This is a genomic window from Enterobacter sp. JBIWA005, from assembly GCF_019968805.1.
Classification (GTDB): domain Bacteria; phylum Pseudomonadota; class Gammaproteobacteria; order Enterobacterales; family Enterobacteriaceae; genus Enterobacter; species Enterobacter vonholyi.
Genome location: NZ_CP074159.1, coordinates 3,108,044 through 3,223,386, shown reverse-complemented (window position 1 = coordinate 3,223,386; position 115,343 = coordinate 3,108,044). Strand labels below are relative to the sequence as shown.

At 55.2% G+C, this 115,343-nt stretch carries 104 protein-coding genes and 4 pseudogenes (2 of these 108 running past the window's edge); 61 read left to right on the top strand and 47 right to left on the bottom strand.

Annotated elements, in window-relative coordinates:
- Window positions 1–558 carry the start of an LPS biosynthesis-modulating metalloenzyme YejM gene (gene yejM, locus KGP22_RS15275; RefSeq protein ID WP_223579999.1) on the bottom strand. 1,203 nt of this gene lie to the left of the window's left edge, so 558 of the gene's 1,761 nt are visible here — the first part of the coding sequence; it begins with the start codon at window positions 556–558; its stop codon lies off the left edge, out of view.
- Between the two features lie 19 nt (window positions 559–577).
- The gene (locus tag KGP22_RS15270) at window positions 578–805 is read right to left on the bottom strand and encodes a YejL family protein (RefSeq protein WP_008500958.1); all 228 of its coding nucleotides are present in this window, start codon (window positions 803–805) and stop codon (window positions 578–580) included.
- A 134-nt stretch (window positions 806–939) separates the two neighbouring features.
- Between KGP22_RS15270 and yejK the strand changes: the two genes are divergently transcribed.
- Window positions 940–1,947: a nucleoid-associated protein YejK gene (gene yejK, locus KGP22_RS15265; RefSeq protein WP_109845346.1), complete on the top strand. Its 1,008-nt coding sequence runs from the start codon at window positions 940–942 to the stop codon at window positions 1,945–1,947.
- 50 nt (window positions 1,948–1,997) lie between these two features.
- Here yejK and rplY read toward each other — a convergent pair whose 3' ends face one another.
- Complete coding sequence (rplY, locus tag KGP22_RS15260; protein WP_008500956.1) at window positions 1,998–2,282, bottom strand: 50S ribosomal protein L25; 285 nt, start codon at window positions 2,280–2,282, stop codon at window positions 1,998–2,000.
- A 125-nt stretch (window positions 2,283–2,407) separates the two neighbouring features.
- Window positions 2,408–4,168 (bottom strand): DEAD/DEAH box helicase, encoded by a 1,761-nt coding sequence (locus KGP22_RS15255; RefSeq protein ID WP_223579996.1) that lies wholly within the window; start codon window positions 4,166–4,168, stop codon window positions 2,408–2,410.
- A 152-nt stretch (window positions 4,169–4,320) separates the two neighbouring features.
- Here KGP22_RS15255 and rsuA point away from each other — a divergent pair, with 152 nt between their 5' ends.
- The 3 genes from rsuA (at window position 4,321) to KGP22_RS15240 (ending at window position 6,864) form a co-directional block, all read left to right on the top strand.
- Window positions 4,321–5,028 (top strand): 16S rRNA pseudouridine(516) synthase RsuA, encoded by a 708-nt coding sequence (rsuA, locus tag KGP22_RS15250; protein ID WP_021241522.1) that lies wholly within the window; start codon window positions 4,321–4,323, stop codon window positions 5,026–5,028.
- Between the two features lie 15 nt (window positions 5,029–5,043).
- Window positions 5,044–6,240 (top strand): Bcr/CflA family multidrug efflux MFS transporter, encoded by a 1,197-nt coding sequence (locus KGP22_RS15245; protein WP_008500953.1) that lies wholly within the window; start codon window positions 5,044–5,046, stop codon window positions 6,238–6,240.
- A 279-nt stretch (window positions 6,241–6,519) separates the two neighbouring features.
- Window positions 6,520–6,864, top strand: coding sequence for a YejG family protein (locus tag KGP22_RS15240; RefSeq protein WP_008500952.1), 345 nt, complete (start codon window positions 6,520–6,522; stop codon window positions 6,862–6,864).
- A gap of 3 nt (window positions 6,865–6,867) precedes the next feature.
- On the opposite strand, the gene yejF is transcribed toward KGP22_RS15240, so the two are convergent.
- The 9 genes from yejF to KGP22_RS15195 form a co-directional block, all read right to left on the bottom strand.
- Window positions 6,868–8,457: a microcin C ABC transporter ATP-binding protein YejF gene (yejF, locus tag KGP22_RS15235; protein ID WP_223579994.1), complete on the bottom strand. Its 1,590-nt coding sequence runs from the start codon at window positions 8,455–8,457 to the stop codon at window positions 6,868–6,870.
- Window position 8,458: 1 nt separating this feature from the next.
- Window positions 8,459–9,484, bottom strand: a complete 1,026-nt coding sequence (locus KGP22_RS15230) for an ABC transporter permease (RefSeq protein ID WP_223579992.1) — start codon at window positions 9,482–9,484, stop codon at window positions 8,459–8,461.
- Window positions 9,484–10,578: a microcin C ABC transporter permease YejB gene (locus KGP22_RS15225; RefSeq protein WP_029740961.1), complete on the bottom strand. Its 1,095-nt coding sequence runs from the start codon at window positions 10,576–10,578 to the stop codon at window positions 9,484–9,486. Before KGP22_RS15225 ends, KGP22_RS15230 begins: the two co-directional genes overlap by 1 nt.
- A 9-nt stretch (window positions 10,579–10,587) precedes the next feature.
- Window positions 10,588–12,393 carry an extracellular solute-binding protein gene (locus KGP22_RS15220; RefSeq protein WP_223579990.1) on the bottom strand — a complete coding sequence of 602 codons (1,806 nt, stop codon included), beginning with the start codon at window positions 12,391–12,393 and terminating at the stop codon, window positions 10,588–10,590.
- Window positions 12,394–12,466: 73 nt separating this feature from the next.
- On the bottom strand, window positions 12,467–14,023 hold the full coding sequence (locus tag KGP22_RS15215) for a cyclic di-GMP phosphodiesterase (RefSeq protein WP_223579988.1): 1,557 nt from the start codon (window positions 14,021–14,023) through the stop codon (window positions 12,467–12,469).
- A gap of 127 nt (window positions 14,024–14,150) precedes the next feature.
- Complete coding sequence (gene mepS / locus KGP22_RS15210; RefSeq protein ID WP_008500946.1) at window positions 14,151–14,720, bottom strand: bifunctional murein DD-endopeptidase/murein LD-carboxypeptidase; 570 nt, start codon at window positions 14,718–14,720, stop codon at window positions 14,151–14,153.
- A gap of 415 nt (window positions 14,721–15,135) precedes the next feature.
- The gene (locus tag KGP22_RS15205; RefSeq protein WP_029740964.1) at window positions 15,136–15,849 is read right to left on the bottom strand and encodes a phosphatase PAP2 family protein; all 714 of its coding nucleotides are present in this window, start codon (window positions 15,847–15,849) and stop codon (window positions 15,136–15,138) included.
- A 33-nt stretch (window positions 15,850–15,882) separates the two neighbouring features.
- Window positions 15,883–16,869 (bottom strand): GTP-binding protein, encoded by a 987-nt coding sequence (locus tag KGP22_RS15200; RefSeq protein ID WP_223579987.1) that lies wholly within the window; start codon window positions 16,867–16,869, stop codon window positions 15,883–15,885.
- Window positions 16,870–16,993: 124 nt separating this feature from the next.
- The gene (locus KGP22_RS15195) at window positions 16,994–18,460 is read right to left on the bottom strand and encodes a fructuronate reductase (protein WP_223579986.1); all 1,467 of its coding nucleotides are present in this window, start codon (window positions 18,458–18,460) and stop codon (window positions 16,994–16,996) included.
- A 205-nt stretch (window positions 18,461–18,665) separates the two neighbouring features.
- On the opposite strand from KGP22_RS15195, the gene uxuA reads away from it, so the two are divergent.
- Window positions 18,666–19,856 carry a mannonate dehydratase gene (uxuA, locus tag KGP22_RS15190; RefSeq protein ID WP_149366469.1) on the top strand — a complete coding sequence of 397 codons (1,191 nt, stop codon included), beginning with the start codon at window positions 18,666–18,668 and terminating at the stop codon, window positions 19,854–19,856.
- A gap of 117 nt (window positions 19,857–19,973) precedes the next feature.
- Here uxuA and yeiP read toward each other — a convergent pair whose 3' ends face one another.
- The gene (gene yeiP / locus KGP22_RS15185) at window positions 19,974–20,546 is read right to left on the bottom strand and encodes an elongation factor P-like protein YeiP (RefSeq protein ID WP_008500940.1); all 573 of its coding nucleotides are present in this window, start codon (window positions 20,544–20,546) and stop codon (window positions 19,974–19,976) included.
- Window positions 20,547–20,709: 163 nt separating this feature from the next.
- Here yeiP and KGP22_RS15180 point away from each other — a divergent pair, with 163 nt between their 5' ends.
- Window positions 20,710–20,964, top strand: a complete 255-nt coding sequence (locus KGP22_RS15180) for a YkgJ family cysteine cluster protein (RefSeq protein ID WP_223579984.1) — start codon at window positions 20,710–20,712, stop codon at window positions 20,962–20,964.
- On the opposite strand, the gene setB is transcribed toward KGP22_RS15180, so the two are convergent.
- Window positions 20,961–22,142 (bottom strand): sugar efflux transporter SetB, encoded by a 1,182-nt coding sequence (gene setB / locus KGP22_RS15175; RefSeq protein WP_223579981.1) that lies wholly within the window; start codon window positions 22,140–22,142, stop codon window positions 20,961–20,963. The two genes, KGP22_RS15180 and setB, sit on opposite strands and share 4 nt — an antisense overlap.
- A 361-nt stretch (window positions 22,143–22,503) precedes the next feature.
- On the opposite strand from setB, the gene fruB reads away from it, so the two are divergent.
- From fruB to fruA, 3 genes are read left to right on the top strand one after another with little or no spacing between them, the layout of a single operon-like run.
- The gene (fruB, locus tag KGP22_RS15170; RefSeq protein WP_223579978.1) at window positions 22,504–23,634 is read left to right on the top strand and encodes a fused PTS fructose transporter subunit IIA/HPr protein; all 1,131 of its coding nucleotides are present in this window, start codon (window positions 22,504–22,506) and stop codon (window positions 23,632–23,634) included.
- On the top strand, window positions 23,634–24,572 hold the full coding sequence (fruK, locus tag KGP22_RS15165; RefSeq protein ID WP_008500936.1) for a 1-phosphofructokinase: 939 nt from the start codon (window positions 23,634–23,636) through the stop codon (window positions 24,570–24,572). The genes fruB and fruK overlap by 1 nt, the downstream gene beginning before the upstream one ends.
- Window positions 24,573–24,588: 16 nt before the next feature.
- Complete coding sequence (gene fruA, locus KGP22_RS15160) at window positions 24,589–26,274, top strand: PTS fructose transporter subunit IIBC (protein WP_223579974.1); 1,686 nt, start codon at window positions 24,589–24,591, stop codon at window positions 26,272–26,274.
- A gap of 47 nt (window positions 26,275–26,321) precedes the next feature.
- On the opposite strand, the gene nfo is transcribed toward fruA, so the two are convergent.
- Window positions 26,322–27,179, bottom strand: coding sequence for a deoxyribonuclease IV (nfo, locus tag KGP22_RS15155; protein WP_127731690.1), 858 nt, complete (start codon window positions 27,177–27,179; stop codon window positions 26,322–26,324).
- A gap of 64 nt (window positions 27,180–27,243) precedes the next feature.
- Window positions 27,244–28,290: a YeiH family protein gene (locus KGP22_RS15150; RefSeq protein WP_143345329.1), complete on the bottom strand. Its 1,047-nt coding sequence runs from the start codon at window positions 28,288–28,290 to the stop codon at window positions 27,244–27,246.
- Between the two features lie 97 nt (window positions 28,291–28,387).
- Between KGP22_RS15150 and yieE the strand changes: the two genes are divergently transcribed.
- From yieE to cirA, 3 genes are all read left to right on the top strand, one after another.
- Window positions 28,388–29,254, top strand: a complete 867-nt coding sequence (gene yieE, locus KGP22_RS15145) for a DNA-binding transcriptional regulator YeiE (RefSeq protein ID WP_047346566.1) — start codon at window positions 28,388–28,390, stop codon at window positions 29,252–29,254.
- 169 nt (window positions 29,255–29,423) lie between these two features.
- On the top strand, window positions 29,424–30,893 hold the full coding sequence (locus KGP22_RS15140) for an amino acid permease (protein ID WP_111965314.1): 1,470 nt from the start codon (window positions 29,424–29,426) through the stop codon (window positions 30,891–30,893).
- A 224-nt stretch (window positions 30,894–31,117) separates the two neighbouring features.
- Entirely contained in the window at window positions 31,118–33,088 is a 1,971-nt protein-coding gene (gene cirA, locus KGP22_RS15135) for a catecholate siderophore receptor CirA (RefSeq protein ID WP_223579971.1), read from the top strand.
- 99 nt (window positions 33,089–33,187) lie between these two features.
- Here the strand turns inward: cirA and fghA are convergent, their stop codons facing one another.
- Window positions 33,188–34,015: an S-formylglutathione hydrolase gene (gene fghA / locus KGP22_RS15130; RefSeq protein WP_111965316.1), complete on the bottom strand. Its 828-nt coding sequence runs from the start codon at window positions 34,013–34,015 to the stop codon at window positions 33,188–33,190.
- Window positions 34,016–34,153: 138 nt separating this feature from the next.
- On the opposite strand from fghA, the pseudogene KGP22_RS15125 reads away from it, so the two are divergent.
- The 7 genes and pseudogenes from KGP22_RS15125 to mglC all read left to right on the top strand — a co-directional run bounded on the left by KGP22_RS15125 (window position 34,154) and on the right by mglC (window position 42,346).
- Window positions 34,154–35,301: pseudogene (locus KGP22_RS15125) on the top strand (YbfB/YjiJ family MFS transporter).
- A gap of 102 nt (window positions 35,302–35,403) precedes the next feature.
- On the top strand, window positions 35,404–36,072 hold the full coding sequence (gene folE, locus KGP22_RS15120) for a GTP cyclohydrolase I FolE (protein WP_023312471.1): 669 nt from the start codon (window positions 35,404–35,406) through the stop codon (window positions 36,070–36,072).
- Window positions 36,073–36,091: 19 nt separating this feature from the next.
- Entirely contained in the window at window positions 36,092–37,249 is a 1,158-nt protein-coding gene (gene yeiB, locus KGP22_RS15115) for a DUF418 domain-containing protein YeiB (RefSeq protein ID WP_223579967.1), read from the top strand.
- Between the two features lie 155 nt (window positions 37,250–37,404).
- Window positions 37,405–38,427, top strand: coding sequence for an HTH-type transcriptional regulator GalS (galS, locus tag KGP22_RS15110; protein WP_115875849.1), 1,023 nt, complete (start codon window positions 37,405–37,407; stop codon window positions 38,425–38,427).
- A gap of 294 nt (window positions 38,428–38,721) precedes the next feature.
- Window positions 38,722–39,720, top strand: a complete 999-nt coding sequence (gene mglB / locus KGP22_RS15105) for a galactose/glucose ABC transporter substrate-binding protein MglB (protein ID WP_008500923.1) — start codon at window positions 38,722–38,724, stop codon at window positions 39,718–39,720.
- A gap of 79 nt (window positions 39,721–39,799) precedes the next feature.
- Window positions 39,800–41,320 (top strand): galactose/methyl galactoside ABC transporter ATP-binding protein MglA, encoded by a 1,521-nt coding sequence (mglA, locus tag KGP22_RS15100; RefSeq protein WP_008500922.1) that lies wholly within the window; start codon window positions 39,800–39,802, stop codon window positions 41,318–41,320.
- A 15-nt stretch (window positions 41,321–41,335) separates the two neighbouring features.
- The gene (gene mglC, locus KGP22_RS15095) at window positions 41,336–42,346 is read left to right on the top strand and encodes a galactose/methyl galactoside ABC transporter permease MglC (RefSeq protein ID WP_008500921.1); all 1,011 of its coding nucleotides are present in this window, start codon (window positions 41,336–41,338) and stop codon (window positions 42,344–42,346) included.
- 50 nt (window positions 42,347–42,396) lie between these two features.
- Here mglC and KGP22_RS15090 read toward each other — a convergent pair whose 3' ends face one another.
- The 6 genes from KGP22_RS15090 to KGP22_RS15065 form a co-directional block, all read right to left on the bottom strand.
- Window positions 42,397–43,785 carry a glutamine synthetase family protein gene (locus KGP22_RS15090; RefSeq protein ID WP_223582458.1) on the bottom strand — a complete coding sequence of 463 codons (1,389 nt, stop codon included), beginning with the start codon at window positions 43,783–43,785 and terminating at the stop codon, window positions 42,397–42,399.
- 124 nt (window positions 43,786–43,909) lie between these two features.
- Window positions 43,910–44,626 carry an outer membrane permeability protein SanA gene (gene sanA / locus KGP22_RS15085; RefSeq protein WP_008500918.1) on the bottom strand — a complete coding sequence of 239 codons (717 nt, stop codon included), beginning with the start codon at window positions 44,624–44,626 and terminating at the stop codon, window positions 43,910–43,912.
- Window positions 44,627–44,752: 126 nt separating this feature from the next.
- Complete coding sequence (gene cdd, locus KGP22_RS15080) at window positions 44,753–45,637, bottom strand: cytidine deaminase (RefSeq protein ID WP_223579964.1); 885 nt, start codon at window positions 45,635–45,637, stop codon at window positions 44,753–44,755.
- A 129-nt stretch (window positions 45,638–45,766) separates the two neighbouring features.
- Window positions 45,767–46,462 (bottom strand): CidB/LrgB family autolysis modulator, encoded by a 696-nt coding sequence (locus KGP22_RS15075; protein WP_223579954.1) that lies wholly within the window; start codon window positions 46,460–46,462, stop codon window positions 45,767–45,769.
- Window positions 46,459–46,854, bottom strand: coding sequence for a CidA/LrgA family protein (locus KGP22_RS15070; protein WP_223579951.1), 396 nt, complete (start codon window positions 46,852–46,854; stop codon window positions 46,459–46,461). Before KGP22_RS15070 ends, KGP22_RS15075 begins: the two co-directional genes overlap by 4 nt.
- A gap of 190 nt (window positions 46,855–47,044) precedes the next feature.
- Window positions 47,045–47,749, bottom strand: a complete 705-nt coding sequence (locus KGP22_RS15065) for a type 1 glutamine amidotransferase (protein ID WP_223579948.1) — start codon at window positions 47,747–47,749, stop codon at window positions 47,045–47,047.
- 59 nt (window positions 47,750–47,808) lie between these two features.
- Between KGP22_RS15065 and KGP22_RS15060 the strand changes: the two genes are divergently transcribed.
- From KGP22_RS15060 to KGP22_RS15025, 8 genes and pseudogenes are all read left to right on the top strand, one after another.
- Window positions 47,809–48,606 carry a helix-turn-helix transcriptional regulator gene (locus KGP22_RS15060; RefSeq protein WP_223579945.1) on the top strand — a complete coding sequence of 266 codons (798 nt, stop codon included), beginning with the start codon at window positions 47,809–47,811 and terminating at the stop codon, window positions 48,604–48,606.
- A gap of 41 nt (window positions 48,607–48,647) precedes the next feature.
- Complete coding sequence (gene dusC / locus KGP22_RS15055; RefSeq protein WP_133294811.1) at window positions 48,648–49,580, top strand: tRNA dihydrouridine(16) synthase DusC; 933 nt, start codon at window positions 48,648–48,650, stop codon at window positions 49,578–49,580.
- Between the two features lie 301 nt (window positions 49,581–49,881).
- Complete coding sequence (locus KGP22_RS15050) at window positions 49,882–51,228, top strand: carbohydrate porin (RefSeq protein ID WP_223579942.1); 1,347 nt, start codon at window positions 49,882–49,884, stop codon at window positions 51,226–51,228.
- Window positions 51,229–51,394: 166 nt separating this feature from the next.
- Window positions 51,395–52,228, top strand: coding sequence for a transcriptional antiterminator BglG (gene bglG / locus KGP22_RS15045; RefSeq protein ID WP_223579939.1), 834 nt, complete (start codon window positions 51,395–51,397; stop codon window positions 52,226–52,228).
- A gap of 29 nt (window positions 52,229–52,257) precedes the next feature.
- Window positions 52,258–54,217 (top strand): annotated as a pseudogene (bglF, locus tag KGP22_RS15040) (PTS beta-glucoside transporter subunit IIABC); the annotation flags it as partial.
- A gap of 12 nt (window positions 54,218–54,229) precedes the next feature.
- Window positions 54,230–55,624, top strand: coding sequence for a 6-phospho-beta-glucosidase (gene ascB / locus KGP22_RS15035; protein ID WP_223579935.1), 1,395 nt, complete (start codon window positions 54,230–54,232; stop codon window positions 55,622–55,624).
- Between the two features lie 327 nt (window positions 55,625–55,951).
- Window positions 55,952–57,370, top strand: coding sequence for a multidrug resistance outer membrane protein MdtQ (gene mdtQ, locus KGP22_RS15030; protein WP_223579932.1), 1,419 nt, complete (start codon window positions 55,952–55,954; stop codon window positions 57,368–57,370).
- A 50-nt stretch (window positions 57,371–57,420) separates the two neighbouring features.
- Window positions 57,421–58,185 (top strand): SDR family oxidoreductase, encoded by a 765-nt coding sequence (locus tag KGP22_RS15025; RefSeq protein ID WP_223579929.1) that lies wholly within the window; start codon window positions 57,421–57,423, stop codon window positions 58,183–58,185.
- Between the two features lie 479 nt (window positions 58,186–58,664).
- Here the strand turns inward: KGP22_RS15025 and KGP22_RS15020 are convergent, their stop codons facing one another.
- The gene (locus KGP22_RS15020) at window positions 58,665–59,237 is read right to left on the bottom strand and encodes a DedA family protein (RefSeq protein WP_133294805.1); all 573 of its coding nucleotides are present in this window, start codon (window positions 59,235–59,237) and stop codon (window positions 58,665–58,667) included.
- A 157-nt stretch (window positions 59,238–59,394) separates the two neighbouring features.
- Here KGP22_RS15020 and KGP22_RS15015 point away from each other — a divergent pair, with 157 nt between their 5' ends.
- Window positions 59,395–59,982 carry a Yip1 family protein gene (locus KGP22_RS15015; RefSeq protein ID WP_149366485.1) on the top strand — a complete coding sequence of 196 codons (588 nt, stop codon included), beginning with the start codon at window positions 59,395–59,397 and terminating at the stop codon, window positions 59,980–59,982.
- 167 nt (window positions 59,983–60,149) lie between these two features.
- Window positions 60,150–61,073: a D-alanyl-D-alanine endopeptidase gene (gene pbpG, locus KGP22_RS15010; protein WP_111965977.1), complete on the top strand. Its 924-nt coding sequence runs from the start codon at window positions 60,150–60,152 to the stop codon at window positions 61,071–61,073.
- Between the two features lie 268 nt (window positions 61,074–61,341).
- On the opposite strand, the gene KGP22_RS15005 is transcribed toward pbpG, so the two are convergent.
- On the bottom strand, window positions 61,342–62,175 hold the full coding sequence (locus KGP22_RS15005; protein WP_223579926.1) for a DUF4942 domain-containing protein: 834 nt from the start codon (window positions 62,173–62,175) through the stop codon (window positions 61,342–61,344).
- Between the two features lie 462 nt (window positions 62,176–62,637).
- Between KGP22_RS15005 and KGP22_RS15000 the strand changes: the two genes are divergently transcribed.
- Entirely contained in the window at window positions 62,638–63,600 is a 963-nt protein-coding gene (locus KGP22_RS15000) for a glycosyltransferase (protein WP_223579923.1), read from the top strand.
- 146 nt (window positions 63,601–63,746) lie between these two features.
- Here the strand turns inward: KGP22_RS15000 and KGP22_RS14995 are convergent, their stop codons facing one another.
- From KGP22_RS14995 to istA, 18 genes and pseudogenes are all read right to left on the bottom strand, one after another.
- Window positions 63,747–63,950: a hypothetical protein gene (locus KGP22_RS14995; protein ID WP_223579920.1), complete on the bottom strand. Its 204-nt coding sequence runs from the start codon at window positions 63,948–63,950 to the stop codon at window positions 63,747–63,749.
- 23 nt (window positions 63,951–63,973) lie between these two features.
- Window positions 63,974–64,465 carry a DUF5983 family protein gene (locus KGP22_RS14990; protein WP_223579917.1) on the bottom strand — a complete coding sequence of 164 codons (492 nt, stop codon included), beginning with the start codon at window positions 64,463–64,465 and terminating at the stop codon, window positions 63,974–63,976.
- Window positions 64,462–64,839 carry a TA system toxin CbtA family protein gene (locus tag KGP22_RS14985; protein ID WP_223579914.1) on the bottom strand — a complete coding sequence of 126 codons (378 nt, stop codon included), beginning with the start codon at window positions 64,837–64,839 and terminating at the stop codon, window positions 64,462–64,464. Before KGP22_RS14985 ends, KGP22_RS14990 begins: the two co-directional genes overlap by 4 nt.
- A gap of 51 nt (window positions 64,840–64,890) precedes the next feature.
- Entirely contained in the window at window positions 64,891–65,250 is a 360-nt protein-coding gene (locus tag KGP22_RS14980; protein ID WP_282443075.1) for a type IV toxin-antitoxin system YeeU family antitoxin, read from the bottom strand.
- A gap of 23 nt (window positions 65,251–65,273) precedes the next feature.
- Entirely contained in the window at window positions 65,274–65,495 is a 222-nt protein-coding gene (locus KGP22_RS14975) for a DUF987 domain-containing protein (RefSeq protein WP_048961313.1), read from the bottom strand.
- Window positions 65,496–65,506: 11 nt separating this feature from the next.
- Complete coding sequence (radC, locus tag KGP22_RS14970; protein ID WP_223579910.1) at window positions 65,507–65,986, bottom strand: DNA repair protein RadC; 480 nt, start codon at window positions 65,984–65,986, stop codon at window positions 65,507–65,509.
- A gap of 10 nt (window positions 65,987–65,996) precedes the next feature.
- On the bottom strand, window positions 65,997–66,470 hold the full coding sequence (locus tag KGP22_RS14965) for an antirestriction protein (RefSeq protein ID WP_223579906.1): 474 nt from the start codon (window positions 66,468–66,470) through the stop codon (window positions 65,997–65,999).
- Window positions 66,471–66,486: 16 nt separating this feature from the next.
- Complete coding sequence (locus tag KGP22_RS14960; RefSeq protein WP_223579903.1) at window positions 66,487–66,741, bottom strand: hypothetical protein; 255 nt, start codon at window positions 66,739–66,741, stop codon at window positions 66,487–66,489.
- Window positions 66,741–67,559, bottom strand: coding sequence for a DUF932 domain-containing protein (locus tag KGP22_RS14955; protein WP_223579900.1), 819 nt, complete (start codon window positions 67,557–67,559; stop codon window positions 66,741–66,743). The genes KGP22_RS14960 and KGP22_RS14955 overlap by 1 nt, the downstream gene beginning before the upstream one ends.
- Window positions 67,560–67,768: 209 nt before the next feature.
- Window positions 67,769–68,080: a hypothetical protein gene (locus KGP22_RS14950; RefSeq protein ID WP_223579897.1), complete on the bottom strand. Its 312-nt coding sequence runs from the start codon at window positions 68,078–68,080 to the stop codon at window positions 67,769–67,771.
- Window positions 68,081–68,085: 5 nt separating this feature from the next.
- A complete protein-coding gene (locus KGP22_RS14945) occupies window positions 68,086–68,376 on the bottom strand; it encodes a hypothetical protein (RefSeq protein WP_223579894.1) in 291 nt (96 codons plus the stop codon).
- Between the two features lie 33 nt (window positions 68,377–68,409).
- Window positions 68,410–68,925, bottom strand: a complete 516-nt coding sequence (locus KGP22_RS14940) for a hypothetical protein (protein ID WP_223579890.1) — start codon at window positions 68,923–68,925, stop codon at window positions 68,410–68,412.
- 5 nt (window positions 68,926–68,930) lie between these two features.
- Window positions 68,931–69,482, bottom strand: coding sequence for a hypothetical protein (locus KGP22_RS14935; protein ID WP_223579887.1), 552 nt, complete (start codon window positions 69,480–69,482; stop codon window positions 68,931–68,933).
- A gap of 309 nt (window positions 69,483–69,791) precedes the next feature.
- Window positions 69,792–70,673: a GTPase gene (locus KGP22_RS14930; RefSeq protein WP_223579884.1), complete on the bottom strand. Its 882-nt coding sequence runs from the start codon at window positions 70,671–70,673 to the stop codon at window positions 69,792–69,794.
- Between the two features lie 69 nt (window positions 70,674–70,742).
- Window positions 70,743–71,573, bottom strand: coding sequence for a hypothetical protein (locus tag KGP22_RS14925; protein ID WP_223579880.1), 831 nt, complete (start codon window positions 71,571–71,573; stop codon window positions 70,743–70,745).
- A 432-nt stretch (window positions 71,574–72,005) separates the two neighbouring features.
- Window positions 72,006–72,803, bottom strand: a pseudogene (locus KGP22_RS14920) (IS256 family transposase); the annotation flags it as partial.
- Between the two features lie 76 nt (window positions 72,804–72,879).
- Complete coding sequence (istB, locus tag KGP22_RS14915) at window positions 72,880–73,671, bottom strand: IS21-like element helper ATPase IstB (RefSeq protein WP_223540741.1); 792 nt, start codon at window positions 73,669–73,671, stop codon at window positions 72,880–72,882.
- A complete protein-coding gene (gene istA, locus KGP22_RS14910; RefSeq protein ID WP_223579877.1) occupies window positions 73,668–74,696 on the bottom strand; it encodes an IS21 family transposase in 1,029 nt (342 codons plus the stop codon). The genes istB and istA overlap by 4 nt, the downstream gene beginning before the upstream one ends.
- A gap of 329 nt (window positions 74,697–75,025) precedes the next feature.
- On the opposite strand from istA, the gene KGP22_RS14905 reads away from it, so the two are divergent.
- Entirely contained in the window at window positions 75,026–75,235 is a 210-nt protein-coding gene (locus tag KGP22_RS14905; protein ID WP_050863320.1) for an AlpA family transcriptional regulator, read from the top strand.
- A 740-nt stretch (window positions 75,236–75,975) separates the two neighbouring features.
- Window positions 75,976–76,596 (top strand): inovirus Gp2 family protein, encoded by a 621-nt coding sequence (locus KGP22_RS14900; protein WP_223579874.1) that lies wholly within the window; start codon window positions 75,976–75,978, stop codon window positions 76,594–76,596.
- 182 nt (window positions 76,597–76,778) lie between these two features.
- Here the strand turns inward: KGP22_RS14900 and KGP22_RS14895 are convergent, their stop codons facing one another.
- The gene (locus KGP22_RS14895; protein ID WP_223579871.1) at window positions 76,779–78,605 is read right to left on the bottom strand and encodes an ATP-binding protein; all 1,827 of its coding nucleotides are present in this window, start codon (window positions 78,603–78,605) and stop codon (window positions 76,779–76,781) included.
- A 243-nt stretch (window positions 78,606–78,848) separates the two neighbouring features.
- Here KGP22_RS14895 and KGP22_RS14890 point away from each other — a divergent pair, with 243 nt between their 5' ends.
- From KGP22_RS14890 to KGP22_RS14865, 6 genes are all read left to right on the top strand, one after another.
- Complete coding sequence (locus KGP22_RS14890) at window positions 78,849–79,418, top strand: inovirus Gp2 family protein (protein WP_223579868.1); 570 nt, start codon at window positions 78,849–78,851, stop codon at window positions 79,416–79,418.
- 151 nt (window positions 79,419–79,569) lie between these two features.
- Entirely contained in the window at window positions 79,570–79,809 is a 240-nt protein-coding gene (locus KGP22_RS14885; protein WP_223562010.1) for an AlpA family phage regulatory protein, read from the top strand.
- Window positions 79,810–80,099: 290 nt separating this feature from the next.
- The gene (locus tag KGP22_RS14880; protein ID WP_223579865.1) at window positions 80,100–80,522 is read left to right on the top strand and encodes a zinc-ribbon domain-containing protein; all 423 of its coding nucleotides are present in this window, start codon (window positions 80,100–80,102) and stop codon (window positions 80,520–80,522) included.
- Window positions 80,510–80,926, top strand: a complete 417-nt coding sequence (locus tag KGP22_RS14875) for a zinc-ribbon domain-containing protein (protein ID WP_223579862.1) — start codon at window positions 80,510–80,512, stop codon at window positions 80,924–80,926. Before KGP22_RS14880 ends, KGP22_RS14875 begins: the two co-directional genes overlap by 13 nt.
- Before the next feature lie 77 nt (window positions 80,927–81,003).
- The gene (locus tag KGP22_RS14870) at window positions 81,004–81,537 is read left to right on the top strand and encodes an inovirus-type Gp2 protein (RefSeq protein WP_223579859.1); all 534 of its coding nucleotides are present in this window, start codon (window positions 81,004–81,006) and stop codon (window positions 81,535–81,537) included.
- 106 nt (window positions 81,538–81,643) lie between these two features.
- Window positions 81,644–82,261 (top strand): DUF2913 family protein, encoded by a 618-nt coding sequence (locus KGP22_RS14865; protein ID WP_223579856.1) that lies wholly within the window; start codon window positions 81,644–81,646, stop codon window positions 82,259–82,261.
- Here KGP22_RS14865 and KGP22_RS14860 read toward each other — a convergent pair.
- Window positions 82,230–82,862, bottom strand: a complete 633-nt coding sequence (locus KGP22_RS14860) for a hypothetical protein (protein ID WP_223539794.1) — start codon at window positions 82,860–82,862, stop codon at window positions 82,230–82,232. The two genes, KGP22_RS14865 and KGP22_RS14860, sit on opposite strands and share 32 nt — an antisense overlap.
- Before the next feature lie 264 nt (window positions 82,863–83,126).
- Between KGP22_RS14860 and tssB the strand changes: the two genes are divergently transcribed.
- The 10 genes from tssB (at window position 83,127) to KGP22_RS14810 (ending at window position 97,769) form a co-directional block, all read left to right on the top strand.
- Window positions 83,127–83,624, top strand: coding sequence for a type VI secretion system contractile sheath small subunit (gene tssB, locus KGP22_RS14855; RefSeq protein ID WP_123061176.1), 498 nt, complete (start codon window positions 83,127–83,129; stop codon window positions 83,622–83,624).
- Between the two features lie 33 nt (window positions 83,625–83,657).
- The gene (gene tssC / locus KGP22_RS14850; protein WP_123061175.1) at window positions 83,658–85,205 is read left to right on the top strand and encodes a type VI secretion system contractile sheath large subunit; all 1,548 of its coding nucleotides are present in this window, start codon (window positions 83,658–83,660) and stop codon (window positions 85,203–85,205) included.
- Between the two features lie 18 nt (window positions 85,206–85,223).
- Entirely contained in the window at window positions 85,224–86,573 is a 1,350-nt protein-coding gene (tssK, locus tag KGP22_RS14845) for a type VI secretion system baseplate subunit TssK (protein ID WP_223579853.1), read from the top strand.
- The gene (gene tssL, locus KGP22_RS14840) at window positions 86,570–87,298 is read left to right on the top strand and encodes a type VI secretion system protein TssL, short form (protein WP_223539796.1); all 729 of its coding nucleotides are present in this window, start codon (window positions 86,570–86,572) and stop codon (window positions 87,296–87,298) included. Before tssK ends, tssL begins: the two co-directional genes overlap by 4 nt.
- A complete protein-coding gene (locus KGP22_RS14835; protein ID WP_223579838.1) occupies window positions 87,298–88,980 on the top strand; it encodes an OmpA family protein in 1,683 nt (560 codons plus the stop codon). The genes tssL and KGP22_RS14835 overlap by 1 nt, the downstream gene beginning before the upstream one ends.
- A gap of 4 nt (window positions 88,981–88,984) precedes the next feature.
- Window positions 88,985–89,476 carry a type VI secretion system effector Hcp gene (gene hcp / locus KGP22_RS14830; protein WP_223579835.1) on the top strand — a complete coding sequence of 164 codons (492 nt, stop codon included), beginning with the start codon at window positions 88,985–88,987 and terminating at the stop codon, window positions 89,474–89,476.
- A 168-nt stretch (window positions 89,477–89,644) separates the two neighbouring features.
- On the top strand, window positions 89,645–92,302 hold the full coding sequence (gene tssH, locus KGP22_RS14825; protein WP_223579832.1) for a type VI secretion system ATPase TssH: 2,658 nt from the start codon (window positions 89,645–89,647) through the stop codon (window positions 92,300–92,302).
- Window positions 92,302–94,656: a type VI secretion system Vgr family protein gene (vgrG, locus tag KGP22_RS14820; RefSeq protein ID WP_223579829.1), complete on the top strand. Its 2,355-nt coding sequence runs from the start codon at window positions 92,302–92,304 to the stop codon at window positions 94,654–94,656. Before tssH ends, vgrG (KGP22_RS14820) begins: the two co-directional genes overlap by 1 nt.
- An 11-nt stretch (window positions 94,657–94,667) precedes the next feature.
- Entirely contained in the window at window positions 94,668–96,995 is a 2,328-nt protein-coding gene (locus KGP22_RS14815; protein ID WP_223579826.1) for a hypothetical protein, read from the top strand.
- Window positions 96,996–97,016: 21 nt separating this feature from the next.
- Window positions 97,017–97,769, top strand: coding sequence for a hypothetical protein (locus KGP22_RS14810; protein WP_223579823.1), 753 nt, complete (start codon window positions 97,017–97,019; stop codon window positions 97,767–97,769).
- Window positions 97,770–98,022: 253 nt separating this feature from the next.
- Here KGP22_RS14810 and KGP22_RS14805 read toward each other — a convergent pair.
- Window positions 98,023–98,719: pseudogene (locus KGP22_RS14805) on the bottom strand (IS1 family transposase).
- Window positions 98,720–98,848: 129 nt separating this feature from the next.
- Between KGP22_RS14805 and KGP22_RS14800 the strand changes: the two are divergent.
- From KGP22_RS14800 to KGP22_RS14740, 13 genes are all read left to right on the top strand, one after another.
- Window positions 98,849–99,106: a PAAR domain-containing protein gene (locus KGP22_RS14800; protein ID WP_071704081.1), complete on the top strand. Its 258-nt coding sequence runs from the start codon at window positions 98,849–98,851 to the stop codon at window positions 99,104–99,106.
- A gap of 2 nt (window positions 99,107–99,108) precedes the next feature.
- A complete protein-coding gene (locus KGP22_RS14795; RefSeq protein ID WP_223579820.1) occupies window positions 99,109–100,269 on the top strand; it encodes a hypothetical protein in 1,161 nt (386 codons plus the stop codon).
- Window positions 100,270–100,295: 26 nt separating this feature from the next.
- Complete coding sequence (locus tag KGP22_RS14790) at window positions 100,296–103,667, top strand: ImcF-related family protein (RefSeq protein ID WP_223579817.1); 3,372 nt, start codon at window positions 100,296–100,298, stop codon at window positions 103,665–103,667.
- On the top strand, window positions 103,668–105,287 hold the full coding sequence (gene tssA / locus KGP22_RS14785) for a type VI secretion system protein TssA (protein WP_223579814.1): 1,620 nt from the start codon (window positions 103,668–103,670) through the stop codon (window positions 105,285–105,287). It abuts the gene before it with no gap.
- Between the two features lie 76 nt (window positions 105,288–105,363).
- On the top strand, window positions 105,364–107,133 hold the full coding sequence (tssF, locus tag KGP22_RS14780) for a type VI secretion system baseplate subunit TssF (protein WP_223579811.1): 1,770 nt from the start codon (window positions 105,364–105,366) through the stop codon (window positions 107,131–107,133).
- The gene (tssG, locus tag KGP22_RS14775) at window positions 107,097–108,176 is read left to right on the top strand and encodes a type VI secretion system baseplate subunit TssG (protein ID WP_223579808.1); all 1,080 of its coding nucleotides are present in this window, start codon (window positions 107,097–107,099) and stop codon (window positions 108,174–108,176) included. The genes tssF and tssG overlap by 37 nt, the downstream gene beginning before the upstream one ends.
- Window positions 108,177–108,252: 76 nt before the next feature.
- The gene (gene tssJ / locus KGP22_RS14770; RefSeq protein WP_223579805.1) at window positions 108,253–108,780 is read left to right on the top strand and encodes a type VI secretion system lipoprotein TssJ; all 528 of its coding nucleotides are present in this window, start codon (window positions 108,253–108,255) and stop codon (window positions 108,778–108,780) included.
- 4 nt (window positions 108,781–108,784) lie between these two features.
- Window positions 108,785–111,298, top strand: coding sequence for a type VI secretion system Vgr family protein (vgrG, locus tag KGP22_RS14765; RefSeq protein WP_223579802.1), 2,514 nt, complete (start codon window positions 108,785–108,787; stop codon window positions 111,296–111,298).
- A 2-nt stretch (window positions 111,299–111,300) separates the two neighbouring features.
- The gene (locus KGP22_RS14760) at window positions 111,301–112,758 is read left to right on the top strand and encodes a hypothetical protein (RefSeq protein WP_223579799.1); all 1,458 of its coding nucleotides are present in this window, start codon (window positions 111,301–111,303) and stop codon (window positions 112,756–112,758) included.
- A complete protein-coding gene (locus KGP22_RS14755; RefSeq protein ID WP_223579796.1) occupies window positions 112,758–113,822 on the top strand; it encodes a type VI secretion protein ImpA in 1,065 nt (354 codons plus the stop codon). The genes KGP22_RS14760 and KGP22_RS14755 overlap by 1 nt, the downstream gene beginning before the upstream one ends.
- A 2-nt stretch (window positions 113,823–113,824) precedes the next feature.
- Window positions 113,825–114,274 carry a type VI secretion system baseplate subunit TssE gene (gene tssE, locus KGP22_RS14750; protein ID WP_223579793.1) on the top strand — a complete coding sequence of 150 codons (450 nt, stop codon included), beginning with the start codon at window positions 113,825–113,827 and terminating at the stop codon, window positions 114,272–114,274.
- A gap of 14 nt (window positions 114,275–114,288) precedes the next feature.
- Window positions 114,289–114,759: a hypothetical protein gene (locus KGP22_RS14745; protein ID WP_223579790.1), complete on the top strand. Its 471-nt coding sequence runs from the start codon at window positions 114,289–114,291 to the stop codon at window positions 114,757–114,759.
- 78 nt (window positions 114,760–114,837) lie between these two features.
- Window positions 114,838–115,343: the 5' portion of a VasL domain-containing protein gene (locus tag KGP22_RS14740; protein WP_223579787.1), read on the top strand. The gene runs 874 nt beyond the window's last position; the window shows 506 of its 1,380 coding nt (coding positions 1–506); the start codon lies at window positions 114,838–114,840; its stop codon lies beyond the right edge, outside the window.

The window sequence follows — 115,343 nt, the reverse complement described above, 5'->3', positions numbered from 1 at the left end:
GATGTGCGAACTGATAAAGGAGACGAAAAAGAGCGCGGCGACGGGCTTCGCGTAATGGCGTCGCCGGGTCAGGCTGCGGAGCTTTTGCCAGCTCCACGTCGCAAACAGCATCTCAATCAACAGGATCACCGGGACGCTGATAAACATCAGCTGCCAGTCACGTGCCGTTTCGTTCTGGTCGGGGTTAATCACCAGTTCCCAGACGATGGGGTTAAGATGCAGGTGGAAGCGGGTGAACACTTCACTGTCGATAAGCAGCAGCGTCATCCCCACCGTCGCGAGGATGGCGGATAAGAACCGCATCAGACGCTGCGACATGACGATAAACGTCAGGGGGAACAGGATCAGCAGATAGGTGGCGAAAACCAAAAAGCTAAAGTGACCGACAACGCTTATCCAGGAGTAGACACGCCCGGTTAGCGTTGTTGGCCAGTCTGCGACAAACAGATAACGACAGCCAATGACCGTCGCCAACAGAATGTTGAACAGGGCAAACCAGTGCCCCCAGCTGACCATCTGGGAGACTTTTTCACGGTAGCGCTGACGATTCGTCACCATAAACTGTTGTTCGTATCCCTTAATGGGCCGGGTCGTTGCTGACGGACGACTGTAAAGCCTGGGCGAAAGATTTTGCGATCGCCTGACGCTGAGCCGGAGCAACGCTGGTGTTAATCAGGTTGGTGACCATATTTCCCAAAACCATCAGGGAGAGATCGGTCGGCGTTTTATGTTTTTCCAGTACGTTGACCAGCTCACTGAGCAGTTGTTCAACGTGTTCATCACTGTAGCGGGAATGTTGTGGCATAAATCAAAATCAGTTTGTTGATGAAAGGGCAACATATTACCGTAGCAACAGCTTTTTTTCCCCTTTTTTATCTGTTGTTGCACACATGTCCTGGTGGTGGTTGAATACCGCCCGGTCTAAAAGGAGAGTTTATCATGAGTCTGGAAATCAACCAGATTGCCTTGCACCAGCTTATCAAGCGTGATGAGCAAACCCTTGAAGTGGTGCTGCGCGATTCGTTACTGGAACCCACGGCGACCGTGGTGGAGATGATGGCAGAGCTGCATCGCGTCTACAGCGCCAAAAATAAAGCCTATGGTCTTTTCAGCGAAGACAGTGAACTGGCCGATAGCCTGCGCCTGCAGCGCCAGGGTGAAGAGGATTTCCTGGCGTTTAGCCGTGCGGCAACCGGGCGTCTGCGCGACGAGCTGGCTAAATATCCGTTCGCCGACGGCGGGATTGTCTTGTTCTGCCACTACCGCTATCTGGCGGTCGAGTATCTGCTGGTTACCGTGCTGAATAACTTAAGCAGCATGCGCGTGAACGAGCAGTTGGATATCAGCTCGACGCATTATCTGGACATTAACCATGCGGATATCGTGGCGCGTATTGATTTGACCGAGTGGGAAACCAACCCGGAGTCGACCCGCTACCTGACTTTCCTGAAGGGACGCGTGGGCCGCAAAGTGGCGGATTTCTTTATGGACTTCCTCGGTGCCAGTGAAGGGCTTAACGCCAAAGCGCAGAACAAAGGGCTGCTCCAGGCGGTTGACGATTTCACAGCCGAAGCGCAGCTCGATAAATCTGAGCGCCAGACGGTGCGTCAGCAGGTTTACAGCTACTGCAACGAACAGCTGCAGGCAGGGGAAGAGATTGAGCTGGAGTCGCTGTCAAAAGAGCTAGCGGGCGTCAGCGAAGTCAGCTTCCAAGAGTTTACCGCAGAGAAGGGCTATGAGCTTGAAGAGAGCTTCCCGGCGGATCGAAGCACGCTGCGTCAGTTAACCAAGTTTGCCGGCAGCGGCGGTGGGTTAACCATCAACTTTGATGCGATGCTGCTGGGTGAACGTATCTTCTGGGATCCGGCCACCGATACGCTGACCATTAAGGGTACGCCGCCGAATCTGCGCGATCAGCTTCAGCGCCGCACCTCGGGCGGTAAATAGCAGGCACAAAAAACCCCGCAGAAGCGGGGTTTTTTTCGACAGGTTTGCGATTACGCGCGAACGAAGTCGATGTGAGTCAGTTTTGGCTTGAACGCGTGACGCTGAACAGCCTGAACTTTCACTTTTTCTTCTTTACCGCCAACAACGATGGTCAGAACTTCGCTGTAGAATTCAGCTTTGGTCTGCAGGTTCCACAGTTTGTCGTGATCCAGTTCGATGGCAACTGGAGCAGCTTCGCCACCGTAAACGATAGCCGGGAACTTGTTAGCGGTACGCAGGCGGCGGCTCGCACCCTTACCCTGCACGTTACGTACTTCTGCTTCGATAGTAAACATTGATTTCTCTCTGTATTTAAAACCCTACTACAGGCGACCCAGCAGCAGGTGAGTGTTCTGCCTCACGGATGTGAAGCGGGCGGCATTTTATACTCAAATGCCCCCCACATCAATGAAAAGTCCCGCTAACCGCGCAATTCGTTGGCGCGACGGAAGCGACCTTCGTAGTCAAAGAGTTTCTCGCGCACCTGCCAGAACTGGCCTTTTTTGCGGGCGACGACAAAATCCGGATGGCGCAATAGCACCTGCTGGCGCACGATATCCGCCACGGTGATCCAGCGCAGGGGCACCCCCGGGGTGCGGGTGTGCGGGCGAATAAACAGCTGTTCGAAGGCCGTTCGCTGGGCAGGCGTCTGGAGCCGGAAGCGCTCGCTGACGTCCGCCCCGTCTTCATCGTAATAGGTGATTTTCAACCATTCACCTTTTTCATCGGCGCCGGGCTGCAACGCCATGCCGGAACAGCGCAGCACCAGCGCATCTTTCAGCTTTAATGCCGCTTTCAGCATGTCGTCCGGGTCAACCAGCACCGTGTCGCATTCCCGACAGCGGCGAGCGGCAATGTCGTTTTCGGCGTTGCACTGCGGGCAGTTTTTAAAGCGGAAACGAAAATCGCACTGCTCGCGATGCCCGTCATCATCTTCAAACCAGCCCTGACAGCGGCGGCCAAAATGTTCGATCAGCGTACCGTCGGCGGTGGTTTTTCCCCAGAAGGTGTTGGCAAACCCGCAGGCAGGGCAAAAGACCTGCACGGGCACGTTGTCGCTTTTCCCTTTTGGCGCGCCGACCTCAGGCGTATAGAGATCGTGCGGGTTACCGGCATAATCCAGAATCAGGCAGTCGGTTTTCCCCGGCGCCAGACGCAGGCCGCGGCCAACAATTTGCTGATACAGACTGACCGATTCGGTCGGACGCAAAATAGCGATCAGGTCGACGTGCGGGGCGTCAAAGCCGGTGGTCAATACCGATACATTAACCAGATAGCGGAACTGCTGGGCTTTAAAGGCCTCAATCAGGCGGTCGCGCTCGGGGCCGGGCGTCTCGCCGGTGATGAGCGCCGCGTCGCCGGGGGGCAGTAACCCGGTGATTTCTCGCGCGTGCTCAACGGTGGCGGCAAAGATCATCACCCCTTTGCGCGTCGCGGCGAACTCCTCTATCTGGCTGATGATATGCGGCGTAATGCGCTTTTGCTTTTTCAGCTCCTGGTTAAGATCCGCTTCGCTGAATAACCCGTTGCTCTGCGCCTGCAGGCGGCTGAAATCGTACTGCACCACCGGCATATCCAGCCGTTCAGGCGGCGTCAGGTAGCCATGTTTAATCATGTAGCGCAGAGGAAGCTCGTAGATGCAGTCGCTAAACAGGGCCTTGTCATCGCCGCGCACCATGCCGTGATAATGGTAACGATAGATCCAGCCTTTCCCCAGGCGAAACGGGGTCGCCGTCAGGCCCAGCAGGCGCAGGTGAGGGTTCACCTCTTTCAGGTGCGACAGGATTTGCTGATACTGGCTGTCGTCGTCGTCGCTGATGCGGTGACACTCGTCGACAATCAGCAGCGAAAATTCGCTGCGAAACAGGTTCAGATTGCGCGCCACCGACTGCACGCTGCCAAACACCACTTTGCCGTGGCTCTCTTTACGCTTTAGCCCGGCGGCGAAAATATCGGCTTCCAGCCCAAGCGCACAATACTTGGCATGGTTTTGCGCGACGAGCTCTTTAACGTGCGCCAGCACCAGCACGCGGCCGCGGGCCAGACGCGCCAGTTCGGCGATGACCAGGCTTTTGCCTGCGCCGGTTGGGAGCACAATCGCCGCCGGCTCGCGATGTTTACGGAACCAGGCGAGGGTGGCGTCAACGGCTTCCTGCTGATAGGGACGAAGTGTAAAAGTCATGGGGTCTCGGTTTCGTTATTCCGCACATAGTATGCCACGAAACTTTTTCCCTTGAGTGGCGCAACCAGACCATTATACTGAACCGTTCCATACTGCTTCTTTTTTCGGACCTGTTGTCCGACTTCCTGCACCATTAAGGCTAAAAAGATTTCATGCGACTTGATAAGTTTATCGCTCAGCAACTCGGCGTAAGCCGCGCTATTGCCGGGCGCGAAATTCGCGCCAGCCGCGTTACCGTGGATGGCGACATTGTGAGAGACAGCGCGTTCAAACTGCAACCTGACCATCAGGTGGAGTATGACGGCAATCCGCTGACCCAGCAGCACGGTCCGCGCTACTTCATGCTCAATAAGCCGGAAGGCTACGTCTGCTCAACGGACGATCCGGATCACCCGACGGTGCTCTATTTCCTCGACGAGCCGGTGGCGCACAAGCTGCACGCCGCAGGTCGACTCGATATCGACACCACCGGGCTGGTGCTGATGACCGACGACGGTCAGTGGTCGCATCGCATCACCTCTCCACGCCACCACTGCGAGAAAACCTATCTCGTGACGCTGGAGTCACCGGTGTCGGATGACACGGCAGAGCACTTCGCGAAAGGCGTTCAGCTGCATAATGAAAAAGATCTGACCAAACCGGCGGTGCTCGAAGTCATCACTCCGACGGAGGTCCGCCTGACCATCAGCGAAGGGCGCTACCATCAGGTGAAACGTATGTTTGCCGCGGTGGGGAACCACGTTGTTGGCCTGCATCGCGAACGGATTGGTGCGATTGAACTCGATCCCGACCTGGCGCCTGGCGAATATCGCCCGTTAACGGAAGAAGAGATCGCCAGCGTCGGTCTGCCTTCGCACTAATTTCAGGAGAACTCTGTGACCACCAGGCCACACTCGTCGTTCAAAATCGTCTTCATTCTTGGCCTGCTGGCCATGCTGATGCCGCTGTCAATTGATATGTATCTGCCCGCGCTGCCGGTCATTTCCGCGCAGTTTGGCGTCCCGGCGGGCAGCGCGCAGATGACGCTCAGCACCTATATTCTCGGCTTTGCCCTCGGCCAGCTGTTTTATGGCCCGATGGCCGACAGCCTTGGACGCAAGCCGGTCATTCTGGGCGGGACGCTGGTGTTTGCGGCCGCAGCGGTTGCCTGCGCGCTGGCGCAGACTATCGATCATCTGATTATCATGCGTTTCTTCCACGGTCTGGCGGCGGCAGCGGCAAGCGTGGTGATTAACGCCCTGATGCGCGATATCTACCCCAAAGAAGAGTTCTCCCGCATGATGTCGTTTGTCATGCTGGTGACGACGATTGCGCCGCTGGTGGCGCCAATGGCCGGTGGTGCGGTGCTGGTGTGGTTCAGCTGGCATGTGATTTTCTGGATCCTGGCCCTGGCCGCGCTGCTGGCCTCCGCGATGATCTTCTTCTTTATTGATGAAACGCTTCCCGTCGAGCGCCGCCAGAAGTTTCACATCCGTACCACCATCGGCAACTTTGCCTCGCTGTTTCGCCACAAGCGCGTGCTCAGCTATATGCTGGCAAGCGGGTTCAGCTTCGCCGGAATGTTCTCCTTCCTGAGCGCCGGGCCGTTTGTCTATATCGAGCTGAACCACGTTTCGCCGCAGCACTTCGGCTATTACTTTGCGCTTAACATCGTCTTCCTGTTCATCATGACCATCATCAACAGCCGCTTTGTCCGGCGGGTGGGGGCGCTGAACATGTTCCGCGCCGGGCTGTGGATCCAGTTTGTGATGGCGATCTGGCTGGTGGTGAGCGCGTTTCTGGGCGTGGGCTTCTGGGCGCTGGTGGTCGGCGTGGCGGCCTTTGTTGGCTGCGTGTCGATGGTGTCGTCCAATGCGATGGCGGTGATCCTGGATGAGTTTCCGCACATGGCAGGAACCGCATCATCTCTGGCAGGGACGTTCCGCTTCGGCATCGGCGCTATCGTCGGGGCGTTGCTTTCGATGGCCACCTTTACGACGGCATGGCCCATGCTGTGGGCGATGGCTTTTTGCGCAACCAGCTCGATACTCTTCTATCTTTACGCCAGTCGACCGCGAAAAGCGGCCCACTAAAACGCAGAGAAGGCCCGGAAGGGCCTTTTTTGTTGATGCATATCAACCAAACCCCCGTTCGTTTATTCCGTGTTTGTTTATTTTATGTAAAATCTATTTGTGTAAAAAGTCACATCATTGTATTCAAAAAGGTTGAGTTAGATCGCAGAAACGGGTACATATAGCGCCGACGCGAGCCTGAATACCGATAAAAAAGTGCTGAATAGTGCAGGCTGACGATGATGTGTTACTATAAATGTAAATAAATTGTGAAGTAAATTTTGCTTCCGGGGAACGAACGTGAATACATTACAACTTTCTATTGTCCATCGCTTGCCCCAGAGCTATCGCTGGTCGGCGGGTTTTGCTGGTTCGAAAGTTGAACCGATTCCGCAAAACGTCGCGGGCTGTGAAAACTGCCTGGTGGCGCTCAAGCTGCTGAGCCCGAGCGACGAAAATGCCTGGCGGGTGATGGAGCGTCTCAGTCAGGCCCTGACGGATATCGAAGTGGACAGCTCCGTACTGGAGTGCGAAGGTGAGCCGTGCCTGTTTGTGAAAAGCCAGGACGAGTTTGCTGCCACCTGCCGTCTGAAAAATTTTGGCGTTGCTATTGCAGAGCCTTTCTCCGGCCAGTATCCATTCTGAGCGCTAGTCTGACGACAACAGCTGGCGCGTGTAGCGCTGCGTTGGCGCGCTAAATACGCGCTGGCAATCACCCTGCTCGACCACCTCTCCCTGACGCAACACAATCACCTGATGGCATAACGCCCGCACCACCTGCAAATCATGGCTGATAAAGATATAGGCCAGCCGGTGCTTTTCCTGTAACCCTTTCAGCAGCGCCAGGATCTGCGCCTGTACGGTCCTGTCCAGCGATGACGTCGGTTCATCCAGAATAATCAGCTCCGGTTTGAGGATCAGCGCGCGGGCAATGGCGATACGCTGGCGCTGCCCACCGGAAAATTCCGCAGGGTAGCGGTGGCGCGTCTCGGGATCTAAACCCACTTCAATCATTACCCGAATGACCTCCTGCTCGCGTTGCTGCGCGCTCAGGCCGGGCTGATGGACGCGCAAACCCTCTTCGATAATCTGTAACACGCTGAGCCGCGGGTTAAGCGAGGAGTTGGGATCCTGAAAAACCACCTGCATGCGGGGACGCACGGGCAGCATCTGGCGGCGGTTCCAGCGGTGCAGCGGCATATCGTCAAACAGGATTTCCCCCTGCGAGGCGATTAAGCGCAGCAGCGCCAGACCGGTGGTGCTTTTGCCCGAGCCGGATTCGCCTACCAGCCCCAGGGATTCACCCGGGCGCAGCGAGAAGCGGAGGTTTTTCAGCACCGGGTTGCGATCGACAATGCGTCGCAGAATACCTTTGCGGATCGGGAACGAGACGGACAGATCCTCAACGCGCAGCAGCGGCGTGCTGTCCGCATCGAGAGGAACCGGGTCGCCGGAGGGTTCGCTGTCGAGCAGGTGCTGCGTATAGGGGTGCTGTGGGGCACTCAGCAGCGCGGACGCCGTATTCTGTTCAACACAGCGTCCGTTTTGCATCACCGCGACGCTGTCGGCCAGCTTTCTCACAATGCTCAGGTTGTGCGTGATAAACAGCAGGCTCATGTTCAGCTCGTCACGCAGTTCCCGCAGCAGCGTCAGTATTTGCGCCTGTACCGTCACGTCCAGCGCCGTTGTGGGCTCGTCGGCAATCAGCAGTTCGGGGCGCGTCAGCAGGGCCATGGCGATCATCACGCGCTGGCGTTCGCCGCCGGAGAGCTGATGCGGAAAATCATTCAGCCGTTTGGTCGCATTGCGTATGCCCGTTCGTTCAAGACAATCCAGAATTTCTCCCCGCGCGGCCTCTTTGCGCATCCCTCGGTGCAGGGAGAGCACTTCATAAAGCTGTTTTTCGAGGCTGTGCAGAGGGTTAAGTGAAACCATCGGCTCCTGGAAGATCATCGCGATTTTGTTGCCGCGAATGCGGCGCAGGGTATGTTCGTCTGCATGCAGCAGCGAACGGCCGTGAAAAAGAATGTCCCCTTGCGGATAGCTCACCGGCGGAGAAGGCAGCAGCCGCAGGATGGAGAGCGCCGAAACGCTTTTGCCTGAACCCGATTCGCCGACCAGAGCCAGCGTTTCCCCGGGCTGGATCTGCAGCGATAAATCGTTGACCACGGTGCGCGTCTCACCCTGCTTTGAAAAAGCAATCGACAGGTTATCAATACTCAGAAGAGGTTGGGTCATCTTATACCGCCTTGTTCGGATCAAAGGCATCCCGCACGGCTTCGCCAATAAAAATCAGCAGCGACAGCAGCACGGCCACGGAAAGAAAGGCGGCGATGCCTAACCACGGCGCCTGGAGGTTGTTCTTACCCTGCAGCAGCAGTTCGCCTAGCGACGGGGAACCCAGCGGTAGCCCGAAACCGAGAAAATCCAGCGAGGTGAGGGTGGTGATGGAGCTGCACAGAATAAACGGCAGGAAGGTGAGCGTTGCCACCACGGCGTTGGGCAGCATATGGCGGAAGATGATACTCCGGTCGCTAACGCCAAGCGCCTGCGCCGCGCGGATATAGTCGAAATTGCGGGTGCGCAGAAACTCCGCCCGCACCACGCCGACCAGCGCCATCCAGCCGAACAGGACGGTGATGCCTAATAGCCACCAGAAGTTGGGCTGTACGACGCTGGAAAGCAGGATTATCAGAAACAGCGTTGGCATACCAGACCAGACTTCGATGATACGCTGGCCCCACAGGTCAATTTTCCCGCCGTAGTAACCCTGAACGGCGCCCGCCACAACGCCCATCACGCTGGAGAAGAGCGTCAGCATCAGCCCAAAGAGAAGCGATATTCGCGTGCCGTACAGGATGCGTGCCAGCACGTCGCCGCCGCTAGCATCCGTTCCCAGCCAGTTTTGCGCGGAGGGCGGGGAAGGGAAGGGGGCCGTGGTAGCGAAGTTTATACTGTTTGCGCCAAAGCGCACCGGCGCCCAGAGCGCCCAGCCGTGCTGCTCAATCTGCTGGCGAAGCCACGGATCCTGATATTCCGCCCGTGTCGCAAACGGGCCGCCAAAGTCGCTTTCGCTGTAGCTGGCGATGACCGGCACGTACCAGCGATCGTTAAAATGCACCAGCAGCGGCTTGTCGTTGGCGATCAGCTCCGAACACATGCTCAAGGCAAACAGCACGGCAAAAATCCACAGCGACCAGTAGCCGCGGCGGTTGTGGCGAAAACGGGCCCAGCGGGCCTGATTGACGGGGCTTAAACGCGGCATCAGCGGCCCTCAAAATCGATTCGGGGATCGACCAGCGTATAGCTGATATCACTGATGATATTCAGCAGCAGGCCAATCAGGGTGAAAATATAGAGTGTGCCAAACATCACCGGATAATCGCGCGATACGGTAGCCTCATAGCCCAGCAGCCCCAGACCGTTGAGCGAGAACATGACCTCTATCAGCAGCGAGCCGGTAAAAAACATGCCGATGAACGTGGCCGGAAACCCGGCGATTACCAGCAGCATGGCATTGCGGAACACGTGTTTCCACATGATCTGCTTCTCGCTCACGCCCTTGGCGCGGGCAGTAACAACGTACTGCTTACGAATTTCATCGAGAAAGGCGTTTTTGGTCAACATGGTCAGGGCCGCAAACCCGCCAATGACCGTGGCCAGAACCGGCAGTGTGATATGCCAGAGGTAGTCGGTGATTTTCTGATACCACGGCAGGGAACTGAAATCGGCGGAGACCAGCCCCCGCAGCGGGAAGAGGTCAAAATAACTTCCCCCGGCAAAAAAGACGATCAGCAGGACGGCAAACAGAAACGCCGGGATGGCATAGCCGATGATAATGAAAGTGCTGCTCCAGATATCGAAGCGGCTACCGTTATACACCGCTTTGCGGATCCCAAGCGGTATAGAGACCAGATAGATAATCAGCGTTCCCCACAGCCCCAGCGTGATCGAAACCGGCAGGCTTTGCTTGATCAGCGTTAACACTGACGCACTGCGAAACAGGCTATCGCCAAAATCAAAGCGGATGTAATCCCAGAGCATTTTGAAATAGCGCTCGTGAATCGGTTTGTCAAAGCCGTAGCGGTGGGTGATCTCGGCGATCACTTCCGGATCCAGCCCGCGTCCGCCGCGATAATGGCTTTCACTGATATTCCCTACGCCGGTTCGCGCATGGCTTGCGCCCATGCCTTCACCGCCGCCGCCGGGCATGCCGCCGCTGTTGCCAAATTCAATGGCGGCAATTGCCTGATCGACCGGGCCGCCGGGAGCAATTTGCACGATAAAAAAGTTAATCGTGATGATGGCCCACAGGGTGGGGATGACCAGCAGGAGACGACGGATAAGATAGGCACCCATGATGATTCCTTATCGCCGCTCAGCGGGAAGTCTGGCGGCTTTGTTAACGTCATACCACCAGGTATCAAAGCCCAGGGAATAGACAGGGCGCACGGCAGGCACGGAGAACTTATCCCAGCGCGCAAGGCGATCTTCGCCCATATACCACATCGGCAGCATGTAGTAGTTCCAGGTTAAGACCCTGTCGAGGGCGCGCCCGAGCGGCAGGAGCTTTTCTTTATCCCCCTGTGCCGCCACGATTTTAGCAATCAGCGCGTCAATCGCCGGGCTTTTTACCCCCGGCGCATTGTACGAGGAGTCGATGTAGCTGGAGGCCCAGGAGATTTGCAGGTCCGTGCTGGGCCACGGTTGGGCGGGCCACAGGCGCTGCATCATGTCGTAATCGCGGCTGCGCATGCGGCTGGTGATCTGCGCGTTATCAACCTGGCGAATGTTCATGGTCACGCCCAGCCGCTCAAGATTGTGCTTAAACGGCAGTACCCACTGGTCGTTGCCCCCGGACGAGAGCAGCAGCTCAAAGCTGAGCGGCTTGCCCGTATTGGCATCCACACGTTTTTGATTCTTCAGGTGCCAGCCCGCCTCATCCAGCAGCTTGCTGGCCTTCAGCAGGTTGTCACGGTCGTAGCCGTCACCGTTTGAAGCAGGCGGCTGAAACACTGTTGTAAACACCTCGGGCGGTACCTCTGCTTTAAGGGGTGCCAGCAGAATCAGCTCGTCGGCTTTCGGGTAATCGCGCGCGGCATATTCCGTGTTCTGGAAATAGCTGTTTGCGCGGCTGTAAGCCCCGTAAAACAGTGCTTTGTTCATCCACTCAAAATCGAAAGCCAGGGAGATGGCTTCCCGCACCCGGCGGTCATTAAATACCGGACGCTGAATATTAAACGCCAGCCATCGCGTGTCTTGCGCAGACTCATTTTTATGCTCGTCTTTGACGATATAGCCTTTGGCGAAATTTTTGCCGATATAGCGGGTCGCCCAGTTTTTGGCGCTGCTCTCGACCCGCAAATCGAAGGCCCCCGCTTTGAACGCTTCAAACGCCACGTTATCGTCAAGGTAGTAATCATAGCGAAGGGTGTCGAAGTTCCAGCGTCCGCGGTTTACCGGCAGATTGGCTGCCCAGTAGTCTTTGACGCGGGAATAGACGACATATTGCCCCATGCGCCAGTCGGTGATGCGGTAGGGACCGCCAGCCAGAGGAGGCGTGGAAAGCGGGTCGCTCAGCTTGTGGCTTTTCCAGAACGATTCCGGCATCACCGGCAGCGAGAACAGGCTGAGCATGTTCTCTTTATTTGGTTCGCTCAGCTCGATGCGCACGGTAAGCGGCGCAATGGCTCTGACCGACGCGCCTTTATACACGATGCGGAACTGGGGAACGCCTTGGGTCATAAATTTATGAAAGGTGAACGCAACGTCGCTGGCCTTAACCGGCGTACCGTCATGAAAACGAGCTCGAGGGTTAAGGGAGATCTCCGCCCAGGCGAAGTTATCGGCGTAACGCACGTTCTCGGCAATAAGCGGATAGTAGCTGCCGGGCTCGTCATCAGAGGTGACAAAGAGCGTATCGTAAAGCGATTCCGTCCGCGCGGCCGCCACGCCGCGCAGGGCGAAGCGGTTGAAGTTGTCGAAGGTTCCCGTGGCGGAAAGCGTGACCTTTCCGCCCTTCGGCGCGGCTGGGTTGACGTAATCGAAGTGCGTAAAATTGACCGCGTATTTCGGCTCGCCAATCACCGCGAAGGCGATATTCTCTTTGATGGTTTGCGCCTGGCTGGACAGGCTCGTGAATGCCAACATCAGCAACATAAAGCGCATAAGCATCTCGCGGCAGCTCCCTCTCTACAGACCGGCTCGGTTAAGCTGAATAATAAGTGACGTCACGGGCAATGTGAAATTAATCGCCTTCGGGCGAAATATCAGGCCGCCATTCGCGGAACTGCGCCAGCGGCATCGGGCGGCTAATCCAGTATCCCTGCAGGAAGTTAACGCCGTGTTCGCGCAGCCAGGCCGCCTGTTCCGGCGTCTCTACCCCTTCGGCGACGGTCGACATATTCAGTCGTCTTGCCAGCGTCAGAACGGCATCCAGCACCGGCGACGTCACGGTCTCGGTACCGATCGCATTAACAAAACCACGGTCGATTTTGAGGTAGTCCATGGTGAAATGCTCAAGGTAAATCAGCGCGCTGTGGCCGGTACCAAAATCATCAATGGCGATTTCAAACCCTTCGTTATGCAGCCATTCGAAAAGGGTGTTGGCTTCCCGATGGTTGAGCATATCGCGCTCGGTAATTTCCAGCACGATCTGGAAGTAATCCGGCGGCAGCAGGGCTTTGAAGGTGCGCATATCGTCCTTGAAGCTTTCCGCATGCAGATGCCCCGGTGCAATGTTAATACCCACCTTTGCGCCCGGAGGTAACAGCGTTTGTAACACGGGCGCATCGTGAATGATAAGGTCAAAGAGATGCAGCGTCAGCGGGACAATCAGCTTCTGTGCTTCGGCAAAATTGATAAACGCGTCCGGCGGAATTTCCCCCATTGTCGGGTGTTTCCAGCGCATCAGGACTTCAAGCCCGGTCATCCTGAGCGATTTGGCATCGACGACGGGCTGATAAACCACATAAAACTGACCGCGCTTTATAGCGCTTAAAATTTCTTTACCCGGGTTGAGCCGAATGCTGAGGATGTAGTAGTTAAGCGATCCGGCACAAATCCCGCACACCAGCCCGAAGAACAGCGCGTAGAGAATTTCATCGCTGGTCCATGCGTCCGCATACAGGTTGATGGTCAGGGGGAGGTCTTTCAGCGTCGCCGTGCGGACCGGGATGTCATGCAAGTCGCGGGTATGAACCAGCGTGCTGGACCGCGTCGACAAGGCGTTATCGCCGATAATGATAGCGATACCCGCGAACTCGTCCTGGCGCTCAGTATAAAGCAGGTAAGGCGTCAGATTAATATTCACAGAAGTGAACACCCCGCCGTCCTTCACTAATGGGTTGCGGTACCAGATCGCAATCGCAGGTTCATCAGGCAGCATGGGGGTACCCGGAAGCAACGCCATATCGATCTGTTTATTGATGTTCAGCTCAGGTATGAGCGTCTCCATCGGGGCATTCATCGGGCCTGTTGCCGAGGAGCAGAATGCCATCTTGTCCCGGACCAGCAGGAAGGCGCGAACGTTAATGCTGAAGGCCGCGCGTGAGGTGAGTTCCTGGTTGACGTCCTGGCACGTGTTCAGCGTGAGAGGCTGGAGGACATTGACCGCTTTTTTTAGGTCTTCGAAATAGCTCCCCATGTAGGCGCTCACATCATTCACCAGGGTGTCGAATTTGACTTCCCGCTTGTGGTAGCTCCAGAAAAATTGCAACGAACCCAGGAGCAGGGCGGCGATCAGGCCTGTGATGATGCTGAGGATCAGTATCTTGCGATTGCTGGAGAAATAGCGGGTGAACATAGACGTCGTAATTCCTGAAATGCCGCTGGATGTATTCAGTGTAACGGGCAAAAAAAAACACTGCCGAAGCAGTGCTTTTTTTCATCATATCGCCAGCCAAGGGATAACCAACGATACGATAGTCATATTAACTGCGGGTCAGTACGCGGCGTGCTTCGTTGTAGCGCTTCTTCCAGTACGGTTCATTCATGCTGGAAATGGTGACACCGCTGCTGGTGGAGGCATGTACGAACTGGTCATTACCAATGTAGATGCCAACATGTCGACCTGTAGAACCGGCACGGAACAGGACTAGATCACCGGTGCGCAGTTTGGTACGTGAAATCGACTTGCCCATCTCCTGCTGTTCATAGGTTGAACGCGGAAGATCTAACCCAAATTGCTCGCGGAATGTACGCTGTACAAAACCGGAACAATCAATACCTGTTTTTGTGCTGCCGCCAAGACGATAGCGCACGCCTTTCCAGTCAGCATACTGGTCCATAATGCGGGACTTCACGTCCAGATTACGTACCATATTTTCAAATTCATCCTGAGAGGCTTGCAGTGACGAGGAATCTTCCATTCCCACAACACGCGTCTCAGGATGCATATTCTTTGCGGTGTTCGATGTACTACATGCAGACAACAGTACCGCGACTGCTATCGCCGGGATCCCCCGTAAGATATATCTCAGAAACGGTTGAGATTTGACCATTTTGTTTATTTTCCCTTGAAGTCCTTAACGACAAATATCGTTATAAAAATGCCAAACGTGACGAGACTAATTATCTGTTCACATTGAGACAATTCTTTCTGGTCACATTTGTGGTACAGCGCACAAAATTATTCGCCAGCGAAATAATTATCTCTATGGGGCAAAACGAGTTCGAGATTAACCGATTGCCTGGGGTATTGCGAGTAAAAAAAGCCTTTTTTTTATAAGAAAATGTGATACAGAAAGTAAAAATCCGTAATTGCTTAAAATGCGGACAGATCCGAGGCTTTATCGCGCAATTGCTTCATTTTTATCATGAATGTGATGACAAGAATATGACGCTGGGAAAAGATCGTGGCGGAAAGGCTATCGGGGATCATGTCGATCCCTGATAGCTCACGTTAATTTAGGTTAGTTATTTGTTTAATTGTTGTTGCGCTCTGCCGGGAAGATAGCGATCGAACAGCGCTATTATCCTGTCGCTCAGCGGGGTCATCAAACACCACGGCAGCGCAATCAGCGCAACGGAGAGCGAACCGACGGCAATATCGGTGAACCAGTGAGCGCCAATCATTACGCGCGGGAAGGCAAAAACCACAAAAATAATCAGGGCTATGGCAAACGCTTTTCTGCCGAAATAGCGAAGCATAATTGCGGAAAAAATAAGCAGCATCATGCCGTGATCGCCAGGGAAACTGTCCTTCGACGCGTCTTTTGTTGGAATATGCAGCAGCTCACTGACGCGATAAATATCGGTGAAAAAGAGCGTTGGGCTGGAACGCTTAACCGGAATAATCGCGGTGGCCAGCTGGTTAATGACGACAGCAAACAGCAGCATCACCAGACCGATAATCAGAATACGCCGACGCCCGGCTTTGTCCTCTTTCAGCCAGAAAGAGAGCATCAGGCAGCCCATCGCCAGCAGCGAGAAGCCGTCAAAGGCGCGGTTGTTGGTAATTGCCACCAGCCACAGGAACGCGTTGCTCTTCACCAGCTCCTGATTGAAGAAGTGAAAAATGGCAGAATCCAGCGGGAACCAGAAACCATGATCTGCCGGGATATACCAGGAGAAGAAAAGCGCCAGACCGGCGACATTAAGCAGTAATATCAGGGGAAATCGAGTTGTCATAACGTTCTGCATAGAGTGAAAACTGGGGCAACGTTAGCCGCCCGAACTTAAACGAATCCTCAACAGACTGGACTGGAGGGCATTCCAGTCGGCGTTAACCGCACTAATTAACTCTATACGGCTGTCAGGCGGTGCCACGTTTTGCGTTTCAATAAAGAAATCGTCGCCCTGGCGGTTGATCCGCACCAGTCCGTCCGGGGTGCGCATGATCCCTTTCACGCGATCGACGGGCGCAAGGCGGGCCCACTCCAGGATCCCGATGGTGTCAAAAACGGTTTCAGCATCAAAAATCCATCCGCAGGCCTGATATCCCTGGCCGCTATTCAGATTACGACGCCAGGGCTGGTGTTCCGGCAGATTCAGGGCTGCCAGACCCTGCTTAACCGGATGAGTGTGCGAATGCTCAGCACTGGCAGGCAAGGCGGTGAGGTTCAGACGTGGAAGGTCAAGCAGGGTGCTATCAATATTCCCTTGGGTAGTTTCCACCCGTGTGCGATTGCCGCCAAAATGTTGCCACCACGCATCCAGCGCGGCCTGGCTTTCAGCCGTGGCGCGATCTGCTTTATTCGCAACAATAACGTCAGCGGAGGCGAGCTGATCGCGGAAGTTCTCATTTGCCACCGCCTTGTCATCCAGAAGCTGACGCGGATCGAGCAGGCACAGGGTGGCGCGCAAATCGATCCACGGCTCGTAAACCGGGGCGGTCAGTAAATCGAGGATTTGCTTAGGGTGACCCAGCCCGGTAGGTTCAATCAGCAGGCGGTCAGGTTTGCCCTGACGCAGCAGGGTATTGAGGCCGACCTGCATAGGCAGGCCATTGACGCAGCACATGCATCCGCCGGGGATCTCTTTAATCATCGCGCCGCTGGATGACAGCAACGCGCCGTCAATGCCCACCTCGCCAAATTCATTGACCAGCACGGCCCACTTCTCGGCCGGATCTTTATTCGCCAGCAGGTGGAGAATTGAGGTGGTTTTACCGCTGCCGAGAAAACCGGTGATGAGGTTGGTTTTGGTCACGTGCGCTCCAGATCAGAATTGTGATGCTATAACACTATTCTCTCTATCCTGGCGAAAAACGTGACCTGTGAGAAGGGGAAGGGCAAACGGAGGCCTCATCCGTTCGCGTTAAGAGCAATAATCGTTAAATATTTAACGTTTCGATAACAGCCTGACGTGCGCCGTTGCGGATAATGCGCTGGTATGCCTGGCGGACAGTCTCCACAAAGACGCTGTTTTGTGCGAGATCGTGACCAAAGACCTCACTCAGCCCCAGCAGCGCGTTAACGCGGTCGGCGTCGCTGCTGGCGTTGACGATGGCGCGGATTTTATCGCTGAGGGGATCGCGAACGTCAATCGCATTGCCACGGTCGTCGATACCGCTGACGTAGCGTATCCAGCCGGCCACGCCCAGAGCCAGCAGCGGCCACGGCGTATTTCGCTCAAGATGAACGCGGATCCCGTCAAGCATTCTCTGGGGCAGCTTCTGGCTACCGTCCATCGCGATTTGCCAGGTCCGATGCTGGAGGGCCGGGTTGGCAAAGCGTTCAATTAGGCTATCGGCGTAGGCGGTGAGATCGACATCCTTAATCTGTAACGTGGGGGCCTGCTCGTTCAGCATCAGCCGACGGGCGGCTTCACGGAACGCCGCGTCCTCCATGCATTCATTAATATGCGCGTAGCCGGCAAGATACCCGAGATACGCCAGGAAAGAGTGGCTGCCGTTGAGCATGCGTAATTTCATCTGCTCCCACGGCAGAACATCCTGCACCATCTGGACACCCGCCACTTCCCACTCGGGACGGCCTGCGACAAAATTATCTTCCACCACCCACTGAATAAACGGTTCGCAGCTGATGGCGCACGGATCTTCAACGCCGAGCGCGTCGGTGATTTCCGCAAGCGATGCTTCCGTCGCGGCGGGAACAATTCTGTCAACCATCGTTCCCGGGAAGCTCACGTGGCTATCAATCCATTCAGACAGCGCCGCGGAACGCTTTTGCGCCATGCCCAGCACCGCGTTTTTGACCACGTGCCCGTTATCCGGGATGTTGTCGCAGGAGAGCACGGTAAACGCAGGCAAACCGCGCTCGCGGCGGCGGTGGAGTGCTTCGACCAGGATCCCTGGGGCAGAATGTGGCTCTGAGGGGTTTTCAAGGTCGTGGACGATCCGGGGGTTATTCAGATCGAGTTTTCCGGTCGCGGGATCGATGCAATAGCCTTTTTCCGTGATGGTGAGCGATACAATCGCGACCTGAGGCTCGCAAAATTTCTCAATAATGGCGGGCAGGGAGTCCAGCTTTGCGTTCAGGCACTCATGGACGGCGCCGACGATAATCGCCTCATTTCCTTCAGCCCCTTTCTCCAGCACGGTGAACAGATGCTCCTGCGCGCGCAGCTGGCTCATCAGCACGTCGCCGCTGAACAGGCTAATCTCACAAATCCCCCAGTCGCCGCCTTTTTCATTCAGCACCCTATTTGTTAACAAAGCCTGGTGCGCACGGTGAAACGCGCCAAAGCCAAAGTGAACGATGCGGGAGCGTAATGACTGGCGATCGTAGCGAGGTTGCTGAACCCCGGCAGGAAGGACGGTAGAGGCAATTGTCTTCATGAGATACACACCTGATTAACCATTAATTAACAATCCCAGTGTAAAGTTATATGACAGCAAATAAAATTGGTGAGCCGTAAATATCCCCGTTATGTGAGTTTGATCAATCAATTTGTGGCGGCATATTGACCCTTCACGGCAAACATGTATGGTAGTCGTCATTGCGGTAACGTATATTGGTATAACAACTTAAGAGGGTGAGGCAATGGAACAAACCTGGCGTTGGTACGGGCCGAACGATCCGGTTTCTCTTGATGATGTGCGTCAGGCTGGCGCAACGGGTGTCGTCACGGCGCTGCATCATATTCCTAACGGTCAGGTCTGGCCGGTAGAGGAAATACAGACGCGTCAGGCGCTGCTGGCGGAGAAGGGATTAACCTGGTCTGTGGTGGAAAGCATTCCTGTTCATGAAGATATCAAAACCCATTCCGGGGAGTATCAGACCTGGATTGCTAACTATCAGCAGAGCATTCGTAACCTCGCGGCCTGCGGTATTGATACGGTTTGCTATAACTTTATGCCCATCCTCGACTGGACGCGAACCGACCTCGAATATCAGATGCCGGACGGTTCAAAAGCGCTGCGTTTCGATCAGATTGCCTTTGCAGCGTTCGAGCTGCACATCCTGAAACGGCCTGGCGCCGAAGCGGATTACACCGTGGAAGAGCAGCAGCAGGCACTCGAATGGTTCAATGCAGCCAGCGACGCGGACATCGAAAAGCTGACCCGTAATATTATTGCGGGCCTGCCGGGTGCCGAAGAGGGGTATACGCTGGATCAGTTCCGCGCCCGCCTGGCGGAATACGGCAATATTGATAAGCACCAGCTGCGTGAAAACATGGCGTATTTCCTGCGCGCTATCGTGCCGGTTGCGGAAGAGGTCGGGGTTCGCCTGGCCGTGCACCCGGACGATCCACCGCGTCCCATTCTTGGCCTGCCGCGCATTGTTTCCACAATTGAAGATATGCAGTGGCTGAAAGAGACGGTCGACAGCATCTATAACGGCTTCACCATGTGTACCGGCTCCTACGGCGTGCGGGCAGATAACGATCTGGTGCGGATGATTGAAACCTTCGGCGACCGCATTCATTTTACGCATCTGCGCGCGACCTGCCGTGAAGAGAACCCAAAAACCTTCCACGAGGCGGCTCACCTGGGCGGCGATGTGAATATGGTGGCGGTGGTAGACGCCATTCTGGCCGAAGAGGCGCGTCGCAAGCAGATTGGCGATGTGCGTCCTATTCCGTTCCGTCCAGACCACGGCCATCAGATGCTGGACGATCTGCGTAAGAAAACCAACCCAGGCTATTCTGCGATTGGCCGTCTTAAAGGGATGGCGGAAGTGCGCGGCGTTGAGCTGGCGCTGAAGATGACGAAGTATCCGGAATTGCTTTAAGACCCGTTGCCCGGTGGCGCTACGCTTACCGGGCCTACAAAAAAACCGGCCTGAGAGCCGGTTTTTTTGTTTTTGTTGGTCGGGTAAGGCGAAGCCGCCACCCGACAAACGCCGCAATCAGTCGGCGCGACCCATATAGCGTTTTTCTTCGATATGGATGCGGATCTTCTCGCCAGCGGAGAGGTATTCCGGCACCTGCACAACCAGGCCGGTCGTCAGGGTAGCCGGTTTGTTACGGGCACTTGCGGATGCGCCTTTGATGCCGGGTGCCGTTTCAACGATTTCCAGATCGACGGTCTGAGGCAGTTCCAGCGCCAGCAGCACGCCGTCCCAGGTCAGAACCTGCATGTCAGGCATACCGCCTTCAGGAATGAACAGCAGCTCTTCTTCAATCTGATCTTTGGTGAAGATGTACGGGGTGTAATCTTCTTTGTCCATGAACACGTATTCGTTGCCGTCGATGTAGGAGAAATCAACATAGCGACGGGTCAGGGTCACGGTATCGACGATATCGTCACCTTTAAAGCGCTCTTCCACCTTCAGGCCGGTACGCACATCGGCGAAACGCATTTTGTACAGCGTTGCTGCACCACGGGCGCTTGGTGCCTGAATGTCGATATCTTTCACAATCAGCAGTTTGCCGTTGTAATTCAGCACCATACCTTTCTTAATTTCGTTCGCTCTTGGCATTGCAGTAATCCTGTTTACGGGAGGTAAAAAATATCGCGCCAAATTACTCGCGCGCGGCCTTTCAGGCAAGAGGAATTCGTGGCTTTTGCTATCAATACGCAAAAGGTGTTACTGTGCGCGCGATGCCCGACTGCGCGGGCGATCGTCAGCGAAGAGAGCATTTATGGATTGCCGTCCCGATTGTGGCGCGTGCTGTACTGCACCGTCCATTTCAAGCCCCATTCCTGGAATGCCCGAGGGCAAGCCTGCCAATACCCGCTGCGTTCAGCTCTCTGAAAATAATCTTTGCAAGATCTTTGGCTCACCGTTGCGCCCGAAAGTTTGCTCCGGGCTTCAGCCCACGGCCGAAATGTGCGGCAGCACGCGCGAGGAGGCGATGACGTACCTTCTTGAGCTTGAGGCGCTCACCGCACCTTAAACGTCTTTAATCCTCGCCAGACAGCCAATCGTCAGCGTACACATCACCAGCGCAATCCAGAATACCGTGTGATAGTTCCAGATTTCTGCCACGACACCGGCCATTGAGCCCGCGATAATCCACCCCACGCGGGTGGTATTAGTATAAAGGGTGGTGGCAGAGCCTGCCTGGCCCGGCATCAAATCCTGGAAATAGAGCATGCCTATCCCCGCGAGAATGCCAATATAGATGGCGTTCAGCAGCTGTAAAGCCAGCAATAGCCCCGGCGTATGTACCGTCAGCATGCCGACATAGAACAGCAGACCGGCGATGGCGGCAATGCGCATTAAAAAACGCTTTCCGAAGCGCTTTGCGTAATAGCCCGCAATGAGCATCGTCGGGATCTCAAGCCCGGCCGCGGTGCCCATCATGATTCCCGCCAGCTTCTCCGACAGGTGCAGTTCATCAATAATAAACAGCGGCATATTGATGATATACAGGCTGTTGGTGCCCCACATCAGCGTGCAGACAACAAACAAGAGCAGGGCATCGCGGCGGTTGCGGCGCGGTGCTTCCAGCACGCCCGTTGTCACTTTCGGCTCTTTGCGCATGGACGGCAGGAAGAACCACACCAGCGCGCCGCATACCACAAACGCGACAGCGGCACTCAGGTACATCACCGTAAAGCCAAAACCCATCGCCAGCGCGTAGGCCAGCGGCGGGCCAATCACCCATGCCAGCGACACCTGAGCACGCAGGACAGAGCTGAACATCACCGCTTCACGTCCGGTATGGTCGGCGTGTTCGCGGGCAAGGGCGAACAGCTGGGGGTTCGCCGTTGAGCCAAAGCTGCTCAGGAATACCCCGACGAAGAGCAGAATGAAATAGTTGCGGTTCCAGGCAAACAGAACGCAGGCCATGACCCCCAGCAGGCAGCAGAAAACGATCAGGCTTTTACGATCGCCTTTTCTGTCGGAGCGTCCCGCCAGAAACTGGCTGACCAGGATGCCGATGATGGCGCTTCCGGTAAAAAAGAAGCCCACCATCGCCGGACGGACGTGAACCTCGTTTGTCAGAAATAGGCTCAATGTCGGCGTCTGTAACGCACCGGCAATGCCCGTGAAGAAGGCAACAATCAGGAACGCCGCTGAGGTCAAATCAAAGGGCTTAGGCGAGACGGCAGCAGGGGTATTATGCATGTTTTATAATTAGCGAGTAGCAGAGAGGGGCGGAGTGTACGCCTGCAGCTAAAAAATAAACAGTGGGTACGGTCAATAACGACACGAAAAATCAAAATGGCATTTCAACTTACACCTTCCCCGGCTGAACTTAGCTGAAACTGACTTGCTGAACTTCAGCAATATTCAGCTAAACGAAGAGGAAATGTGCTGTATCTCTAAATTCTGACATCAGAAAGACGAGTTTACTTGCAAGGCATTGCAGAAAGCGCAAGACTTTTTGAAACGTTTCAGCGCTATCTTGTTTAAACAAACGGAGCAGGCTAGCGCATTTTTTCTCATTAAAGCTGAAACGATTCAATTTCAGCAGGAGTGGAGAACCATGTTCCAGTTATCTGTTCAGGATATCCACCCGGGCGCTCAGGCCGGGGATAAAGAAGAGGCTATTCGCCAGGTTGCCGCTGCGCTTGTGCAGGCGGGTAACGTCGCGGACGGCTATGTCAACGGCATGCTGGCCCGCGAGCAGCAGACCTCAACCTTCCTCGGCAATGGCATTGCCATTCCGCACGGCACAACCGACACCCGCGATCAGGTGTTGAAAACCGGCGTTAAGGTTTATCAGTTCCCGCAGGGCGTGCTTTGGGGCGACGGTCAGGTGGCCTATGTGGCTATCGGCATCGCGGCTAGCAGCGATGAACACTTAGGTCTGCTGCGTCAGCTGACGCATGTACTGAGTGATGACGCGGTGGCTGAACAGCTTAAGTCCGCCACCAAAGCGGAAGAGCTGCGCGCCTTGCTGATGGGCGAAAAACAGAGCGAAGCGCTGAAACTGGATAATGAAACGCTGACGCTGGACGTGGTTGCTTCCGATCTGGTGACGCTGCAGGCGCTGAACGCCGGTCGTCTGAAAGAAGCCGGCGCGGCGGATGCCACCTTTGTGACCCGCGTGATTAACGATAAGCCGTTGAATCTGGGTCAGGGTATCTGGCTGAACGACAGTGCTGAAGGCAACCTGCGCAGCGCTATCGCCGTGAGCCGCGCGGCCAATGCATTTGACGTAGAAGGCGAACGCGCGGCCATGCTGGTGACCGTAGCGATGGCTGATGAACAGCCGGTTTCCGTGCTGAAGCGTCTGGGCGACCTGTTGCTGAACAACAAAGCTGAAAAACTGCTGAACGCTGATGCCTCCACCGTGCTGGCACTGCTGACCAGTGATGATGTGCTGACGGATGACGTGCAAACTGCGGAGTTCGTGGTGCGTAACGAACACGGCCTGCATGCCCGTCCGGGTACCATGCTGGTGAATACCATTAAACAATTCGAGAGTGAGATCACCGTGGCGAATCTTGACGGCACGGGCAAACCGGCCAACGGCCGTAGTCTGATGAAAGTTGTCGCGCTGGGCGTGAAGAAAGGTCACCGTCTGCGTTTCACCGCGCAGGGTGCTGATGCTGAACAGGCGCTGAAAGCGATTGGCGACGCCATCGCGGCGGGTCTGGGGGAGGGCGCATAATGAGCAGACGTGTTGCGACTATTACGCTGAACCCGGCTTATGACCTGGTAGGATTTTGCCCGGAAATTGAGCGCGGCGAAGTCAACCTCGTGCGTACCACTGGCCTGCATGCTGCGGGCAAAGGGATTAACGTCGCGAAAGTGCTCAAGGATCTCGGTATCGATGTCACCGTGGGTGGATTTCTCGGGAAAGATAACCAGGATGGTTTCCAGCAGCTGTTCAGCGAGCTGGGCATTGCCAACCGTTTTCAGGTTGTTCAGGGCCGTACCCGAATCAACGTTAAGCTGACGGAGAAAGACGGTGAAGTGACCGATCTGAACTTCTCTGGCTTCGAAGTGACGCCGTCAGACTGGGAGCGTTTTGTTAACGATTCTCTGACCTGGCTGGGTCAGTTTGACATGGTGTGCGTCAGCGGCAGCCTGCCGTCCGGCGTGAGCCCGGAAGCGTTTACCGACTGGATGACGCGCCTGCGCAGCCAGTGTCCGTGCATTATTTTTGACAGCAGCCGCGACGCGCTGGTCGCGGGTCTCAAAGCCTCTCCGTGGCTGGTGAAGCCGAATCGCCGCGAGCTGGAAATCTGGGCGGGCCGTAAGCTGCCAGAACTAAAAGATGTGATTGACGCTGCCCATGCGCTGCGCGAGCAAGGTATCGCTCACGTGGTTATCTCGCTTGGTGCAGAAGGCGCGTTGTGGGTTAACGCGTCTGGCGAATGGATCGCCAAACCGCCGTCAATGGAAGTTGTGAGTACCGTTGGCGCAGGGGATTCAATGGTTGGCGGCCTGATTTACGGCCTGCTGATGCGTGAATCCAGTGAACATACTTTACGTCTTGCCACTGCCGTTGCTGCCCTGGCCGTAAGCCAGAGCAATGTCGGTATTACCGATCGTACCCAGTTAGCCGCGATGATGGCGCGCGTTGACTTAAAACCTTTTAACTAACAGCAGGAGAGGAATAATGAAAACGCTGCTGATCATTGACTCCGGTCTCGGACAGGCTCGCGCCTATATGGCGAAGACCTTGCTGGGAGCGGCGGCGAACAAAGCACATCTCGAGATGACTGATAACCCGGGCGATGCCGAACTGGCCATTGTCCTGGGCGATAAAACCCCGGCTGACAGTGCGCTGAACGGCAAAAAAGTGTGGCTGGGCGATATAAATCGCGCGGTGGCTCATCCGGAACTGTTCCTGAGCGAAGCGAAAGGTCACGCGTCTGTTTACAGCGCGCCCGTCGCGACGGCACCGGCTGCGGCCACGGGCCCGAAACGCATTGTTGCGGTGACGGCCTGTCCGACGGGCGTGGCTCACACCTTTATGGCAGCTGAAGCCATTGAAACCGAAGCGAAAAAACGCGGCTGGTGGGTTAAAGTTGAAACGCGCGGCTCCGTCGGTGCCGGCAACGCTATCACCCCTGAAGAAGTGGCTGAGGCCGATCTGGTGATTGTGGCGGCGGATATCGAAGTGGACCTGGCGAAATTTGCCGGTAAGCCAATGTACCGCACGTCTACCGGCCTGGCGCTGAAAAAGACTGCGCAGGAGTTTGATAAAGCGCTGGTGGAAGCGAAGCCGTATCAGGCAACTGGCGCGCGCCAGACCGCGACGGAAGGTAAGAAAGAGTCCGCAGGCGCCTATCGTCACCTGCTGACCGGCGTGTCTTACATGCTGCCGATGGTGGTTGCGGGTGGTCTGTGTATCGCGCTCTCGTTCGCATTTGGTATTACCGCGTTTAAAGAGCAAGGCACGCTGGCCGCTGCGTTAATGCAGATTGGTGGCGGTTCCGCATTCGCACTGATGGTACCCGTCCTGGCAGGCTTTATTGCTTTCTCCATCGCCGATCGTCCTGGCCTCACGCCGGGTCTTATCGGCGGTATGCTGGCCGTAAGCACCGGTTCCGGCTTTATCGGCGGTATTATCGCGGGCTTCCTGGCCGGTTACGTCGCGAAGCTCATCAGCTCGAAGCTCAAGCTGCCGCAGAGTATGGAAGCGCTGAAGCCGATCCTGATCATTCCGCTGATTTCCAGCCTGGTGGTCGGTCTGGCGATGATTTACCTGATTGGTAAGCCGGTTGCAGGCATCCTGGCGGGTCTGACCCACTGGCTGCAAACCATGGGTACCGCGAACGCGGTTCTGCTGGGGGCAATTCTCGGCGGCATGATGTGTACCGACATGGGTGGTCCGGTAAACAAAGCGGCATACGCCTTTGGTGTTGGCCTGCTGAGTACCCAGACCTACGCGCCAATGGCAGCGATCATGGCGGCAGGTATGGTGCCACCTCTGGCGCTCGGCCTGGCGACGATTATTGCCCGTCGTAAGTTCGATAAAGCGCAGCAGGAAGGCGGTAAAGCCGCGCTGGTGCTGGGTCTGTGCTTCATCACCGAAGGCGCGATTCCGTTCGCGGCCCGTGACCCAATGCGTGTACTGCCGTGCTGTATCGCGGGGGGGGCAGTGACCGGGGCGATCTCCATGGCGATTGGCGCGAAGCTGATGGCACCACACGGCGGTCTGTTTGTTCTGCTGATCCCTGGCGCCATCACGCCGGTACTGGGCTACCTGCTGGCCATCGTCGCCGGTACGCTGGTGGCGGGTCTCTCTTACGCGGTGCTGAAACGTCCGGAAGCGGAAGTTGTGGCAAAAGCAGCGTAAGCGATAAATAATAAAAAAGCCGGGTCGCATTTCGCACCCGGCTTTTTTTATGCCGCCTGTTCAGCAGTTTGCTGAGCCTTCAGCCAGGCAATCTCTTCTGCCCAGATATCCGGATTAATGGTTTCAAGCACCATCGGAATACCGTCGAAGCGGGCGTCCTGCATGATAAAGCGAAACGCATCGTGGCCAATGTTGCCTTCGCCCAGGCTGTGGTGGCGGTCAACGCGGCTGCCAAAGGCGCTTTTCGCATCGTTTAAGTGCATTCCGCGCAGGTACTTAAAGCCAACTACGCGCTCGAACTCATCAAACGTGTTTTTCGTTGCCTCGGTGGTGCGAAGGTCATAACCGGCGGCAAACGCGTGGCAGGTATCAATGCACACGCCGACGCGGGATTTATCCTCCACGCCGTCGATAATCGCCGCCAGATGTTCGAACTTAAAGCCGAGGTTGCTGCCCTGACCGGCGGTATTCTCAATCACCGCGGTGACGCCTTTGGTCTTGTCCAGCGTGATGTTGATGGATTCGGCAATGCGCGCGAGGCAGGCATCTTCATCGATCTGCATCAGATGGCTGCCTGGATGGAAGTTCAGCAGCGTCAGCCCAAGCTGCTCACAGCGCTGAACTTCATCAAGAAACGCCTCGCGGGATTTTTCCAGCGCCTCTTCAACCGGGTGCCCGAGGTTAATAAGATAGCTGTCGTGGGGAAGGATCTGGCCTGGCCCGTAGTGGTACTTCTCACAGGCAGCTTTGAAATCGTCAATCACCTCGGCGGTGAGCGGGGCGGCGCGCCACTGGCGCTGATTTTTGGTGAACAGGGCGAAAGCGGTCGCCTCAATTTCGGCGGCACGAATGGCGGCATTCGCAAGGCCACCTGCAGCGCTGACGTGCGCTCCAACATATTTCATAAAGGGACTCCTGTTAACCCGAAATGCCTATGATAGCGGGTTAACAGGAGAAGGATGTAGTGGTTTATGCCATCAGGCTATGGACCGCGAGGTTAATCGCGCCGCCGCCGACAATCAGCCAGATGAAGAGTACCAGCGCCATCAGCAGCGGTTTCGCACCGGCTTTTTTCAGCGCGCTGACGTGTGTGGTCACCCCCAGGGCCGCCATGGCCATCGCCAGCAGTACGGTATCCAGCGTCACCAGCATATCCACTACCGATTTGGGCAGCAGGTGGAAGGAGTTAAAGATAGCGACCACGATAAACAGGATCGCAAACCATGGAATGGTGATTTTACTTTTCTGATTACTGTCCGCCGGTGCCAGCTGTTTAACCCGTGCAGCAAGGAAAATCAGGAACGGCGCCAGCATCATCACGCGCAGCATTTTGGCAATCACCGCTGCGTTTTCGGCTTCAGGGTTAATAGCATGTCCTGCCGCCACCACCTGGGCCACTTCGTGCATGGTCGAACCGATATAGATGCCGTAGGTTTCCGGGCTAAACCAGTGGGCAACCAGCGGATACATGGCCGGGTAGAGGAAAATCGCCAGCGTACCGAAGATCACCACCGTCGCTACCGCCACCGTCACCTTGCTGGCTTCGGCTTTAACGACGGGTTCCGTTGCCAGCACCGCCGCGGCCCCACAGATACTGCTCCCGGCACCGATCAGCCAGCTGGTTTGCCTGTCCAGGCCAAACACTTTCTGACCGATAAAGCAGGCCAGTAAAAAGGTGCTGGTCAGGGTCAGGACGTCTATGGCGATCCCGCTCACGCCCACATCCGCAATTTGCGAGAAGGTGAGACGGAAGCCGTAAAGAATGATCCCAAGACGCAGCAGGTGCTGTTTGGCAAAAATCACGCCGCCGTCGCAGGATTTCCAGATATGTGGATAAACGGTGTTACCCACGACCATGCCCAGCAAAATGGCCAGCGTCAGCGCGCTGAAACCTGCGCCTGCGATGGCCGGGATGCTGCCGCCCCATAGCGCGACGGCGGTCACTGCGGCGCTGAGCGCAAGACCCGGCACGAAGTGCCACACTGTACGATGATGTTGTAAGGTGATTTCTGACATAACCTTCTCCTTTGTCTGGCTAAAGGTTACGGCGCTCTGGCTTAAAAATAAAATTGATTATATACTTATAATCAATCTATATAAGTGGTAAGCAACCATGCACATTACTCTGCGTCAGCTGGAAGTGTTTGCCGAGGTGCTGAAAAGCGGCTCGACGACCCAGGCGTCACAAATGCTGGCGCTCTCGCAGTCTGCGGTCAGCGCGGCGTTAACCGATCTTGAAGGACAGCTGGGCGTTCAGCTTTTTGACAGGGTAGGGAAGCGTCTGGTGGTCAACGAGCACGGTCGTCTTCTTTATCCACGCGCGCTGGCGCTGCTGGAGCAGGCTATCGAAATCGAGCAGCTGTTCCGCGAAGACAATGGCGCGATCCGCGTCTACGCCAGCAGCACCATCGGGAACTACATCCTGCCGGAAGTGATTGCCCGCTACCGCCGGGATTTCCCGACCCTGCCGCTGGAGATGAGCGTGGGGAACAGCCAGGACGTCATCAACGCGGTGATCGACTTCCGGGTGGATATCGGCCTCATCGAAGGACCCTGCCATAACGTCGATATTATTGCCGAGCCCTGGCTGGAAGATGAGCTGGTGGTGTTTGCCTCCCCGGCCTCGTCGTTATTGCAGGGCGAGGTGACGCTGGAACGCCTGGCGCAGGCGCAGTGGATCCTGCGCGAGCAGGGCTCCGGCACGCGTGAAATTGTCGATTATCTGCTGCTTTCTCATTTGCCGCATTTCCAGTTAGGGATGGAGCTGGGGAACTCTGAGGCCATCAAGCACGCGGTGCGCCACGGGCTCGGCATCAGCTGTCTTTCCCGGCGCGTTATTGCCGAACAGCTGGAAACCGGATCGCTGGTTGAAATCCCCATCCCGCTCCCGAAACTGGTGCGCACGCTGTGGTGCATTCATCATCGTCAGAAACACCTTTCCAGCTCGCTGCAGCGTTTTCTGCGCTATTGCGAGATGTGAAATCGCCCATTACCTGGCCCTCTCCCCAAAGAGGAGAGGGAAAAATTATGCTTTACTTATAATCCTGGCCCAGTCATGAAGCTCTCTTATAACTGAGTATTTCTGCCGGAAGGAACGCGGATCGTCTGCTACAATCGCGCCTCATTTATTAAATGGACAGCATTTTCATATGGTTTCAGAAATTAAAACCACAGAAGCGCCCACGCTACGTCGTGAACTTAAGGCGCGTCACCTGACGATGATCGCCATTGGCGGCTCAATCGGTACAGGTCTTTTCGTTGCCTCTGGCGCAACGATTTCGGCAGCAGGCCCGGGTGGGGCACTTTTCTCTTATATCCTGATTGGCCTGATGGTGTACTTCCTGATGACCAGTCTTGGCGAACTGGCCGCGTACATGCCGGTATCCGGTTCGTTCTCGACCTACGGTCAAAAATACGTTGAAGAAGGCTTTGGCTTCGCGCTGGGCTGGAACTACTGGTACAACTGGGCGGTCACTATCGCCGTTGACCTCGTTGCCGCACAGCTGGTGATGAACTGGTGGTTCCCGGATACGCCGGGCTGGATCTGGAGCGCCCTGTTCCTCGCCGTTATCTTCCTGCTGAACTACATTTCCGTGCGCGGTTTCGGCGAAGCGGAATACTGGTTCTCTTTGATCAAAGTGGCAACCGTCATCATCTTTATCGTCGTCGGTGTGGCGATGATCGTTGGTATTTTCAAAGGCGCAGAACCTGCGGGCTGGAGTAACTGGACGATAGGCGATGCGCCGTTTGCCGGTGGACTGTCGGCAATGATTGGCGTGGCAATGATTGTCGGCTTCTCCTTCCAGGGGACCGAGCTGATTGGCATCGCGGCCGGTGAGTCAGAAAACCCGGAGAAGAATATTCCGCGCGCGGTTCGTCAGGTCTTCTGGCGTATCCTGCTGTTCTATGTGTTCGCGATCCTGATTATCAGCCTGATCATTCCGTACACCGATCCAAGCCTGCTGCGTAATGACGTTAAAGACATTAGCGTCAGTCCGTTCACGCTGGTCTTCCAGCACGCCGGTCTGCTTTCAGCCGCGGCAGTGATGAACGCCGTTATCCTGACCGCTGTGCTTTCAGCCGGTAACTCCGGGATGTACGCGTCCACCCGTATGCTATACACGCTGGCATGCGACGGTAAAGCACCGCGTATTTTCGCGAAGCTGTCCCGTGGCGGCGTACCGCGTAACGCGCTGTACGCCACTACGGTGATCGCCGGTCTGTGCTTCCTGACCTCTATGTTTGGCAACCAGACGGTGTACCTGTGGCTGCTTAACACCTCCGGGATGACGGGCTTTATTGCCTGGCTGGGGATTGCCATTAGCCACTATCGTTTCCGCCGTGGCTACGTCAAACAGGGTTATGACGTTAACCAGCTGCCGTATCGCTCAGGGTTCTTCCCGCTGGGTCCCATTTTCGCCTTCATTCTGTGCCTGATCATTACGCTGGGACAGAACTATGAAGCGTTCCTGGCGGACACCATTGACTGGGGCGCCGTCACGGCGACCTACATTGGTATTCCGCTGTTCCTCGTTATCTGGTTTGGCTACAAGCTGACGAAAGGAACAAAATTCGTTCGCTACAGTGAAATGGAATTCCCGGAACGATTTAAACAATAACCGCACTTCCTCTCTTTTAACCCGCTCATTCGAGCGGGTTTTTTTATTCCCGTATCCTGAAACAAAGATATATTTCTTAACAATTTAATTGATAATAATTATCGTTTGCTTTATCGTTATCAAAAATAAGCGTGTCACCGACCCACCGCAGATGTGGGCGGCAGGGAAGACGCTGTGAGCAATGATGATTTGATTTAGTTGTATTTACCTCATGGAGATATGGAATGTTTAGGTTGAATCCCTTCGTCAGGGGAGGACTTTGTGCGTCCGCAATGTCCCTGGCCCTGCCTGTTATCGCAGCGGAATCCGGCGACACAATGGTTGTCACGGCCTCCGCGACCGAGCAAAACCTGAAAGACGCACCGGCAAGCATCAGCGTGATTACCCAGGAAGATTTGCAGCGCAAACCCGTTCAGAATCTGAAAGATGTGTTACGGGAGGTGCCAGGCGTGCAGCTCACGAGCGAAGGGGACAACCGTAAAGGGGTAAGTATTCGCGGACTGGACAGCAGCTACACGCTGATCCTGATCGACGGCAAGCGCGTCAACTCGCGTAACGCGGTGTTCCGCCATAATGATTTCGACCTCAACTGGGTGCCGGTTGACGCCATCGAACGAATTGAAGTGGTGCGCGGACCGATGTCTTCTCTTTACGGCTCCGATGCGCTGGGCGGCGTGGTAAACATTATCACCAAAAAAATCGGCCAGAAATGGACGGGCACCCTGAGCGCCGATTCCACAATTCAGGAACATCGCGACCGTGGCGACACGTATAACGGTCAGTTCTATACCAGCGGTCCGCTGGTGGACGGTCTGCTGGGGCTGAAAGCCTACGGTAGCCTCGCGAAGCGTGAGAAAGACGGTCAACAGAAGTCCTCTACCACGGCGAGCGGTGAAACGCCGCGCATTGAAGGCTTTACCAGCCGCGATGCGAATGTGGAGTTCGCCTGGACGCCGTCTGAAAATCATGACTTTACGGCGGGCTACGGTTTCGATCGTCAGGATCGTGACTCGGATTCACTCGACAAAAACCGCCTTGAGCGACAGAACTACTCGCTTAGCCACAACGGCCGTTGGGGCGTCGGCAATAGCGAGCTGAAGGTTTACGGCGAAAAGGTGGATAACAAAAACCCGGGCAACAGCAATCCGATCACGTCCGAAAGCAACGCGGTGGACGGGAAATACGTGCTGCCGCTGGGCGAAATCAACCAGCTACTGACCTTCGGCGGCGAATGGCGTCACGATAAGCTGAAGGATCCGGTCAACCTGACGGGCGGTTCGAGCAGCAGTACGTCGACAAGCCAGTATGCCCTGTTCCTGGAAGATGAGTGGCGTCTCTTTGAACCTCTGGCACTGACCACCGGCATCCGTATGGACGACCATGATACCTACGGCGACCACTGGAGCCCGCGCGCCTATCTGGTCTACAACGCGACCGATACCGTAACGGTGAAAGGGGGCTGGGCTACCGCGTTTAAAGCGCCGTCTCTGCTGCAGCTGAGCCCAGACTGGGTTACCGGCTCGTGCCGCGGTGCCTGTGAGATTGTTGGTAACCCGGACCTGAAGCCGGAAACCAGCGAGAGCTTTGAATTCGGTCTGTACTACAGTGGAGAAGAGGGCTGGTTAGAGGGCGTGCAGGCCAGCGTCACCACCTTCCAGAATAATGTGGATGACCGTATCAGCATCAGCCGTACGGCCAATGCGAAACAGGCCCAGGGCTACACTAACTACGTTGGCCTGAATGCGGACGGTGAACCGATTTTCCGCTACTACAACGTTAACAAGGCGCGCATCCGCGGGGTGGAGACCGAGCTGAAACTCCCGCTGGCGGACGACTGGAAACTGACGCTGAACTACACCTATAACGACGGTCGCGATATCAGCAACGGAGGCAACAAGCCGCTGTCCGATCTGCCGTTCCACACGGCTAACGGTACCGTTGACTGGAAGGCGACGCAGGACTGGTCGTTCTATGTTCAGGGCAACTACACCGGTGAGAAACGCGCGCTAACCAGCAGCGCTCCAACGCCGGGTGGCTATGTCATCTGGAATACCGGCGCCGCGTGGCAGGCGACGAAAAGCGTGAAGCTGCGTGCGGGCGTGCAGAACCTGCTGGACAAAGATCTGAGCCGCGACGATTACAGCTACACGGAAGATGGCCGTCGCTACTTTGTCGGCGTGGATTATAAGTTCTGATGTAGCCTGGATGCCCGGTGGCGCTTCGCTTGCCGGGCCTACAAAACCCACGAATGTAGGCCGGGTAAGGCGAGGCCGCCACCCGGCAATCGGCCGCACTTAGCCGAATAAATGCTCCGCATGGAAGCGGAGATGATCCTCAATAAAGGACGCGATAAAATAATAGCTGTGGTCGTATCCCGGCTGGATGCGCAGCGTCAGCGGCCAGTCTTTCTGGCGTGCCGCTTCTGCCAGCACCGCAGGCTGCAGCTGACCGGCGAGGAACTGATCCGCATCACCCTGATCGATAAGCATCGGGATCGCATTTGCTGAGCTGCTGGCCAGCATCAGCGCACTGCTATCCCATTCCAGCCATTTCGCTTCATCTTCACCCAGATAGTTCGTGAAGGCTTTCTGCCCCCACGGCACCTGCGTTGGGTTCACAATTGGCGCAAATGCCGACGCGCTGACGTATTTTCCCGGATTTTTCAGCGCCATGATGAGCGCCCCGTGTCCGCCCATGGAGTGGCCGCTGATCGCGCAGCGCTCGCCAACCGCAAACTGCGACTGCACCAGCGCAGGAAGTTCATCGCGAATGTAATCATACATGCGGTAATGGCGCGCCCAGGGCTGCTCGGTCGCATTGACATAAAACCCGGCGCCTTTGCCCAGATCGTATCCCGCATCGTCGGCCACATCATCGCCGCGCGGGCTGGTGTCAGGCATCACCAGTGCAATACCCAGCTCGGCAGCAATACGCTGCGCCCCCGCTTTGGTGGTGAAGTTTTCGTCATTGCAGGTGAGGCCTGAAAGCCAGAACAGAACCGGCGGATTTTCCGTCGGCGGCAGGAAAATGCTGAACGTCATCGCACAGTTCAGGACGGTGGAGTCATGCCGCCAGCGCTGCTGTCGACCTTCAAAACAACGGTGCTCTTCGAGCAGTTCCATGCAGGGCTCCTTAATGAGAATGCGTATTCATAAAAACCATAATACAGCCTTTTCATTGACCTGTGAGCAACTTTCACTTTCGCCTGACGGCCAGATGCTGCATCATAAATTTACTTTTCTTTAACAATTGGAGCGGTCATGGCGCTGCGTATTGCGCTCAGTGGGTTTGTCGTTCTGGTGGTGGCGATGGGAATTGGGCGCTTTGCCTTTACGCCTCAGGTGCCGCTGATGATTGCTGCCGGGCAGCTTACGCTGACCAGCGCGGGTTTGGTCGCGGCGATGAACTATCTGGGCTATCTGGTGGGCGCATGGGATGCTATGCGTGCGCACCGCTTTGTGGAAACGCGCCTCTGGCTTGGCATCACCGGCGCGGTGGCGCTGACGCTGCTCTCCGCGGCGGCGGATAACGCCGTCGTACACGGCCTGCTGCGCTTCGTGATTGGCTGCATGAGCGGCTGGTCGATGGTACTGATTGCCGCCTGGACTAACGAACGGCTTGGGCAGTTGGGTAAACCGGGCCTGAGCGCTGCCGTATTTGCCGGACCGGGGGCGGGCATTGCCCTGAGCGGGCTGCTCGCCGTCTATATCCAGGCGAAGTCCCTGTCGGCCGGGGCGGCATGGCAAATCTACGGCGTGCTGGCGCTGGTGCTGATTGCGCTGGTGGCGCGCTACCTGCCGCGATCCGGTCAGCTCCATCGACCGGGCACAGCACCAGAGCCGCTGGTGCTGACGGCGGATTTAAAACGTCTGGTCTGGAGCTACAGTCTGGCTGGCTTTGGATATATCCTCCCCGCGACCTTCCTTTCGCAAATGGCGGCGGTGCGTTTTCCCGGCAGCTTGTTTGCGCAGTTCGTCTGGCCGATTTTTGGTATCGCCGCCGTGGTGGGGATAGCGCTCAGTATTCTTTTACGCCATACCTCAACGGCTAACCGCAGGCTGGCTATAGTCCTGTGGTTACAGGGGGCGGGCGTGCTGGCGGCCTGGCGGCTGCCGGGGATTGGCGGGTTGCTGACGGGGGGCTGCTGGTGGGCGGCGGCTTTTTGTGTGCCGTGCAGCTCTCTCTTTTATATGGTCGCGAGCTGGCACCAAACCACACGCGCTATATGGCAGGCCTGCTCACCACCGGGTATGCAATTGGTCAGTTGATTGGGCCGGTCACCTCGGCGTTATCAACCTGGCTTACCCACCGGCTGGAGCCGGCGCTGGGGCTGGCGGGCTTGGCGTTGTTCGTTGGAGGAGCCCTGGTCTGGAATCGTCACGCTGAAAGGCAACAGCAATTGCAATAATTATCGTCGTGAATACTGGATTATGTGCGTCGCCTCACGCACAATGAGCGCATACTTTTGCCACAACGAGGGCAAAAGACGCCACACCTGCAGGAGAACAAAATGTCATCACTCAGTAAAGAAGCTGCCTTGGTCCACGAAGCCCTGGTTGCGCGCGGTCTTGAAACGCCACTGCGTCCGCCCGTACAGGATTTGGACAATGAAACCCGCAAGCGTCTGATTGCCGGTCATATGACCGAAATCATGGAGCTGCTGAATCTCGATCTGAGTGACGACAGTCTGATGGAGACGCCGCACCGCATCGCGAAAATGTACGTCGACGAAATTTTCTCCGGCCTGGATTACGCCAACTTCCCGAAAATCACCGTCATTGAAAACAAGATGAAAGTGGATGAGATGGTGACGGTGCGCGATATCACGCTGACCAGCACCTGCGAACACCATTTCGTGACCATCGACGGTAAAGCGACCGTGGCGTATATCCCCAAAGATACGGTGATTGGCCTGTCGAAGATCAACCGCATCGTGCAGTTCTTTGCCCAGCGTCCGCAGGTGCAGGAGCGTCTGACGCAGCAGATCCTGACTGCGCTGCAAACGCTGCTGGGCACCAATAACGTGGCCGTCTCTATCGACGCGGTTCACTACTGCGTGAAGGCGCGCGGCGTGCGTGATGCGACCAGTGCAACGACCACCACCTCGCTGGGCGGCCTGTTTAAGTCAAGCCAGAATACCCGCCAGGAGTTCCTGCGCGCCGTACGTCACCACAATTAAGTCTTACAGGGCAGGGACCATGGAGCGAAACGTCACGCTCGATTTTGTTCGCGGCGTCGCCATTCTCGGTATCCTGCTGCTTAATATCGCCGCCTTCGGTTTGCCGAAGGCGGCTTATCTCAATCCTGCGTGGTATGGCGACATCACGCGCAGTGATGCCTGGACGTGGGCGATCCTCGATCTCTTTGCGCAGGTCAAATTCCTCACGCTCTTTGCACTGCTGTTTGGCGCAGGCCTGCAGCTTCTCCTCAAACGCGGTACGCGCTGGATCCAGTCGCGCCTGACGCTGCTGGTTATCCTCGGCTTTATCCACGGCCTGTTCTTCTGGGACGGCGATATTCTTCTCGCGTATGGGTTAGTCGGGCTCATCTGCTGGCGCCTCATACGCGATGCGCACAGCGTAAAAAGCCTGTTTAACACCGGCGTGATGCTGTATGTGATGGGGCTTGGCGTCCTGCTATTGCTGGGGATGATCTCCGGCGAGGCGACAAACCGTTCATGGATCCCGGATGCCGCTAACCTGCAGTACGAACAGTTCTGGAAGCTGAAAGGCGGTACGGAAGCGATAAGCAACCGCGCGGATATGCTGGGGGACAACCTCCTTGCGCTGGGCGCGCAATACGGCTGGCAGCTGGCGGGCATGATGCTGATGGGCGCGTCATTGATGCGCACCGGCTGGCTGAAAGGAGAATTCAGCCTGCGTCACTATCGTCGTACCGGCGCCGGTCTGGTGCTGCTCGGCGTGCTGATTAACCTCCCGGCGGTGATTGCGCAGTGGCATATCCACTGGGATTACCGCTGGTGCGCGTTCCTGCTCCAGGTGCCGCGTGAACTGAGCGCGCCGTTCCAGACCATCGGCTACGCGGCGCTGATCTATGGCTTCTGGCCAACGCTTTCCCGCCTGTGGATTGTCAGCGCTATCGCCTGCGTGGGCCGAATGGCGTTGAGCAATTACCTCCTGCAAACGCTCATATGCACCACGCTTTTCTATCGCTTTGGCCTGTTTATGAAATTCGACCGCCTTACGCTGCTGGCGTTTGTTATTCCGGTCTGGGTGGTAAACCTGGCGTTTTCTGTTCTCTGGCTACGCTTTTTCCGCCAGGGGCCGCTGGAGTGGGTGTGGCGTCAGTTAACCGCATATGCTTCAGGGGTATCATTGAAAAACACATCCAGATAACGATCTGGATCACAATCATTAACAAAACGGATGTAAGCGTTTTCATGACTGTGAGCTTCTTCACGTAGTCCCCTTTTTCTCGCTGCCAAAATAGCCACCTTGCTAAACACAGGGGGTGTCTGTGAGTTGCTGCAATTCTTTGAAGGATGGTGAATATGATCACCATTCGTGACGTCGCCCGTCAGGCGGGCGTTTCTGTGGCTACCGTCTCACGCGTGCTGAACAATAGCGCGCTGGTCAGCCCTGAAACCCGAGAAACCGTAATGAAAGCCGTGACCCAGCTCGGGTACCGGCCAAATGCCAATGCCCAGGCGCTTGCGACGCAGGTCAGCGACACCATCGGCGTGGTGGTGATGGATGTCTCGGATGCCTTTTTCGGCGCGCTGGTGAAAGCGGTCGACATGGTGGCACAGCAGCATCAGAAATATGTCCTGATCGGTAATAGCTATCATGAGGCGGAAAAAGAGCGTCATGCCATTGAAGTGCTGATCCGTCAGCGCTGTAACGCCCTGATTGTCCATTCAAAAGCCTTGAGCGATGAAGAGCTAACCGGATTGATGGAGCAGATCCCGGGCATGGTGCTGATTAACCGCATTGTCCCCGGCTATGCCCACCGCTGCGTCGGGCTGGATAACGTCAGCGGCGCCATGATGGCCACGAAAATGCTCATCAACAACGGGCATCAGCGGATCGGTTATCTGGCCTCAAGCCATCAGATTGAAGATGACGAACTGCGGCGCGAGGGGTGGCAAAATGCCCTGAAAGAGCACGGCATTACGCCATCCGAGAGCTGGGTGGGGACCGGCACGCCGGACATGCAGGGCGGTGAGGCGGCAATGGTGGAGCTGCTGGGCCGCAATCTGCAGCTGTCTGCGGTGTTTGCCTATAACGACAGCATGGCGGCTGGCGCCCTGACGGCACTGAAGGATAACGGCATTGCGGTGCCACAGCATTTATCACTCATTGGTTTTGATGATATCCCGATTGCCCGTTACACCGACCCGCAGCTGACAACGGTGCGCTACCCCATTGCCTCTATGGCGAAACTGGCGACTGAGCTGGCGTTACAGGGAGCGGCAGGGCTGCTGGATCCGGGCGCAACGCACTGTTTCATGCCGACTTTAGTACGTCGCCACTCCGTCGCGGCCCGGCAAATTGTGGTTCCGATCACTAACTGATTAGATCAGGTGATGTAACCGTTTTCAATCTGTGAGTAAATTCACAGTATCTTAACAAGGCGCTGACTATGATGTCAGCGTTTTAGGGGCTGAAACGCTATGTAACAGTGATTATTCACTTTCACTATAGCCAATGTGCCGCAAACAACGAATAAAACGCATTTCTGGAGCGTTACCGAACACGGAAGATAGAAATTTTATAAGTGAACTTCGGCTGTCAGTAACGTTTTATTAACACCTGCCCGCCGATCGTTATTCACAAGAACTACCCTGCATAAAAAAACCGGAGATACCATGAATAAGAAGGTGTTGACCCTGTCTGCTGTAATGGCAAGCATGCTTTTTGGTGCAGCAGCGCACGCTGCGGATACCCGTATTGGTGTGACCATCTATAAATACGACGACAACTTCATGTCTGTTGTGCGTAAAGCGATTGAGAAAGATGCGAAAGCAGCGCCAGACGTTCAGCTGCTGATGAACGACTCCCAGAATGACCAGTCCAAACAGAACGACCAGATCGACGTTCTGCTGGCGAAAGGCGTGAAAGCCCTGGCCATCAACCTGGTTGACCCGGCTGCAGCAGGCACGGTCATTGAAAAAGCGCGCGGTCAGAACGTGCCGATCGTCTTCTTCAACAAAGAACCTTCCCGTAAGGCGCTGGATAGCTACGACAAAGCGTATTACGTCGGTACTGACTCTAAAGAGTCCGGTATTATTCAGGGCGATTTGATCGCGAAACACTGGGCGGCGAACCCGAACTGGGACCTGAATAAAGACGGTCAGATTCAGTTCGTGCTGCTGAAAGGCGAGCCAGGCCACCCGGATGCTGAAGCGCGTACTACCTACGTTATCAAAGAGCTGAACGACAAAGGCCTGAAAACCCAGCAGCTGGCGTTAGATACCGCGATGTGGGATACCGCTCAGGCGAAAGATAAGATGGACGCGTGGCTGTCCGGCCCTAATGCCAACAAAATCGAAGTCGTTATCGCCAACAACGATGCGATGGCAATGGGTGCGGTAGAAGCGCTGAAAGCACACAACAAATCCTCAATCCCGGTATTCGGCGTGGATGCACTGCCAGAAGCGCTGGCGCTGGTTAAATCCGGTGCGATGGCCGGTACCGTGCTGAACGATGCCAACAACCAGGCGAAAGCCACCTTCGATCTGGCGAAAAACCTCGCCGATGGCAAAGGCGCGGCAGATGGCACCAACTGGAAAATTGACAACAAAATTGTTCGCGTACCTTACGTGGGCGTAGACCAGTCCAACCTGGCTGAGTTTATCGGTAAATAAGTTAGCGGTACTGTCTCCACTGGGCGCAATTCGTTGCGCCCTTTTATAACGCGATATGCGAGGCCAACAAGGTATAATTATGGTCAGCACAACAACTCAGTCATCCGGTGAATACCTGTTGGAAATGAGCGGTATCAACAAGTCATTTCCCGGCGTTAAGGCACTCGATAATGTTAATTTAAAAGTTCGTCCTCACTCTATTCATGCCTTAATGGGGGAGAACGGTGCGGGTAAATCAACATTATTAAAATGTCTTTTTGGGATCTATCAAAAAGATTCTGGCAGCATTCTTTTTCAGGGGAAAGAGATCGATTTCCATTCAGCGAAAGAAGCACTGGAAAACGGTATCTCGATGGTTCACCAGGAATTAAACCTGGTGCTGCAGCGTTCAGTTATGGATAACATGTGGTTGGGACGTTATCCAACCAAAGGTGTCTTTGTCGATCAGGACAAAATGTATCGCGACACCAAAGCAATTTTCGACGAGCTGGATATTGATATCGATCCGCGTGCCCGCGTGGGAACATTATCCGTCTCCCAGATGCAGATGATCGAAATCGCCAAAGCGTTCTCCTATGATGCGAAAATCGTCATCATGGACGAACCGACATCGTCATTAACGGAAAAAGAGGTTAACCACCTTTTTACCATTATTCGTAAGCTAAAAGATCGCGGCTGTGGCATTGTGTACATCTCCCACAAAATGGAAGAGATCTTCCAGCTGTGTGATGAGATCACCATCCTGCGCGACGGTCAGTGGATTGCCACGCAGCCGCTGGAAGGGCTGGACATGGACAAGATCATCGCCATGATGGTCGGCCGTTCCCTGAACCAGCGCTTCCCTGACAAAGAAAACAAGCCGGGTGAAGTGATTCTGGAAGTGCGCAACCTGACCTCGTTACGTCAGCCGTCTATACGCGATGTCTCCTTCGACCTGCATAAAGGTGAAATCCTGGGGATTGCCGGCCTGGTCGGGGCAAAACGTACCGATATCGTGGAAACCCTGTTCGGTATCCGTGAGAAAGCCGAAGGCACTATTACGCTGCACGGTAAGAAAATTAACAACCACAACGCCAACGAAGCTATTAATAATGGTTTCGCGCTGGTGACGGAAGAGCGTCGTTCGACCGGTATTTATGCTTATCTGGATATTAACTTTAACTCGTTAATTTCTAACATTCGCAATTACAAAAACAAAGTCGGGCTGCTGGATAACTCCCGCATGAAAAGCGATACCCAATGGGTGATTGACTCCATGCGTGTGAAAACGCCAGGCCATCGCACCCAAATTGGTTCGCTGTCAGGCGGTAACCAGCAGAAAGTGATTATCGGCCGTTGGTTATTAACCCAGCCAGAAATTCTGATGCTGGATGAACCTACCCGCGGTATTGACGTCGGCGCGAAGTTTGAAATTTATCAGCTGATTGCCGAGCTGGCGAAAAAGAATAAAGGGATCATTATTATTTCTTCCGAAATGCCGGAATTGTTAGGGATCACGGATCGTATTCTGGTTATGAGCAATGGTCTCGTCGCCGGTATTGTTGACACCAAAACGACAACGCAAAACGAAATTTTGCGTCTTGCGTCTTTGCACCTTTAAGATCAGGGGCTCCTCATGAGTGCGTTAAATAAAAAAAGTTTTCTCACTTACCTGAAAGAAGGCGGTATTTACGTTGTTCTTTTAGTACTGCTGGCTATCATTATTTTCCAGGACCCTACGTTCTTAAGCCTGCTGAACCTGAGTAACATTCTGACCCAGTCCTCCGTGCGTATTATCATTGCGCTGGGCGTGGCGGGCCTGATCGTGACCCAGGGGACGGACCTTTCTGCCGGTCGTCAGGTGGGTCTGGCGGCGGTTATCGCGGCAACCCTGCTGCAGTCGATGGAAAACGCTAACAAGGTCTTCCCGGAAATGGCCACCATGCCGATTTTCGTGGTGATCCTGATTGTCTGCGCCATCGGTGCGGTGATTGGTCTGATCAACGGAATTATCATCGCCTACCTGAACGTGACGCCGTTTATCACCACCCTGGGTACGATGATCATCGTTTACGGTATCAACTCCCTGTACTACGACTTCGTCGGCGCTTCGCCAATCTCGGGCTTTGACAGCGGCTTCTCGACCTTTACGCAAGGGTTTATTGCGCTTGGCAGCTTCCGCCTGTCGTACATCACCTTCTATGCGCTGATTGCGGTGGCCTTCGTCTGGATCCTGTGGAACAAAACGCGCTTTGGCAAAAACATCTTCGCCATCGGCGGTAACCCGGAAGCGGCGAAAGTCTCCGGTGTTAACGTAGCCCTGAACCTGCTCATCATCTATGCCCTGTCCGGCGTGTTCTACGCCTTCGGCGGGATGCTGGAAGCGGGCCGTATCGGCTCTGCTACCAACAACCTCGGCTTCATGTACGAGCTGGATGCGATCGCAGCCTGCGTGGTGGGCGGCGTCTCCTTCAGCGGCGGTGTGGGTACAGTACTGGGCGTGGTGACCGGTGTGATCATTTTCACCGTAATCAACTACGGGTTGACCTATATCGGCGTGAACCCGTACTGGCAGTACATCATCAAAGGCGCCATCATTATCTTCGCGGTTGCGCTGGATTCACTGAAGTACGCGCGTAAGAAGTAATTCCTCCTTGCGTTATCCAGCCCGCTCATCGAGCGGGCTTTTTTTATGCCCTATGCCAGATGTGACTCCTCTCGGGTCACAATGCGCTCAAACCAGTCGAGTTCAGAGAGCTTGCAGGCGACCCACTGTTCGGAAAAGGCATCGCCCAGGCTGTCGGTGAGATACTGACAGCGGGCAAAGGCCTCAATCGCCTCCTGCTGGAACAGCGGCAGTTCCGGTTGGTCGTGCTGCGGTTCAGGGAGATCCCCCTCGTCGATATGTTCCAGCCCGTACAGCATGCCTGTCAGGATAGTGGCCGCCACCAGATACGGATTCGCATCGGCCCCGGCCAGCCGGTACTCGATACGACGGTTACTCTCATCCGAGCAGGGAATACGCAGGGCGGCGGAGCGGGTGTTATAGCCCCAGGAGTTAAAGACGGGTTCCGTCAGGCTTTTACGCAGGCGACGAAACGCGTTGACGCCTGGCGCAAGAATGGCGACGGAGGCGGGCATCAGCGCCAGCTGGCCCGCGACGCACAAACGTATCATGCTGTTAAGCGCGTTCACCGGGGAAGCAAAGACGTTTTCGCCGTGACGATTGTTCAGGCTGAAATGGAAGTGCAAACCGCTGCCGGCAAGCTGGCTGAAAGGCTTAGCCATAAAGTTGGCCTGCAGACCGTGCTTTTCAGCAACGTAACGGGTCAGGCGACGAAGCGCCAGCACGTTATCGCAGACCTCAACGACGCGATGGCTGTGCTTCAGGTTTAATTCGTACTGTCCGGACTCGGCTTCCGCCACGACCCCTGACAGCGGGATGCGCTGCAGGTGGGCCAGCTGTTCCAGCTCGTCAAACAGCGCCGCATGCGCCGACGAGGTATCCATGTGAAAACAGCCCTGATTTTGCGGATCGCGTTCGCCCTGTCCCGTCAGATAGAACTCGATTTCCGGGGCAATGACCGGGAAAAGGCCGTGCTGGTGGAAGCGGGCCACGACGTTCTGCAGTATCGCGCGCGGCTCAAGCGGGCAGGGGTTACCGTCGCTGTCCTTCATCGTCAGCAGGATCTGCGCCGTGTGCTCTGGATCCTGCGGACAGGGGCGCAAAGAGCCGGCGACCGGGACGCACAGCCGGTCGGGTTCATCATAAAGCGGGGCGGCGATTTTTCCCTTCTGGTCCATTGAGTAGACGGAAAGCGGAAAATAACAGCCTTTTTCCAGATTCAGCATGCTCTCTACCGAGAGGCGCTTGCCGCGCACCGTGCCGTTGATATCGTTCAGATAAACGTCAACATGTTTCGTTTGCGGGTAACGTTCCAGATAATCGGCCACTTCCACGGCAACGTTGTGCTGCAGGGCGTCTATTTTTTCATCCAGCCAGAGACCAGAAGTAAGTGCGCCAGGGAGTGATAAACCGGGAAAGTTAAAGTACTGGCGGAGACTTTTGAGGAAAAACGCATTCATTATCGAGTTCATAGTCATTCTTCAATGAAGCCGTAGCGGCAGTGAACTCAGCTTAAAAGAGCAGACGTAAAGGGGAGATAAAAAGCGTCAGGCCGGCCGTAAAGAAAGTATAAAGGCGGTCCCGTTATTTCTCTTTTTTTTGCATATCGAGCAGCTGCTCGGGCGTGACGGCCGGATAACCCTGCGCGTCTTCCGGCACTTCGTGCATCGCCGGAATCGGCACCAGAGGGCCTAAAAAGCGCGGTTCGCGTTTGAAGATATACAGATCGGCCAGGGCACCAAAGCGGGCGCCGAACTCGCGCACGCGCACGCTCAGCATATCTTTTGGCGACGGCACCGCGTAGCACTGCGCCTGAATGCCCATATGCAGGGCGATAAACAGCGCGCGCTCGCAGTGGAAGCGCTGGGTGATGATGATGAAGTCGTTGGTGTCGAAGACTTTGCGCGTGCGCACGATGGAGTCCAGGGTGCGGAACCCGGCGTAGTCGAGCACGATATCGGCCGGATCCACGCCCGCAGCAATCAGGTCCTTACGCATCGTCACCGGTTCATTGTAGCTTTGCAGGGCGTTATCGCCGCTCAGCAGCAGGTAGTTCACCTTGCCGCTGTTGTAGGCGTTCAGCGCGCCCTGAATGCGGTAACGGTAATACTGATTGATTACGCCGGTGCGGTAATACTTGGCGGTGCCAAGCACCACGCCAACCTGACGATAGGGCAGGTCCTGCAGGTCATCAAAGATGTAGGGGGCGGTTTTCCAGCTCATCCAGCGGTCGAGACCCAGCACGATCAACAGCAGTATGCCGACCAGGACAGACAGGCTGTAAAAAACGCGCTTTAACATGCAGATGGCTCGTTCGTGGATGAAATTTAACTCAGGCTACTTTACCCGCCTGGTTAGCGCAAGAAACAGCGATTCAACTGAGGGGTTTTTCAGCAAACGGGCGGGCATTTTTGCCCGCCGGAAGGATTACGCCAGCAGTACGCGGTCGATCGTCGTGCAGCCCAGCGCTTTGAGCGTTGCGGCGGTGGCATCCCACTGGATCAGTGGCGCATCGGCAATCTCAGCCAGAATGGCGCGCTGAATGTCCGGATAATCATAGCCGTTCAGGCTCAGCAGGTTAAGCGCGCCCTGCAGCGGTGGCAGGGTTGGGTTAAACGCGGCGTTTTCCGCATAGCTGCCGGTGAAGATTCGGCCATCGCGGCACTGCAGCGCCACGCCGCTCGGGGACTTGCTGTACGGCGTGTGGCTCTTGTTGGCGGCGGTAATCGCCGCCTGGCTCAGGTCATCGCCGGACAGGGCGAAACCGTGGTCCTGATCGTCCATCAGCAGCGTTTTGATATCCAGATCTTTCGGACCAAATGCGTCAGGCAGATAATCGCCCAGCGTGTGCGGCGCGCGGCCCGGCAGATTGATGCGCAGCTGCAGCCCGCTGTTCAGCTCGTTCATAAACTGACGGCAGTGGCCGCACGGAGTGTAGTTAACGGTAATGGCGCTCAGCGCTTTTTCACCGCGCAGCCAGGCGTGGCTGATGGCGCTCTGCTCGGCGTGAACCGTTTGCTGCATGGTCGCGCCCAGGAACTCCATGTTGCCGCCGAAGTACCAGGTTCCGCTGACCCCGCGCGCAATGGCCCCGACGTTGAAGTGGGAGAGATCGGCCCGCGCGCAGGCGGCAGCCAGGGGTAGCAGTGCGAAAGCCAGCGCGTCTTCGTCCAGTCCCGTTGCCTGTTTCAGCATCGTGACCTGCTCCGCGGTCAGCAGGGCGGGGAAGTGTGCATCTGCCAGAACGGGAGCCAGGGCTGACTGCAAATTCTCTGCAAGCTGGGAGAAAGCAGCTTGAAAACGTGGGTGCATGGCGTTTGCCTCATAAAGGTTAATGGATCGGTAGTTTACGGAGCCGCCAGGGCTTTATATGTGATCCACTTCTCATTATGTATGCAACTTATGAAAGCAAAATGAAATTTGCGCGACGCATCGCAAATTTTAGCCCATCACCGCCAGAATCAGCGGGAAAATGAACGGGGCCAGCAGGGAGGTGATAATTCCGCAGATCACCAGCGCCAGCGAGCTAAACGCCCCTTCCTGATAATCCAGCTCCGCGCAGCGGGCAGTGCCCAGGGCGTGGGAAGCTGTCCCCATCGACAGACCTCGTGCCGCTTTAGTATGAATGCGCATCCCGTTCAGCAGGCTGTGGCCAAACACCGCGCCGAGAATACCGACGAAAATGACGCACATCGCGCTAATGGCCGGGATCCCGCCGAGGCTACCCCCAACCGCCATCGCGATAGGCGTGGTCACAGATTTAGGCAGAATAGAGGCGGCAATCTGCGGCGAGGCCCCCATCAACAGCGCCACCGACGTACCGGTGATCATCGCCACCAGGCTGCCGACAAAGCAGATGGTAATGATGGATTTCCAGCGGGCGCGGATCTGGTGCAGCTGCTCGTATAAAGGAAAGGCGAGCGCCACAACGGCGGGCTGCAGCAGGTCGTTTAAAATTTTGCTGCCGGCAAAGTAGCGTTCGTAAGAAATGCCGGTGAGCAGCAGGAACGGAATAATCACCACCATTGCCACCAGCAGCGGGTTCAGCAACGGCATTTTAAAACGTGCGGCAAGCTTGCGCGCGGCAAAGAACACCGCCAGGGTTAACGGCAGCGACCACCAGATATTGGCCATCATTTTTTTGTTTTCTCCCCGACCACGTTACGTTCGCCATGCACCAGATGCGAACTCCAGCTCACCACCAGGAAAACCACCAGCGTACTCACCGCGCAGGAGACAACAATCGGGCCGAACTGGGCCTTGAGCAAATCAAAATACTGCATGACCCCGACGCCGATAGGCACGAAAAGCAGCGCCATATAGCGAATGAGGACGAAGCAGCCGGGATTGACCCACTTTGCAGGCAGGATTTGCAGCGCCAGCAAAACAAAGAGGATCAGCATGCCGATAATGCTGCCGGGAATGGTGATGGGCAGCAGCGACGCGATGAAAATCCCGGCATACAGACAGGCGTAAATCAGGACGAATGCGCGCAGATATTGCCAGATAATGTTCAATGTTTTGCTCATGGTGATAGTCCTTGCTGAAACGCATTCATCATACAATTAAACTTAAAAATGTGCCACGGATCACATCATGAATTTTGAGCATACCAGACATTCCGGAATGGAACGTCCGGTATCATCTTACTGGTGCAGGCAATAGTTTAGAGGAAAGGAATTGCACTGGCGAAGTAACGCGCCAGAGAAGGCATCAGCGTCAGGCGGTCAGTTTATCGAGAAAAGAAAACAGCACCTGGTTCATTTCGCGATAATCATGCGAGCGGAGTTTTTCCGCCGTTTCGACAAAACGGAATTCACCCGCGCGGCGGAGGTCACTCTGCGAATGCTCAATCAGCAACTCTACCACCTCCGGCGTCAGCTCCATATGGCACTGGAAACCGTAAACCCGTTCGCTGTATTGCACGATCTGGCGGGGACAGCCCTCGCTGTAAGCGAGCACCTTAGCCTGTGGCGTCAACCCAGGCATATCGTTATGCCAGTGACCGACGTTCAATTCGTGGCCAAAATCCGCAAACAGCGGGTTCGCCTTGCCTGCATCGGTGAGCCTGATGGGGAATTTGCCGATCTCTTTTTCCGGGCTATGACAAAACGCAGCCCCCAGCGCTTCGCCGATAAGCTGCGAGCCAAGACAAACGCCTATCACCGTTTTACCTGCCTCTATCGCGCGGCTGATGAGTGCCTTTTCAGCCTGTGCATCGAACCAGGGGCATTCCTCAGGCGTGGTAGCGGGGGACTGCGGGCCTCCCATGATGATAAGCAGGTCCGTGCTCCCCAGCTCCTCGGGTAAAGGATCGCCCTGATAAACTCTGGTGTAGCTCAGAGTATGGCCGCGGCTTTTCCCCCAGATTTCATAGGCGCCCGGCGCTTCGAAATGTTCATGAATGATAAATTGAATGTGCATTGCGTCTCTCTTCGGTTACGTGTACAAGCAGCATCATAAGTGGAAGGGAGGAATGTGAAATGCCAACCGTTATCGATAAAACGCCAATTCATGACGATGACATCGGATGGTCCAGAGGGGCTATTAGCTATACGCGCGGCGAAGTGGATCCGCCTCACCAGCATTCACAGGGACAGCTTTTGTTTGCCATCAAAGGGGTGATGCTGGTCGAAACCGGCAATAAGCGTTGGGTCATACCGCCGCAGCGCGCGCTGTGGATCCCTCCCTTTCAGGAGCATACCTACAGCGTGTTATCCGCAACGGAGCTCCGGGCGGTCTGGTTTAGCCCTGCTCTGATATCGCAATGCGGATCTTTTAAACGGAAAGAAGAGGTTCACGTCATTATGGCAACAGCGTTGTTCAAAGAGCTGATTGCCGGGCTGTTCAGCGCGGAATACCGGCCAGCCAGTCAGCGCAGAATGGCCGTTTTGCTGCTCGACATTCTCAGTGAAGCTCAGCAAATCTCGGCCGAATTACCGATGCCCGTGGATGAGCGCTTACATCGAGTTGCCTGTGACATCATTGCCAGCAATCTCTGGGATGTTTCTATGGAAAGGCTGGCGGAACGGGCCGCTATGTCTGAACGCACATTCTCACGCGCGTTTATCAAAGATACCGGCTTTAGCTTCCGGGCCTGGCGACAGCGCGCAAGGATCTGTGCCTCGCTGGACCTGCTCGCCAACGGATACCCGGTTAAGCAGGTGGCCTGGATGCTGGGGTTTTCAGGGCAGGCGGCATTTGCGGCGGCGTTTCGCGCCGTTGTCGGGGCAACTCCGGCTGACTTTCTCCCTGAACAGAAGCGCTTCCCAGCGATATAGAGAGCGGCTACTATAGCGCGTCTTTTTTCACAGGTACTGCTATGCGTGTTTTACTGGCCCCAATGGAAGGCGTGCTCGACTCCCTCGTGCGCGAGCTTCTGACCGAGGTGAACGACTACGATCTCTGCGTGACGGAATTTCTGCGCGTGGTCGATATGCTGTTGCCGGTAAAATCCTTCTACCGTCTATGCCCCGAGCTGCACAACCAGAGCCGGACATCTTCCGGCACGCTGGTGCGTATTCAACTGCTCGGCCAGTACCCCGAATGGCTGGCGGAAAACGCCGCCCGCGCGGTTGAGCTGGGCTCTTACGGTGTGGATCTCAACTGCGGCTGCCCGTCGAAGCTGGTTAACGGCAGCGGTGGCGGAGCGACCTTGTTGAAAGATCCTGAGCTGATTTACCGCGGCGCGAAAGCCATGCGTGAGGCAGTGCCCGCGCATTTGCCGGTGACGGTTAAGGTGCGCCTGGGATGGGACAGCGACGCGCGGCAGTTTGAAATCGCCGATGCGGTGCAGCAGGCCGGAGCCACCGAGCTGGTGGTGCATGGCCGCACCAAAGAAGACGGCTACAAAGCCGAGCGCATAAACTGGCATGCGATCGGCGAGATCCGCAAACGCCTCTCTATTCCGGTGATCGCTAACGGCGAAATCTGGGACTACGAGAGCGCGCAGGCCTGTCTGCAGGCCACTGGCTGCGATGCGGTAATGATCGGTCGCGGCGCCCTGAACGTCCCTAACCTCAGCCGGGTGGTGAAATATAACGAGCCGCGAATGCCGTGGGCAGACGTCGTCACGCTGCTGCAAAAATACAGCCGTCTGGAAAAACAGGGCGATACCGGTTTGTATCACGTCGCGCGTATTAAACAGTGGCTGAGTTATTTACGCAAAGAGTACGATGAAGCGCTGGGGTTATTTCAGGAGATTCGGACATTACAGACTTCGGCTGATATTGCCCGGGTAATTCAGTCGAAATAATAAGCGTTAAATTGCTCACACTTTTTTAAATCAGAAAACAGTTCAGGTTTTCAACGTGGCGCGACGGTGTTAAGGTGCCACTGTTTTCAACGCAGGATTGTGACTGGTTAACAGGCAAAACCTAAGCGTTTCACAGCATTTTCGCTGTGGAGCGCTTAGGTTTTTTTTTGCCTGTCGTTTACGCAGGAGAGACATTTGGCTTAGCGCTTTTTACTGATTTTAAAAAATGAATTATCGACAGGAAATAGAAAAATTTCCTGCGGCCGGTTACGCACTCAATACTCAATCACAGGTTGTTATTATGGCATATAAAAATAAACTCTATGCGTTCGCCTTATTGGCGATATCCCCGCTGTCGATGGCGCAAGACTGGAACGGAACGGTATTAGGGTTTGAAGCTCCGCCGGAGCCTGTTCTGGGCGAAATGCTCGGCATACGTAAAATCCTTAACGATAACGGTTTTACCTATAACCTCGGATACCTGAATGAAATTGGCTGGAACGGCGGTGGCGGATATAACCACGACTCCCACGTGGCCTATATTGACCAGTTCGCGCTGACCTTCAACCAGGACCTGGAGCGCTGGACCGGCATCCCGGACGCGCGTATCGAGGGAAACATCGTCAACCGCAACCACAATGACGATCTCACCACCAAACGCGTGCAGGATCCTCGCGTCAACTTTAACGATTTGACCCAGGAGAGCTGGGGCGGGCAATCCATTACCCGTCTGGGCTGGCTGACGTTTGCCCGCAGCTTTGACGACCGGCGTCTGACCTGGCGCATAGGGATGATGAACAAGGTGCAGACCTTCGATCAAATTATCCCCTGTGATTTCCAGCTGCTGTCCCAGTGCGGTGGAAAGTCCGCCAACTCACTGACCTGGAACAACTGGAACGTGCACACCTGGGGCACCACGCTTGCCTATCAATTAACGCCGACGCTGACCTTAAAAGGCGGCGTGATGGAGCAGAATCCGCAGGCCGCCAGTCGCAGCCACGCCTGGAGCTGGTCGACGAAGGGCAGCAAAGGGGTACTACTGCCGGTTGAAATCGAAGCGCGTCCGCTGATTAACGGTCTGCCGGGCGCGTACAACCTGGGCGTGGTGTTTACCAACGCGCCGCAAACCGATCTCTATCGCGGCAAATCCGGTGGGCCGGGCGCGACGGATCCAAACGGATTTGATACCCACAGCCGGACCTGGTTTATGTACGCCGGTCTGAACCAGCAGCTAACGCAGCATCAGGGTGACCCAAATCGCGGGTTGAGCACCTCGTTCAGCATGAGCCTTGCGGATCAGAGCACTAACTACATGCATCAGGTTTATGCCGCCTCGCTGCGCTACCGCGGGCTGTTTGACGCCCGTCCGGAAGACTGGATTGGCTTTGGCTTAACCTGGATTGATATGAGCAGCCAGTACGCCCGCAACCAGCGTTATCTGAACAGCCTGAGCGGCGTAAGCGATTATGACAATCCGGCATATCACCCGGTGCCGGGCCATTCCCTGAACGGCGAGTTTTACTACCGTTTTCGTCCGGCGTCATGGCTCGAGCTGCAGCCGGGCATTCAGTACTGGCATCATCCCGGCGGGGTCAGCCGCACCCAGGATGCCTGGGTCACCGAGCTGAAAACGGTGGTGACCTTCTGATATCACCGTAGCAAGTTCGATCCGCGTCACGTTTCTGACGCGTGACGCATTGAGGCTACGAATGAAACTGATAGAGTGCCAGAACTGGATTGTTACTGCTTAGGCAGGCAAAACCTGATTTTCTGGCATCTGCCGGAGGTCAGGTTTTTTTGTTTCTGGGGTTCCGATGAAAATCGCCAAGATACTCAATAATAACGTGGTGGTTGTTCAGGATGAGCGCGGGCGCGAACAGGTGGTGATGGGCCGTGGGCTGGCCTTTCAGAAGCGCGTCGGTGAAGCGCTGGATACCGCGTTGGTTGAAAAGGTGTTTGCATTACAAAGCGATGAACTGGTGCGTCGGCTTGGGGAGCTGCTGAGTCAAATTCCGCTGGAGGTGATGACCACCTGCGATCGCATCATCGGGCTGGCGACGCAGCGGCTGGGCAAGCTGCAGGAGAGCTTGTATATCACCCTCACCGATCACTGCTACTTTGCTATTGAGCGGCAGAAGAACGGGCTGGCCATCAAAAACGTGCTGCTGTGGGATATTAAACGGCTGTATCCGAAGGAGTTCGAGTTAGGGCAGGAGGCGCGGTCCATTATCGCCAGACGCCTGAACGTCGAACTGGAGGAGGATGAGGCCGGTTTTATCGCGCTGCATCTGGTCACCGCGCAGCTGAACAGCGAAATGCCGGAGGTGATGCACGTGACGCGGGTGATGCAGGAGATCCTCCAGCTGGTGAAGTATCAGCCGCAGCTTGAGTATGACGAAGAGTCGCTCAGCTATCAGCGTTTTGTCACCCACCTGAAGTTTTTTGCCCAGCGGATGCTCACCCGCACCGTGGTGGAAGATGACGATGTCTCGCTGCATACGGCAGTAAAAGACAACTACGCGAAAGCGTGGAAATGCGCCGAGAAAATCGCCCAGCACCTGAACAAAAGCTATCAGCGTGAGCTGACGACCGAAGAAATTATGTTCCTCGCCATTCATATCGAGCGGGTGAGAAAAGAGGGGCGTTAAGCCTCAAACAGGATTGTTACTGCACTACGCAGGCAAAACCTGAGCGCGGCCTTCGTCAGAAGGCCGTTCTCGGGTTTTTTTATTTTTGTACTCAGTCAACAGGTGCCTGCAGGCATCGGATGTAAGGAAATCGAGATGGAATACCAGGCTTTAGCGAAGGATATTCTCGGCCACGTTGGCGGAAAAGAGAACATCGTCAGTCTCGTACACTGTGCGACCCGGCTTCGCTTCAAACTTAAAGATAATCAACGCGCCGATGCGGAAGGGCTCAAGAAAAACCCGGGCGTGATCATGGTAGTCGAAAGCGGCGGCCAGTTTCAGGTGGTGATTGGCAACCACGTTCACGACGTCTGGCAGGCGGTGCGCAATGAAGCAGGCCTTACCGACGACGCGCCCGTCGCGGAAGAGAAGGGCGAAAAGGGGAACCTGCTGGGCCGCCTGATTGACATCGTCTCCGGGATCTTCACCCCGTTTATCGGCATTCTGGCCGCGTCCGGTATTCTGAAAGGGCTGCTGGCGCTGGCCGTGGTATGCGGCTGGCTCACGACCGGGAGCGGCACGTATAAAATCTGGTTTGCCGCCAGCGACGCGCTGTTCTTCTTCTTCCCGATGGTGCTGGGCTATACCGCCGGGAAAAAATTCGGCGGCAACCCGTTTATTACCATGGTGATCGGTGGGGCGCTCACCCATCCGGTAATGATTGCGGCGTTTAACGCCAGCCAGCAGCCGGGCGCGGTGTCGGACGCCTTTTTGGGCATCCCTGTCACCTGGTTCAACTATAGCTCGTCGGTGATCCCGATTATTCTCGCCGCGTGGGTGAGCTGCTGGCTTGAAAAACAAAGCACCAGGCTGCTGCCTTCCTCGATGAAAAACTTCTTCGCGCCGCTGATCTGTCTGGGCGTGACCGTGCCGCTGACTTTCCTCGTTATCGGGCCGCTGGCGACCTGGCTGAGCCAGCTGCTGGCGAACGGCTATCAGAGTATTTACGTTCTGGCGCCGTGGCTGGCGGGCGCAGCGATGGGCGCGCTATGGCAGGTCTGCGTTATTTTTGGCCTGCACTGGGGGCTGGTGCCGCTGATGATTAACAACCTGGCGGTGCTGGGGCATGACTCCATGCTGCCGATGCTCTTGCCCGCTGTGTTTGGTCAGGTGGGGGCGGCGCTGGGTATTTTCCTGCGCACCCGCGATGCGCGTCAGAAAATGCTGGCCGGTTCATCCGTGACGGCAGGTATTTTCGGTATCACCGAACCCGCAGTGTATGGCGTAAACCTGCCGCTGCGCCGTCCGTTTATTTTCGGCTGCGTGGCGGGGGCTATCGGCGGGGCGATTGTCGGCTTCAGCGACACTCACGTGTACTCCTTCGGCTTCGCCAATATCTTTACCATCGCCCAGATGATTCCGCCTGGTGGGGTAAACGCCACGCTGTGGGGAGGCGTGATCGGCACCGCGGTGGCGCTGGTGTTGAGCTGCGGCCTGACGCTGGTCGCCGGTATGCCAGGAAACACCGCGCCAGAAGGGGTGGTCACCGCGGGCGAAAACGATGTGCTGGCACCGATGACCGGTACCGTTCTTGCGCTCGACCAGGTGCCGGATACCACCTTTGCCAGCGGCCTGCTGGGTAGCGGTGCCGCGATTATTCCCTCCGATAACAAAGTGGTTGCCCCGTTTGCCGGCGTGGTGGCCTCGCTGTTCCAGACCAAACACGCAATTGGGCTGCTTAGCAACAGCGGGATTGAAGTGTTGATCCACGTGGGTATCGACACCGTGAAGCTCGACGGCAGGCCGTTTACCGCCCATGTAAAGGTCGGTGACAAGGTGCAGCCCGGCGATCTGCTGCTGGAGTTTGACCGACAGGCGATTATCTATGCCGGATACGACCTGGCGACCCCGATTATTATCAGTAACAGCGATGAGTATCGCGACGTGGTGACCGTGGCGGCAACGTCCGTCAGTGCCGGTGCGCCGTTACTCAGCGTAAGCCATCAATAACAGGAGAACGTGATGAAAACTTTCCCGGACGATTTTTTATGGGGCGGCGCGGTTGCCGCGAATCAGGTAGAGGGCGCGTATCTGGAAGAGGGAAAAGGGCTGTCCACCTCAGACGTTCAGCCGCGCGGTGTCTTTGGCCCGGTGGTTGAGCGCGTGGCGGGTGACAGCGGCATCAAGGATGTTGCCATCGACTTCTATCATCGCTATCCGGAAGACATCAAACTGTTCGCTGAGATGGGCTTTAGCTGCCTGCGCGTCTCCATTGCCTGGACCCGCATTTTTCCGAACGGCGATGAGCAGCAGCCTAACGAGGCGGGGCTGGCGTTTTACGACCGGCTGTTTGACGAGCTTGCTGCGCACAACATTACCCCGCTGGTGACGCTGTCGCATTACGAAATGCCGTGGGGGCTGGTGAAGCAGTACGGCGGGTGGGGCAGTCGCCAGACTATCGGCTTCTTTGAACGCTATGCCCGTACCGTGTTCGTGCGCTACAAAGAGAAGGTGAAGCTTTGGCTGACCTTCAACGAGATCAATATGTCTCTCCACGCGCCGATGACCGGCGTGGGCCTGCCGGAAACCAGCAGCAAAGGTGAAGTGTATCAGGCAATCCACCACCAGCTGGTGGCCAGCGCGCTGGCGGTGAAGGCCTGCCACGAGATCGTTCCTGATGCCAGAATTGGCAACATGCTGCTGGGCGGCCTGATGTATCCGCTGACCTGCAAGCCGGAAGATGTTCTGAAGACGCTGCAGGAAAACCGCACCTGGCAGTTCTTTGGCGACGTGCAGTGCCGCGGCGCCTACCCGGGGTATATGCAGCGCTTCTTCCGCGACAGCGGTATTCAGCTTGAGGTCACGGACGCCGACCGCGAGGCGCTGAAATCGACCGTCGATTTTATCTCCTTCAGCTACTACATGACGGGCTGCGTTACCGCGGATGAAGCTCTCAACCAGCAGGCGCGCGGCAACATCCTGAGCATGGTGCCAAACCCGCATCTGGCAAGTTCCGAATGGGGCTGGCAGATTGACCCCATCGGCCTGCGTACCCTGCTAAACGTGCTCTGGGATCGCTATCAGAAGCCGTTGTTTATCGTGGAAAATGGCCTCGGGGCGAAGGATAAACCGGATGCGGACGGCGTGGTGCAGGATGACTATCGCATCAGCTACCTTAACGACCATCTGGTACAGGTGCGTGAGGCCATTGACGACGGCGTTGAGGTGATGGGATATACCAGTTGGGGGCCAATCGATCTGGTGAGCGCGTCTAAAGCTGAACTCTCTAAGCGCTACGGCTTTATTTACGTCGATCGGGATGACAGCGGAAAAGGCACGCTGGCGCGCAGCCGCAAAAAGAGTTTCTACTGGTATAAAGAGGTTATTGCTACGAAAGGGGCTTCGCTGAAAGCCTGATATCGAGGACGTTGCCCGGCGATGCGCCGGGCAAATGAATCAGAAAATCATTTTGAATACACCGGTAACCACTAAGAGACCTATCAGAAATATAATCAAAATAACCCACAGTAATATTTTCATTCCCTTCTCCCGCTCATGTATGTCCTGAATAAGTGTAGCAGTGTATTTATAGTTGGCATGAATGTATTAAATTTAATCATTATTTTTAGGAATAAATTTCCGTGTATTAAGATGTATGACAATTTGCGGATTGCCACGCGTTACTAAAAAAATGAACGACACTGAGCGTAACGTGCGCCTTTATTTTTTTGAGTTTATGGCGTCATGAAACGTTCTCTTATTTTTTCTCTGAGTGCTCCCTTCGTTTTTATTCTGGCAGCCTGTGCGCCTGAACATGCCACGGTATCCCCCATTAAAACGCAAACCGCTGCGGCGTCGGTGAATACGCAGCTCCGTCATACCGACTGGCCGAAAAATGAGTGGTGGAAAGAGTATAACAATCCCGAACTTAACGGCCTTATTGCTAAAGCATTGAGCGATGCGCCTGATATGCAGATTGCCCGTCAGCGCATTACGCTTGCCGAAGCCCAGGCCAAAGCCGTAATGGCAGCCGACGGTCCGCAGATTAATTTTTCGGCCGATGCGGAACGTCAGAAAATGTCCGCCGAAGGGCTGATGGGGCCGTTTGCTTTTACCGACCCGGCTGCAGGCACCACCGGGCCGTGGTACACCAACGGCACCTTTGGCCTGACCGCAGGCTGGGATCTCGATCTTTGGGGAAAAAATCGCGCCCGGGTCGAGTCCCGGATTGGCAAAGTGAATGCGCAAAAAGCGGAGCTGGAACAGACCCGTCAGCTGCTGGCCAGCAGCGTGGCGCGGCTCTACTGGGAGTGGCAAACGCAGGCCGCCTTGGGGGAGGTTCTCGCCCAGATCAAACATGAGCAGGACAATATTATCGGTGCCGATCGCGAGCTGTATCAACACGGCATCACCTCCTCCGTGGAGGGCGTCGAAACGGATATCAACGCCAACAAAACCGAAGCGCAGCTGGCAGAAGTAAACGGGAAGATGAAAGCCGTTGAGGCGCGCCTGGTCGCGCTGACGAACGCCTCTTCCGTGACGCTGACGCGGCACGCCTTGCCGACGGTGGAAGCCTCGTTACCGTCGACGCTCGGCTATGAACTGCTGGCACGTCGTCCGGATCTTCAGGAGGCGCACTGGTATATCGAAGCCTCTATGAGCGAAGTGGAGGCTGCCCGAGCGGCTTTCTACCCTGACGTGAACCTGATGGCATTCTTACAGCAGGATGCCCTGCACCTGAGCGATCTGTTCCGCTCTTCCGCGCAGCAGATGGGCATGACCGCCGGGCTGACGCTGCCGATTTTCGACAGCGGCAGGCTGAACGCCAGCCTGGATATCGCTCAGGCGCAGAATAATCTCTCGGTGGCGAACTACAACAAAGCGGTGGTCGAAGCCGTCAATCAGGTGGCACGCACGGCCAGTGAAGTCGAAACGCTGACGGCGAAGAACAGCCACCAGCAGCAGGTTGAAAAAGATGCGGCACGCGTTGTGGCGCTTGCCCAGGCGCGTTTCAGCGCGGGGATCGTTGCGGGCTCTCGGGTCAGTGAAGCCAGAATACCGGCCCTCAAAGAACATCTCGAAGGATTACTGTTAAAGGGGCAGTATGTCGACGCCACGCTGCAGCTGACCTCGGCGCTGGGCGGTGGCTATCATCATGGCTAAAAAAGGTCATTATCTATACTTACCTCTTTGCAGTTTTTCAGGAGGTGAGTATGACCAGAGTAGCGATTGTGACCGCATCGGATTCCGGGATCGGTAAAACCACGGCGCTGATGCTTGCAGAGCGCGGGTTTGATATTGGCGTCACCTGGCATTCGGATGAAATAGGGGCGCTGGAAACCTGCCGAGAAGTTGAAGCGCAGGGGCAGCGCGCAGAGGCTATCCATCTTGACTTAAGCACACTGCCGGAAGGCGCAGAGGCTATTGAAACGCTGATTGCGCGTTTTGGCCGGCTGGACGTGCTGGTCAATAATGCGGGTGCGATGACCAAAGCGCCATTCCTTGAAATGCCGTTTGACGACTGGCGGAATATTTTCACCGTCGACGTGGACGGCGCGTTTCTCTGTTCACAAATTGCCGCCCGGCAGATGGTGAAGCAGGGGGAAGGGGGGCGAATTGTGAACATTACCTCGGTGCATGAGCACACGCCGCTGCCGGAGGCGAGCGCCTACACGGCGGCAAAACATGCGCTCGGCGGGTTAACCAAATCCATGGCGATGGAGCTGGTTAAGCACAATATTCTGGTGAATGCCGTCGCGCCGGGTGCCATTGCCACGCCGATGAATGACATGGACGACAGCGAAGTGAAGGAAGGCTCAATGCCGGAAATACCGCTGGCAAGGCCGGGCCACACTAAAGAGATTGCCAGCCTGGTGGCGTGGCTTTGCGACAGCGACGCCAGCTATACTACAGGGCAATCGTTTATCGTCGACGGGGGCTTTATGTTGGCGAACCCGCAGTTTAAGCCGGAGGGGTAGTAACCTTTCTCCCTCTCCCACAGGGTTGAGGAATCCCCAGTAATTTTTTTACCTGAAGCGATGAACGTTGCTTCAGCAAAATTAATAGCTTACAGCGACGCCCTGGTCCGGCTGTAAATCGCCGAAGCGTTTCCGTAAGGCCGGGGCGAGGCGCAGGGATGCGCCGAGAGGGCGTGGCCTGCAGGGATGCAGGCTCATGCCCGACCCGATAGCCTGAAGGAATAAGCTGAGGGCACCGCGAAGCGGCGATTTACCGCCGGGAGCCCGGGTCGCCAGGGTGGTGGCGATTGAGCCACCCTGGCACGTTCACCGGTCATGTCGTTTCAGAGTAGCAAGGAACATAAAGTGAACGGAATGACCTCCACAGCCGTATGTTCCCCCTCACCCCAACCCTCTCCCTCAAGGGAGAGGGGGTCGTCCGTGCAGGCATTATTTTGTGGGGAACCCTCAGCCATGAGGGTGAGGGCATCAGGCCGCACTCACTCCTCATCCCGCGTCTTTTCCCGGTGCTTCAGCCACAGTCGAACCCCAATCACCGCCACAACCACAAGAATCAACCACGCCCAGTGCTTCAGGTGCTGGTCGAGATTATGCAGCCATGGCGCAATCACTTCGCCCCCTGCGTAACCGAGCGTCGTAAAGATCAGCGCCCAGGCAACCGCGCCCACAATATTGAGCGGCAGAAAAATTTTTGGCGGCAGATGACTGGCACCAATCAGTATCGGCCCGATAATGCGAAAGCCATACATAAAGCGCGTGCCAATGACGAACAGATATGGATGACGTTGAATGAGCCGCTGAGCGCGGCGGATTTTCTTTTGATGCTTTGCGAAGCGTTTAAGCAGCGTTGGCCCAAAGCGCAGCCCCAGAAAGTAGAGCAGCTGATCGCCAATCATTCCACCCAGCGCGACCGCGGCAACGACCAGCGGGAACTTCAGTAATCCCTGATGTGCGGCGACGCCCCCTAACAGCGTGATGGTTTCACCTTCTGCTACGCTGCCGATGACCAGCGCGGCATATCCATATTGTTCAATGAGTGCGTTAATATCCATTACGTAAATGTTATCTCCCTCAGCGTACCTCGTTTAATCATATACCCCATGAATCAACAGCGGGGAAATCAACGGAAATTCCCCACTGTACATAAAATAATCTAAAGCCTGCATTATACTTAAGTTATCGCTGACGGGCCGACAACAAGGGGGCGCTATGAACCATGTCTGGGGACTTTTCTCCCATCCCGATCGTGAAATGCATGTCATTAAAAGTGAGAACGAAACGGTCTCGCATCATTACACGCACCATGTGCTGCTGATGGCTGCGGTGCCGGTAATATGCACCTTTATCGGAACAACACAAATCGGCTGGAACTTCGGTGACGGCACCGTAGTTCAGCTTTCCTGGTTTACCGGGCTTTATCTGGCCATCGTTTTTTATGGCCTGATGCTGGCGGGTGTGGCGGTTATGGGGCGCGTCATACACTGGATGGCGCGTAACTATCCGCAGCGTCCATCGCTGGCGCACTGTATGGTCTTTGCCGGATATGTCGCGACCCCGCTGTTCTTAAGCGGTATTGTTGCGCTCTATCCACTGGTCTGGCTGTGCGCGCTGATCGGTACCATTGCCCTCTTTTACACCGGGTATCTGCTGTATCTGGGGGTTCCAACCTTCCTGAATATCAATAAAGAAGAAGGCCTGAGTTTTTCCAGTTCAACACTCGCCATTGGGGTGCTGGTGCTGGAGGCGCTACTGGCGCTGACGGTTATTCTTTGGGGTTACGGATACCGTCTCTTCTGAGTTCACTGCATTGCTGGCGTAAATGCCAGCAATGCAGCATCTGTTCACGATTATCCGCTGGCGACAACGCCCGGTGACCGCTATGATGCCGAAGCCAGCCTGTGTTTATCCGTTGATACAGGCGGTGTACGTCATGACGTGCGTGAATAATTATCAGAAGTCTCACCATGCAGAAATTCCGAGTCTCTTTACTTAGCCTGGCGCTGCTGCTGGGCGCGTCCGCTGCCGTGCCGGCCGTCGCCAAAACGCCCGCGGTGAGCGCCGCCGCTGCTCAACCGCAAATTGCGTCCGGCAGCGCGATGATTGTCGATCTCAACACCAATAAGGTGATCTATGCCAGCCATCCTGACCTGGTGCGCCCGATCGCCTCAATTACCAAATTAATGACCGCGATGGTGGTGCTTGATGCACATCTGCCGCTGGACGAAAAGCTGAAAGTGGATATCAGCCACACGCCGGAGATGAAGGGGATCTACTCTCGCGTGCGGCTGAACAGTGAAATCAGCCGTAAAAATATGCTGCTGCTGGCGCTAATGTCGTCTGAAAACCGCGCGGCGGCGAGCCTGGCGCACCACTATCCGGGCGGCTACGACGCCTTTATCCGCGCGATGAACGCAAAAGCCAAAGCGCTGGGGATGAACAATACGCACTACGTTGAACCGACGGGGCTGTCGATCAACAACGTCTCCACGGCGCGCGATCTGACGAAACTGCTGATTGCCAGCAAACAGTATCCGCTGATTGGTCAGCTCAGTACCACCCGTGAAGAGATGGCGACCTTTGCGAACCCGGCCTATACGCTGCCGTTCCGCAATACTAACCATCTGGTTTACCGGGATAACTGGAATATTCAGCTAACGAAAACCGGCTTTACCAACGCGGCAGGACACTGTCTGGTGATGCGCACCGTGTTTAACGGTAAGCCAGTGGCGCTGGTGGTGATGGATGCCTTCGGCAAATATACCCACTTCGCGGACGCGAGCCGCCTGCGTACCTGGATTGAAACCGGAAAAGTGCAGCCTGTACCGGCCGCGGCACTGACGTATAAAAAGCAGAAAGCCGAGCAGATGGCGACGGCGCAGAACGATTAGGTAAAAGCAAAACGGTAACGCATGTTACCGTTTTTTATGTTTTCTCCCTCTCCCTGTGGGGGAGGGGTGTTATGATTTCAATTATTTGAATTTAAATTGATTTTTACCATTCCTTTAAATTAATAGCCCCAAATAAGGCCCCCATATAGAAGTTGTTAACCATGGAGTATAGTTGACCCCGGTTGAGCTGTTACCTCTGATGGTAGAGAGACTGGAACACCCCTGCAACTCAGTTCTCACCCGGGAGATCATTGCTGAGGAGATACACTTATACGGAAGAAGGCAGTATGCCCGGATAGTGTCTGGCAATGATGTCGTTCAGCTTCTCAGTAAGATCCGCTCGTCTGAATACGATGTGCGCTGTGCCCTTCTGAAAATACGTAATCACAAACATCTCATCTTCATAGCGGTTGCTGTGCCGATTAGCATGGATATGATCGCCTAACCGACGGGTCACGTCGGCCCGGTTGTCGGGAACGGGCTTCCCATCAAGAATCATCAGCATACGCTCCAGATCTGCTAACCGATCGCGTTGCCAGCCCCAGTTGAGCCCGAATCCCCACCGGTCGTGTTTCACCAGTCCGTTCACGATGATCTTTTTCCCAAACTTACACGGGCTGTTACTCTTGTAGTCCCAGCTCAGCCCCTTAAACACATTAATCACCCCTCGCTCAAACACCTCGCCTTTGCTATGGTGCAATTGCTTAAACGTGCTCAGGATATTCTCTTCGCTGATAGCCGGAATATCATCCTTTTCCAGACTGTTGTACCACTGGTCACGCGCCTGAGCGTCCATGAGCGCCAGCATTCCCGACTTATTCATCAGGTCTTTCCAGATGCTGCGATCGATATTTCGGGTGATGGCTTTTATCGCTGTTTCTGGTTTTTCCATCAACCAGCAGTCGTAACGGTATTGCCGTACTCCCCATTCATTCGATTTACCTCCGCCGACACTACTTGTCAGGGCAGAGATATCGTCAAGTTGTTGTATCAGCGTTTCAATCTGCACCAGCGCGGTATTACGTCCGGTGACGATGCGTTCAATGCTGGTGGAGCAAATCACGTCGGTGTGGCCGGTTAATACATCGGGTTCAGTTTGCATTTTAAATCTCCATAAACAGAAAAGGCCCGCAACGAATGCGGGCCTGGGGTTGTGCGTCAGTGGGTTAGCGGGATTGCGGGTAAAACAGGGAGCGAAACCATCGATCGATGTAACCGATCGATTTTCGAAAATTGATCTGCAAAATGAATTATCCATCCGTGCAGTCCCTGTGCCAGAATCCCGAAAAAGAAATTAATTAATTGTTTATCAATGAATTTCCTGTCTTGACGAGGGGCGACCGGCTTTTGTCCTGAGAACACGGCAGTGAAATAACGTAGCGGATGATGTGATGAAAAGATGTGCACGCTGTAACCGAAAAAGGTATGTTCTGGACCAGATTTTCGGACTCGATAAAGAATTCTGCGACGAGTGCTTATTTGATACCGAGCAGGAAATCAGGGAAAAACACATTCTCCCCGTCAGGCGTCAGAAAGATGACAGCGAAGGGAAAGCGTAGCCGGTATGAAGCCTGAAATTGATGTCAGCGTCATTATCCCGGCCTTCAATGCGCAGGTCACCATCAGCCACCTGGTGCATAAGCTCCTTAGCGAGCAGACTCTCCGCATGGAGGTGATTGTGGTGGATGACGGCTCCACCGACGCAACATGGACCATACTCAGCGCCCTCACCGATGAGCGTTTGATGCTTATTCATCAGGAAAATCAGGGGGTATATGCCGCACGTAACGCCGCGCTGGCGGTTCACGGCGGTGAATGGGTGGTATTTCTGGATGCGGATGACCAGGTAACCGACGGATTTCTGCACAAACGTCTACAGGCTGCCCGTGAAGCTCGGGCTGATGTCGCCGTGTTCAATGGCTGGCGTGCCGACAGTACCGGTCTACAGCGCTCGCCCGTACACCGCAAACAGCCTTATGGTCAGTCGCTCACCGGTCAGGAGTGGATACGCCACTGCGTGAAACAGCACGAATGGCCGCATTATCTGTGGCTGCAGCTCACCCGTTCGGCGTATATCCGCGAGCATGGCCTGCGGTTCCAGGAAGGCAAAAGCCACAAAGACATTCTCTGGACCATCCACCTCGCTGCCGGAAACGGTCGGTTTTATTTTGCCGACCGCCAGGACTACACCTATATCAGCAACCCCGCGTCAATTACCCACCGTCAGGATTATTACGATATTCGTGCTGCCAGTTATATTGACGTGATTGCTGACATTCTCGCGCTCAGTGCGCAACAGCAGCACCGCGCTACCCGACGAGCCCTGGTCAGACATGCCCTGGTGGAGTGCCGCCATTTTCTCGGACTGTACCGTCGCAAAGTCAGTAACCAGCAAGCGCTGCGTGTCAGCTTTTGCACACGGATAGACTTTCGCCAGCTACTGCCCGGCGTAAGCAGCCTGAGCGATGTCGTTTTCCTACTTAAGCTGGTTCGTAAAATGTTTCCCGTGCCGAAGGCGCAGGATTAACCCGTGGAACTCGCGGAGCCTTCGCCGCAGCAGACGACACCACCCAATTGCCATACCGGGCACCAGGTGATGCTGTCACAGAGACAATGCTAAGGCCAGCCGGTGAAGGCTGGCGCTTATACGGGGTGACGAGTACGGTTCGGTGGCTAATCAATTCTGGACCGTTGCAAAAGCTGCAGATGACGGAGATCGCGAACCTCCTGAAGTGCCTTTTCAATCCACGGCAACAGCGCTGCAGAATCCGTCCTGTCTTCATCGTTGTCGAAGACAATCTCGCTGCCACAATCGATGTTGTCATGCAGCCAGCCGATCATGATCTGTAGTGCGGTTTCAGTGGTTAATTCCTGCATGAGCTTTCCTTATAGTGATTGGATTACCAGTCGAAGGTGTCAAAGCCCGGCAGCACTTCGCCAAAGGCATCGAGGTGAATGATCCCCAGCAGGTAGCGGCGCATAAGGGTGACAATCAACCGGCGACCCGCTTTCGACAGTCCGCGCCGTTTCAGTTGCAGTATCGGAAAAGTCCACGCATCCAGGCGAATGAGATAGCCCGATCCCGTGTAGCCGACCCATTCAGAGTCATCAAAGTCCAGTACCTGTCGTGATAACTGGTGCAATAGATCGTTATCCTCGCGGGTAATATGTGCGGTACTGCATCGAATGCCGTTGTAGCGGGCGCTGACGGGGAGCGGATCCTCCACTACCAGTTTTCCGGGCTCGTCAGCAACGCGAAGCGAATAACCGTTGTCACAGACCACATTGATCAGGTCGGCCAGTTCAATACCGTCAATATCCACAGCGATCCGCCCCGCATTCAGGGCCAGAACGTTAATAGTATCGGCTTCCACTTTGAGGGACAGTTTCATTGCTGCCCCCCGGAAGAGCGTCCACTGATGGCACAAGTCACCGCTTTATAACCGGTACGTTGCATCAGGCAGGTGGCTTTTCTGGCCCGGAGAATATCGATACGGGTGAGAAGCGGCGACTGAGTTTCCGCACTGAAACCACGACGATCGGTGCGCACCAGGTCGTATTTCTCCACAATAAAATTCACCGCGTCGCACAGTGAGATACCGGCGTCGATATGCTCCTGGATCACACCATCGATGCCGAATGGCGTGTCGTTGAGCGTCAGACCGTAGTGACGATCCAGCAAGTGGCTCAGAAGCCGTTGCCAGACCTCCACGGGAGACGGGTGTGTCGGTGCCTCCCACGTTGGGGATAGTAATTGGGTTTGCATAGCGGGATCTCTTTGTTGATGGCTAAAAACGAGGATAGGTAGTAAGAAGGTTTACGTGGTTGTCGCTGGGGTTGGATAAATCGCGATATAGATGTACCCGTGCGAACCGAGGGAGTCGGCGTCGCATGTCAGTCCTTTTGCGTAGAGCGTGACACAGTGCTGATTGCGGGAATTGAGTTCACCGCTGGTGAGCATCAGTTCCAGTTGCTTCAACAGCAGTGGAAATGCCTGGTCCAGATGGCGTAAGTCAGCGTCGCTGAACGTCCCGGTAATACTGGCGCGGTCTGCCAGGTAATGCAGGCGATTGCCCTCCTGCACCAGCCGTGCGCCCAGGCACGGGGTCACGCTGCGTCGCAGACCCCACCAGGGTTCGCTGATATCATGGGGTGCTGCCGGTGTTTGATTCGACAAAGTGGGTTCTCCTTAAAGTTAAGTTAATTCAGGGTAACGCTGCGCAATACGACATACGGGCCGTTGCGGTCCTGGCGGCGCTCCGCGAAGACCGCGAGCACGCCGCTGATATCCTGTACCTCCCGGCCTGCATAGTGGCAGACGCTGCCGCTCCATTTGTACTTTCCGCTACAGAAGCGAAACAATCGAGATTGCGGATGCTGACGGTATATCGCCATCGCCTGACGTTTGCTGATGATTTTCATCGCTATTCTCCTTACAGCCAGCCGCGTTCGGCAAAAGAGACAATATCCATGCCGCCGACCACCAGATGGTCTAGCAGGCGGATATCAACCAGGTCCAGCGCCTGTTTCAGGCGTTCGGTGATCCGTCTGTCTGCGTCGCTGGGTTCAGCGAGACCAGACGGGTGGCTGTGCGCCACGAGAATGGCGGCAGCGTTATGTTTCAGCGCAGCCTTCACCACTTCTCTTGGATGTACCTGCGTATGGTTGATGGTGCCGGTGAACAACGTGTCGTGCGCAATAAGCCGGTGCTGGTTATCGAGAAATAGCGCGGTAAATTCTTCGCGCTCCAGTGTGGCAAGCTGCAGGCGCAGCCAGTCACGGACGGCATGGCTGGAGGTGAATGACGCCCCGGGTTCACGTAACTGTCGCTCCAGCAGGGTCAGCGCCGTCCTGACCGTCTGCTGTTCTGTGGGGGTAAGTTCACAGGCAAACAGCGGGAGTTGTTGTTCCATAATTTTGACCTCAGTCAATGATGTGCATAATGGCGTTACACTCCGCGTGGTTCAGCGCGTAGTCCCGCAGGAGGTAGTAGTGCTCCGTCATGGCATCGCATTCGGTGCGCATGGCGTGGTGGCTGTAAGTCATCAGGCAGACGGCTATCCCGGCAGCTTCGCCGCTGAGCTCACCGCCGTTGCCGTTCAGGGGATTGAACAGCGACCAGAGTTCATCGCTCTCCGTTTCCGGGGTCATAAGCGCGCCGCCGTTGCTGAGGGTGTAAAAATTCCAGATGCCGCCGTGGTAGTCCGTGCAGAAGCGGTCCATCCATGCGAAGACAGTCGGCTCAAGCATTATCCACTGCGGTATGTTGCCAAAATGCTGCGGCCAGAAGCTGATGCGCTGCTCGTCCTGTACGCGGGTGGCGGTCAGCGCTGGCGAAGAACTGGCAGGTTGCGGTGGTAACGGGAGTGTATCGTTAAGGTTAATCGTGTTGGTCATGTTAGTTTTTCCTTGTTTATTTATCGGGTTGGGGATGTCGATTCAGCCGGAGTGACGGACAGGACTGCGCATAGCCATCCTCATCACAGCGTGATGGCCAGTGCCCCTCCGGGAGGCTTAAGCTGCACAGGCTGAGTTCACCGGGACGATAAAGAAGGTGAGAGCACCAGGCGCAGAGGTCGTCGTCAGAGATGGCGCGGCAGCCTAGCTGGTTCGCCAGAGATACCGGATATATTCCGGCCTGGCGGGCGTCCGCAGGAACATACCGCATCAGCTCAGAGCCTGCTGCATCTGTTCCGCCATCACCCAGAGTGCCCGGTTGAGCTTAACGTCGCCGTCTATGCCATTAACCGCGCGGGTGTGGCTGCGTTTGCCTTTGGCAGTACGTCCTGGCAGACCCCCTTTCAGCAGGTTCTCCTGGCAACGGTTGAAAACTGACCACAGGTCGTCCTGACGGTCTTCATGCCGGCGGGGCGTTAATATCTGGGATGCCGTCACCGGCTGGTGATCTTCACCAAAGCGGTATGTCAGTGCCGCTCTGGCAAAAGCCTGTTGTGCCGGAGGCGGGAGTAACAGCGACTGCATGGCATCGCGCTTCTCTTCCACCCGGTCAAATATCCCCAGTACTTCGTAAGCCCCTTCAATGACTTTCTCCACCACATTGCCCTTGTGCGGCACGCGCACCTCGCCAAAACTCTCACCACAAATCAGCCCGTTCTGGCAGACTGCACGAAATAGCCCCGGCAACATCTGGTATGAGCTGGAGCCGTCATGGCTGTTAAGCAGAATGATTTCCGGTACCTGTTTGCCGGTAATCTGGCCTTCGCGGCGCAGGCGCAACATGTGTTTGGTGTGCTCGCGCTTGCTCTGGTCGCGCACTCGGGTCTGGCAGGCGAAGAACGGCTGAAAACCTTCGCGCTGCAGGTTATCGAGCAGGGTGATGGTGGGGATGTAAGCATAACGGTCAGAACGTGAAGCATGCTTGTCTTCCCCGAAGATGCTGGGGACCATCTGCATTAATTCTTCACGGGTTAAGGGACGGTCACGGCGTATCTGGTTAATCCGGCCAAAGCGGCTCGCTAGTCGCATGGGAAAGCTCCTGTTGAAACGGTATAAATGAAGAAGACCACGCTCCGGGAGGCGGCGTGATCTTCAGTAATTGAAAGCGGGAAAAAATCGCCGCAGGTTTTAATGCAGCTTTTCATCTGCTCTGCGTGCGGACATAAAAGCAAAAAGGCCATCCCCGAAAGGGACAGCCTCTGCAGATATGATTGTGTAGAGTAAGTTAAGTACCGCGATTATGACAGTTGCTGTCCCACAGTCAGCAGACCCGCAAGCCAGCCGATACACTGGGGACCTGCAAGCCAGAACAGACGGGCTTTCAGCAGTCCTGTTGCACCACCGGTGGTGTAAATACGGTCAGGCATCAGCCACTGACGCAGAAAAGCGCCAATGGTCATTCCTGCTCCCGGTCCCAGGGTCATCCAGAACAGGTATCCCGCGCCCTGCCAGAAATCACGTATCGCACCGGTATTACTGAACACGTTAAACAGAACGACCACAAGCGCAATAACGAAAGCAATTACAAAATATTTAATAACGAGCGCCATAGTCTTCAGTCCTTGCTTTTGCACTGCTGAGCAGCTTTAAGAAAATTGTCCATGAAGCCGGGTGGCACATAACCGTACTGCCTGTTCATTTTCTTCAGTTCGCCATGGGTGTATTTTGTCTTCAGGTCGTCATAAATACACCCGCAGATGGCGGTGGTACCGCCACCGAATTTGCAGCCGCGAATAAACTCGCGTTCATCCTTGTCACCACAGCCACTGAGAGCAACGGCAGACAGCAGCGTACAGAGCAGTAAAAGCCCGCGTGATGCTGCGCGGGTCGTTTGTCGGTTTGTCATTACGTTATATCCTTATCTGTGAGGCCGGAGGTATCAGAGGCTGTCTGCTTCCGGAATGCCTTCATCCGCCAGCGTATGGCTGATGTTGTTCTCCACCGTGGCCGGGTCGAGCCTGATTTCTGCCAGTAGTTTCCCGGTCTCCGGAATGCCCTTGTAGACATACAGGGAAGCGAATGGCTCTCCGGAATCATCCGAACCGGCCGAGACCTGGTAACTGGTGTCCCCGTTTCTGACGGTGAAGTTCTGAATGCTGATGACCTGATTGTTCGAGTACGCATAACTGGTACTGGCAGTCGGAACAGTGATATTCATCTCTTTGTTTTTCGCACCTGTTTTCCCGAATGAATACGAGACTGACGGCGTGACAATGCAAATCTCCACCTCTTTTTTATGGTTCATGGTCTGCGCGTAAAACACCGGTTTCGCACAGCGCGGGCCATGTGCCTGACGGAGCGCGTCCGTCGTCGCGGCATGCAAAACTGATGTGGCGGTGAATAACACGACTGCACTTATCAGCAGATGCCGGGTAATGGTTTTTACGGTTTTCATTTTCTTCACTCTCCTGCTTCCGGTAACACGACATAGATCTCCCGGCCCCTGCGCTCAATGGTCACAGGCTCCTTAACACCCGTGTTCAGCAACGCCTGCGCCCGCCAGAAACGACCTTTCACTTCTTCCTGCATATCCGCCACACGAATACAGCGCTCGTCATAGCCCTCATCACGCAGGATTTTCGTCACCGTAGCGCAGGCACCCTGTGCCAGATTTTCCACTCCTGAGGCTTTCTTAAACTGATTTACCGCCACGGCTGACAGCACTGAGCACAACAGCCAGACCAGCAGAAATTTCCACGATTTGCCCTGAATCTGGTCACGCTGACGAAGGTAAACAAAATACAGGGGAAACCACAGCCAGGAAGGTGGCGTGATGCCCTGCTTCATCAGGTTTGTCCGGTCCAGCAGTACCCAGACCAGCGCGACGACAAGATAAATGAAAATGGCAATGACCAGAGGAAAGTTCAGGTACAGCACCACCCAGATTGCGGGGAGCACAACGGCCAGGCACCAGGCGCACAGGTCCTGGCGTAGAAATAGATATGATTTCATTGCTGCGTCTCCCGGTTGTTACAGATGCCGGGAAGCCCGGGGGAAAATTGATGCATAAAATATTCCTTTATAAACAGTAGATTAAAGAGAGTTAATGGCAGAGGGTATTTTCATATTCAGCGCAGATCGTACTGGCTAATCAGAGAGCGGGATAATTGTTAATTCAGATCGATATGCGTAAACTGATCGTTGATATCTATCGATTAAACCGATCGATATATTCAAATTTAATAGCCTTTAGCTATCATGCAAGTGGAATTCGATCGTCGAAACAGATCGAAACGGCGGTGAGAAAAAGACACGATAAAATCAGAACAGGAGATGCCAGACGGCGCGGGCAACAGTCAGCAACCGGTGGCGGAGCTGGTGGAGATAGCGAACCAGCATCCCGGAAGTCTTCAGAGTGTTCACCGCTTCATCAAATATCTCCCCGGTCACGCGGACAAATCCCTCACGCGCTGTCTCCCTGACCGTGTCGGTCCGAAGTTCGGGGTGAAGATGTCGGGAAACAGCGCTGCCGCTGTGTACCGGTAACGCCTGTATCAGGGCCTCCACCCAGTGATGCAGGTTGTAGTGCTCTGCAGCAGAGACGGCAACGACCGGGTGGGCGGTGGCGAAAAGGGTTTCGGCTAGTCGGGTTTTGGCCTGCAGGTGATGTTGCTGCTGCTGTGAGGGCCGGTGATTCTGCCCATCCCATTCCCGGCAGGGCTCTATTTTATCTGCCTGGCTGAGGACAAACAGAAAGCGTGCCGGTACTGCTCCGCTGCGGAGTAAGTCGCGGTAACAGCGGATATCCTCGTTCCAGGCTCGTTCATCGGCTTTGAGTACCCAGACAATCAGGTCCAGCCTGCCGGACCACGCCTGATAAAGGCGACGGTAAAGACTGTCCAGCTCCGGAGTTTCGCCAATACCCGGAAAATCTACCAGTGTCAGGTTATGTGTCCCGCGAGTGACCCGATAGCGCTGAACGGTGCGGGTACAGCCTTTGACTGCATCAACCCTGGCGGGAGGTGGACTGAACAGTGTATTGCAGAGGCTGGATTTCCCTGCGCCACTTTTTCCCATCAGTCCGATACAGGGTTCATAACTTATGATACTGCTGAGTTGACGGTGTATCTTTTTTTTCACATCAGCAGGCAGCCTGGAGAGGAGCTGGCTGAATGGCGTTTCTTTCGGAGATTCAGTGTTCATATTTCACCTGTAATAAAAAGAATCTTGTTAACTATCACAGGAGTAATGTAGGGCTGAAGTTATTTACAACTAACTGGGAAAGTTTAACATCTTCTTTGAATACCTTTGTTTTTGAGTTTCATTCATTGCTTTTAATTTTAGACGTTCTTTGTGGAAAGAAACCTCAACCCCCTTGATAAGGACGAGTCCTGGGTTGGTCTTTTCTGGAAATTTCACGGGTAACGTTGACACCGGTATAAAGAATGCACCGGTTTTATCTTTAGCGGATATCTCCGCCACCTTACAAAGCCCTCCGGGTATTCCCTTCCCCGCCTTTGCAATATCTTCATATTTTATATAGCGTATTTTTTCAAAATTGAACTTCCCGTTGTACTTATCCCATAACGCCCTGTTGACGATAATAACCCTGCATGTTGCGGTGAACATTCCTTCGTAAATACCAGATTGAGCAGAGGGGCAACTATAATAACAGGCGATATATGTCTTTAGCACAACCAGAAAGTAGCCTTCGTTTTGTTCCTCACGTTTAAAACTATCTTCTTTAATGACATCTTCATGAATTTTTAAGTCAATCGCTTCCATTAAAGATTTGTGCTTTAACCGCATCAGGGCACTTTCTTTTTCCTGTTGCTGAAATACGTGAGCAAGTCCCGAAAATGTAATGTGACCGCTGACAGTGAATTCACGTGGCGTGGTAAATTCGGGAAAAAGTTGTACTGAGGGGGGTTGACTCTTACCCTCGTTATCAGCCTGATGCTGGCCTTCTCTTTCGTTCGTTACCAGAGAGTAAAGATAATGGGATTCGCTTCTTTTCCCATTGGCCTTCACCGCCTTGCCGAGAAGAAACTCTTTCGTCTCCTCATCTGAATAGTACATCGTTGCCTTAAATTTATATGCCATAAATCCTTATCCCTCTCCTGGTTTCCCTGCGCTTATCTTCTGGTTTGCCTTCCATCTCTGCAACCTGTCCATATCTGATATCGTGTAAAAGAGTACCTTATAATAATATATATATCAAAAGTAATAAGTAACCTATTTAGTGGGTGTTTAAGGTTGCTTGTGATTTTATTTATAAATTCAAAGTGACCTACAATAGTAGGTTACTTTTTATTTTATAGATGAAATACAACAAGTTAAAAATTTTTTATGTCAATCTGCGATTCCTCCCTGTACACCTTTCTGCAAGGTACTGACTCCATTAGCAACCCCATGGATAAGATGTTTCGTTAAAAAAATACTACACCATCAATCTCCACTGCAGCGGTCCATTGTGCACTATGAACTGGGTTCTCATGGCACCAGTCCGGGTAGAAGAGGCGGCGTTTAGGGCTTCACCGACTGACTGGCCCGGTTGACGCGACCCAGCACGTTGCGCATGAAGTGGACACGGCAGCGCTGCCAGCTGGCACAGAACACCTGCTGTATTGCCGCCTTCAGGCCGCTGTGCGAGTCGGAGATAACCAGCTTCACGCCTTCGAGACCACGCTCTTTCAGGCTCAGCAGGAAGGCCAGCCAGAACGCTTTGGCTTCTGACTCGCCGATGCCCATTCCGATGATTTCCCGGCGACCGTCCGAGTTAACCGCGCAGGCGATTATCACTGCCACGCTGACCACCCGGCCGTTCTTGCGGACCTTCACATAGGTCGCGTCCAGCCACAGATAAGGCCATTCGCCCTCCAGCGGTCGTTGCATGAAGGCCTGCACGCGCTCATCGATGCCACGACAGATGGACGACACCTGACTGCGGGAGATGCCGGTCATCCCCATCGACTGGACCAGCGCGTCCACTTTGCGGGTGGATACACCGTTGATCCACGCTTCCTGGATAACCGCGTTGAGGGCCTTCTCAGAGAGCCTTCGGGCCTCGAGGAAGGGCGGGAAGTATGAGCCTTCCCGCAGCTTCGGGATACGCAGGTCCAGTGTGCCCAAACGGGTGTTATACTGACGGTCACGGTAGCCGTTGCGGTAGGTCTCACGCTCATCACTGCGCTCATGAGGCTCTGCATTGATGCGCTGGGTAACATCCGCTTCCATGATGCGGTTGAGCATAAACTCGGTGAGCTCACGCAGAAAATCCTCACCGCCAAGTTGCATCAGGGTATTGCTGAATGTCATGCTGTTGTCAGCCATCGGTTGACTCCTTGTCAATACCGATCGAATAGTGACCCACCCTGCCAAAGTAAAACAGACCCACCCCTGTTAGCGGTTAGCCAGAAATGTCGGCGGTTGCAGACTTCTTCAACTGACCACTTTTTAACTTATCCTTCAGCCTGTAACTTTGCCCGCTAATCTGAACAATGTGGGCATGATGTAGCAAACGATCCAACATCGCTGCTGTGAGCGTCTCGTCATCCCCAAAGGTTCCTGACCACTGTGTAAATGGCAGATTACTGGTCAATATCAGACTGCCTGACTCGTAGCGTCTGGCAACAACCTGGAAGAACAGGTTGGCTTCCTCCTTACCGAACGGCAGGTAGCCAATCTCGTCAATTACCAGCAGTCGTGGCTTGTGAATGATGCGGTTCAGATAGCCTTTAAGTTCACCCTGACGATGGGCGGCAACCAACTGCAACATCATGTCCGCGGCGGTGATAAACCGGGTACTCAGCCCGGCCATGGCACACCGGTACGCGAGAGCAGCGGCAAGATGGCTTTTACCTACACCAGAGGGCCCCAGGAACACGATGTTCTCCTGCCGTTCGATGAATGCCAGACTTGTCAGTTCTTGTATCTGCGCCCGGGGAGCACCGCTGGCGAACTTGAAGTCAAACTGTTCCAGCGTCTTGATCGCTGGCAAACCAGAAAGGCGTAACAGCGTCTGGCGCCGACGCTCATCACGGCTGTCCGCCTCCAGCTTCAGAAGTTGCTCAAGAAAATCCCCGAATGACGCGGTGTCATCTATCGCCTTCTGGGCCAGAGCAGGCCACTCGGATGCAATACGATCGAGGCGAAACTGCTGGCATAGCTCATCAATGCGTTGATGCTGAAGATCACTCATGAACGCTCCTCCAGTAAGGACTGATAAACCGACAGAGGGTGCTGAATACTCTCTACTGGCAGAGCCCGTCGGGGAGCATCGGCCAGTCGGGGAACGGAGAACGGCCCTGGTGCCGGCAATGGCAGCAATGCTGCGAGCTCCTTCTGTAATCGCTGGTCAGGAGGAACCCCGGTCGTACCGTGCTTCCGGGCGTTAGCCGTATGAACAAGCCATGCCCCAACACGGGCGTTGGCGGAGTCAACATCCAGGAGAAGGCCCGACTGCTTGAACGTTGTCGCCAGCGGTACGACAAAACTCTCCTTGAGATAGCGGTTAAAGCGTTCAACTTTACCCTTAGTCTTCGCGCGATAAGGCCGACAAACTCTGGGCGTAAAGCCGTACTTCTCGGCTAAAGCCAGTAGCGTAGGGTTCCAGCGATGAAGCCCCTCGCCATAGACGTCCCGCTCCAGAATAATGGCCTTAGCATTATCAAACAGCAGATGCCGTGGCGTGCCGCCGAAGAAGGCCAGTGCATGTTCAATCCCGTCGCACCATGCAGCGGTATCCTGGTTCGCGTAAAAGCGGACGTAAGTAGCCCGGCTCCAGCCCAGAGTGGCGACTATCGCCAGGAGAGGGCTCGAACCCTGACGAATGATGGTGAAGTCAACCTGCATCTGCTCGCCCGGTTCTGTCTCAAACCGAACCACCGGCTCAGCGGGTTGTTGCTTCAACGGAAATAAATAAGCGGTCAGCATGCTGTAGCCGCCGGAATAGCCTCGTGCGCGGATCTCCTGAAGCATAACGCTGGCGGGTATCCAGTGTGGTCGGGCAGCCTCGACACGTTCGTTGATATAAGCCTTGAACGGATCAAGCTTGCCCGGGCGTGGAGCTCTGGTGGAATAACGGGATGAGGACGCAGCATCTCCCATGCGGATATAACGCCGGATAGTCTGGCGGGAACACCTCAAATGACGGGCAATAGCACGGATAGACATGCCTTGCCGACGAAGAACAGCAATCTCCACTCTTAACTCCAATGTTAGCATCGGCAGCTCGCTTAAAACTGCCAGTTTTACCCATGGTGGGTCCGTTTTACATTGGCATGTGGGTCATTTTTACATCGGTACTAACAACTCCTTAATTAAGATAATGCTTTTGCAACCATTACCTTACCGGATAAGCCGATGGCTCTCACCATCCTGCCGAATTTACACCACGCCCTAAGACTCTACCCACTGACGCGCTAGCTGAAAGCAAAAACCCGTATGCCTCATTAATTTTTTACACGGTCTTCCATCCCCTGAGGAAGGCTGCAACACAACACTGAGAACCAGTCATTCCTCCTTTTCACATTCAACGTAAAGGAGATATCCACATGAATACATCACCAGCTCTGCTGAACGACCAGCTTGTCGATATGGCATTCATCACCACCTATACCGAAATGACAGATAAATGGTTCTACAAACTCATCAGTGAAGGACTCTTCCCTAAGCCAATCAAACTGGGTCGCAGCTCGCGCTGGCTAAAGAGCGAAGTGGAAGCCTGGGTGCAGCAGCGCATAGCAGACTCCCGGGGTAACTGAGCATGGCTGTAAAAGAGTGGAAGCAAGGCTTAGCTCCTGGTGGCCTGGCAGAAGCAAAAATGGATAAAACACACGTTGTCCATGAGCACTTCCGAATGTCCTGATTATCAGATTTTCATTTATGTTCTGAATTGCTAACCCTGGAGTAAATTCTGAACACCAATAATATAAAGCCCCGCATGTGAAAAGGCTTTGGTATATATCAGCTATCTTCCATCATACAGTATATATATTATATGCGAAGGAATTAACATATAAATGGATTAATATATATAAAAAGATATTTGTATATAAGTGTTTAATATATTAAATCATGGGAAAGCAAGCTAATGGCATATGCGTGTAGATATGTGGGTGGATATGAAAAGTGATTAGTGATGTATTTTGGAGAGTGTGTTTGGTTTTTGCATTAAATATGTAGCCCTGACTAATTTAGCGTAAGGCAACTGAATTTGAGTAAGGGTTTTGTTTATTTTGGTTACGTGCATTAATTCAATTTTGATATATTAAAATGCTCTCAAAAAAAACATAGTTAAATATCAAAAGAAATGACAAACATACTTCAGAAGTAGAAAACATCGCTGTTCACTATCAGTTATAACCGCCATGGGATAATAACGGAAAAATAACACCCCTACCTAAGAAAGGCATAAATATCAAAAAAACAACGTATTCATTACTGCCATTCGCTCTGGCAGAGGCTTCGCTCGCCTGAGAAAAACGCAAAAGGAGTAATACTTATGACTAACCTTAAATTTGGGGAAATCAATCCGGGCTATATGAATCGTATTACGGATATTATCAACTTCGCTACAACAGCCCATGCCAGGACATCCGTATTTACCTTCGTACTCAGACTGCCTGAACATCGTGATACAGGCGACAGTATTGCCAGTGCCCCTGATCTGAGTTCAGGATTGATGGAACGATTCACTGGGGCACTGAGAGCCCGTATCACAGCCCATCAGAAACGACGTAAGAAGGAAGAACTTCAGGTTTGCCCAACTGACCTGAGACACCTCTGGGTACGTGAGGTGGGAACCAGCGGTAAATCTCATTACCACATGGCGATATTCGTCAACAAAGATACGTTCAATGGATTAGGAAATTACTCGAAAGAAGACCATAACCTGGGGAGTTACATCTGCGAGGCATGGCTAAGTGCACTGGGGCTGCTCGAATTCCCTGAGTACAGGACGCTGGTTTCTTTCATCAACAAGCCACATTATCTGGAGCGTCTTCGTGTGGATCGCTATGGGCAACAGTTTCTGAATTTACGGAGCCACCTGGAATACTTTGCCAAAGAGCGTACCAAAGTTTACAGCAAGGAAGAACGTTCATTCGGGGGAAGTGTCAGGTGAACCAGTTCTACACTGAATGGAGACATTTAATCAAATGGGTGAAGACGTTACCAGTTAATCATTCTCCATGTTGGGAGGCACACCGTTTGTCCCGGGAAAGGATCGGGGTGGTGCAGTGTGCTATCCGGGTTATCGTTGGCAGCCAATCGTAGAACAGAAAGCGCTATCTGGATGTCTCGGCATCACTGAAGCATGTCACGTATCCTCCGCATCCAGCCGACAACTTCTCCCTCAGGATCGCGTTCGTGTATACGGGCGGCAGTCATCAAAGGAAACGCCCGTTCTGCCAGACGTGCCTTGGCAGGGTTATCTTTCATCACACCATCAAAGCCCTGAGCCAGCGAATAGGCTTCTGCAAACACTTTAGGGGTAGCTTTACCGCCGACAGGATGGTCGGTGACAGTGATCATCACCCCAAACGCTTCGTGAATGGCATCGGGATGAAGATAACTTTCGACTTCATGTTTCAGTGTCTGTGCTGCCCAGCATCCGTTGGCACGTGCATTAACGGCATTCACGGCTTCGACATAAGCAGGAACATCACGATCGTAGATATGAATTTCCCTGCGGTTCAGGGCACGTAGATAATTTTCATTGACCCAGTGCTTGAGCGTTCCGCCACCCAGTACGATAAACGCCACACGTTCATCATTCTCAAGATCGGGAAGGGTGTTGTCTTCTGCGTGCAACGCTTTACTGAGAGCCTTAAAGGCGGCGACATCGGTTGGTCCTTCGACACAGAACAGCAGTCTGACCCGGTTGTCTGGTGTGACGCCCAGCGTATCCGTGACGATACCAAAAACATCAGCGCCAGCCTGAATGGTCGGTTGCCCGGTAGCAGCATCACGGGAAACAAAGCGAATGCTGTCACCCGGTAGCTCTGCAGCAAAGCCCGGACTGTGCGTGGTAAGGATAACCTGGCAGCCGGTTTCGAGGGACAGGGATTTAAATGACTCAATCAGGATCCGCTGGTAATTAGGGTGCTGTGAGGTTTCGGGCTCTTCAATGGCGTAGATGATACTGCGACGATTACTGGATTTCAGACGTCTTTCCGCTTCAGCCTTAAAAAAGCTCACCAGCACCAGGCGACGGACACCACTGCCACGCTTATTCAGCGGGATCCCTCCGTCAGTGTTCAGACCAACAGAGAACAGCCCCTGCCATTTTGCCGGTGTGGGAGGTGTAAATTCAGGTGTAAGCTCGCGAGCAAGACCCGGCTCAATGGTCTTCAGCGCTTCATGTGTATTTCGGGCAATCTCTTCAGCTTTTTGCTGGATCTTCAACTGGATCCTGGCGATGTCGTCCTGGACTTCTGCCAGTGCAGCCGTGATGGCGGCTTTCATCGGACTTTGTACTTCATCGTCGGAATCCCGGCTACTTCTGTCGCTCTGGAAGAGTGCGAACATGGGCAACCAGCTCTCGATTTGCTCCCAGATACGCTTTGTGTCCTCTTTGGCTTTACTGACGGGAAGCTGTGTTTCCGCCAGTTGAAGATCTGCTGAGGCGGCCCAAATGGCTTTTCGCATTCCGGGATTCCCCTTAAGCGAAACATTGAGCCCCAGTTCTTTCACCCTGGCCTGAAGTTCTTTTTCCTTCAGTTCCAGAAGGTTCTCAAAACCAGCAGCCGCGGGATGGTTTGCAATGACAAAAATCTCGGCGGTCGGCTTTTTGTTACTGCAGTTAAAGATCTTACGGACTTTCAGTGAGCCGTTTCCCGTCAGCAGAAACTCTTCATGGAGGGTAGTTTCCGCGCCAGAGTCGAGTGTGAGGGAAGGGGGAAGCTCGATAAACTCACAGGTGATCTCCACATTGTCCTGTCCGCTGTGAATACAGGCATCGCCTTTTTCGATAGAGACCACACTGTTGTTAAAGAAGATCTCCAGTGCTTCAAGGATTGTCGATTTGCCAATGTCGTTGCGTCCGACAAAGGTTGTCAGGTCATCAAACTCAACGCTTACTTCTTGCGCATAACAGCGAAAATTTTTAACTGCCACACTTTTCAGTCGCATGTCTTTTCCCTTTTGATGAAACCGCTCAGTGAACTGCCCGTTATTCTATCGGGCAGGTGAACATTTTTATTGACGGCTGTTTGATTTATCTCCTGATTTAAGCGGACAGTACCGCGAAGGGTGACGATATTTTCATGTGGCACACGGCAATCTGCTTCGGCATTACGATGGCAGGCTTCCCGAAAAGTTTTTTTAACGACGCCGGTAATGGTTATGAACGACAACCCACCGGAGTCCATTTTAATGAGTTACACATACGACCCTTTCTGGCAGCAACGCATCGCCGATACCTTCAGTTGCGCACTTAACGCTTACACCCGCTTACTGGCCCTGCGTGTTGACCTCCGTCTGCCGGATACGCCAGCGGCTACTGATGCGGCCGTTATCTCCCGCTTTAGTGATGCCCTGAAAGCCCGCATTGCAGCCCTTCAGGCGCGTCAACGTCGCGAGGGCAAACGCGTCTGGCCGACCACGCTGCGTTTTGTCTGGGCGCGGGAGTTTGGCGAAATCAGAGGGAAGAAGCATTACCACGTGGTGCTGTTGCTGAACCGCGATACGTGGTGCGGCCCGGGGGATTACCAGGACCCGGATTCGCTTGCAGGAATGATTAAACAGGCGTGGTGCAGCGCCCTGAAGGTGGATGCACAGGCGCATGCCGTTCTGGCCCGCTTTCCGAAGAGCCCGGCGTCCTGGCTGACGCGCGGCAATACCACAGAGCTTCAACAGGCGCTGGCACAGGCCGCTTATCTTGCCAAACGAGAAACCAAAGTCACCGGCGACGGTGAGCGTAACTTCGGCTGCAGCCGTGGCTGAGCCAGGCATACCTCGATTCACCAGGTCAGACTGTACGGGCCTGGTAATTTTTTACAGCATCCCCCTATCCTCTGAGGCGAACCGGTAACCCCATGATTCAACCACCACCGGACGTCTCCCGACAGCCATATCCTCAGAGGGAGAAATTACCATGACCACGACGAATTCGAACATTAATGCCAGTCCTGACACACTGCTTTCAGCTCAGGACCCGCTTATCGACATGACCTTTATCACCACGTACACCGGTATGACGGACAAGTGGTTCTATAAACTGATTGGCGACGGCCTGTTTCCCAAACCCATCAAGCTGGGCCGCAGTTCCCGCTGGTTCAAAAGCGAGGTGGAATCCTGGATGCGACAGCGCATTACTGATTCCCGTGGCGTCTGAGCAGGGGAAATATCTGAATGGAAAAACAACGCCGTACTAAACCACTGAATATCCCGGAGCGCTGGAAGTGTCCCCGTTGCCAGCGACAGTATTGTGGTGCCAGACCCTGCCCCGTTTGTTTTCGCACCTCTGTAGCGCCTGCACAACCGTAACCCCGGCGGTCTGCAGGGACTGAATACCACGAATCATCTTCCGCTAACGCATAACTGCCCCGCCATCCATCACCTGCCAAGCTGCCCATACCGGGACGGCGTACACCTGCGTGCTGTCTGGCGGTAAGGAGCACCACGATGTACGCCAAATCTTTCCTGGCCCTTGATGGTAATGGTCGTCTCACCGGAGCCAGAACGGCACAACGGTATCCGTATGACCGCTACACCTGCCACCTGTGCGGCAGTGCGCTGCAGTACCACCCTGAATACGACACTGAGCGACCGTATTTTGAACACCGCTCCGGGATGCTGACAGATAACGGGCGGCAGCATTGTCCGTATGTCAGACCAGAGCCTGAGGAGGCCCGCCATACCCGACAACTTAAATGTTATGTACCCCATGCCCGCCCGCTGGTTTACCGGGATGACTGGCACTGCAGTGGCTGCGACAGCAATTACCACGGTGAACGCTACTGTCTGAGCTGCCGGACCGGTGAGTACAGCCGGGTGCTCTCTGATGCTGAAATCCGGACTGCAGAGGTAACGGCATGCGAGTACTGAAATGTTACCTGGCAAATGACCGTGAAGGTCACTTTGTAACGGCCGGTGAGGCCATGAGCGCGCCGGGGCAGATATGGAGCTGTGCTTCCTGTGGATGTCGTCTGGTGCTGCATGCCGGCACGTTCAGCGACCCGGCGTGGTTTGAACACGATACGCAGAGCGTGGCCCGGGATGTGCTGATGAACTGCGCTCATCTCGACCCGGAAGTTAAAGCCGAGGCCCGGCACAGAAAGCTGCGCAATATGCTCAGCGGACTGGGAACAACGATAATGACGCTGTCCTGGTACTGTGTATGGTGCGGCGACCATTACCAGGGTGTGAAGCACTGTTACCGATGTCAGACCGGAATCTACAGCATTGAAGAAGTGAACTGGCAGAGAAACTACTGCTGCAGTACCGGATAGTCCACCCCGTCCTTATGAACCCGATACCGCCGCACAGGCGGTATCCTCCCTGATTTAACCCAAAGAGAGTTTGCATTGTGAATCATTCTTACACACGGGCGTCTGATGCCATCAGCACGCGTACGTTTCTGCAGCAGGCTGTTGACCATTACCCGCGACTGGCGGTATTCAGCTTTACGCTGAAATTGCCGTATCGAGAAACCATAAGCGAATACCGGTCATTGATTCTGCGTTTTCATACTGAAGTCTGGCAGCGCATCGGCGAATATTCGCGTCAGCGTCAGCAGGTGCGCCAGAGTTCACCGCCAACGATCCTGCGATGGATGTGGGAGTCTGCCAGTGCACCAGAGTACAAAATAGTGCTGTTGATGAATCTTGATACGCTGGGGGCCTGGCGCGATGAGGTCGTACAGCAGGAGATGAGCGGGATACTCAGAGAGGCATGGCGCACTGTGACGGGTACTGATAGCAACGTCACCAGTATGGCGTCTTTCATTATCAGTCGCACAGAAAGATGTTCATTTTCACAGCCATTCAGTCAGCTACAGACCAGCGTGAATGAAATGGTATCTCCCGTGATGACAGCCAGAACGGGTGTGGTTTGTCCGTGAAGATAATTGTGTCTGTAAGCAAAGAAGATGGCAGTTAATTCTGGGCTGAAAATATGCACCTTATCCCGGTCTTCCCCGATCTCTGCTGCGCCGATATGATTTCTGAATGAAAAAAGCTCACGATACCTTACCCCCGGAACAAACCGTCGCGGCTCTGGCACATTTTGCATGGTGTGCGCTTGTCGCCTTACGTACCGCACAGCAGGATGGTCAGGCGCTGTCGCCACTCAGCACGCACGCATTTTTACTGCGCTGGTCAACGGTGGCGTATAAGCAAAAACGGTTTACGCGTGCAATCGCATCCGATATTGAGGCATTGCTGACGCTGGGACGCAGCAAAGGTCCTGCCGCCGGCTTACACCATCGTCTGGAATATCTGTGGGCATCCTGCACCGGGCCGGTATCAGCTCAGTCGGATTTGTACCGTCTGACGTACGCAATTGAACAGCTTAAATCGCAGGGCTGGGTTAATGTCGCGCTGAGTGACGTGGATTGGCAATGCGACAGCCTTCGCGGGGAGTATGCCGGGGAGAGGGCGCTGCTGACCCGCAAATCAGAGCTGGTGCGTCATTTTTCGGACGCCGGCAGGCTGCTGGCACCGGTCACGTTCGTGGTGACCGGTAAGCACGAACTGGTGCATGGCATCCTGTCCTCGTTCGGGCTGCAGTCTGAGACGGCAGAGCCGGACCTCATTACTCTGAAACCTTCTTCTGATGATGCCTGAGGCGCTCCCGGGCTTTTTTAACCGACATCAGTGAGCGTCCGGGAAAGAGACGGGCAAGCCTGGACTGCTCCAGATGCAGGTTTGCTTTCAGCAGGGCAAGCTCTTCCGGCTGCCACATCCGCTGTCGTCCCTGGAGACCATCCCCGCAAAAGGTCAGGCCCCGCTCGTGGGCTTTAATTTTGACCGCCTCCGGTGTGCGCCCGGGGAGTCTGCGCGAAACGGCGGTACCCTCTGTAGTATAGTAGGCTTTCAGAATACGCAATTCTTCCCGGCTCCAGCTGCGTGCGCTGGTGACCCCGAGGGCGGCCGCCATGGCGAAAATGGTACTGCGCGTGCGTCCGGGCAGAAGGGTCATCACCCGGGTGATACCTTCTCCCCGCGCGTAGTGGGTGCGGATAATATCCTTCTCTTCTTCTGTCCAGGGGGCAGAGCCTTTCCTGCTGTATCCCAGATGACCGGCTACCGTGCGGACGCTGGTCACCGGGCGGCCCAGATGCTCCGCAATCACTCTGGCCCTGACCGTCCCGTAGTGCTGCTCCACGTAACGCATCTCAGCCAGCGTCCAGCGCTGACGGCGGTTTCGTTCCTTTCCTGGGCTCATTTTTACATTCTTCCTGAAGTATGCGTGAATCAAAGGGATATATAAATAAAATAATTGATCGCGTTGTCTAAAATGCAATGGTTATTTTTATGTAAATAAATGAGCAATAAGAAGGAATATTGATTGTGGTGCCCGGGACCATGAAGGGGTATGATTTTTAACGAGTTATTGACGAATCTGATGTGACCTGTCGTTCTGTATTTTCCTCAGGCAGCCTGTGCACATTTCAGATTATTTTTTTTTGTCTGAAAGACAGGAGACCTTATGAGTAATTCCTTTCAGAGCGAAATCCCTAAAGCGCGTATTAATCTAAAATTAGATCTGCATACGGGGGGAGCGAGCAAGAAAACGGAGCTCCCCCTGAAATTACTGGTGGCGGGCGACTTCAGCAATGGTCAGGAATCTGCCCCTCTGTCTGAGCGCAAAAAAGTTGATTTGAATAAAAATAATTTCGACTCAGTGTTGTCCGAATATTCCCCAAAAGTCAGTCTGACCGTTAAAAACACGCTTGCTGATGATGGTAGCGAAGACAACATCAGCCTGACCTTCCGGAGCATGAAAGATTTTGAACCAGAACAGGTCGCACGTCAAATTCCTCAGATGAAAGCGATGCTGTCCATGCGCAATCTGCTTCGCGATTTAAAAGCGAACCTCCTGGACAATCAGGCCTTCCGCAGGGAGCTGGAAAAAATTCTCCTCGACCCGGCGTTAAGCGCAGAACTCAGAGCCGAGCTTTCAGCTCTGGCGCCTGAGCAGCCATAACGGTCACGATGATTTAACGGATTAAAAAGGAAGATGCTGATGTCTGTAAAAAATGAGAATACGACTGGTGGCGAAAGCGTGTTACTGGAACGTCCTGCTGCGGGTGGGGTTTATGCATCCCTGTTTGAAAAAATCAACCTGAACCCGGTCTCTGAGCTGAGTGCGCTGGATATCTGGCAGGACGCACAGGCGATGTCGGATGCGACTGCGGATGAACGTTTAACGGCGGGGATGCAGGTCTTTCTGGAGTGTCTGACCAAATCAGGCTCCAGAGTTGAGAAGCTGGACCGTAACCTCCTCGACCACCATATCGCTGAGCTGGACTACCAGATTAGCCGTCAGCTGGATGCGGTAATGCACAGCGAAGAATTCCAGGCGGTGGAGAGCCTGTGGCGCGGCGTGAAATCCCTGGTCGACAAAACCGATTTCCGTCAGAACGTGAAGGTTGAGCTGCTGGATATGTCAAAAGAAGACCTGCGTCAGGACTTCGAAGACAGTCCGGAAATCATCCAGAGCGGACTGTATAAACACACATATATCGATGAGTACGACACCCCGGGCGGTGAGCCGATTGCCGCGCTGATTTCTGCCTACGAGTTTGATGCGTCTGCGCAGGATGTTGCTCTGCTGCGCAACATTTCAAAAGTGTCTGCCGCAGCGCATATGCCGTTTATCGGCTCTGCCGGCCCGAAATTCTTCCTCAAGGACTCAATGGAAGAAGTGGCAGCCATCAAGGATATCGGTAATTACTTTGACCGTGCGGAGTACATCAAGTGGAAATCCTTCCGCGAGACGGACGATGCCCGCTATATCGGTCTGGTAATGCCACGCGTGCTGGGTCGCCTGCCGTATGGTCCGGACACCGTCCCGGTTCGTAGCTTCAACTACGTGGAAGAAGTGAAGGGCCCGGATCACGATAAATACCTGTGGACTAACGCCTCGTTTGCGTTCGCTTCTAACATGGTTCGCAGCTTCATCAACAACGGCTGGTGTGTACAAATTCGTGGCCCGCAGGCCGGTGGTGCCGTGCAGGACCTGCCTATCCATCTGTACGATCTGGGTACCGGCAATCAGGTGAAGATCCCGTCAGAAGTGATGATCCCGGAAACCCGTGAGTTTGAGTTTGCGAACCTGGGCTTTATTCCACTAAGTTACTATAAAAACAGAGATTACTCCTGTTTCTTCAGCGCTAACTCCACCCAGAAGCCGGCACTGTATGACACCGCGGATGCCACGGCCAACAGCCGTATCAACGCGCGTCTGCCGTATATCTTCCTGCTGTCCCGTATTGCTCACTACCTGAAGCTGATTCAGCGTGAAAACATCGGCACCACCAAGGACCGTCGTCTGCTGGAGCTTGAGCTCAACACCTGGGTGCGCAGTCTGGTGACCGAAATGACCGATCCGGGCGACGAGCTGCAGGCTTCTCACCCGCTGCGCGACGCGAAGGTGGTGGTGGAAGACATCGAAGACAATCCGGGCTTCTTCCGCGTGCAGCTCTTTGCCGTGCCGCATTTCCAGGTGGAAGGGATGGACGTCAACCTGTCGCTGGTTTCCCAGATGCCGAAAGCCAAATCCTGAGGCGAGGGGAAATCAGGGATGAAAATTCATCGTCCGTTATGGAATGAAGGGGCGCTTCTGGCCCCTCAGCAGTTCCAGCAGCAGTCTGAATGGGATGCATTTTCCCGGGCCGGTATTGCCGCCCGCGGAAATGCTTTCCCCTGGGGCGTTGGTCGGGTTGAGCTTGATGACGCGATGCTGGCCTCCGGCCGCGTGCAGGCGCAGTCACTTCGTCTCTGGTTACCGGATGACACGCTGGTTGATACCCGATTCAGTGACCTGCCTCCGGAGCCACGTGAGATCGAGGCACCGGCTTCTGCCGGCAATACCCCGGTGACAGTGTATGTGGCGTTACCGGTGATGCAGGCCGGGATCGTGAATGTGCAGACAGACACGCTACCTGCAGAGCGCCCGCTGCGCTATCGGGAAGCCTGGGAGACAATCGCCGACCGCTTCGGTCAGGAAGAAGAGTCGATGGCTGTGGCCCGGTTTAATCTGGCATTCCGTTTCGGGCATGAAGACAACGGCGCCTGGGATACCTGCGCGATTGCCCGTCTGTTGCAGGACGGGCAGGGGGGCTGGCGTCAGGATCCTGACTTTATCCCGCCGATGGCGCTGTTCTCGGCAAGTCGTAATCTGTGTGAACGTCTTGCGCTGCTGAATCGCCAGCTGCGCTCCCGCCGTCAGCGTCTGATGTCCATGCGTCGTGAAAGCAACGACAGAATGGCCGATTTTGCGGTCGCTGACGTTTCGTTGTTCTGGTTGCTTAATGCCCTGAACTCGCATGCACGGGTGCTCTCTGAGTATGAGCGATTCCCTGACAGACATCCTGAGCAGGTCTGGGCCGAGCTGGCACGTCTTGCCGGCAGTATGCTGACCTTCTCGCTTGAGCACGATCTGGATGGCATTCCGGGATATGACCACCGCGCGCCGGAAAAAACCTTCCCGCCGCTGTTTGACCTCATCAGTGAGCTGCTGGAGGCCAGCCTGCCGTCACGAGTGGTCGCGGTCAGGATGGATCGTCTGGATCCGGAAACCTGGAAAGCGGTACTACATGATATTCGTCTGCGCGATGAAGCGGATTTTTACCTTTCCGTACGAGCCAGTCAGCCAGCATGGCAGATTGCTGAACGGTTCGCAGAGATGTGTATTGCCGGTGCCCCGGCGAACGTCGGTGAAGTATCCGGCGTGGCCGTCGAGGGAATTGGCCTCATTGCCCTGAGCCGTGTCCCTGCTGCACTGCCGGTGCGTCTGGAGAACCAGTACTTTGTACTGGACATGGAGAGTGATGCGGCCCGCGAAATGCTGGATCAGGGAGTGTGCGTATTCTACGTTCCATCCCTGCTCGGCGAGCTGGAGCTTGAACTGTTTGCGGTGCTGCGCTCATGAATAACGTTATCGACATTGATGCCCTGATGGAGGAGACCTGGCTAACCGTGGCGCAATTGCGTCACGGTGGGCAGGTGACGGATGGCCCTGCGCTGTATGCGGCCTGCAAAGCGCAGGTGGAAAGCGTGCGCGAGGCGCTGGAGCGCGCCGGGCTGGGTGCTGAAAGTATTGATCACATCACTTATGCCCAGTGCGCTCTGCTGGACGAAACCGTCATGAATCGTAGACCCGTGGCTCAGCAAGTGGAAAATGCGCAAGCGGCAGTATCCGGCGACAGTGCCCCCGATGCGCTGAATATGACCCTTGATGCCGGGCAACGCGCCTGGCGTTCTGCGCCACTGCAGGCGGTTTACTTCGGCTCCCTGAGAGCGGGCGGAGCCTTGTATGATCGTATCGCGGAAGTGCTGCGTCAGCCCGCGCCGGAGCCTGCGGTGCTGACCTGCTACCAGCGGGTGCTGGCGCTGGGGTTTCAGGGGCAATACAGCCTCTCCGGGGTGGGACAGTCTCAGCGCGATGAAGTGATCGCTGCCCTGAATGAGCGAGTGCCACCGCTGGAAAGCGGGACATCACTGGTGGTTCAGAAGACCGGTCGTCGTCGTTACAACCTGCTGCGGTCCGTCTGGTTCTGGATTGTGCTGGCGGTGATCCTGACCGGTGCGGTTTGGCTGGGCGGTCATTTGTGGTTGCAGGATCTGCTGCGCCAGCAACTGCCGGAGCAGCCCTGATGCGTGGAAAAACCCTGGCCCGGGCGGCCCTGCCGGTAGTGCTCTGCCTTGCCGCCGTGCTGTGGCTGGTATGGGGATTCCTGACCTGGCCGGTTGCCGGGAAAGCCTTCCTGACTCTGGTAGCCTTGCTGGTTGCGGGCATGCTTGCCCGTCGCCGTTACCGTCAACAGCGACCGGTACAGCTGGCTGATGAGGCCGGACTTTTCCCGCCCGACAGTCATACCGGACCGGTGGTGCTGGTCTGCGGCGATGTGGACGATAGCATGTTCACAGCAGGGCAGACACGCGGCACGGCGCAGGGGTGGTACCTCCGGATAACGGAACTGACCGGACTCACGCCTTTTGCAGAGCGTCTGCTGGCCCGTACGCCGACGATGGCAGGCCAGCTCGCCGTAATGTACCGCTGTTTGCCGGACCAGCATGAAGATGAGGCGCTGTTGCGCGCCTCTTTGAAAGCATTGCGCCTGCAGATGAAGCAGTTGCGGGATCTGACCGGCTTTAGCGTGCCGGTGGTCCTGAGTGCCGAATTCAGCGGTCCGGAAACGCCCTGGATAGTGGTACGGGGAAATACGACCCTGGTATGTCCTGAAGACGAACCTGCCGTCACCCTCAGCGAATGGCAGCGGTCCCCGCAGACGGCTCTTATTCAGCCATACCTGACCCAGGCGACATCGCTGCTTCACGCCGTAATGCTGGATGAACTGAGCAAAGCAGACAGGCTGTGTCCGGCCTTACGACCATTTGCTGTCACCCTGCGTCTCGGGTCGGTATCCACCTCGACAGCCGCGCTGTGGCCACAGTTATTGTTCCGCCAGACCCGCATTGCCCCTGCCGGCCATGTCACTGCCTGTGAACCGCGCTGGCATTTTGCCGATGCGGTACTTCCTCTGCTGGCTCCTTATACCACCCCGTTGCAGGGTGGCAAAACCGCGCGTCGGGTGGTGATGATTCTGCTGTTATGCGCCCTGGGTGCCATTGCCCTGTCCGTGCGGAATAACCAGTCGCTTATCCGCACGGTCAGCGCCGACCTTCAGCGCTGGCAGGCTATCCCGATGAACCACTATTCCCCGAAAGCGCAGGCCCTGCACGCCTTGCAGCAGGATGCATTGTTGCTGGAGCGCTGGCAGCGTCAGGGAGAGCCATATCGCTACGGGCTCGGGCTGTATCCGGGCAACCGTCTGTGGCTGGCCGTGCAGCAGGCTATTGATACGTATGTGCCTCCGCCGCCACCGCCAAAACCGAAGCTAAAGCCGGTACCGAAAATTGTCCGTCTCGACAGTATGTCGCTGTTTGACTCCGGCAAAGCGGTGCTGAAAACCGGCTCGACCAGAATGCTGGTCAATTCTCTGGTCGGCGTGAAGGCCAAACCGGGCTGGCTGATTGTGGTCGCGGGTCATACAGACAATACAGGTAACGCACAGCTTAACCAGACGCTGTCACAGAAACGTGCTGAGGCGGTGCGCAACTGGATGCGTGATACCGGTGACGTGCCGGAAAGCTGTTTTGCGGTTCAGGGCTATGGCGAGAGCCGTCCGATCGCAACCAATGACACCCCGGATGGGCGCGCGCTCAACCGCCGTGTCGAAATCAGTCTGGTGCCGCAGGCGAACGCCTGCCAGGTACCGGGCAACACCCAGGCGTCATCGCAGGATGATGACGCATCACAACACAATGGAGAGTAATTCCATGGCAATTCCTGTTTATCTCTGGCTGAAAGACGACGGCGGCGCGGACATTAAAGGTTCTGTGGACGTTCAGGATCGTGACGGCAGCATCGAAGTTGTCGCTCAGGAGCATAACCTGTACATCCCGACCGACAACAACACTGGCAAGCTGACCGGTACCCGTATCCACACCCCGTTCAAGTTCACCAAGGAAATCGACTCCTCAAGCCCGTACCTGTACAAGGCGGTGACAACCGGTCAGACCCTGAAATCCGCTGAATTCAGGTGGTACAAAATCAACGATGCGGGTCAGGAAGTGGAGTACTTCAACACGAAGCTTGAGAACGTGAAGGTAGTGAAGGTGAATCCGGTGATGCACGACATCAAGGATCCGTCCTTTGAGAAGCACAACCATCTGGAGCAGATTGAGCTGCGCTACGAAAAAATCACCTGGACCTACAAAGACGGCAACATCATTCATTCCGATTCCTGGAACGAACGCGCTACCGCGTAAGTCACGCGCGGGCAGAGTTTCTCTGTCCGCTTTTTTTGCTTTTGCTGAGCGCCTGCTCCTGCGGGCGTTCAGCAAAAACATTATTTCCCGGAAACAGACCTTATGGGCCTCGGTAACGGCCAGGGGCGGTAGCGTGCCTGAATGGTCCTCAACAGTGAGCAAGCAAACATGGAAAACCCGGCAATCCTCCTTCGACGTCTCAACCCTTACTGCGCCAGCGCGATGGAAGGGGCTGCCTCCCTGTGTCAGACCCGCGCTCATGCGGAAATTTTGCCTGAGCACTGGCTGCTGAAACTGCTGGAGCAGGGGGAAGGTGACCTGACGGTGCTGGCCCGCCGCTACGAGTGGGACATGGACGCCATCTGGCAGGATTTGCTGGGCTGGCTCGATAAACAGCCGCGTTCGGTACGACACCGCCCGCAGCTGTCTGATACCATTCAGACTCTGCTGCAGGAAGCCTGGCTGATTGCTTCTCTTAACGGTGAAGAGCACATCCGCAGCCTGCACCTGTTGATGGCGCTGGTTGAGAAACAGAAACTGGTTCGCTGTGACGGGCTGTGGCCGCTGCTGACGCTCGGGATGAGCCAGCTGTCCCGCCTGCGCCCGTTACTGGATGCGCAGTCTGACGAGCGCCCGGAAGTGCAGCACGAAGAAGAGCTGGCGCTGAATCACGGTGGTGACGTGGAGTTTGTTGACCGCCCGGTCGGTGCAGAGCTGAAAGAGGGCGAACTGACCCCGGCGCTGCAGAACGCGCTGGATAAATTCACCCTCGACGTTACGGCCAAAGCGAAAGAGGGCAGGATTGACCCGGTATTCGGCCGTGATACTGAAATCCGCCAGATGGTGGACATTCTCTCGCGCCGCCGTAAAAATAACCCAATCCTTGTCGGTGAACCCGGCGTGGGTAAAACCGCGCTGGTTGAAGGCCTGGCGCTGCGTATTGCAGAGGGCAACGTGCCTGAATCGCTCAGGCCAGTCATCCTGCGTACCCTTGACCTCGGCCTGTTGCAGGCGGGCGCAGGTGTGAAAGGCGAGTTCGAACAGCGCCTGAAAAACGTCATCGACGCGGTGCAGCAGTCACCGGTACCGATTTTACTGTTTATCGACGAAGCCCACACCATTATCGGGGCTGGCAATCAGGCGGGCGGTGCGGATGCGGCCAACCTGCTGAAACCGGCGCTGGCGCGCGGCGAACTGCGCACCATTGCCGCGACGACCTGGTCTGAATACAAGCAGTATTTTGAGCGTGACGCCGCGCTGGAGCGCCGCTTCCAGATGGTGAAGGTGGACGAGCCGGACGATGAGACGGCGTGCCTGATGCTCAGAGGCCTGAAATCCCGCTACGCCGAACACCACAACGTGCATATTACTGACGATGCGGTCAAAGCCGCTGTCACCCTGTCGCGCCGCTACCTGACGGGCCGCCAGCTGCCGGACAAGGCCGTTGATTTGCTGGATACCGCCGCCGCGCGCGTGCGTATGAGCCTTGATACGGTGCCGGAACAGATTGTGCGCCTGAAAGCACAATTGACCGCGCTGGAACTGGAAGAACAGGCGCTGCTGGAAGATATCGCCGCCGGCAGCAACCGCCATGGTGACCGCCTGGGTGCCATTGAGCAACAGCGGACTGAACTGGAAGCGCGTATTGCGGAGCAGGAAGCGCGTTTCAGCAACGAAAAAGCGCTGGCGCAGCAGCTGATGGCCAGCCGCCAGGACATCAGCAATCAGGCTGAGATTTCCGGCCTGCAGCAGCAGCTCGAACAGGCACAGCAGGGAGACGTGCTGGTTCAGGTGGATGTGGACACCCGCACGGTTGCCAGCGTGATTGCCGACTGGACGGGCGTGCCGCTCTCTTCCCTGATGAAAGATGAGCAGACTGAGCTGCTGACCCTGGAAAGTGAAATCGGCCAGCGTGTCGTCGGGCAGAATGTGTCCCTTGAGGCTATCGCCCGGCGCCTGCGCGCGGCGAAGACCGGGCTGACGTCCGGGAATGGTCCGCAGGGCGTGTTCCTGCTGGTTGGCCCGAGCGGGGTGGGTAAAACCGAAACCGCGCTGGCGCTGGCGGACGTGCTGTACGGCGGTGAGAAGTCACTCATCACCATCAACCTGTCCGAATACCAGGAGCCGCACACCGTGTCGCAGCTGAAAGGCTCCCCGCCGGGTTACGTCGGCTACGGTCAGGGCGGCATTCTCACCGAAGCGGTGCGAAAACGTCCGTACAGCGTGGTGCTGCTCGATGAAGTGGAGAAAGCACACCGCGACGTGATGAACCTGTTCTACCAGGTCTTCGACCGCGGGTTTATGCGCGACGGTGAAGGGCGTGAAATCGACTTCCGCAACACCGTTATCCTGATGACCTCCAACCTCGGCAGCGACCACCTGATGCAGCTGCTCGACGAACAACCGGAGGCCAGCGAAGCCGACCTGCACGAACTGCTGCGCCCGATATTGCGCGACCACTTCCAGCCGGCGCTGCTGGCGCGTTTCCAGACCGTGATTTACCGTCCTCTGGCGGAAGCGGCTATGCGCACCATCGTGGAGATGAAACTCGCACAGGTCAGCAGGCGACTGAACCGTCACTACGGCCTGACCACGCAGATAGATGAGAGCCTGTATGACGCGCTGACCAATGCCTGCCTGCTGCCGGATACCGGTGCGCGCAACGTCGACAGCCTGCTCAGCCAGCAAATCCTGCCGGTGCTGAGCCAGCAACTGCTGACCCACATGGCCGCGAAACAGAAACCGGACTCCCTGACGCTCGGCTGGAATGACGAAGAGGGGATAGTGCTTGAATTTGATGCCACGGACACCACAGGAGAGGCTTGATGATGGAGAACCCGACCAGTCTGGCACAGAAGAAAACAGACGAAGTGCTGGGGATGTCCCGTTATCGTGTGGATATCCATGACTGTTCACACTTTCTGGACGTGCTGCGTTTTCGCGCCAGTGAAACGCTGAGCCAGCCGTGGCACTACGATGTCACCTTCACCTGTGCGGCGAGCATTGCCAGCAATGAGGTGATGCTGAAACCGGCATCCTTCACCTTTCAGACGCCATTGTTTGATGGCACGCCGGCTGCGCCGGTGCGCACGGTATACGGCGTGGTGGATACATTCCGTCGGATCTCTGGCTCAGGGGATGAAATCACCTACGCCCTGCGACTCGTGCCGCGTATTGCCCTGATGCAGCATACCGAGCGATGCGCTGTATATCTCAATCAGTCCGTACCGGAAGTGGTGGAGCAGATACTGCGCTCTCACGGACTGGAAGGAGCGGATTTTGAATTTCGTCTGTCGCAGACCTACCCGGCCCGGGAGCTCATTACCCAGTGGCGTGAAACGGATCTGGCCTTTGTTCAGCGCCTGCTGGCTGAGGTGGGTATCTTCTGGCGCTTTGAGATGGACGGCCGCATTGAACAGGATGTGGTGATTTTCCAGGACAGCCAGATGCAGTATCAGTTTGGCGTGAAGCTACCCATTATTCCACCGTCACGCACCAGTGATAACGGCGAGGAGAGCGTCTGGGATATTCGACCAACAGACCACGTGGTCACAGGTAGTGTGGCTACCCGCGACTATAACTACCGCGATGCGCTGGCCCCACAGGACAGTTCGGTAACGGTTCGCCAGGAGGACGGGGCGACCACCGGTGAGGTGTATCACTATGCCGAGCCGTTCCTGAGTGAAGGGGATACGGAAACGCCGGAGAGCGGCGCCTGGTATGCCCGCCTGCGCCATGAGCGCTACCTCAATGCTCAGCAAACAGTCACGGGGCGAGCAAGCAGGCCGGTTCTGGCTCCGGGCGAAGTGCTGGAGCCACAGGGCAGTGGGCTGCCTGACTCGCTGAAGAACGGCATCGTCATCACCGGTATTCACACCTCAGGTGCACGTGACAAAGGCTTTCAGCTGCGCTTTACGGGCATTCCTTACAGCGAAACGGTTTGTTTTCGTCCGGCTCTGTTGAACCGTCCGGTGGTGGCCGGCTCCCTGCCTGCCCGGGTGGAGAGCGATGAGAAGCATGATACCTACGCGTATCTCGACAACCTGGGGCGGTATCGCGTCCGGCTTGATTTTGACCGTAACAGCACCGAACAGGGCTATGCCTACCTCTGGCTGCGCATGGCAAAACCGTACGCCGGGGATACCTACGGCTTCCACTCCCCGCTGATTGATGGCACTGAAGTCTCGGTGATGTTCGACGGGGGGGACCCTGACCGCCCGTACATTGCCCACGCTCAGCACGATTCAGAACACCCGGACCACGTCACCCGTGATAATCACACGCGCAACATCTGGCGTACGGCCGGAGACAACAAATTCCGTCTGGAGGACAAGCGTCAGGAAGAGCATTTCAAGCTGGCGACGCCGTTTGGCAAGACGCAACTCAACGGCGGCCATGTTGTAGACAGTGAGCGTGAGCCCCGCGGAACCGGTTTTGAACTGCGCACCGATGAATACGGGGCGCTGCGTGCCGGTCGGGGGATGTTCCTGACTGCTGATGCACAACCGGCGGCACAGGGCAAAATGCTGGATATGGCGCCGGCTATTGAACGCCTGAATCAGTCAGCGGCCGAAATGAAGCGGCTCAATCTGCTTGCGCAGCAGGCTCAGGCACTCACCGGTGACCTCGAAAGCCAGAACAGACTGCTGGAAAACCGCCTGAGAGACCTTCAGTCTGCGGCACTGCTGGGCAGCGCACCGCAGGGCGTGGCGTTCACGTCGGGTGAGCATCTTCAGATGACCAGCAAGCAGAACACCATCCTGAGTGCAGGTCAGCATCTGGATATGGGCGCAATGAAGAACATCACGCTGGCTGCCAGTGAGTCTGTCGGGCTGTTTGCTCATCAGTCCGGGGCGAAGATGATTGCTAATCAGGGTGATGTAGAGATCCGCGCTGAAGCGAGTTCGATGGAAATGACATCTGAGCTGTTGTTTACCATCAGCAGTAACAAGGATGAACTGCTCATCAGTGCGCCTAAACTGCGACTTAACGGCGGCGGCTCCAGTATCACGCTGGACAACGGCGGTATTCTGGAAGAAACCCCGGGGGATTACCTGGTCAAATCCGCGCATTACCGCTCACCGATGGCGGGTGGCAGTATGGACATTACCCCGCCTAAGTTTAGCCAGACAAACGCCAGCGTGACGCCGCCCAAAACACGTAATATCCCTTCACGTTAAGGATAACCGGAATGAAAATCTGTTTTCCTGCCCGAAAAGCGAATGGTGAACAATACGCCACCCTGGATGACATGATGCAGCCGCTCTGCCAGGAGCCACACGGCTCCTGGCTGGCCGGAACGAATAACATGTGGCACGGCGGGATCCACATCACCAGTAAGAGTGCCCCGGGTTCTGTGCTGACAAACGAGACGGCAGACACGGCGGTGCCGCTTCAGTTTATGGCGGGCGGCGAAGTGGTGGCCTGGCGCATTAATCAGGACTATCTGACCGGTAAATACATCAATAACCCGTTGCAGTATTCCAGTACGTTTGTGCTGGTCAAATCTACCTGTACCCCCGATCCCGAAAAAAAGGACAACAGCCTCGATTTTTACTCGCTGTATATCGGGCTTGCTCCGCTGTCTGCCTTTCCGGAGAACAAGCTGTATCAGGTTACTGATAAGGGGGACGGGCTGAGTCAGCGTGAATATACCGGCAAAGAAAAAGACGGAGATAAGGCTCCGGTTGCGAAGAATAAGCTCAAAACGGGCGACAGCGTCATTGTGCTGCGTGAGATCACCTTCGATCTGAAGGGGCAGGCGCAGACGTTCGGGCTTGCCCGGATGCTCAACAGCAAATCCGAAATGACCGGCGGGGCGTTCTGGGTGTCGCTTGACCCGCAATATATGACACCTGCCGGTAAACAGAGGGCGCACCTGCCGGCCTGGATGCAGCAGGCTGTAGCACAGGGCACATTTAATACCGTCGTTAAACCAGCAACTAAACTGGAGGTGGCAGCAGGCGATGCGGTGGGTTACCTTGCGGAAGACATTGCCCCCTGCGACTTACACGGTGTGGAGAAAAGTGCGTTCGCACACATTGAAGTAATCAGCACCGACAGCCGGATGGTCGATTTTCTGAGCAATAAGGCACAGGTGAAGAGTGGCCCGAAATTTGTTCATATCCACCCGGAGAGTTCTGTCTATGCCCGTTCCGGGGATACCTTCACCAAAACTGAAGGTAAGGTGAAGAAAGATATTCACAAAATTATGCCGCAGGACAAATGCCCTCCGTTCACTGACAGCAGCGGCAAGCGCTGGTTTGATATCGGGGACGGGGCCTGGGTAAGCGAAAACGATGTCGATGCGGATATCGGCCAGTACGACCTGGATAAACTGGGCTTTAAAGCATTTGAAGAGCCGTCCACATCCGATATGACGAAATCCCTGCGTGAGGGGTGGATCAAGGACGGGTTCACCAGAATGGCGGAGTGGGTACGCCCTGAGCGTGGTATCCGGGAAAAACAGGTCTCTGACTACTACAAAGCCCTGCTGCGGAAAATGGACAGCGATAACAGTGGTGACCTGTCAGGCGAAGAATTGCGTCACGCGGTGAATTACGCGGAGCTGGATGTCAGGGATATTGCGGCGCGAATGGTGGTGAAGCACGACAGTGAGTGGTTTGGCGGCAGCAGCCATCACCGGTGGAGAACATTTTTAAAGCAGCTGGATCCGCTGTGTATCAGCTATGTCAGAAAGTGGTTTGACGACATGGAATGGATGAGCAAGGTGGACGAATTCAGCAGTGGTGAGCCTGTCTGGCATATGCATCCGGTGATTTTTTTGAACGCCATTGCAGATAAACGTACTATTCATATAACAGTGGATATGCTTTATAAAGTATTCAATGGCTTAAAATCACCTACGAAGTCCTCATTCCTTCAGGAAATTGCGGATGAGATTAATACTCATGCAAGTGAATATAAATTGGATACCATTTTGAGAGTTAACCACTTTTTTGCTCAGTTAAGAGAGGAGATGGGCAGTGCTGCAAGTCCTGTCGAGGGTCTTAATTACAGCGAAGAGGGATTGAAGGCTAATTTTAGTTATTTTAGAACTCATCCTGTTGAAGCAAAGGAATACTCATATACTAAAGTTAATGGAAAAATCACGAAACATGCAAATGAGATTGCTATTGCTGATAGAGTTTATGCTAACAGATTAGGGAATGGAAATGTTTCGTCAGGTGATGGAAGTACATATCGAGGTAGAGGTGGTATTCATCTAACAGGAAAAGTAAATTACCAAGGGTTTTCCGATTATTATAAAAAGAACTGGGGTACTGATGTTGATTTTATTAATAATCCATCCCTACTTGAGAAAGGGACCTATTGCGTACGCTCTGCTGTTTACTTCTGGCTTCGTGAAAAACTTTATGAACTTGCTGATCAGGGTGATACGGGATCAGTAGTAGATAAAATCACGGCAAAAGTGAATCTTCATACAACTAGCTATGAAAAACGACGTGGACATTTTGAAAAAATCAAATCAACTAATGTCTTTGCTGATGCGTTTTAATTGATTCAAAATCGAGGTGGAATGATGACTAAAATTAAAGTTGCTTTTTGTTTTTGTACACTATTCCTGAGTGCTTCAATTCAAGCTGCATACATGCCATATGTCGTAAGAAATTATGAAGGTTATATCGGGAAATATCCCGTGCATTTGTCTCTTCAGTTTTATGACTTTGGGGGAAAGGTAAATGTAGAGGGGAGTTACTATTACGATAACCACAGGTCACCCATTCCTCTATATGGCGTAAACGAATCAAGTTCAATTGTATTATGTGAGGCTGTCAGCGATGAAAGTTTCGAAAAATATATTGTTCAAGGAGAGGGGGTTGACATTTCAAAATGCCCTTTCAATCTAACACGGAACCCAACTGGTTTTCTTGGTGAGTGGCATAATGAACGGTCAGCTTTAAAAGTAGATTTAAAGGAGACGGTTCAAGTTAGTGATGGTGTTATAAATGGAAGAGCTAAGATATTGGATATTCCATTTTGGGGGCAGACTAAACAACATAGTTTCATTGGTCTTTATGAAGCGAGTGCGGATGGTATTGTAATTAACAAAGTAAATGTTATTGATAAGAAAAGTGGTAAGTTAATACAGGTCATTAACCCGCAGATGAATGGTTGTGAATTTGGTTCGTATATGACATCTATCTTTCAAAATATAGAAAGCGATGGCTCTCAAATTCGATTTAATTGTTACAGTACTGGGCCTGACGTGAGTGTTAATTATAAACTCAATACGCAGGCCTCACGTTACGATGTTGTTACTGAGCGATAAGAGTAAGTCGTCAATTTTTAATGGTAATGACAATTTTTTATAGAGGCTGTAGATGCTAAGAAAAATGGCATGTGTATTCTTTCTGTTATTCTTTTCTGGACATTCCTTTGCGAAAGGCTTTGATTGCAATTCACAAGAAGTTTTTAATGCGTTAACAAAGTTTATTAGAGAGAATGCATTGCATATTGGTAATGGTGTTAACAGAGATATCATTAAAAAATTTCGGTCATGTATTCAATGAGTTGATACTGCCTCAAACGTAATACTCGCGTTCGATGAAAGTGCCGATGATCCTGTCGTGCATTCGGATGATTTTGAATACCCCAGCGTCTTACGATTGAGGCGTTTCAGTCGGTTACGCAACGTCAGATTTTCACGCTCAATACGCTGTGTATACAGCTTGCCAACAATATGTTTTGCTTGTGGAAGTTCGTCGTTGTAAGCCCTGTAGCCATCAGTGCACCAAAAGGCTACATTAAAACCCGAGAGCAGTTTCAACGTTTTACATAGCGTTTTCTTGCTTCGAGGACCAAAAACATGAGCGATAATCCGCTTCAAACGTGGCTCCCATGCGTACCACAACCAGCGCTGTCGTTTCTTGTTGCCGATAAATGACCACATCTCATCCACCTCGCAAATCAGTTGAATTTGCAGGTTATCCAGTGGCAGCGTGGTTACATTCCGGGGCGAGAGTTTTTTAACGTGCGCACGACGGCATTGATACTGATATGTAACGCCCGCGCAGTGTCGCGAATACCGGCATTATTCATCGCCAGGTCAACGATTTGAGCTTTCATTCCAGGCTGGCAGGCGCGATAGGCATAATCGAGCTGGAAGGTGCGTTTGCAGGCCTGACAACGGTAACGCTGATGACCACTTTTGCCATAACCGTGTTTCTTCACAGGCTTTTTCTGTTCACAAAACGGACACCGTATATCAACTTTAGCCATTCTATCCCCACATCCAAAATAGGGGATTTTACACTACAATCAACACATTGAATACTTGACCTCAGATTGATGTTGGTGATCATCGTGATTGTGTTACTACTAACAGCAATTATTAACTAAAGGATGAATATGCAAGGAATAATCCGCCTCGGCGACAAAACCACACACGGTGGAGCGGTGTTGTCTTGCTCAACAACCATGTTCTTTGGCGATATCGGCGTGGCCCGTAAAGGTGATCGAGTTTCCTGCCCTGAGCATGGTGATACCACTATTGTCGAAGGTAACCCAAATTATCGCGATCGCGGAGTTCCTGTGGCATTCCATGGCCACAAGTGTGGTTGCGGCTGCACGCTTATCAGCTCACTGCCCAATGCTCTGGTGGGGTAAACGTGCCGGTTGAACTTGAGCGCATTCCCGCGCAGGAAAAACTGCCGCCCCGTCCGCGTTTTAAACGCTGGCTCCTCCTGGGCATTGTGATGTTGTTGGCAGGGGCTGCGACCACATTCCTGTTCTGGAAGGGCGAGCGCTCAGGTGCCGCTTTCTGGGGGCTGGCAACAGGATTGCCTGTCGTGTTGTGGGGCCTTTTGATTGTCGGGCGCTATTTTGGCTACGTGCTCCTTTATGCCCGTTGTGAGAGAAAAAACGCCACAACCGCCGCCCGGTACCGCTCAGACGTTGCGCGTGGTCAGCGCTTTGCCTGGCTTATCGGTGAAGTCCTGATTAACGGGCTGGGGTCTTCCAGCCCGATGACACACGAGGCCGTGTTAGCCAAAAAGCCCCTGATGATGCCCTGTGAGCCCGTTAATGGTGGCAATCCGGTTCGTCACCGGGCGCTGTCGGTCGCCGGGGAAATGGCTGACCGGGAAGCGCACTATTTTCAGGAGGTAATCGCCCACGTCCAGAATCTGGTGTCGTTGCTCCCGTCAACGCTGACCTGCTATCTGGCGGTGGATACCGGTGAACAGTTTTCGACACTGCCATCGCTCCTGCAAAAAAGCATGTCCCATCCGCTGGTACGCATTCGCGACCTGACGGGGCTGGAAATCCTGGACTACTGGCTGGACTGCCATTATGACCGTGCTGCTGCGTTACTGCTGGTCAGCGCTCAGCTTTACGAACACCCGCCAGAGGACAGTGGCGAGGCCATTTCCGTGTTACTGCTGACCAACTGCCGCCTGAAGGATATTCCGGACGTGTCGGTCAAAGTTCACCGGCCACAGATGTGCCGCGACGGCAATCTCGATCGGGCATTTGAGCGAGTCATGATGTGGTCAGGACTGGAAAAAAATGCACTGAAACAGGCATGGACCAGCGGCGGCCAGATGGCCTCCGGCGATATTTTCAGCAAGGCCCGGGAGGCTCATGCCCCGGGGCTTAAAGCCGATAAAATTACCCATATTGATACGGTTGTCGGGTTTGCGGGCGTTGCCGCTCCCTGGCAGGCGTTACAGCTGGCAGCCCGTCAGTGTTTGAGCGACAGCGAAGCCCAGCTAATTGTCACCGAACTTTCAGAAGAAAACCGACAACTCTGTATTGTCACCCCGGAATAACTCTCAAGGGATTGCTCTCCTCCGTTATGAAAATCGCATCCACTTTTCTGCTTGCGCTGCTTCTGGGCGCACTGTCTGTCTGCCTCATTGGCGGCGCACTCTTGTTATGGCCGGAGTGGGTTAAGGACACCTTCAATATAGGGCCATTCAGTACGACCGGCATAGTGATAATCAGCCTGCTGCTGATGCTGGCAGCATTGATTATCGGCTGGGTGCTTGAAACCGTATTCGCTAAGAACGGTGAGAAACAGGGAAAGCTGGATGTGGTCGCCGCCGGACAGCAGGCTGCTGCATCCCAGCCTGAAGCAAAGCATACCGATGCGGACACCTCCCGGTTTGTGGCTGAGGCGCTGGTCGATCATCTGCGCCTGCGCTACCGTCGTCGCTGGAAAGCCAAAGTTCGCCTGTTGCTGGTACAGGGTACCGACAGTGATATCGAAAAGGTGGTGCCGGGTCTTAAGGGCGATCGCTGGCAGGAAAGTGACGGTATTGTGCTTATTTACGGCGGTCTTGCAGAAAGCGTGCCGGATGATGAGTTCCTGTCCGTGCTGAAAGCAGTGCGACCACAGCGTCCACTGGATGGCGTGGTGCAGGTGATGAACGCGGCTGCACTGCCCGATACGGCGAAGCAGGACACGCTGGTGCGTGTACGTCAGAAAACCGATACTCAGTTGGGCTGGCAGCTGCCGGTCTGGCTGTGGCTTGTCCGGGAAGGCTACTGGGACCAGGACGGAGTGGGTGTACCTCCAGCCGGCGCGCTGTTTGGTCCAGGTGCGACAACGGAAGAGGTCCGTTCGACATTGACCTCACTCTCGTCGGGCCTGCAAACCCCAGGCGTGTCGGCGCTGCTGGAGAACTCTCAGCACCACTGGCTGTTGAGCCTGTCGAAAGCCCTGCGCGGCTCGTTGCGACGCTCCCTGATCCCGCTGCTGACCACGCTGATGTCAGGGCCAGCCCCATACCGCCTGCGTGGTGTGATGTTCAGTCCGGCATTGCCAGGGACCGAAACGGTGCCGCATGCGCGCCTTTCACCACCGGTCTGGCAGGCGCTCGAAAACGACAGCCTGCAGGTGCATGCCCGTAAAATCGGTTTCCACTGGCAAAAGGTGCTGCGCCTGGTGCTGCTCAGTCTGGTACTGCTCTGGGGGGCGGGTACGCTACTGTCCCTGTCCGTCAACCGCACCCAAATCTGGCTGGCCCAGGATACGGCCCGGGTTGCCGCTGACACTAAACAGCCTCTGCCGGAGCGCCTGCGTAACCAGTTAGCACTGCAGCAGACCATTGCCCGCCTGCAGAACCGCGAAGTGCACGGTGCGCCGTGGTACACCCGCTTTGGCCTGAACCAGGACAGCGACACGCTGAAGATGCTCTGGCCATTATACGCCCGTAACAACCAGCAGCTGATGCGCGATGCGCTGGCTGACGAACTTCACCGCCAGCTTAACGCTTTTGTGCAGTTGCCACCGGCAAGCACCGCACGAACGTCAGCCACCCAGAAGACCTACGGCCTGCTTAAAGGCTACCTGATGCTGGCCCGTCCAGACAAAGCGGATGCGGAGTGGCTGGCGGGAAATATGCTGAAGGCCTGGCCGCACCGCAGCGGCGTGCCGGACAGCGTGTGGCAGACCCAGGCGCCGAAGCTGCTCGGCTTCTGGGCGCAGAACCTGCCGGCACACCCGGAGTGGAAAATTACCCCTGACCGCGAACTGGTGGGTACGGTGCGCCAGATTTTGCTCAAACAAATTGGGCAGCGTAACGCCGAATCCGGTCTGTACCAGGAGATGCTCGGGCGCATTGCCCGAAACTGGCCGGATTTAACCCTGGCGGATATGACCGGCGACACGGACGCGTCAACCCTGTTTTCTTCTGAAGAAGTGGTGCCGGGGATGTTTACACGTCAGGCGTGGGAAGAGCAGGTTGAAGATGCGATTGATGAAGTGGTGAAGACCCGCCGCGATGAAATCGACTGGGTGCTGACCGACAAAACCCATCAGCCGGGCAGTGATGTGTCACCGGAAGCGCTGAAACAGCGCCTGACTGAGCGTTACTTCACTGACTTTGGCAACGCCTGGCTCAACATGGCCAACAGCATTCAGTGGCACGAAGCGTCATCGCTTTCGGAGGCCATTGCGCAGCTGAACCTGCTGGCAGATGTGCGTCAGTCGCCTCTGGTGGCACTGATGAATACGCTTGCCTGGCAGGGACAGACCGGGACAAAAGGAGAGGCTCTGGCTGACACCCTGGTGGACTCGGCGAAAAAACTGGTGGGGCGTCAGAAGAGTGCAAAACAGTTTATTGAACAGGCGCAGGGGCCGAAAGGGCCGCTGGATGGCGTCTTTGGTCCGCTCACGGGGCTGATGGCCGGCAAGGACGGTACCGGCTCAAACGGTAACCTCAGCTTCCAGTCCTGGCTTGCCCGTGTAACCCAGGTGCGTCTCAAGCTGCAGCAGGTGACCAGCGCCCCTGATCCGCAGGCGATGGCGCAGATGCTGGCTCAGACCGTCTTCCAGGGAAAAGCCATCGATCTGACTGACGCCCGTGACTACGGCTCTCTGGTAGCGGCAAGTCTCGGGCAGGAGTGGAACGGTTTCGGGCAGGCGCTGTTTGTGCAGCCGCTCGACCTGGCCTGGCGTCAGGTGCTGGCTCCGGCGGCAGGCAGCCTCAATGCCCGCTGGCAGAGCACCATTGTTTCGCAGTGGAACACCGCCTTTGCCGGACGCTATCCGTTTAAGGCCACCGGCAGCGATGCCTCACTGCCACTGCTGGCCCAGTTCCTGCGCAGTGACTCCGGGCGTATCGCCGCGTTTATCAAAACCAACCTCGGCGGCATGCTGCATCAGGAAGGCAGTCACTGGGTGGTGGATCCGGCTGCCAGTCAGGGAATGAGCATCAGCCCGGCGTTTCTTGCCGCCATCAACAAGCTTGCCGATATCTCGGATATCGTCTTTGCCCAGGGCGATGCAGGGGTTCATTTCGAACTGATGGCCCGACCGTCACGCGATGTGGCCCGCACCCAGCTGACGATCGATGGTCAGAAACTGGATTACTTCAACCAGATGGAAAGCTGGCAGAGCTTCACCTGGCCGGGCAATACGTATTATCCCGGTGCGGATCTGAGCTGGCGCTCAGTCAATACAGAAATGCGCCTGTATGCCAGTAATCAGGGAAACTGGGGCTTTATCCGTCTGCTGGATAAGGCGCTTATCACCCCGCTCGACAGCAGCCGTACCCAACTGGTGTGGATCACGCCGGACGGCAATCCGCTGAAATTCATCATGCGCAGTGAGCTTAGCAACGGGCCACTGGCGCTGCTCGAACTGCAGGGCTTCAGTCTGCCACAGACTATTTTTTCCGTGGGCGCGACTGACGGCTCACTCACCCTTGCAGGAGACGAATAAATGGCGACTGCAGAAACGCTCCTGACCCTGTGTCTTCCGGATGCGGTCCAGCGTACCGCACTGCTCGCTAAGAGCCGGGAAAGCCTCTCTCTGTGGTCGCCGTGGCTGACACCACTCCCGACGGGTAATGGAGCCGGGGATGACCCGACCTATGAGGATGATTTCCAGCTGATGCGCGAGGAGATCAACAAGCTTTCCGGTATTGATACCGATACGCTTTGCCGCCTGGCGGAAAGTATTCTGACCCACCAGGCCCGTGATATCCGTGTGGTCACCTGGTATGCCTTTGCCCGTCTGCAGCGTGATGGCGATGCCGGGCTGACGGATGGCATCCTGCTGCTGGCAGCCATGCTGGAGCAGGCGGGGCGGCACTGCCACCCACAGCGCAGCACCGCAAGACTGGCCGCACTCGACTGGCTGAACAGTGAGAAAGTGCTCGATACATTCTCGCGCTGGCCGGATGTGACGCGTGAAGAGACCGCCAGAACAGCAGCCGCGCTGTGTTTGCTGGAAACGGCCCTGAAACAGCTGCCGGAGGCGGAATGCCCTGACTTTGCCGGTTTGCTGCGCAGGCTGGAAACCCGCCTTGCCGGTAGCGGCGGGCTGGATACACCGGTGGCTTCATCAGGACCGGACGGCTCAGGTGAAAGTACCCACAGCACACCGACGTCAGGCACTGCTGTACCGGAAACCGCGGCCGTTAAATCGGAAGTGGAGCTGGTTCGCCAGTTGCGCGTATTGTCTGGTTGGGTGGTGGAACAGCCACAGGGCTGGCTGGCGGCCCACCGGATGATGAAAGCCGCCCGCTGGGACCTTGTGACGCAACTTCCGGCGCTTGATGCAGCCGGGCGGACGCGCCTGCTGCCGCCAAAGACTGACTACCGCGCCCAGCTTAAACGCCTGTACCTGCAGCAGAGCTGGACTGAACTGGTGGAGCAGGTGGACGTGATGTTCACCGAAGGCGGTAACCGCTTCTGGCTCGATTTACAGTGGTATCTGTGGCAGGGGCTGAGCCGTGCCGGAACCCCCTGGGACCAATGGGCAGACTATATTCTGAGCGACCTGAAGCTGTTGCTCAAACGCCTGCCGGGTCTGGAAACACTCGCCTGGAATGACGGTACGCCACTTGCTGATGAGGTGACGCTGAGCTGGATCGCCGAAAAGGTCAACGATGACATGTCCGGCTTCAGTGACGAGCCGGCAGTGGCCACTGCGGCACAGGCGGAAGATATTCTGGCACTGGAAACGGAGGCGATGGCGAAGGGCGACACTGAGGGCCCGGAGGCTGCGCTGAGCTGGCTGCAGAGTCGCCCGGACATGGCCTCACCCCGCAGCCGCTGGCTGCTCCGCTTGTTGATGGCAAAGGTTGCTGAGCAGTACGGGCGTAATGAACTCGCGCTCCATTTGCTGGGGGAACTTACCGACAGCGCCCCACAGCTGACACTCAGCGAGTGGGAACCAGGGCTGTTGTTTGACGTTCAGGCCCGCCGACTTCGTCTGCTGCGCATGAAAGCCGGGCGCAGCGAGAGCGACAAAACCCGTTTTGCCCCTGAAATGGACGCGCTGCTGGCCGGGCTTATTGCTCTCGACCCGGCGCGTGCGATGGTGCTGTGTGGGTAGGTTCTGCATTTACGTGACATTGTAACGATGCCGTCTCTTTTCTTTTTGTTGATTTCTACACTCAGGAAGTCCGTCCATGGATGATTTAACCCTGCGCTACTATGAAGCTGAAATGCGCTACCTGCGTGAAGCAGGTAAAGAGTTTGCCCGTGCTCATCCAGACCGCGCGGCTATGCTCAACCTGGATAAAAGTGGGGCCCGTGACCCGTATGTAGAGCGCCTGTTCGAGGGTTTCGCCTTCCTGATGGGACGCCTGCGTGAAAAGCTTGATGATGACCTGCCGGAACTGACAGAAGGGCTGGTGAGCCTGCTGTGGCCGCATTACATGCGGACTATCCCGTCACTCTCCGTGGTGGCGTTCACGCCGGACTGGCGTCAGCTGCGTAAGATGGAAGTGCTGGAAAACGGCTTCTCCGTGCTGTCGCGCCCTGTTGGACCCGATAACACAGTGTGCCAGTACCGCACCACCCGCGAAGTGCCCCTGCAGCCGTTGCATCTGAGTGAGGCCCGCCTGCAGACCGAGCCGGACGGTCGTGCCGCCATCAGGCTGCGCTTTGAGTGTCCGGATAAGGTGGACTGGTCGAAAGCCGGGATTGATAAGGTGGCCATATACCTCGATGCCGACAGCCCGGTGGCCTCGGCCCTGCATCTGGCGCTGACGCGCCGGGTTCAGGCGATGTATGTCCGCCACAGTGAGACCCGTACCGAGCGGGTGCGTTTTGACGGCTGGTGTAAACCCATGGGCTTTGATGATACCGACCGGCTGTGGCCTAAAGGGGACTCAGCGTTCAGTGGCTACCAGCTGCTGCTGGAGTATTTCAGCTTCCGCGAGAAGTTTATGTTCGTGGAGCTCAGGGGGCTGGAGCTTGCCGGGCTGAGTCAGAAAACCACCTGGTTTGAGACCGATATCGTGCTCGATGGCGGCTGGCCGTCAGACATGCCGTTTGAGACCGATAATTTCCGCCTGCACTGTGCGCCGGTCATTAACCTGTTCTCACTGGAAGCGGACCCGCTGACCCCCGACCCGCTGCAGAACGAATACCTGCTGCGGCCGATGCGCGTGCAGGACGGTCATACGGAAATCTACAGTGTGGATTCCATTCACGGTGCGGTGAAAAACGGCAAACATCCGTACGTACCGTTCACCAGTTTCCGCCACCGCGGCGGTATGATGCGCCATGACGCGCCGGAGCGTTACTTCCATACCCGCGTCAAGCGTGGACCCTCGGGACTGTATGACACCTGGCTTATCCTTGGCGGCCGCTCGTTCGAGATGGAACAACTGTCGCAGGCTCCGGAGTCGCTCTCCATCCGTATCACCGGGACCAACGGTCAGTTGCCACGTCGCTCGCTGGAAAGCACGCTGCTTGACCGGGTGGTGAAAGCGGGCAAGGTACCGGTCAGGGTCCTGAACCTGAAGGTGCCGACTTTGCCGCTTTACCCACCGGCAAATGACCGCTTCCACTGGCGGGTGATGAGCCATCTGGGTTCAAGTTTCTTAAGCATGATGGATAACCCGGAAGTGTTACGCGGCACGCTGGCGCTGTATGACTGGACCGACGATGAGATGAACCGCCGACGCCTGGAGGCGATTGTTGCCGTGAAGCACACGCTTATCCGTCGCTTTGAAAAGGGCTTTATGCTGCGCGGGGTGGACATTGAAATCACCCTTAATGCCGATAACTTTGCCGGGGAGGGCGACGTCACGCTGTTTGGCGAGATGCTGCATCGCTTCTTTGCCCTTTATGCCGATGTCCACCTTTTTAATCAGCTCACGCTGGTCCTGCAACCGACAGGGAAACGACTGCGATGGAAAGAGAATCACAGCCAGCACGTTCCGGGCTGACAGAAGCGCTTCGCGACGACATCTGGCGGGTTAATTTCTACCGCTTCTGTCAGTTGCTGGAGCAGGAGAGCCCGGACGCGCCGAAGCTGGGCAGTACCGAGAAACTGTCCGCCGACCCGGTGCGTTTTCGTCCGTGGCCGGGAATGGGCTTCCCGGTCAGTGAACTGAAGGCGGTTGAAACCGATGAGGACCACCCGGACCTGTCGCCGACGGTGCGGACCACTTTCCTCGGAATGTACGGGGTGGACTCCCCGCTACCGACGGCGTACCTCGATGATATTGCGCAGCGCCGGGAGGGGTATGAAGCCACCACAGCGTTTCTCGATATCTTCAGCCACCGTATTCACACCCAGTACTATCGTATCTGGCGCAAATACGCTTACCCGGCCACCTTCGAAGACGGCGGCGTGGATGACACATCTCAGTGCCTGCTGGGACTGGTCGGTCTTGGCATCCCGGGTACGGCGGAGCAGATTGCCACGCCGGTCTCCCGCTTCCTGGCGCTGCTTGGCACCATGCGGTTGCCAACCCGAAATGCCGAAGGCATCCGCCAGCTGGTGAGCCTGCTGGCCCCGGAGACCCGGGCCATGGTTATCAGCCCGGACCCGGTGAAAGTCCCCGTGGAGAGTCGCAGCGGTCTTGGCAAAGCCAACCGCGTGTCGTTGTCACAGCGGGCCACGCTCGGCAGGACCGGGAAAGAAGCCTGCAGCCGTATCCTCCTGATGCTGGCGACCGACAATCCGCAGGAGGCACAGGGCTGGTTGCCCGGCGGCCAGATACATACCGACCTGATGGTGCTGCTGCGGGTGTACATGGGTTATCGCTCCGATGTGCGCCTTCGCCTCACGGTACCGGTAAGCTGTCTGCCTGAACCCCGTTTAGGTAAGACAAACCGGGTACAGCTGGGGCGCACCGGTGTGCTGGGTCTGAAACGGGGCAAACCCGCGACCCGCACGCACCTTACCGTGAGCCTGGGCACCTGTGAAGGACTGACCTGCGAGACTCTGCAGCCGGCAGAGTCCGGTGGCTACCGTTTCGACTGATATTCCGGAACGCAATACCCAGGACCAGACACATTCAACACGCCCCTGTTTCTGAACGCTGAAAAGGACTCCCCGAATGACTTTCGCTTCCCTGTCGCGCAGCGCCGCACTGATGCTGCTCTGTTCCCTGTTGACCGCATGTGGCCTGACTCAGGCCGTGTCGGACGGCACCGTCAGCGCAACCAGAGCCATTTTCTACAAAAAAATAAAGGTGCTGCACCTGGACTTCGAGCCACGTGCCGCTGCCAATGCCGATGAAGGGCAGACACCACTGGCCACCATGATGCAGGTTTATCAGCTCCGGGACCGCCAGAAGGTGGATGCGGCCGACTACCAGAAACTGCTGCGCGATGCGGATAACACCCTTAAAGAGGACATTGTCGCCAGCAAGTCTCTGCTGGTGATGCCCAAAGGCAGCGTGACGCTCAATATGCCGATGAGCGAAGAGGCGAAATTTGTGGCGGTGGTGGGGCTGTTTAATCGGCCGGATATCAAAAACAACACCTGGAAGCTGGTACTGAGCCGCGACGACCTCGACCCGGACAAGCCGCGCGCTATCCAGCTCAACAGCACCGGGCTGACCCTGGTTCCGGTGAAGGAGTAAACCGATGGACACCACCCTCGATAACTGGCTGGCGCTGTTTGACGGTCAGAGCCGCTACAGTCTTGAGATTAACGACAGCCCCCTGAAGCCCGATGTGCTGAGCTTTCACGGGCGGGAGGCGCTGAATGCGCCGTTTAAATGGCGCATTGAATTCACCTCCCCACAGAAAGATATCAGCCGACAGGATGCGATGCTGAAGTATGCCACCCTCAGCATGCTCTCAGGTCGGGTGGTGCAGGGCATCATCACCGGTTTTGAGGTCCTCAAAGAGACCGTGGACCAGACGCATTTTGCCGTGACCCTTTCCTCGCGTCTGGCGCTGCTCAACCACACCCGCCGCTGTGCGGTCTGGCAGAATGTCTCCGTGCCGGAACTGGTGGAGCAGGTCCTGCGCAGCCACGGGCTGGAAGGAGCGGATTTTGAATTCCGGCTGGAACGGACTTACCCGGTCCGCGAACTGATAACCCAGTGGCGTGAGACCGACCTGCAGTTTATTCAGCGAATACTGGCCGAAGACGGCATCTGGTTCCGCACCGGGGTCAACACCACCACTGGTCTTGATACGGTGACCTTCGCCGACAGCCAGCTGCAGTATCAGTTTGATGTACGCCTGCCGTATCGTGAGCCTTCAGCGCTGCATGACGGCGCAGCCGAAGCGGTGTGGGATGCCAGAGTGTGGCACCACACGGTGACAGGCAGTGTGGCCACCCGGGACTACAACTATCGCACCGCCAGCACACCGATGGATGCGACCGCAAGCGTCAGAAATGAAGCCGCCACGACCGGCGAACACTATCGCTATGCAGCACCCTATCGGGAAGCGGGGGATGACACGAACTCTGAACCGGAAACCGAAAGCGGGGCGTTTTACGCCCGCATCCAGCATGAGTATGCGCTTAATAATGCCATTCGCCTGCATCTCTTTAGTAACGCCAGCCACCTGACGCCGGGCATGGTGCTGGAGACCGGCGACAGTGGCGTGCCGGAGCTGAAAGAAGGGATGGTGATTACGCTCACCACCTTCCGCGCCGCCCGTGACACTCGCTTGCACGTTTCGGTATGGGGCATGCCCTACAGCGAGCAGTTCTGCTTCAGACCAGAACCTGCGCCGCGCCCGCTGATCGCCGGCACGCTGACGGCCCGCGTTGAGAGCGACGAGAAGAATGCGCCGTATGCCCATCTGGACGAAACGGGACGTTACCGGGTGAAGCTGGACTTCAGTCGTGAAGACGCAGAGCCCGGTTATAACTATCTGTGGATACGCCAGGCGAAGCCGTACGCCGGGGAAACGTACGGCTGGCACACGCCGCTGATAAATGGCACTGAAGTGGGGATTGCCTTTGACGGCGGCGACCCGGACCGCCCGTACATCGCCCATGCATTCCATGACTCAGAACATCCGGACGTGGTCACCCGCGATAACCGCAGCCAGAATATCCTGCGCACCGCAGGCCAGAACGAGCTGCGGATGGAAGACCTGCGGCAGAGTGAACATATCGCACTCAGCACCCCGTTCGGAGCAACCGCCCTTAACCAGGGACATATCGTTGATGCAGAGAACGAACCACGGGGCACCGGGTTTGAGTTGCGCACCGATGAGTTCGGGGTTATTCGTGTGACAAAAGGGCTGTTTATCACCGCTGACGGCAAAGTGCATGGCGAAGGTGATGTGCTGGATATGGATGTGGCGCTTCAGGAGATTGAGGCTGTCCGCGCACAAATCGAAAGTCTCGCCATAGCGACCCGCCAGGCAAAAGCCCTGGAAGCTGACATTGCCAGTCAACAGGCGATGTTCGCCACACGCCTGAAAACTCTCAATGAGATGCTTCACTTCTCAGCCCCTGAGGGGATGGCTTTTGCCAGTGCAGAGCATCTGCAGCTGGCGGCTGCTGAAAATATTGCCCTGAATGCCGGTGGTGATATCAGTATCGGGACCCAGGGGCATATCACCGGACTGGCGGGCGACAGCGTGGGAATGTTTGCCCAAGACGGCAAGCTAAGCCTGATTTCGGCTCAGGGGCCGGTGCAGTTTCAGGCGCAGAACGGGGTGATGCACCTGAGTGCTGAGCAGAAGCTGACCCTCATCTCCGCCAGAGAGATGCTGTTGGCCGGTAAAAAACGGATCCGGTTGGTCGGTGGTGGAAGCTCCATTCTCATTGAACAAGGGCAAATCAAGTACGAGACGGCAGGTACTTATACCCGTAAAGCCAGCCGACTGGATACGGAAGGTGGGGAGTCGCAGACGGTAAAATTGCCTTATCTGCCCGGCAAGGGAGAACACGACCTCGCGCTTAACTTCTTTGACGGGCAGGATGCTATCCCGAAAGCCCCCTATACCCTTCATTTCGATGGTGGCAGCGAACTCGCTGGCGTACTGGATGAGCAGGGATATGCCCTGCACAAAAATGTGCCGTTTGAGTCAGCGACCGTGACTTACCAGCTTCCACCGCCTGAGTCGGAAAAGCCCTGGGCATCGTGGGATTTACTGCTGGAAAAAACCAGAGTCAGGGAGGGATAAAAATGATAGATCAGGAACTTCAGCACGCTCTGGCTTTCTACCAGTCCCCACCACAAAGCTGGTATGACGAACTGGCAGATAAAGCCAAAGCATCCGGAGAGTGGCTATGGGAAACGCTTCAGGGCGACTTTAACGAACAGCAGACGACCGGGCAGATCGTTACCGGAACGGTTATCTCAATGATCCCTCTGGTGGATCAGATTTGCGACGTCCGTGACCTTATCGCCAACTGCAAAAAGATAAAGGAAAATGATACTGAGGTCTGGCCGTGGGTGTGCCTTGGTCTGACGCTGGTCGGTTGCTTCCCGACGCTGGGCTCGCTGGTCAAGGGGAGTGCCAAAGTGATGTTCTTGTCCGTGCGCAAAGCCCATTTTAACGAGCTGAGCAAGGCGGGTAACTACAGTCGCCTGCTGGACGGGAGTATCGCACAGCTCAACCGTTTTCTGGATACTCCTGCGGTTCGTAATACGTTACGAACGCTTCGTATCTACAATCCCTATCATTATCTGGCAAGCAAAATTGATGAACTGAAAGGCATGCTCAGTACTTCTGCGTTGCTAGAGGTGATGGACAAACTGATGAAGGTGACGCGTAGCCTGTTCGATACAGTAACCAATTGGGGGCCATCCAGCCTGCAACGCCCGGTCGCGGCTCTGTGGGAAACGCTGATTGCGGTACGCAGTAAGGCAAACGCTATGCTGGCAAAAGCGCTGAAGCCGCTGAGTGATATTCTTGAACATCTGGCGAATCGCCTGAGAGTAGAAGGTGACAATGCGTTTCGTGCACATGTCGGGGAGAACGCTCATTTCTACGGTGCGACCCGAGCCGGTGCAGAAGTAGAGTATTTCAAGCGTGAGAAGCCAGATTGGGTGGATGTTGGGGCGAAGGAACCCAAATATGAAGCTCTATCCAAATTCAATCAGAATGCTGATATTGTCCGAGGGTGGCCGGATATAAGTGAAACAAGCAAGAATCCGGCATTAAGAGGTAAGTACGATACTTTCGACGAATCTATGCAGGCTGCTGAAATCCCCGCTGGTACAGTTCTTTATCGTGTAGTTGACCCTTCCTCTAGTGATAACAATATCTGCTGGATGCGTAAGTCTGAGTTCGACAAATTAACCAGCAAAAGTGACTGGCGGCGGCGTTTTGCTGTGTGGAAGAGTTGGAATGAAAACGGTGAATATGTGACCTATACCATACCACCAGGTCAGCCATTAAAGGTCTGGGAGGGACGTGCGGGTACGCAAATTAATCGTGAGGCTCCTGAATATTCACTGGAAGGTGGAGCCGTGCAGATTGTACTTGACCCGTCACAACTGAAAAAAGAGTACACCGGGCCACGGCAGAAAACAGGCTGGGGATATGGTGATACCACTAATGACCCTGTTTATCCGTATCTGGGGTTGCCGAAACTGGAAAATACCCATAACTGGTACGAACCAAAGGATAAAAAATAATGGCTGTATTACATCCTCAGGAATGCTATCTGCTGGAGAAATTTATTTCTCCGGAACATTACGCCGCAACTCGCGATGCAATTATTGCCTATATTGACGCTCATGAAGCAGCGTTTGCCCGCTACCTGCGGGAGATGCCGTTAAACAGCCGTAAACTCCCTCTCTGGCAACAGGCCGATATAGTGTGGGGGAATCGGGTGATGCCAAATATTCGATCCGCCAGAGAGCGGTATACAGAAGCATTTATTTTGCGTACCCATAATGATATCAGAGCATTTAACATCGGTCATACTATGAGTGATATTCGCAAAGGTATTACCGAATGCTGGGACGGTTGGATGACGGAAGAAGAGATAGCAAAAATATTTGAGATTGAAAGTCGTGCAGCAGAATTAGATAAGCGGCTATCTGTGACAATCAGAGGTTCCTGGAGTGAAGGCGACTTAACTTATGATGGTGAGGGGGTCTATACCTTTGATGATAATCCAAACTCGATTCCACGATATGAGCTTGATCAGTCAGTTCGAATCGAATTAGGTGAGATTCCAACTCAAACTGGTATCTATCTACCTGATATAGATTTCGCACCAGCAAGATTTATTCCTGCTGATTATGGGCAACCCGCATCAGCACGTCAGGGGTTAGAGAGAGGTAATTATGTCAGCAGAAGTGGAGAAAGTAAGTATAGTTGGAAAAAGTCTCAATGGGCCAAAACAGGTTGGACACTGATCCGTCGTATCGAAGGTGAATATATCGATGTGCCGCCGGGTGGTTTTTTTCCGGAGGGGAAACCGGAAGAGCTTTATAACTGGCCACAGCGTGAAAAGAAACTTTTGCAGGAAGAGAGGGAACGTATTACCTGCTGGAGCGGCGCTTTTGCACCGTTCAGTGGCCGCTGGGCAGCCATTTTTAACGGGACGACGCAGTACACCCAAACTCGTGCCGGGCAGATTATGCCGGAGTTTGAAGATAAGCATGGACAGAAGCACCGTGCCCGTTGGTCACTGCTGGAAAGGGATGATGGCGGCAGCGTGTTTGACATAGCTCCTGATGAGGGAAATTGATCATGCCGCGCAATTCGCCCTCATTATGCGAGATGCTTTATGGCAATTTTGTCGGTGATCTCGACCTTCAGCATATCAGTGAAGAAAATCAGATCATTTTGTCGGTTCTGGACAACATGCAACGGATCCTTAACTGCCGTGCAGGCACGCTAGCGCATTTGCCGGACTATGGCCTACCCGATATGACCACCATTCTACAGGGGCTTCCCGGCACCGTACATAAGCTGATGTCGACGCTGTCTGCGGTCTTGCTGAAATATGAGCCGCGCCTGAAGTCTATTGAGGTGCTACTGCTTGATCAGGAAATTCCTGGTGAGCTCCGCTACGCCATTGATGCAGAACTTAGCGGTATTGGTCTGGTGCGCTATGGCACTGAGTTTATGCCGGAGGGGCGGGTAATGTTACGCCATCTTAGGCAACAGCAGTATATCGATACTGTAACCCGTCTGTAAGGCCAGTTAACATCATGTCAGTAAAATCACAGTTTCTCGATAAATTGCAGACCAGACAGTCTGCTCCGGCTTCATCTGTCAGTAAGAGTCAGGCCGATATAGCTGAGTTTCATCTGAAAATGACGCTGCTTCAGGAGCAGATGGATGCGTGGCTCGACGGTACCGGGCTTAATGTGGAGCGGTTCAGCGTCTCCGTCAGGGACCTGCTGGCGGAGGTCGGAGCATTTGATATCGACGGCATCGTTCTGCGCGTCGACGACCGGGCGGTAAAGTTTACGCCGGTATTTTTGTACGGCCAGAGTGTGACCGGGTGTGTGGACGTGACCCTTCACGCAGAAGGGGGGAGCACTTCACTGGGGCGTTTATTCATGCGGGCAGGGCAGTTTAACGACTGGAGACTGACTTACCCGGGGGCATCGACCCTGCCCGGAGTGCATTTTGACGAAGGCGCGTTTTTTGGCCTGATTTTATCGCTGCTGCCATAGCGGGCCTGCAGAACCGCAAACCAGCGCGAAACAGCTTAACCAGAAAAAGACCCGTAATCCTGATATGGATATTCAGTCATGAATGACATTAACCCACGGAAAATCAAAACCGGTGGTGACCCGCGCACGCTGGCGGATTATGCCGCCCTGCGTGATGAGCTGAGTAAGCTGACACATCCGGCTCGCCCCGATGTGAACTGGCGTTATGCCGAAAAACTCTGCCTCACACTCTTTGAGCAGAACGGTGTCGAGCTACAGACGGCAGCCTGGTATACACTCTCCCGTACGCAACTTGCCGGGCTGTTCGGGCTCAATGAAGGGCTGGCGATACTGGAGGCCCTGATAAGCCATCAGTGGGGGGCGCTGTGGCCGCAGCCGGTCCATGCACGCATGGAAATCCTCAGCAGTCTGAGTCAGCGTCTGCAGCAACGGATGCGCTCGCTGCCGCTGAATTACAGCGACCTCAGCCAGCTGTACCGGGCGGAGCAACTGCTTACAGGTCTGGGAGACGTACTGCAGCGCCTGGAGCTTAAGCATCTGAGCCAGCTCGATACGTTACGCACGCTGATGCACAACAGCGCTGT

Bases quoted from the DNA above. Each gene is read 5' to 3' on its own strand.
- KGP22_RS15270 (WP_008500958.1), bottom strand. From the start codon at position 805: ATGCCACAACATTCCCGCTACAGTGATGAACACGTTGAACAACTGCTC.
- yejK (WP_109845346.1), top strand. From the start codon at position 940: ATGAGTCTGGAAATCAACCAGATTGCCTTGCACCAGCTTATCAAGCGT.
- rplY (WP_008500956.1), bottom strand. From the start codon at position 2,282: ATGTTTACTATCGAAGCAGAAGTACGTAACGTGCAGGGTAAGGGTGCG.
- KGP22_RS15255 (WP_223579996.1), bottom strand. From the start codon at position 4,168: ATGACTTTTACACTTCGTCCCTATCAGCAGGAAGCCGTTGACGCCACC.
- rsuA (WP_021241522.1), top strand. From the start codon at position 4,321: ATGCGACTTGATAAGTTTATCGCTCAGCAACTCGGCGTAAGCCGCGCT.
- yejF (WP_223579994.1), bottom strand. From the start codon at position 8,457: ATGACCCAACCTCTTCTGAGTATTGATAACCTGTCGATTGCTTTTTCA.
- KGP22_RS15230 (WP_223579992.1), bottom strand. From the start codon at position 9,484: ATGCCGCGTTTAAGCCCCGTCAATCAGGCCCGCTGGGCCCGTTTTCGC.
- KGP22_RS15225 (WP_029740961.1), bottom strand. From the start codon at position 10,578: ATGGGTGCCTATCTTATCCGTCGTCTCCTGCTGGTCATCCCCACCCTG.
- KGP22_RS15220 (WP_223579990.1), bottom strand. From the start codon at position 12,393: ATGCTTATGCGCTTTATGTTGCTGATGTTGGCATTCACGAGCCTGTCC.
- KGP22_RS15215 (WP_223579988.1), bottom strand. From the start codon at position 14,023: ATGTTCACCCGCTATTTCTCCAGCAATCGCAAGATACTGATCCTCAGC.
- mepS (WP_008500946.1), bottom strand. From the start codon at position 14,720: ATGGTCAAATCTCAACCGTTTCTGAGATATATCTTACGGGGGATCCCG.
- KGP22_RS15205 (WP_029740964.1), bottom strand. From the start codon at position 15,849: ATGACAACTCGATTTCCCCTGATATTACTGCTTAATGTCGCCGGTCTG.
- KGP22_RS15195 (WP_223579986.1), bottom strand. From the start codon at position 18,460: ATGAAGACAATTGCCTCTACCGTCCTTCCTGCCGGGGTTCAGCAACCT.
- uxuA (WP_149366469.1), top strand. From the start codon at position 18,666: ATGGAACAAACCTGGCGTTGGTACGGGCCGAACGATCCGGTTTCTCTT.
- yeiP (WP_008500940.1), bottom strand. From the start codon at position 20,546: ATGCCAAGAGCGAACGAAATTAAGAAAGGTATGGTGCTGAATTACAAC.
- KGP22_RS15180 (WP_223579984.1), top strand. From the start codon at position 20,710: ATGGATTGCCGTCCCGATTGTGGCGCGTGCTGTACTGCACCGTCCATT.
- setB (WP_223579981.1), bottom strand. From the start codon at position 22,142: ATGCATAATACCCCTGCTGCCGTCTCGCCTAAGCCCTTTGATTTGACC.
- fruB (WP_223579978.1), top strand. From the start codon at position 22,504: ATGTTCCAGTTATCTGTTCAGGATATCCACCCGGGCGCTCAGGCCGGG.
- fruK (WP_008500936.1), top strand. From the start codon at position 23,634: ATGAGCAGACGTGTTGCGACTATTACGCTGAACCCGGCTTATGACCTG.
- fruA (WP_223579974.1), top strand. From the start codon at position 24,589: ATGAAAACGCTGCTGATCATTGACTCCGGTCTCGGACAGGCTCGCGCC.
- nfo (WP_127731690.1), bottom strand. From the start codon at position 27,179: ATGAAATATGTTGGAGCGCACGTCAGCGCTGCAGGTGGCCTTGCGAAT.
- KGP22_RS15150 (WP_143345329.1), bottom strand. From the start codon at position 28,290: ATGTCAGAAATCACCTTACAACATCATCGTACAGTGTGGCACTTCGTG.
- yieE (WP_047346566.1), top strand. From the start codon at position 28,388: ATGCACATTACTCTGCGTCAGCTGGAAGTGTTTGCCGAGGTGCTGAAA.
- KGP22_RS15140 (WP_111965314.1), top strand. From the start codon at position 29,424: ATGGTTTCAGAAATTAAAACCACAGAAGCGCCCACGCTACGTCGTGAA.
- cirA (WP_223579971.1), top strand. From the start codon at position 31,118: ATGTTTAGGTTGAATCCCTTCGTCAGGGGAGGACTTTGTGCGTCCGCA.
- fghA (WP_111965316.1), bottom strand. From the start codon at position 34,015: ATGGAACTGCTCGAAGAGCACCGTTGTTTTGAAGGTCGACAGCAGCGC.
- folE (WP_023312471.1), top strand. From the start codon at position 35,404: ATGTCATCACTCAGTAAAGAAGCTGCCTTGGTCCACGAAGCCCTGGTT.
- yeiB (WP_223579967.1), top strand. From the start codon at position 36,092: ATGGAGCGAAACGTCACGCTCGATTTTGTTCGCGGCGTCGCCATTCTC.
- galS (WP_115875849.1), top strand. From the start codon at position 37,405: ATGATCACCATTCGTGACGTCGCCCGTCAGGCGGGCGTTTCTGTGGCT.
- mglB (WP_008500923.1), top strand. From the start codon at position 38,722: ATGAATAAGAAGGTGTTGACCCTGTCTGCTGTAATGGCAAGCATGCTT.
- mglA (WP_008500922.1), top strand. From the start codon at position 39,800: ATGGTCAGCACAACAACTCAGTCATCCGGTGAATACCTGTTGGAAATG.
- mglC (WP_008500921.1), top strand. From the start codon at position 41,336: ATGAGTGCGTTAAATAAAAAAAGTTTTCTCACTTACCTGAAAGAAGGC.
- KGP22_RS15090 (WP_223582458.1), bottom strand. From the start codon at position 43,785: ATGAATGCGTTTTTCCTCAAAAGTCTCCGCCAGTACTTTAACTTTCCC.
- sanA (WP_008500918.1), bottom strand. From the start codon at position 44,626: ATGTTAAAGCGCGTTTTTTACAGCCTGTCTGTCCTGGTCGGCATACTG.
- cdd (WP_223579964.1), bottom strand. From the start codon at position 45,637: ATGCACCCACGTTTTCAAGCTGCTTTCTCCCAGCTTGCAGAGAATTTG.
- KGP22_RS15075 (WP_223579954.1), bottom strand. From the start codon at position 46,462: ATGATGGCCAATATCTGGTGGTCGCTGCCGTTAACCCTGGCGGTGTTC.
- KGP22_RS15070 (WP_223579951.1), bottom strand. From the start codon at position 46,854: ATGAGCAAAACATTGAACATTATCTGGCAATATCTGCGCGCATTCGTC.
- KGP22_RS15065 (WP_223579948.1), bottom strand. From the start codon at position 47,749: ATGCACATTCAATTTATCATTCATGAACATTTCGAAGCGCCGGGCGCC.
- KGP22_RS15060 (WP_223579945.1), top strand. From the start codon at position 47,809: ATGCCAACCGTTATCGATAAAACGCCAATTCATGACGATGACATCGGA.
- dusC (WP_133294811.1), top strand. From the start codon at position 48,648: ATGCGTGTTTTACTGGCCCCAATGGAAGGCGTGCTCGACTCCCTCGTG.
- KGP22_RS15050 (WP_223579942.1), top strand. From the start codon at position 49,882: ATGGCATATAAAAATAAACTCTATGCGTTCGCCTTATTGGCGATATCC.
- bglG (WP_223579939.1), top strand. From the start codon at position 51,395: ATGAAAATCGCCAAGATACTCAATAATAACGTGGTGGTTGTTCAGGAT.
- ascB (WP_223579935.1), top strand. From the start codon at position 54,230: ATGAAAACTTTCCCGGACGATTTTTTATGGGGCGGCGCGGTTGCCGCG.
- mdtQ (WP_223579932.1), top strand. From the start codon at position 55,952: ATGAAACGTTCTCTTATTTTTTCTCTGAGTGCTCCCTTCGTTTTTATT.
- KGP22_RS15025 (WP_223579929.1), top strand. From the start codon at position 57,421: ATGACCAGAGTAGCGATTGTGACCGCATCGGATTCCGGGATCGGTAAA.
- KGP22_RS15020 (WP_133294805.1), bottom strand. From the start codon at position 59,237: ATGGATATTAACGCACTCATTGAACAATATGGATATGCCGCGCTGGTC.
- KGP22_RS15015 (WP_149366485.1), top strand. From the start codon at position 59,395: ATGAACCATGTCTGGGGACTTTTCTCCCATCCCGATCGTGAAATGCAT.
- pbpG (WP_111965977.1), top strand. From the start codon at position 60,150: ATGCAGAAATTCCGAGTCTCTTTACTTAGCCTGGCGCTGCTGCTGGGC.
- KGP22_RS15005 (WP_223579926.1), bottom strand. From the start codon at position 62,175: ATGCAAACTGAACCCGATGTATTAACCGGCCACACCGACGTGATTTGC.
- KGP22_RS15000 (WP_223579923.1), top strand. From the start codon at position 62,638: ATGAAGCCTGAAATTGATGTCAGCGTCATTATCCCGGCCTTCAATGCG.
- KGP22_RS14995 (WP_223579920.1), bottom strand. From the start codon at position 63,950: ATGCAGGAATTAACCACTGAAACCGCACTACAGATCATGATCGGCTGG.
- KGP22_RS14990 (WP_223579917.1), bottom strand. From the start codon at position 64,465: ATGAAACTGTCCCTCAAAGTGGAAGCCGATACTATTAACGTTCTGGCC.
- KGP22_RS14985 (WP_223579914.1), bottom strand. From the start codon at position 64,839: ATGCAAACCCAATTACTATCCCCAACGTGGGAGGCACCGACACACCCG.
- KGP22_RS14975 (WP_048961313.1), bottom strand. From the start codon at position 65,495: ATGAAAATCATCAGCAAACGTCAGGCGATGGCGATATACCGTCAGCAT.
- radC (WP_223579910.1), bottom strand. From the start codon at position 65,986: ATGGAACAACAACTCCCGCTGTTTGCCTGTGAACTTACCCCCACAGAA.
- KGP22_RS14965 (WP_223579906.1), bottom strand. From the start codon at position 66,470: ATGACCAACACGATTAACCTTAACGATACACTCCCGTTACCACCGCAA.
- KGP22_RS14960 (WP_223579903.1), bottom strand. From the start codon at position 66,741: ATGCGGTATGTTCCTGCGGACGCCCGCCAGGCCGGAATATATCCGGTA.
- KGP22_RS14955 (WP_223579900.1), bottom strand. From the start codon at position 67,559: ATGCGACTAGCGAGCCGCTTTGGCCGGATTAACCAGATACGCCGTGAC.
- KGP22_RS14950 (WP_223579897.1), bottom strand. From the start codon at position 68,080: ATGGCGCTCGTTATTAAATATTTTGTAATTGCTTTCGTTATTGCGCTT.
- KGP22_RS14945 (WP_223579894.1), bottom strand. From the start codon at position 68,376: ATGACAAACCGACAAACGACCCGCGCAGCATCACGCGGGCTTTTACTG.
- KGP22_RS14940 (WP_223579890.1), bottom strand. From the start codon at position 68,925: ATGAAAACCGTAAAAACCATTACCCGGCATCTGCTGATAAGTGCAGTC.
- KGP22_RS14935 (WP_223579887.1), bottom strand. From the start codon at position 69,482: ATGAAATCATATCTATTTCTACGCCAGGACCTGTGCGCCTGGTGCCTG.
- KGP22_RS14930 (WP_223579884.1), bottom strand. From the start codon at position 70,673: ATGAACACTGAATCTCCGAAAGAAACGCCATTCAGCCAGCTCCTCTCC.
- KGP22_RS14925 (WP_223579880.1), bottom strand. From the start codon at position 71,573: ATGGCATATAAATTTAAGGCAACGATGTACTATTCAGATGAGGAGACG.
- istB (WP_223540741.1), bottom strand. From the start codon at position 73,671: ATGAGTGATCTTCAGCATCAACGCATTGATGAGCTATGCCAGCAGTTT.
- istA (WP_223579877.1), bottom strand. From the start codon at position 74,696: ATGCTAACATTGGAGTTAAGAGTGGAGATTGCTGTTCTTCGTCGGCAA.
- KGP22_RS14905 (WP_050863320.1), top strand. From the start codon at position 75,026: ATGAATACATCACCAGCTCTGCTGAACGACCAGCTTGTCGATATGGCA.
- KGP22_RS14900 (WP_223579874.1), top strand. From the start codon at position 75,976: ATGACTAACCTTAAATTTGGGGAAATCAATCCGGGCTATATGAATCGT.
- KGP22_RS14895 (WP_223579871.1), bottom strand. From the start codon at position 78,605: ATGCGACTGAAAAGTGTGGCAGTTAAAAATTTTCGCTGTTATGCGCAA.
- KGP22_RS14890 (WP_223579868.1), top strand. From the start codon at position 78,849: ATGAGTTACACATACGACCCTTTCTGGCAGCAACGCATCGCCGATACC.
- KGP22_RS14885 (WP_223562010.1), top strand. From the start codon at position 79,570: ATGACCACGACGAATTCGAACATTAATGCCAGTCCTGACACACTGCTT.
- KGP22_RS14880 (WP_223579865.1), top strand. From the start codon at position 80,100: ATGTACGCCAAATCTTTCCTGGCCCTTGATGGTAATGGTCGTCTCACC.
- KGP22_RS14875 (WP_223579862.1), top strand. From the start codon at position 80,510: ATGCGAGTACTGAAATGTTACCTGGCAAATGACCGTGAAGGTCACTTT.
- KGP22_RS14865 (WP_223579856.1), top strand. From the start codon at position 81,644: ATGAAAAAAGCTCACGATACCTTACCCCCGGAACAAACCGTCGCGGCT.
- KGP22_RS14860 (WP_223539794.1), bottom strand. From the start codon at position 82,862: ATGAGCCCAGGAAAGGAACGAAACCGCCGTCAGCGCTGGACGCTGGCT.
- tssB (WP_123061176.1), top strand. From the start codon at position 83,127: ATGAGTAATTCCTTTCAGAGCGAAATCCCTAAAGCGCGTATTAATCTA.
- tssC (WP_123061175.1), top strand. From the start codon at position 83,658: ATGCTGATGTCTGTAAAAAATGAGAATACGACTGGTGGCGAAAGCGTG.
- tssK (WP_223579853.1), top strand. From the start codon at position 85,224: ATGAAAATTCATCGTCCGTTATGGAATGAAGGGGCGCTTCTGGCCCCT.
- tssL (WP_223539796.1), top strand. From the start codon at position 86,570: ATGAATAACGTTATCGACATTGATGCCCTGATGGAGGAGACCTGGCTA.
- KGP22_RS14835 (WP_223579838.1), top strand. From the start codon at position 87,298: ATGCGTGGAAAAACCCTGGCCCGGGCGGCCCTGCCGGTAGTGCTCTGC.
- hcp (WP_223579835.1), top strand. From the start codon at position 88,985: ATGGCAATTCCTGTTTATCTCTGGCTGAAAGACGACGGCGGCGCGGAC.
- tssH (WP_223579832.1), top strand. From the start codon at position 89,645: ATGGAAAACCCGGCAATCCTCCTTCGACGTCTCAACCCTTACTGCGCC.
- vgrG (WP_223579829.1), top strand. From the start codon at position 92,302: ATGATGGAGAACCCGACCAGTCTGGCACAGAAGAAAACAGACGAAGTG.
- KGP22_RS14815 (WP_223579826.1), top strand. From the start codon at position 94,668: ATGAAAATCTGTTTTCCTGCCCGAAAAGCGAATGGTGAACAATACGCC.
- KGP22_RS14810 (WP_223579823.1), top strand. From the start codon at position 97,017: ATGATGACTAAAATTAAAGTTGCTTTTTGTTTTTGTACACTATTCCTG.
- KGP22_RS14800 (WP_071704081.1), top strand. From the start codon at position 98,849: ATGCAAGGAATAATCCGCCTCGGCGACAAAACCACACACGGTGGAGCG.
- KGP22_RS14790 (WP_223579817.1), top strand. From the start codon at position 100,296: ATGAAAATCGCATCCACTTTTCTGCTTGCGCTGCTTCTGGGCGCACTG.
- tssA (WP_223579814.1), top strand. From the start codon at position 103,668: ATGGCGACTGCAGAAACGCTCCTGACCCTGTGTCTTCCGGATGCGGTC.
- tssF (WP_223579811.1), top strand. From the start codon at position 105,364: ATGGATGATTTAACCCTGCGCTACTATGAAGCTGAAATGCGCTACCTG.
- tssG (WP_223579808.1), top strand. From the start codon at position 107,097: ATGGAAAGAGAATCACAGCCAGCACGTTCCGGGCTGACAGAAGCGCTT.
- tssJ (WP_223579805.1), top strand. From the start codon at position 108,253: ATGACTTTCGCTTCCCTGTCGCGCAGCGCCGCACTGATGCTGCTCTGT.
- vgrG (WP_223579802.1), top strand. From the start codon at position 108,785: ATGGACACCACCCTCGATAACTGGCTGGCGCTGTTTGACGGTCAGAGC.
- KGP22_RS14760 (WP_223579799.1), top strand. From the start codon at position 111,301: ATGATAGATCAGGAACTTCAGCACGCTCTGGCTTTCTACCAGTCCCCA.
- KGP22_RS14755 (WP_223579796.1), top strand. From the start codon at position 112,758: ATGGCTGTATTACATCCTCAGGAATGCTATCTGCTGGAGAAATTTATT.
- tssE (WP_223579793.1), top strand. From the start codon at position 113,825: ATGCCGCGCAATTCGCCCTCATTATGCGAGATGCTTTATGGCAATTTT.
- KGP22_RS14745 (WP_223579790.1), top strand. From the start codon at position 114,289: ATGTCAGTAAAATCACAGTTTCTCGATAAATTGCAGACCAGACAGTCT.